Source organism: Micromonospora sp. NPDC048907 (assembly GCF_055586885.1).
Window position 1 is genome coordinate 103,674 of sequence record NZ_JBVJHI010000008.1, and the last position, 114,822, is coordinate 218,495.

A 114,822-nucleotide genomic window follows, 5' to 3' on the forward strand; every position below is an offset into this window, starting at 1 on the left:
ACCAAATTTTCTCCCCGGGCGCCCCCGGGCTTAAATTCCCGTCTGGTTACCCCCCCGTTAATATCCCGTCCGGGGGGCCCCCCCCCCCCCGGGGGGGGGGGGGGGGCGCCGCCCCCCGGGGGGCCCCGCCCCCCCCCCGCCCGGTCACCGCCGGGCCTGCTGCTTCGCCATCTCTGGCTGTTCACCCTTGCCGACCCGCCGCAGCGCGTCGCGCAACTGCTGCTCGGTCATCTTGGAGTTCCCCTCGATGCCCGCGCTGTGAGCCTGCTGCCGCAGCTCGTGCAATCGGTCACGGTCACCCATGTCGAGCTCCCTCCGTGGGCTGGCGCGGGCGGCTCCGCGCGCCACTCCGTCATCGGCTTCCCGGGCGGGTCGGGAACAAACGGCTTCAATCCCGGCCGCGCCGACGGTCGCGAGGAATGACGCTGAACTGGCCCTGGGACTCCATCCGGACCTCCTTGACGTCGGTGAGGTGCTCGATGCCCTGCTGCCGGAGTTGGGCGTACAACTCGTCCTCGGTGACCAGCTCGCGACGCATGTTCCGGCGCAGCATGCGGCCGTCGCGCACCAGCACGAGGGACCCCGGTTGGACGATCCGGGCGACGGCCGGCCAGCGGTACGCGAGCAGGTCGAGCAGGTACGCCCATCCGATGATCACCGCGACCAGCACCACGCCGTCCGTGATCGAGGTGTAGCCGTCCGCCATGGCGTTCTGCGCGGCGTCGGCGATCAGCACGATGACCAGCAGGTCGGTCATGCCGGTGCTGCCGCTCTCGCGCTTCAGCAGCACCCGCAGGAGGAAGAACAGCGCCAGGTAGATGACCGTGCCCCGCACCGCGATCTCCCACAGCGGCGTGTCAGGCACCAGCAGCCTCTGCCAGCCGCTCACCCGGTGCGCCTACCCGGCCGGTCCGGCGCTACACCGTCCGTCCCGCCGGCGCCCAGCGCCTCCGGGCCGTCGGTCAGCGGGGGCAGGTCGCCGGCGGCCAGATCGAGCCGGGGTCGCAGGTGCCGGACCCGGTGCCGCCAGCGCCCGTGCTCGTACGCCGTGTCGGCCTCGACCTCGACGACGAGGTCCTGGCGCACCGGCGTGTACGGCAGCGGCGGCGCCGGGTTGAGCTGGCCGGTCCACCCGCCCGGGAGCGGCTGCGGCCAGGGATGACCCGGCGCGGCGGTCGGCTGGAGCAGCCCGGCCAGCTCGCGGCGCTGCTGCCGGCGCAGCGGGTGGGTCCGCCCCAGGTAGCGCAGCCGGCCCCGCTCGTCGCACCGTCCGATCAGGAGGGTGTCCGGGTCGGTCACCGGGCCGGTGACCCCGCCGACGAGGGTCTCCACGGTGTGGTGGGCGCGAACCTTCTGCCAGCCCCGCCGGCCCGGCTCGTACCGGCCGTCGCACCGCTTGACGACGATTCCCTCGACGCCCGCGTCGGTCCACGTCCGGAGCCACTCCCGGGCCTCGGCCGGGTCGCCGGTCTGCGGGCAGAGGACGAGCCCCGCGGGTGCGTCGCCGAGCAGCGCCGCCAGCCGCCGGCGCCGCTCGGTCAGCGGCACGTCGAGCAGGGGCTCCCCGTCCGGGTCGCTGAGGAGGTCGAAGGCGACGAAGTGCGCGGGATGGCGGTCGACCAGGGCGGCCAGCCCTCGCCCGGCGCTCACGCGCCGCTGGAGCAGGGCGAAGTCGGTGCGGCCCTCCGCCCACACGATCAGCTCGCCGTCGAGCACCGTGCCGGCGGGCAGGGACCCCAGCGTCCGGGCGACGTCCGGGAAGTAGCCGGTGAGGTCCCGGCCGGCCCGGGACTGCAGCCGCACACCGGCCGTGTCGCGGAACGCCAGGGCACGCCAACCGTCCCACTTCGGCTCGTACGCCAGCTGCCGGCCGGTGGGCAGCTCCGCGACCGGCGCGGCGAGCATCGGGGTGAGCGGTGGACGCAGCATCGGGCCTCCGGCGCGCGTGAACCGCCCGGCGGTCGGTGCCGGGCGAGGGGCCGGCGCGGGCCCCCGGTCGGCTCCGGCGCGGTTACCCGGACGGCGGGCGGGCGAACGTCCGGCGCCGCCGCACGGGTGCCGCCGGACCGCGCGGTCCGGGACGGTCAGCCCGAAACCACCGGTCGCGGCCGGTCAGACGCCGGACGGCCAGGTCTCGGCCTCGGCGGGGGCCGGGCGGGTGGGCAGTGGCCGGACCGCCCGGGAGGTGTCGAACCAGCAGAAGGCGTCGTAGCGCTCCCCGAGCACGGTGGGCACGTAGTTGCCCGGACTCTCCCGCCCCGACCGGTAGACCACGCCGATGGCCCGGTGGTCTATCTCGTGGGTCAGCAGGTCGGGCCGGCCGTCGCGGGGGAAGACCAGCAGCGCCCGGTCCGGGGCGGCGGCGTGCAGGGCGTCCTCCAGCCTGTGGCGGCGTGCCGGGGGGACCGTCATCGTCTGCATGGGCGCGCCCCAGGCCGCGCCGGCCGTCACCGTGCCGGAGTGGGTGCCGAACCCGACCAGCACCACCTGCTCCGGCCCGTACCGCTCCCGGGCCAGCTGGCCGATGGTGACCTCGCCCGCATCGGCCATGTCGGTGGCCCGGGCGTCCCCGACATGGGTGTTGTGCGCCCACACCACCGCCCGGGCGCCCGGGCCGTAGTGGTTCAGGAGCCGGTCGAGGGTGTCGTCCATGTGCCGGTCGCGGACGTTCCACGACTCCCGCCCGCCCCGGACCATCGCCCGGTAGTAGCGCTCGGCGCCGGCCAGCACCTCGGCGTTCTGCCAGGCGCCGAAGTGCTCCGGCCCGCCCGCCGTCGCCCGCCGGCGGAGCCCGGCCAGCAGCGCGACGACCTCCTCCTCGCAGCGGTGCGGGACCAGGCGGGTGGCCAGGGCGTACCGCTGGGGATCCTCGTCGTACGGCTCGAAGCAGCGGTACGCGGCCAGCGCGGCCGGCACCTGGTCGGGGTCGTGCTCCCGCAGCCAGGTGAGGATCTCCCGGAGCGACTCCCAGAGCGAGTAGACGTCGAGGCCGTGGAAGCCCACCCGGTCGGCCTCGTCCGCCCGCGCGTTGTGGTCCCGCAGCCAGCGGGTGAAGTCGGCGACCTCCTCGTTCGCCCACATCCAGGTCGGCCAGCGCTCGAACGCGGCCAGCGCCGCCCGCGGGTCGGCCGGGGCCTCGGGGCGGCAGCGGACGCTGCGGTCCACCCGGTCGCAGTCGGGCCAGTCGCCCTCGACGGCGACGAACGAGAAGCCCCGCTCCTCGACGAGCCGGCGGGTGACGGCCGCCCGCCAGGTGTAGAACTCGTGCGTGCCGTGGGTGGCCTCGCCGAGCATCACCATCCGGGCGTCGCCGACCCGGTCCAGCAGCGCGTCCAGGCTGTCCGGGCCGGTCAGCGGGGTCGCCAGCGCGGCCACCTCGTCGTCGTAGCGTCCCATCCCGGCGCCCTACCCGCTGCTCCGCGCGCCATGCCCCGCGACGGACGCGCGGCGGCGTCCCTGCGGGTGGCGGGCGCCGATCCCGACGGTGGACGGGCCCGGTCCGGGCGACGATGAGCCGCATGGGTAATCAGGCGGAGGGCGGCCAGGACCTGCTGGAGCGGCGCGAGAACGTGCGGCAGGCCAACTTCCTGGAGCTCTTCGTCGACCTGGTGCTGGTGTTCGCCCTGTCGGGTGTGGTGCGGCGCGTGGTCCGCGACATCACGGCCGACGAACCGGTCGTCCGCTGGCGGTCGCTGACCTATCTGCTGGTGCTGGCCATGCCCCTCATCTGGCTGTGGATCACCACTGCGCACATCACCAGCTGGTTCGACCCCCGCCGCCGCAAGATCCAGTGGCTGGTGCTGGTCAGCGCGTTCGGCCTGCTGGTCATGGCGGCGTCCCTACCGGCCGCCTTCATCGGCCGGGGCTGGGCGTTCGTGCTGCCGTACGTGCTCCTGCTCTGCGGCCGGCCGCTGGTGCTCCTGCCGAGTGTGCGCGGCCACCCGCTCGGCCGGCTCTACCTGCGCTCGTTGCTCTGGTGCGCCGGCGGGGCGGTGATCTGGGTCGCCGGTGCGCTCGCCAGCGGCGGCGCCCGGGCCGCGCTGTGGGGGATCGCGGTGACCGTGGACATCGTCGCCGCGCAGCTCCGGTGGCCGGTGCCCGGGATGGCCCGCCCGCCGGTCAGCGCCTGGGCCATGGACAGCGGCCACCACCTGCCGGAGCGCTACCAGCAGCTGCTGTTGATCGCCCTCGGTGAGACCGTCCTCGCCGTCGGCATCACCTTCACCGACCAGCCGATCGGCCCGGACACCGCGGCCACGCTGGTGGTCGCGTACGTCTCGACGGTGCTCCTGTGGCGCATCTACTTCTACCGCTCCGGGCAGGTCCTCGCCGAGGCGGTGGCCGCCGCGGGGGACCGGCTGGCCAGCGGCCGCGCCACCGGGGTCGCGCACATCGTCATGGTGATCGGGATCGTGGCCACCGCCGTCGGCTTCGAGGTCGTCATGGAGCATCCCGTCGGGCGGCCCCAGGCGGCCTGGCTGGCCGTGATCCTCGGCGGCCCGGCCTTCTTCCTGTACGGGCGCATCCGCCTGGAGCGGGTGGTGTTCGACCGGCTCTCCATCCGGCGGGTCGTGGCCATCGCCGCCCTGGCCGCCGCGGCGGCGCCCCTGTACCTCGCCGCGCCGCTGGCCGCCGCGGTCGTGGCCGTGCTGGTCCTGCTGGCCGTCGCGGTCGCCGACGCCCGGAACGCTGCCGGCCGCCCGCCCGAGCGGCCGTCGCCGGCCCACTGACGCGCCGGCGGTTCCGCGAACAGCGGGGCTCGGATCCGCCGGGAAAGCTGGCTAGGCTGCCCGCATGGCAGACGACACCCTGCCGCGCGTGGCCGCCGAGCCGGCCGCACTGTCGACCGCCGAACCGCCGGCCCCGTCGACCGCCGACTCCGTGGTGGCGGCGGTCCGGCAGGTGCTCGCGACGATCCCGGCGGGCTGCACCTGGCTGCTGCCGGTACGGGCACCGGACGGCGCGGTCGGCGACTTCGTGGTGGCCGCCGCCAGCGCGCAGGGGCGCGACGTCCACGGGCGGGGCGCCGGGCGGGTCGGCCAGCCGCTGAGCACGCTGTATCCCGGGATGGTCGCCGGCCCGCTGTGGCGGGCGTACCAGGAGGTCCTGGCCACCGGCGAGCCCGCCCACCTGCCCGACTTCCGGTACGCCGGCCACGGCGCGGGGGTCGTCACCGACTCGGTCTTCGACGTGAGCGTGCACCGGGTGCTGGGCGGCCTGCTGGTCTGGTGGCAGCGGCTGGACGAGCACCGGCTCCGGCTGGCCCGCACCGAGCTGCTCGGCAGCCTGGGCTGGGCGGAGTACGACCTGGTCACCGGCGGCACCGAGTGGTCACCGGGGATGTACCGCATCTTCGAGCGCGATCCGGCGCTGGGTCCGATGTCCCGGGCCGACCAGCGCGCCGCGCTCCTTCCCGCCGACCACGGCCTGCGCGAGGCCGCCTGGCAGACGCTGGACAGCGGCGCGGCGTCGGACGTCACCGTGCGGTTCCGCGCGGGCGGGACCGTCAAGCACCTGCGGATCCTGTCGGACGTGGCCCGCGACGAGGGCGGCGCGCCGGTGAAGGTCTACGCGGTGGTCCAGGACGTGACCGCGCGGGAGGACTCGCGGAGCGCCATCGAGCAGCTCCGCGACCAGCTGCGGACCCGGGAGACGACCGCGCTGGCCGAGCACCGCCTCGCCGGGCAGCTCCAGAACCTCATCCAACCGGTGCCCCGCGAGCCGGTCGCCCTGGCCGGCCTGGAGGTGCTGGTCGGCTACCTGCCCGCGGAGAGCGCGCTGCGGGTCGGTGGCGACTGGTACCACGCCGAGACGATGCCGGACGGGTCGGTCGTGCTGGCGGTCGGCGACGTGGCCGGGCACGGCCTGGAGGCGGCCAGCGGCATGGCCCACCTGCGCTTCGCGCTGGTCGCCTGGCTGTCGATCGGCATCCGCGACCCAGCGGTGCTGCTCGGGCACATGAACCGGCTCTGCGGCCAGCTGGAGATCACCGCCACCGCGGTTCTCGCCGTCTTCGACCCGGCGACCCGGCGCCTGTCCTGGGCGCGGGCCGGGCACCCGCTGCCGATGCTGTCCCGGGCGGGCACGACCGGCGACCTGGGTCGGCCCGCCGGGATGCTGCTGGGTGCCGACCCCGCCGCCGGCTACCCGATGCTCACCACCGAGCTGCGCGGTGACGACGTGCTGCTGCTCTACACCGACGGCCTGACGGAACGCCGCGTCGGGAACCCGGAGGACCGGGCGGCGGCGGTGCGGGAGGCCCTGTCGGCGTTCTCGGGCCGCCCCGGGCCGCGGAACCTGGATCGGCTGCGCGACGCCCTGCACCGGCCCAGCCCCGACGACGACACCTGCACCCTGGCCGTCCGCGTGCTGCCCTGAGCGCCCTCGGCGCGCCGGGTGTCCTCGGCGCAGTACCGGGTGTCCTCGGCGCGCCGGCGGTCAGCCGGTCGCGTCCCCGGGGTGCCGGAGCAGGTCGCCCACGCCGGTCAGCTCCAGCAGGGCGGCCACCGGTCCGGTGGCGTTGACCAGGTAGAGCCGGCCGTCCGCCCCCCGCGCCCGGTGGTGCGCCGTCACCAGCGCGTGGATGCCGGTGGAGTCGAGGAACTCCACGGCGGCCAGGTCGACCACCACGACCGGGGCGTCGGCCACGGCGGCCAGCAGTGTCCCGGTCAGCCGGTCCCGGGCGGCCAGGTCGCACTCGCCGGCCAGCCGGACCACCGTTCGTCCCGGCTCGCGGGAGGTCCTCGCCTGGAAGGACGCCATGGGCAGCCACGCTTTCTCGCCGGCACGGCCTGGTCGGCGCCATCATGCCACCTTTCGGGGCGCCGGTCGCCGGCCCGTGGCGCGCGGATCGCGTCGACCGCGGTGCGGCGGCGTCGACCTCATCGACATCCGGTCGCCGCCTCCATAGACTCCGGTCTTTCTGGTACCACGAGTCCAGGGAGGACCCACGTGTCGAGCGAAACCCGACCGCACGCCGCATCACCACTGCTGGCCCGCCTCGCCGCGGTGGCGGTGGTCTCCGCCGCGCTGGTCGCCACCGGTGGCGTCGCCGCCTCCGCGGCGCCCGCCCCGCCGGCGCCCACGAAGGGCCCGTGCGCGTACACGCCGACGCCGGACGAGCCGGCCGCCCGGCCGGTGCCGCTGCCGCCGGATCCGCGCCGCACGCCGGACCGGGGCACCGTGCGGGTCACGCTGCGGACCAACCAGGGGCCGATCGGGCTGACCCTCGACCGCGAGCAGGCCCCGTGCACCGTGCAGAGCTTCCTGCACCTGGCCCGCCACCGGTTCTACGACCGGACGCCCTGCCACCGGCTCACCGCGTACCCGACGCTGAAGGTGCTCCAGTGCGGTGACCCGTCCGGCACCGGCGAGGGTGGGCCGGGCTACCGGTACGCCGACGAGCTGCCCACGGACCTGCCGCCGGCGCCGACCGACCCGACCGGGGTCCGCCGCCTCTACGCCCGGGGCACCCTGGCCATGGCCAACGCCGGCCCGGACACCAACGGCAGCCAGTTCTTCCTGGTGCAGTCCGACTCGGCGCTGCGCCCCAACTACACCGTCTTCGGCTCGATCGACGCGGCCGGCCTGGCCACCCTGGACCGCATCGCGGCCGGCGGGATCGCCGCCACGCCGGAGGACCCGGCGCCGGTCGACGGCGCGCCGGCCCTGCCGGTGGAGATCTGCAGGGCCACCCGGGGCCGCTGAACAGCGACCCGGTGGGGCGGTGCGGCCACCGCCCCACCGGGTCCCCGGCGGACACCTGAGTCGGGACCGCCCGGCCGGGTCGGCTCGCCGCCGCCCCGGCCGGGCGTCCTCGGTGCGGTCGGTCAGCGCTGGGCGCCCGCCGTGGCGGGAGCCGGCCAGCTGCCGGTGAAGATCTGCGGCGTCGTCGCGTTGCGGGCGGCGGCGAAGCCGAACAGCTGGTCGACCCGGGCGGCCTCGGTGGTGCTCGGGTACGGGTTGGTGCAGCTGGTGCCGGCGCTGCCGCCGGACATCAGGATGGCGCAGTTCCCGTTGTAGTTGTCGGGCAGGCCGAGGATGTGCCCGATCTCGTGGGTCACGATCCGCAGCGGCGAGTACTGCTGCGCCTGGTAGTAGTCGATGACCACGCGGCCGTTGCCGAGACTCGTGCGCTGGGCGTACGAGCCGCCGCCGTAGGTGTAGTAGATCATCAGATTCGAGCCGCACTGCGCCATGTTGATGTTGTTGGTGCGGTCGTTCCAGATCGAGGCGGCCTGGACGGCGTAGCTGGCGAACGGCCCGGCCTGGCTGGTGTTGTAGCAGACGTTGCGGACGGCGGCGGCGGCCGGCGCCGCGTCGACGGTGACGGTGCCCAGCGCCGCCAGCGCCGCGGTGGCGACGGTGGCGAGGATCCGGGTGACCTTGGGTAGACGCATCGCTCACTCTCCTTGTGGGACGGGGTCGAGCGGGGACCGGCACAGCCTATATATCGGCTAGCATCGATATCAAGCATCGACGGCAATCACTTCCGCGGACCGCTCGCGCCGCGGAGCCGGTAGCCTGCGTCGATGACGCACGAGCGCGAGATCACCGAGCCGGTCGACCTGTGCCGGCCGGACGGACGGTTGAACCCGGCGGCGGTGGGCTGGAGCCGCCGGCCGCTGCACCGGGCGAACCTGCGCGGCTGGGGCCGGGCCAAGCGCTGGGAGCACTGGGGCGTCGTCACACCGACGCACATCGTCGGCCTCGTCGCGTCGTCGCTGGACTACGCCGGCGTGCACAGCCTCTACCTGCTCGACCGCCGCAGCGGGATCGAGCGGACCACCGAGGCGGTCGTACCGTTCGCCCGCGGCGCGGTGCTCCCGCCGGTCAGCGGCGCGGGCGCCGTGCGGGCCCGCGGCGGTGGCCTGGTCGTCGAGGTCGACCAGCGCCCCGACGGCAGCACCGTCCGGGCCACGGCACCCGGCGTCGAGGTGGACCTCGTGGTGCCCCTGCCACCGGGGCACGAGTCGCTGGGCGTGGTGGTGCCGTGGAGCACCCGGCGGTTCCAGTACACGCACAAGGACGTGGGTCGGCCGGTGCGCGGCACGCTCCGGGTGGACGGCACGGCGTACCCGGTCGACAGCGAGTCGTTCGCGGTGCTCGACCACGGTCGCGGCAAGTGGCGGTACGCGGTGAGCTGGAACTGGGCCGCCGGCTGCGCGGCGGGCCGGGCCATCCAGCTCGGTGGCAGGTGGACCGACGGGACCGGCGCGACGGAGAACGCCCTGTTCCTCGACGGACGGCTGCACAAGATCGGCGCGGACCTGACCTGGAGCTACGACCGCGCCGACTGGCTGCGGCCGTGGCGCGCCACCGGCGACCGGGTGGACGTGACCTTCCACCCGTTCCACGAGCGCGTGGCGCGCACCAACCTCGGTGTGCTGGCCGGGGAGACCCACCAGTGCTTCGGGCACTTCTCCGGATGGGCCGCCACCGACGACGGCGAGCGGGTGGATCTCGACGGCCTGGTCGGCTGGGCGGAGGAGGCCCGCAACCGCTGGTGAGGGCGGATCCCCGCCGCGCCCGGGCCGGCGCGGCGGGGACCACGGTCGCGGTCAGGCCGGCAGCCGCCAGACCTGGTTGGCGCCGCCGAAGCAGTCCCAGATCTGCAGCCGGGTGCCGTTGGCGGAGCTGTTGTCGGTGGCGTCCAGGCACTTGTTCGACTGCGGGTTGCGCAGGGTGCCGTTGGACTGTGCCTGCCAGACCTGGGCGCCGCTGCCGTTGCAGTCCCAGAGCTGCACCTTTGCCCCGTTGGCCGTGGAGCCGCTGGTCACGTCGGCGCACTTGCCCAGCGCCCGCAGCGTGCCGTCGCCGGCCACCGTCCAGCTCTGCGCGGCCGTGCCGTTGCAGGTGTAGAGCTGGATCGCCGTGCCGTTGGCGGTGCCGGCCGCGGCGACGTCGACGCACTTGCCGCCGATGCCGGTGATCGGCCCGGTCCGCCCGCTCGGCGGCGGGGTGCCGCCGCCCATGACGGTGTCGTAGATGGCGCTGACCAGCGAGGTCGCGCCGGTGGTGTCCTGGGACAGCTCCCAGTTCATCATCCCGCCGGCGTTGGCCAGCGCCCACTGGGTCTTGCGCTTGACGGTCGGCACGCCGTTGTAGCACTGCTGGGCGCCGCTCACCGTGGTGCAGTCCCGGTTGGCGTTGGCCGGGTCCATGCCGACCAGCGCCGAGTAGGTGTAGTAGCCGGGCCGGCTGTAGAAGGGCACGCCGAGCACCGCCTTGGCGGCGGGCAGGCCGCGCGACTTCCACAGGTTGACGCTGTTGATCGACCAGTCGTAGTTGGCGTGCGGGCTGCCGCCGTCGTACGCCATGATGTTCAGCCAGTCGACGGCCCCGAAGACCGCCGGCGGCACGCCGTCGACGTAGTAGCCCTCGGAGACCACGGCGGCGGTGAGCAGCTTGCCGCGGCTGTGCAGGGCGCTGCCGAGCTGCTGCATGAGCGCCGAGTAGTTGCTGGCCGAGGCGCCCGGGTCGGGATATTCCCAGTCGATGTCGACGCCGTCGAGGTTGTACTGGTTGACGAAGTTGACCACGTTGGTGACGAAGGCGCCGCGGGCGCCGGAGTTCGCGGCGAGCGCCTCGAACGCGGAGTCGTTGCCGTCGTTCCAGCCGCCGATCGCGATCGACACCTTGACGTTGTTGGCGTGCCCGAGCGACACCAGCGAGGAGAGCTTGCTGGGGTTCTCCACCGGGCGCAGGCTGCCGTCGTTGTTGGGCAGCGCGAACGCGTAGTTGATGTGGGTGAGCTTGCCGTACTGGATGCTGTTGACGCTGCCGCTCCAGGACGGCATGTAGCCGACGCTCTTGAAGTTGTTCGGCAGGACGACGGCCTCGGCGGCGGCCGGTGTGAGGGCGAGCGTCGCGGCGGCGGTGGCCAGTGCGAGCAGGCCGGCGGCCACGGAGGAGCGGCGGCGGGTGCGTGGTGCGGACATCGAGGGCCTTCCCGGTGCAGGGGGCGCCGTGCCGCCCGACCGGCGCGGTCGGGGCCGGCGCCGGTCGGGCGTACGGGTCGGACAGGGGACGGTCTTCCTCGAGGTAGGCAAATATTAAAGAGTATTAACTAAGTCGTCAACGATGTCTTTCGATGGCTCAACCGGAGTGGACCTCCAGCTGGGCGAGCTGCCCGGCCGGCCAGCCGGTGTTGCCGGTGAAGCGGACCTGCACGTACCGGGCCGGGGTGGCGGCGAAGGCCAGCGTCACCTGGTTGCCGGTCGCCGGATCGAACACCCGGCCGGCGGCGGCGACCAGGGTGCTCCAGCCTCCGCCGTCGGTGCTGGCCAGCACCGAGAGGGTCTGGGTCCGCGCCTGCCAGGCCGGCGACGGCGGGAGCCGGAGCACGATCCGCCCGACCGGGGTGGCCGCGCCGAGGTCCACCTGGACCCACTGCGGGAAGGCGTTGTTGGCGCTCTCCCAGTAGGTGTCGGGGTTGCCGTCGACCACGTTTCCGCTGCCGTAGCTCTGGGTGTGGCTGCTCTCGGTCGTCGGCCGGCCCCGGGCCAGGTCGGTCGACGCCGCCGGGTCGGTGGTCACCGTGACCGCGTTCGAGGGCGCCGAGACGGCGCCGGTGGTGTCCCGGGCGACGACCGTGAAGGTGTACGCGGTGGCGGGGCTCAGCCCCGTGACGGTGGCCGAGGTGCCGGTGACCGAGGCGACCGTGCTGGCGCCCTGGCGTACCTGGTAGCCGGCCACCCCGTCGGCGTCGGTGGCCGCGGTCCAGGCCAGCGACACGCTGGTGGCGGTCCGCCCGGTCACCGCCAGGCTCCCCGGGGCGGTCGGCGGGGTGGACGTGCCGGTGGCCGCGTACACCTCGACCTGCGCGAGTTGGGCGGCGGGCCAGGCGGTGTTGCCGGCGACGGTGACCCGGACGTGGCGGGCCGTGGTGGCCGGCACGGTGACGGTGGCCGTGTTGCCGGACGCCGGGTCGAACCGGACGCCGGCCGGCGCGGCCAGGGTGGTGAAGGTGACGCCGTCGGTGCTGCCCTGCACCGACAGCGTCTGGGTCCGCGCCTCCCAGCCCGGCGGCACGGCGAGGACCAGGCGGGTCACCGGGTGGGCGGCGCCCAGGTCCACCTGCCACCACTGCGGGAAGGCGTTGCCGCCGGACTCCCAGTAGCTGCCCCGGTCGGCGTCGACGGCGTTGCCGGCGAGGAACGACCCGTTCTGGCTGCTCGCCGACGCAGGGCGGCCGGCGGCCAGGTTGCCGCCCGGCGGCTGGCCGCCCTCGGCGACCGGCGGGGTCGGCCGCACCGCGGTCAGCGCGAGTTGGCCCTTGAGCATCCGCCCGCCGTCGGCGGTGATCCGCAGGTAGTAGTCGGCCGAACAGGCGGTGCCGTCCTCGTCGAGCGCCCGGATGCCGGCGCCGGCCGGGGTCGTCGCCGCCGTCTCGCTGGTCTTGGCGATCTGGTTGCCCTCGTTGAACTCGTCGAACATCGACACGTAGAGGCCGTGCGCGCCCAGCCGCACCATGTTGTAGAGGTGCCGCCAGTAGAAGTCGCCGTGCCGGCGGTGACCGGCGGACAGGTCGCCGGGCATCACGCAGGGCTGGTAGTCGATGCCGTGCGCCACGCAGTCGGCCAGGTCGGGGACGTTGACGTTGGTGTGGAACCAGTCCAGCCCGTCGAGGGTGCCGGTGCGCCCGACCATCCACGGCGAGAGCATGTGGAAGGCGTGGTAGACGTCGGCGAAGCCGGGCCGGGAGTCGTTGACGCCCTGCCGCCAGTAGGTGGGCACGCCGCCGATGACGTAGCACCCCTGCGCCCTGAGCCACTGCACGACGTCCAGGCAGGCGGCCGGGGTGAACGGGCGTCCGTCGTCGTTGAACCCGAACCCCCAGACGCAGACCACCGGCTTCCCGTTCTGCCGGGCGTACGCCGGCGAGGCGGTGTGCGCCGACATCCGGCTCGCCCAGTCCTCCTTGAGCTGGGACTGCATCGCGGTCCAGCCGGTGACGTCGTACATGACGTAGAACTTCCGGCCGAACCGCTCGGCGGCGGAGCGGACCTTCGCCGCCATCGCGTCGCGGGTCGGTCCCTCGTCACCGAACGGGTTGAACCGTTGCAGCGCCGCGGTGTCGCAGCCGTACTCCTGCATCCAGCGGAAGTGGGTGTCCACGGTCTGCTGGTCGTAGGAGGAGAAGAGCGTGGCGGGCTGGCCGTTGCCCAGGTTCGGGTAGGCGGTGGGGTAGCCGCGGGCGTACTCCCGCATGTCGGGCCAGGACACGATCGTGGTGTTGGCCGGGGAGGGGGACTGGAACCGGTCCCGGCCCCAGTGCCACCAGCCGCCGATCGGCGCGCCGTCGCCGGGGCAGCTGAACCAGCCCTGGTAGCCGACGGAGACCTTGCCGACCACGTCGCCGGGAGGACTGGCCGCGGCGGCGGCCCGGGTGAGGGTGGGCACGAGGTCGGGGAGCGCGGCGAGGGCGGACCCCGCCGCCACGGACCGGATCAGGGTACGGCGGGTGAGCGCCATGAGGACCGCTCCTTCGGGGAAGGAAGAAATTGACGGTCATCATGGCAGCGCGCGACACTCGATCGCAATACTTAAACAAATCAATGAAAAGTCAGCGCAGCCGCACCGGCCCGGCGCCGATGCGCACACGGAACAGGGCATACGGCTTGCGCCGCAGGTCGGTGCCGCCCTGGTAGTTCGCCTGCCGGTGCAACTGGTTGGCGGTGACGTAGAGGTGGCCGTCGGCGGCCACCGACATCGTGTCGGGCCAGAGCAGCCGCGGGTCGTGCACCACGGTCTCGAACTCGCCGTCCGCCCGGCGGCGCAGCACGGCGTTGTGCTCGTACGAGGTCAGGTAGAACGCCCCCGAGTCGTCGGTCTCCAGGCCGTCCGAGCCGCCGCCCTTGTCGCCCTCGTCCACGACCGTGGCCGCCACCTGCTCCTCGCGCAGCGTCCGGTCGGCGAGCGCGTCGGTCGCCACGCTGTACCAGCGGCGCGAGGCGAGCGGGCAGTAGTACAGCCGGGACCCGTCGGCGGAGATGGCGATGCCGTCCGAACCCATGGCGACCGGCTTCGGCGGCCCGTCGGCGGGGCGCTCCAGGAACGGCCGGCCCTCGACGACCGGCCGGAACGAGTCCAGCGGCTCCGCCTTCGTGGACGGGTGGTCGTGCAGCCGCCGCCACGACGCGCCCGTGGCCAGGTCCACCACGACGATCCCGTTCGGCCCCGAGTCCGAGGAGTCGGTGAGGTAGGCGAGGCCGGCGTCGCCCCGGCGCAGGTCGAAGCGCACGTCGTTGAGGTACGTGGTGGGCAGCGCCACGTCGGCCGGGAAGGTGATCACCTGCCCGACGGTGTCGGTGTCCAGGTCGACCCGCACCAGCTTCGGCCCGCCCGGCTTCGTCGGCTGGAACATCGGGCTGCCGGTGTCGACCACCCAGAGCCGGTCCGCCGGGTCCACCACGATGCTCTGCACCGAGACGAAGGCCTGCGCGTCGTCGTCCCCGGACGGGCTGTTCCAGGACTCGTCCGGGAAGGGCGCCTCCCGGCCGTCGCGCAGCTCGACGACGGTCGCCGGCACCTCGTCCCCCCACTGCGGGAAGTTCACGAAGATCCGGCCGGTGTGCGACACGCTGACCCCGGTCGGCATCGGCCCGGTGAAGGTGTGCACGAGTTCGAGGTCGCCGACCGGCTCGCCGCCCATGGGTCCGTTCATCCGCCGCTCCTGACTGTGTGAGGCCCCCGGCCTTCCCGCCGAACCGGGGCGCAAACGCCCCGGACCCCAAACCGCCGAAGGGGCGACCCCGGTCAGGGGGCCGCCCCTTCGGCACCGGCTCAGGAGACCGAGGCGGGGAACCGCTCCCAGACCCGGTGCGCCGCCATCAGCTGCTGCACCGCGCCGAGGACCTCGGCGGCGGAGTCGCCGGTGACCACACCGGGCGTGCCCGCCACCCCGGCCTGGCGCAGCACCTCGGCGCCGGCGCCCCAGGCGCCGATCGCCTTGGCGTGCCGCCAGGCCTCCTCGACCAGCAGCAGCACCCGGGGGTCGACGGTGGCGGAGCCGGCCGCGCCCGCCTTCGCGTCCCGCGCGGGCAGCGCGTCCGGCGCGGGCGCCGGCGCCCCGGCCAGCAGGACCGCGTCGAACTCCACCGACCGGCCGGTGGCGAAGGTGCGCTGCACCGGCAGGCCGCCGACCGTGCCGCCGTGCGCGGCGACCAGCAGCGGCACCATGCCGGCGCTGAACACCGCCCGCCGGACCTCGTCCACCCCGTCGAGGTCGCCGTCCGCGTCCACCACGATGCCGACCATCCGGCCGTCCGCCGGCCACTCCCGGCCGACCTGCGACAGGGCCGGGCTGGGCTGCACCTCGGCCAGGGGCACGGTCGGCTTCGGCGCCGGCAGGCCCAGGCCCGTGGCGACCTGCTCGCACAGCACCGGGTCGATGTTCGCCAGGCACTGGAGCTGGCGCTCCTTGATCGCCTGGTGGTAGCACTTGCCCAGCTCGAAGGTGTACGCCCGGATGATGTGTTCCTTCTCCACCGGCGACATGCTCAGCCAGAACAGCCGTACCTGGCTGTAGTGGTCGTCGAACGAGGCCGGAGCCGCGCGTACCTTCGGGGCCTCCGCGACCGTGACCGGCGTGTCGACGAACGCGTTCTCGCGGTCACCGGCCGGGAACGGGTTGCCGCCGTCGAGCGAGTTCGGCCGGTAGGGCGCCACGCCCGCGTGCACCGCGTGCTGGTGGAAGCCGTCCCGGAGCATGTCGTTGACCTCGGCGTGCGGCCGGTTGATCGGGATCTGGGTGAAGTTCGGCCCGCCCAGCCGGGTGAGCTGGGTGTCGAGGTACGAGAAGAGCCGGCCCTGCAACAGCGGGTCGTTGGTGACGTCGATGCCCGGCGGCAGGTGCCCGAGGTGGAAGGCGACCTGCTCGGTCTCGGCGAAGAAGTTCCGCGGGGTCTGGTTGAGGGTGAGCCGGCCGACCGGCTGCACCGGCGCCAGTTCCTCCGGCACGATCTTCGTGGGGTCGAGCAGGTCGATCCCGGCGAAGGTCTCCTCCGGGGTGTCCGGGAAGACCTGGATGCCCAGCTCCCACTCCGGGTACGCGCCGGCCTCGATGGCGTCGTAGAGGTCGCGGCGGTGGAAGTCCGGGTCGATGCCGCTGATCAGCTGCGCCTCCTCCCAGGTCAGGGAGTGCACACCGAGCTTCGGCTTCCAGTGGAACTTGACCAGCACCGTCGCGCCGGCCTCGTTGACCAGCCGGAACGTGTGGACGCCGAAGCCCTCCATGGTCCGGTAGGAGCGGGGGATGCCGCGGTCGGACATGTTCCACATGGCGTGGTGCTGCGCCTCGGTGTGCAGGGAGACGAAGTCCCAGAAGGTGTCGTGGGCGCTCTGCGCCTGCGGGATCTCCCGGTCCGGGTGCGGCTTGCCGGCGTGGATGATGTCCGGGAACTTGATCGCGTCCTGGATGAAGAACACCGGCATGTTGTTGGCGACCAGGTCGAAGGTGCCCTCGTCGGTGTAGAACTTGGTCGCGAAGCCGCGGGTGTCACGGACCGTGTCCGCCGACCCGCGCGAGCCGAGCACCGTGGAGAAGCGGACGAAGACCGGGGTCTCCCGGCCCTTCTTCAGGAAGGCCGCCCGGGTGACCTCCTCGGCGGTGCCGTAGCCGACGAAGACGCCGTGCGCTCCGGCGCCGCGCGCGTGCACCACCCGCTCCGGGATGCGCTCGTGGTCGAAGTGGGTGATCTTCTCGCGCAGGTGGTGGTCCTGGAGCAGCACCGGGCCGCGCGGACCGGCCTTGAGCGAGTGGTCCGTGTCGCGCAGCCGGGCTCCGTTGGCGGTGGTGAGGTAGGCGCCCTGCTGCCCCTTGGCGATCTTCGGCACGCCGGTCTCCGCGCCGGTCGGGGTGCGCGTGTCCGGGGCGCCCTGTTCCTCCTTCGGCGGCAGCGGACCGTGTGGCGTCGTCGGCTCCTCGAGGGACGGTGGGGCGCTGCCCGGGGCGCCGGGCACGTCCGGGGTCAGGACGTCGGCGACCTTTCCGGCGGCGGCCTCCACGACATCCTTGACGACCTTGGCGGGCTTGCTGGAATCCATCAGGACCTGTCCTCCATGCGGGGTAAACGACCAGGCCCTCAAGGCCCTACCCTCGCCTCAGGTGGGCAAACGCGGACCACTCGGGCGGGCGGGCGCGTTCGCCCACGGCCCGGCGACCGCGACGCGGTCAGGGCTGCCGGGGCACGGCCACGGCCGTGACGACCAGCCCGCCGGCGACCAGCCAACGGCCGCGCAGCTCGGCCAGCGGCGGGCCGCCGTCGACGCGGGTGGCGTCGACCAGCACCCGGGCGGTGAAGCGCCCCCCGGCCGGGTCGACGGCAAGTTCGGCGTCCTCGAAGCCGAGCCAGCGCCCGGTCAGCGGGTACCACGCCTTGTAGACCGACTCCTTGGCGCTGAACAGCAGCCGGTCCCAGTGCACGTCCGGCCGGGCGGCGCGCAGCCGGGCCAGCGACGCCGGCTCGCCGGCCGTGGTGACCATCCCGGCCACGCCGTCGGGCAGCGGCTCGTGCGGCTCGGCGTCGATGCCGAGCCCGGCCAGGGCGGTGTCCCGGGCGACGGCCGCCGCCCGGTAACCGTCGCAGTGCGTGATGCTGCCCACCACGCCGGCCGGCCACCGCGGCTCCCGCTTCGGGCCGGGGCGGATCGGCGCCGGGGCGTACCCGAGGCGGGTCAGGGCCTCCCGCGCGCAGCGGCGGGCGGTGACGAACTCGCGGCGGCGGGCCTCCACGGCCCGGGCGAGCAGGTCCGCCTCGCCGGGATGGGGGACCTCGCCGGGGATGTCGGCGAACGCCTCGACGGCGACCGCCGCGGCCGGGAGCAGCGCCTCGATCACGCGGCGCCGCCCAGGACGCGCCGCATCGGCCGGGGCTCGCCGCCCCGGCGGCCCCACTCGCGCGGGTAGCCCAGCGAGACCTCCTCGAAGCGGACCCCGTCGTAGTGGGTGGTCCGGGGGATGTGCAGGTGCCCGTAGACCGCCACGGCGGCGCGGTACCGCAGGTGCCAGTCGGCGGTGCGGTCGGTGCCGCACCACTGGGCGAACTCCGGGTACCAGAGCACGTCGGTGGGCTGGCGGACCAGCGGCCAGTGGTTGACCAGCACGGTCGGCAGCGCCGGGTCGACGGCGGCCAGCCGCCGCTCGGTCGCGGCGACCCGCTCCCCGCACCAGGACTCCCGGTCCGGGTGCGGGTCGGGGTGCAGCAGCATCTCGTCCGTGCACACCACCCCCGCCGCGTACGCCGCGCGCAGCGACTCCTCCTTCGTGTGGGTGCCGGGGGCGCGGAACGAGTAGTCGTAGAGCAGGAACAGCGGCGCCACGGTGACCGGCCCGTCCGTGCCGTGCCACACCGGATAGTCGTCCTCGGGAGTGAGCACACCCAGGTCGCGGCACATCGCGACCAGCGCGTCGTAGCGGGCCCGGCCGCGCAGGGTCACCGGGTCGGCCGGGTGGGTCCACAGCTCGTGGTTGCCGGGCACCCAGACGACCCGGGCGAACCGGTCGCGGAGCTGCCGCAGCGTCCGCTCGATGTCCGCGAACACCTCGCCGACATCGCCGGCCACGATCAGCCAGTCGTCCGGGGACTCCGGCCGCAGGCCGTCCACGACCGTGCGGTTCTCGGCGTACGACACGTGAAGGTCACTGACCGCGAACAGCGCACCCGTCACCCGGCCGATCTTGCCAGCGCCGCCGCCCGTCCGGTAGGCGCGGACGCGGTGGTGTCGGAGGTCCGACGCGGAACGGTCAGGCGAGCAGGTCGGCGAAGTGGTCGGTGGCGCGGAGCAGTTCCCGGGCGATGCCCGGCTCGGCGGCCGAGTGGCCGGCGTCGGGCACGATCCGCAACTCGGCCTCCGGCCAGCGCCGGGCCAGGTCGTACGCGGACACCGGCGGGCAGCACAGGTCGTAGCGGCCGTTGATGATCACGGCGGGCAGGTGGCGGATCCGGTCCACGCCGTCGAGCAGTTGCGACTCGGTGAGGAAGCCGCCGTGCAGGGCGTAGTGGGAGAGGATCCGGGCGATCGGCAGCGCCTGCTCCTCGGCGGTGAAGTGGGCCAGCACCCCCGGGTCGGGGCGCAGCGAGGAGTTGACGGCCTCCCAGCGCCCCCAGGTGACCGCGCACGCCCGGGCCCGCGCCTCGTCCGGCCCGTGCAGCCGCCGGTGGTACGCCGCCAGCACGTCGTCGCGCTCGGCGGCGGGGATCGGGGCGACGAACCGCTCCCACTCGTCCGGCTGGAGGTGGCGCAGGCCGCCCTGGTAGAACCAGTCCCGCTCGCTGCGCCGCAGCAGCAGCACCCCGCGCAGGATCAGGCCGGTGACGCGGTCCGGGTGGGTCTGGGCGTACGCCAGGCCCAGGGTGACGCCCCACGACCCGCCGAACACCAGCCAGGAGTCGATCCCCAGCCGTTCCCGGATCGTCTCCAGGTCGGCCACGAGGTGCCAGGTGGTGTTGCCCCGGAGCTCACCGAACGGGGTGCTGCGCCCCGCGCCGCGCTGGTCGAACAGCACGGCGCGGTAGCGCCGCGGGTCGAAGAACCGCCGTGCCGCCGGCACCAGACCGCCGCCCGGCCCGCCGTGCAGGAAGACCAGGGGTACGCCGTCCGGCCGCCCCACCTCCTCCACGTACAGCTCGTGGCCGTCGCCGACGGCGATCCGGTGGGTGGCGTACGGCTCGACGGGCGGGTACAGGCGTGGCTCGGTCATCCGGACCATCCTGCCCCCTAGGGGCGGGCCGTGCGGGGAGGGTCAGCAGGCCACGCTGCTGCCGAGGTTGTCCAGCAGGGCGTCGGCGACCCAGCCGGAGACCCCGGTCGTGGCGTCCCGCAGGTAGGTCCAGGTGTAGGTGGTGTGGCCGTTGGCGCTGACCCGGTCGCCGTTGGTGTAGCAGTGGAAGTCGACGCTGTGGCTGAGCTGGCCGTAGCCGAGCGAGCCGCAGGTCGTGTGCGGGCCGGTGCGGATGTTGACGTTGGTGGCGTTGAAGAGCGAGCCCAACTTGGTGTCGATGTTGGAGTGCGCGTGGCTGCACGTCGCGCTCGCCGGGCCCGTCGCGCTCACCACCGCCACAGCGGTGCAGCCCAGCGTCAGCGCGACCGCCGCCGCCATCGAGGAAACCTTTCGCATGCCGATCAACCCCCGAACGTGAGAACCCCCACACGTACAGTGATCCGAATATTTGCATCTTTCACGGATGGGGGCAAGGGCGCCTCAGCGGGCCAGCAGCGCGCGCAGCTCCTTCACCACCTCGGCCGGGGCCTCCTCGGCCATGAAGTGGCCGTACGACACCGGCACGTGCCGCAGGTCCGGGGCCCACGCCCGCCAGCGCGCCGCCGCGTCGAAGCCGAGCGCCGCGCCCCAGTCCTGCTGCAGCACGGTCACCGGCATCCGCAGCACGGTGCCCGCCGCCCGGTCCGCCTCGTCGTGCGCGATGTCGACGCCGGCCGAGGCCCGGTAGTCCGCCACGATCGACGGCACCGCCGCCCGGCAGGCCCGCAGGTACGCGGCCCGCACGTCGGCGGGGATCGCGTCCGGGTCGCCGCCCCAGAGGTCGAGGAAGTGACCGAAGAACTCGTCCGGAGCGGCGCCGATCAGCCGCTCGGGCAGCCCCGGCGGCTGGGCCATCAGATAGAGGTGGAAGCCGACCGCGGCGGTGACGCCGTGCATCACCTCCCAGGTGTCGAGGGTGGGCAGCACGTCCAGCGCGGCCAGGTGGGTGACCGTCCCGGGGTGGTCCAGGCCGCCGCGGATCGCCACCAGGGCGCCCCGGTCGTGCCCGGCCAGGGCGAAGCGGTCGTGCCCCAGCGCCCGGGCCAGCGCCACCACGTCGGCGGCCATGGTCCGCTTGGCGTACGCGGTGCCGTCGGTGTCGGCGGGCTTGTCGCTGTCGCCGTACCCCCGCAGGTCGGGGCAGATGACCGTGTGGTCGGCGGCCAGGTCCGCGGCGACGTGCCGCCACATCAGGTGGGTCTGCGGGAAGCCGTGCAGCAGCACGACCGGGCGGCCGCTGCCGCCCACCGCGGCGTGCAGCGCGACGCCGTCGGCGACGGTGACGCGGCGCGACTCGAATCCGTTGATCATCAGTGGTCCTCTCCGGTGTGATCGGGTCGCGTCGAGCCTGCCCGGTCCCGGTCAGCGGCCGATCAGCATCGGATGAGTGCCCTGGCCGGGCCGCCGGTGCGCGCGCACCGGGCTGCCTAGAGTGGGCGGGGTGACCAGCCCGCCGCGCGTACCCGGAGTGACCTTCGGGGTGCTCGGGCCGCTGGTGGCGGCCGACGAGCGGGGCCCGGTGGCGCTGAAGGGTCCCCGGCAGCGGGCCGTGCTGGCCCGCCTGCTGGTCGCGCGGGGCCGCGTGGTGCCGGTCGACCGGCTCGTCGGCGACCTGTGGGCCGAACCGCCGGAGGGCGCCGTCGGTGCGGTGCGGACCTTCGTGGCCGACCTGCGCCGGGCCCTGGAGCCTGACCGGCCCCCGCGGCAGCCGGCCCGGCTGCTGGTCACCGCCCCGCCCGGGTACGCGCTGGCGGCCCTCCCCGGGGCGGTCGACGCGGGGCGGTTCGAGGCGGCGGTCGGTGCGGCGGGGGAGTCGCTCGCGGCCGGGCGGGCCGGCCCGGCGCTGGCCGCCCTGGACGGCGCGCTCGCCCTCTGGCGCGGCCCCGCCTACGCGGAGTTCGCCGACGAGCCGTGGGCGCGGGCGGAGGTCGACCGGTTGGACGAGCTGCGGATGCTCGCCGTCGAGCGGCGCGCCGAGGCGCTGCTGGCCCTGGGCCGCGCCGCCGAGGCCGCCGGCGACCTGCGCGCCCAGGCCGCCGCGCAGCCGCTGCGGGAGGAGACCTGGCGGCTGCGGGCGACCGCCCTCTACCGGGCCGGCCGGCAGGGCGACGCGCTCGCCGCGCTGCGGGAGGCCCGGGCCGTGCTGGTCCGGCAGCTGGGGGTGGATCCCGGTCCCCGGCTGCGCCGGCTGGAGGCCGACATCCTCGCCCAGGCCCCGCACCTCGACCCGACCGCCGCCCCGCCGCCGGCGCGGGGAGCGGGGGAGGAGCGGCGCCCGTTCGTGGGGCGCGAGGCCGAGCTGGCGAGCCTGGCAGGCCTGGCCGAGGAGGTGGCCCGCGCCGGCCGGCCCGCCCTCGCGCTGGTCTCCGGCGACGCCGGCGCGGGCAAGACCGCGTTCGTCGAGGCGCTGGCCGACCGGCTCGCCGCCGCCGGTTGGACCCGCGCCGTCGGCCGGGTCCCCGAGTACGAGGGCGCCCCGGCCGCCTGGCCGTGGACGCAGCTCGCCGCCGCCCTGCCCGACGCCGGGGCGCCGCCGGCCGGGCCGGCGCTCCCGGACGGCGGCGACCCGGCCGTGGCCCGCTACCGGCTGCACCGGATCGCGGGCGCCCGGGTCGGCGCGGCGGCGCGGCGCGGGCCCGTGCTGCTCGTCCTCGACGACCTGCACCGGGCCGACGAGGACACCCTCGACCTGCTGACCGCGCTGTTGAGCGGCCCGGAGCCGGTGACCGGGCCGGTGCTGGCGGTCGGCACCTACCGGGCCACCGGGATCACGCCGGCGCTCACCGGGGCCCTGGCCCGGCTCGCGCGCACCGAGCCGGTCCGCGTCTACCTGGGCGGGCTCACCGAGGCGGAGACGGGCGACCTGGTCCGGGCCGTGGCCGGCGCGGCGGACCCCGACACCGTGCGGGCGCTGCACCGCCGCAGCGGCGGCAACCCGTTCTTCGTCCGGGAACTGGCCCGGCTGCTCGCCGCCGAGGGCGCCGTCGCGCTGGAACGCGTCCCGGCCGGCGTGCGGGACGTCATCCGTCACCGCCTGGCGCAGCTGCCCGAGCCGACCCGGGCGGTGCTGGCGCGGGCCGCTGTGCTCGGCCGCGACCTCGACGCCGACGTGCTGGCCGCGCTGTCCGGCGAGGAGGCCACGCTGGATGCCGTGGACCGGGCCGCGCAGGCCGGGTTCCTCACCCCCGACGGCACCCGGTTCGCCCACATCCTGGTCCGCGACACCCTCTACACCGACCTGTCGGCGCCGCGCCGGGCCCGCTGGCACGCCGCCGCCGGGGCGGTGCTCGAACGGCTCCGGCCGGACGACGTCGCGGCCCTGGCCCACCACTTCGGACAGGCCCCCGGCCCGGACGCCGCGACCCGGGCCGCCCGGTACGCCACGGCCGCCGCCGAACGGGCCGAGCGGCGCTGCCACCCGCACGAGGCGGCCCGGCTCTGGCAGCAGGCCGTCGCCGCCCACGACCGGGCCGGCGGGAACGACGTACGCGGGCGGCTCGCGGCGCTCACCGGCTGGGGCCGCGCCCTCGCCGTCACCGGCCACCTCGACCGGACCCGCCGGCTGCGGGCCGAGGCGGTCGCCACCGTCGAACGCCTCGCCGACCCCGGGCTCACCGCGGACGTGCTGGCCGCCTTCGACGTCCCCGCCGTCTGGACCCGCAACGACGACGAGGACCTGTCCCGCCGGATCGTCGCCGCGGCCGAGGCCGCCCTCGCCGCGCTCCCCGCCGACCAGGCGGCCCGGTGCGGCCGGCTGCTCTGCACCCTGGCCCTGGAACTGCGCGGCGACACCGGCGACCGGGGCCGGCGAGCGGCGGCCGAGGCGGAGGAGATCGCCCGCCGCCTCGACGACCCGGCCCTGCTGGCCCTCGCGCTCAACGCCCGGTTCATGCACACCTTCGACCGCGCCGGCCGGGCCCCGGAACGCGCCCGCATCGGCGCCGACCTGGTCGACCTGGCCGCCCGGCACGGGCTGGTCACCTTCGAGGTGCTCGGGCACCTCGTCACGCTCCAGGCGCACTGCGCCCGCGCCGACCTGGCCGCCGCCGACACCCACGCGGCCGCCGCCGACCGCCTCGCCGCGCGCTACGAGCTGCCCCTGGTCGGCGTCTTCACCGACTGGTACGCCGCCCTCCGGCTGGCCGTGACGGGACGCGCCGCCGAGGCCGAGGCGGCGTACCGGGCGGCGGCCGTGCGGCTCGACGCCGGGCAGATGCCCGGCATGGCCGCCGGGCTGCTGCCGTTCGCCCTGCTCTGCCTGCGGCTGTCCACCGGCGACGACCCCGGCCCGGCGCTGGCCGACGCGGCTCACGGCCCGTACGCGCCGTGGGTCCGGCCGCTGGCCCTGCTCGCGGCCGGGCGCCGGGACGAGGCCGCCGCCGCGCTTCGCGCCCTGCCGCCCTCGCCGCACGACCTGCTGCGCGAGGCCCGGCTCTGCGTCGCCGCCCGGGCCGCCCTCGTCCTCGACGACCGCCCCACCATGGCCCGGCTGCACGCCGCCCTGCTGCCCGCAGCCGGCGAGCTGGCCGGCGCCGGCAGCGGCGTGCTCACCGCGGGGCCGGTGGCCCGGCACCTCGCCGACATCGCCGCCGCCCTCGGCTGAGCGCGGCGGCGGGGGACGGGTCAGGCGTTGGCGGGGACCCCGCCCTCCGGACCGGCCGCCGGTTCCCCGGTGACCTCCGCCTCGGGGGCCGGCCGCTGGGCCGGGGCGCGCACCGCGAACGCGTCGAAGCTCGGCCGGTCCAGGGAGGCGCGCTCCAGGAACGGCTCGGCGGTGGGCCGGTCGCCGTCGGCCGGCTCACCGGGCTCCGGGTCGGCCGAGGCGGCCGGAGCGGCCGGCACGACGGGAACGGCCACCAGCGCCGGCGCGGGCACCACCACCGGGGTGGCCTCGGCGGCCGTCGCGGCCGGACGCGGCGCGACCATCGGGTACTCGGCCGTCTCCACACCGCCCGCGGCGGCCGCCATCACCGCCGCGGCGGCCAGGTCGGCGACCCGCTTGGCCTCCCGCTGCACCCGGGCCCGCGTCTCCTTCGCGTGCTGCTCGGCGAGGTCCGCCGCCCGGCGCGCGTCCTCCAGCCGCTTGGACTCCGCGGTCAGGTCCCGGCGTACGGCGACCAGCTGCTCCTCCAGCGCGGCGCCCTCCTGCTCGACCGTGGCGATCTCCCGGCGGGTGTGCTCCAGCTGCTGGCCGACCGTCTCCAGCTCGGCCTGGAGCTGGGTGAGCGCCTCCTGCCGCTGCTGGATCTCCTGCTGCACCGTGGCGAGCTGCTCCTGGTGCGCCGCGTTCTCCTCGTCGGCCCGCTCGCGGACCTCGGTGGCGTACTGCTGGGCCTCGGCGACCAGGGCGGCGATGTCCCGCTCGGCGGCGCTGGCCCGGTCGGCCAGCTCCTGCTCGGCCGCGGCCCGCTGCTCGTCCAGCTCCCGGGCCATGGTGGCCTGCCACTGGGCCAGCTCCTGCTGGGCCTTGCTGCGGTTGGCCTGGACCTCCTGCTGGATCTGCGTGCGCGCCGCCTTCACCAGCGCCTCCGACGCGGAGCGGGCCTGCTCGACCTGCTGGGCGCTCTGCTCGGCGAGCCGCTTCGCCTCCTGCTGCGCGCGGTCGTGGGCGGCCTGACCCTCGGCGCGCAGCTTCTCGGTCAGCTCCCGGACCGCGGTCAGCTCCGCCTGCGCGGCGGCGTGCCGCTCCTCGTCCGCCCGCTCCTGCTCGGCCCGGCGGGTGGACAGTTCCTCGGCCAGCTCGTGCCGCTCCCGCTCCGCCTCGTCCCGGGTGGTGGCCAGCACCTTCTCCGCCTGCGCCTGGAGGTCGGCCGCGCGCCTCGTGGCCGCCTCGGTGATCTGCCCGGCCTGCTTCTCGGCCAGGTCGAGGATCTGGTCGACCATCGGGCCGAGGTCGCGGAAGGACGCCCGGTCCACCTGCGTGGGGCGCTGGCGCAGTTCGGCGGCCTCGGTCTGCGCCCGCTGCGCCTGCGCGGTCAGCTCCCGCATCTGGGCGTACGCGCGGTCCCGGTCGGCCGTCACGGCGGTCAGTTCGCCGTCCATCTGCTCGACGTACCGGTCCACCTGGCGTTTGTCGTAGCCGCGCAGCGCCTGGTCGAACCTCGGCCGCGCGGACACGTCGTCGTGGGGTGCGAACGGTTCCTCGCCGTTGGACATGCGCCATCCTCCGTTGGTTCGCCAGCGCCAGGCCGGCGGATGACCGCCCCGCAGGGCATGATGAGGCGCAACGCTACCGCCGTCAGCGCGCGGGTTCCGCCCCGCCCCGCCCACGACCGCGAATGCGGGCCGGGCTCAGAGAGTAGCGCCCATTCCCCCGGCGTTGAAGGCTTCCCCTGACCGGCGACCTCAGGTGGTCGATCGGTCACCACACTCTCTCGTTCAGTCGTGCGCGAGGACATTGATCACGTGGCCGTCGGGATCCCTGACGAAGAACCGGCGCACACCCCACGGTTCGTCGGTCAACTCGTGCACGATCTCGGCTCCCGCCGCCCGGGCGGCCCGGTAGCTCGCCTCCACGTCGTCGACCTGGATCGAGGCAACCGGGACGACGGGAGCCGTCGCGTCATGGGTCATGAGGCTCAACTGCACGTCGGGACGCCCGGGGTCGGCGAACGTCACGATCCAGCCATGGTCCATGACCACCTGCAGTCCCAGGACCTGCGTGTAGAAGGCCTTGGCCGCCTCCAGGGACATGCTCCTGAGGTCCGGAACGATCCTGCTGACTGCCATACGGCGATCCTCGTTCCCACCCCGGCGGTTGGCAACCCGCGGGCCGGTGCCAGGGCTTCCGGCATCGACCACCTCAGGCAGCCGATCGGTCACCCGACACGCTCAGACCGGGAAGTACGGGTTTCCGGCGGTCAGCCGGATGGTGAAGCCGTCGGTGTCCCGGTGCAGCGCCACGTGGTTGCACGACTGGTGGCTGATCCACAGGCCCAGGCCGCCCGCGGCGCCGTTGCCCGCGGGCAGCAGGCCGGCGTAGGGGTCGCTGGGGCCGGGACCCCGGTCGTGCACGGTCACCACCATCCGGTCCGGTGCGCTCCACAGCCGCACCCGCACCGGCGGCACACCGTGCCGCAGCGCGTTGCTCACCACCTCGCTGACCGACACGACCAGGTCGTCGAGGTGGTCGACCGGAAGTTGCCCCCGGTACGCGGTGCGGACGGCGTCGCGCGCCTCGGCCGGGGTGGGATCGACCAGCTCGACCGCCGGTGCCGTCCGCTGCACCGGGTCGGGGAGCATCGGGCGGTGCTCGGCCAGGTAGCGCGCCGGTTCGGTGTAGACGCCGGTCGGCACGTGGCTGCCGTCCGGCAACGCCACCCGGGGGTGGGTCCGCGCCACGTCCGCCAGCACCCGCGACGGTGTGTTCCGGGCGTCGTACGCGCACATGCTCCACAGCGGGAAGTCGTCGTAGGCGTGGTTGATGGCCGACTCGTAGCGGGCCCACCAGTCCCAGGTGGATCCGAGCACGGCCGTCGGCAGCTCGCCGACGATCCGGATCTGCCGGGCCCCGTCGGCCACGTACGAGCCCAGCAGCCTGCGGTAGGAGCGGATCGCCGAGGTGGGGCGGGCGTAGACGTCGCCGCCGGGCAGGAAGGTGACAGCGGCGCCGGCGGGGAGGGCGCGCCGGACCAGCTCCGCGTTGCGCCCGCCGAAGCCGACCACGGCCGGCTCGCCGGCCTCGACCCCGCCGAGCAGGAACGGCAGCACCACGGCGAGCAGGTGCTCGTCCGAGTCGTAGAGGATCGCCTCGTGGTAGTAGCCGGCGTGGCCGGCCGCGGCCCCCGTCCTCATCGGACCACCTCCACCCGCACCTCGGCCAGGTCGAGCAGCTCCACCAGCCGGGCCACGGCGGAGCGCGAGGTGCGCAGCACCGCGGTGGCGTCGTGCCGGCGGGCCAGGTCGCGCAGGTGCAGCAGGCAGCGGTGGTCGACGAAGCGCAGCCCGGTGGCGTCGAGCACCAGCCGGCCGTCCACCGGCCGCGGGTCGGCCCGGTCCAGCGCGGCGGCGAAGAGCCGGTGGTGGGACGGGTCCAGCTCGCCCCCCAGCTCGATGATCGCGTCGCCGCCGGCGGCGTGCAGCCGGAACAGCACGTCGGTGTTCGTCTCGGGGTGCATGCAGGCCAGCTCGGCGATCGCCGCGTCGCTCAGCTCGCGCCGGTCGTAGGCGCAGACCGCCGACATCGGGTGGCGACGCATCCAGCGGTCGATGAGGTGCTCGTACCGGGCGAAGGCCTCCCGCTGGGCGGGGGAGCGGACCAGCGTGGTGGCCTCGGCCACCACCCGCAGGCCGGTGTAGCCGGCGGCCAGCGCGTCGCCGGTGGCCGCCGCGTACGCCCGGACCTGCTTGTCGGGGTCGACGATCTCGTCGTGGCGGTAGGCGTCCTCGACCGGGACGAGCCGGAGCGCGCGCCGGCGCAGCGCGGCGTCGAGGCCGGGGAGGCGGTCCAGCCGGCGGGCCAGGGAGCCGCGGTCGCCGGGGGCGACCAGCCAGACCTGCTCGCCGGCCGCGAGGCCCGCGGCGACGTGGGCGACCGCCCGGGCGTCGAGGACCGCCGGGTCGTCGTAGGCCAGGCACGCGTGACCGTACGTCGTCGACGCGCTCGCGCCGGTCACTCGGCCTCCCCCACCCGGCCAGTCTAGGTTCACCGGGTGCCCGGCCACCTCCCGGCCGCCGCCCGACCCGGCCCGGAGGGCTGCCACCGGGCCGGGCGGGGAGGTCACCCGAGCTGGAGGTTCCGCCAGGCGGTCGACTCCAGCGGCGGGTCGCCCAGCTCGAACTCGGCCCAGTTGTTCCAGTAGGCGACCGCGTCCACGTCGTTCTGCTGCCGCAGCCAGGTCACGTGGTCCCGGATCGCCTGCGCCCGGCCCGCCCCGGTGGTGTCGGCCGTGGTCCGGCTCAGCCCGTACTCGGGCACCAGCAGCCGGATCCCCGGGTACGCGGCGCGCACCTTGCCGAACGCCACCCCGAACATCCGCGCCACCGGCCAGTACGTCGCCGTGTCCCGGGAGTAGCAGTCCACGCCGTAGTGGGTCATGCCGGGATAACCCCAGTCGGTCGGGTTGCCGCGTCCCTCGTCCAGCCAGTAGCGGGTGACGATCGGGCCGTGCCCGAGGACCCAGCGCCGGTTCCGGTGGGCGGCGACGATCTGCGCGACCCGGGTGGCGGTGGTCCGGTACGTCGCCGGCGCCACGTCGCCCATCGGCTCGTGGTACCAGGTCAGGTAGATCGGCCGGCTCAGCCCGTCCAGCCAGCCGGCCAACTGCTCGACGTCGTCCTTCCACGACACGTGCATGACGGCCGACGGTGCGTCGACGAACTTGCCGGCGTTCAGCGGCGGCAGCTCCGGCAGGGCGTCCGCGTCGCCGCCGTCCGTGCCGAAGTCGCGCATGTACCGGATGCCCGGGTACTCGGCAACCGCCCGCTGGGTCGGCGCCCCCTTCTCGGTGCTCATCCCCACCAGCAGCGGCACCGTCACGGTGGTGGCGGCCGTGCCGGTCCGGCCCGCGGCGTCCCGGGCCGTGGCGGTCAGCGTGACCGTGCCCCGGCCGCGCAGCACGGTGACCGTGAACCGGGTGGGGTCGGTGGGGTTCGGCGCGATGGTCACGCCGGGCGAGGTGCTGCCGAGCTGGACGGTCAGCGGCACGCTCAGATCCACCCGGACCGGGCTGTCCCAGGCGGCGCCGGTGGGGTCGCTGACCCGGCCGGAGAGGGTCAGCAGCCGCGAGTCGGGATGGTAGGCGTCCACCCGTACGGTGGTGGACTGACCGGGCAGCAGGACGGTCGGGTCGGCGGTGACGGAACGGATGACGGGTGCGGCCATGGGATGCCTCCAGGCGTGCTCGCGGGGCGCTCCGGCCGCACGTCCTCGGGTGGCCAGGACGGCTTTGACCTGCTCTTTTACCAGCTTGCGTCGTTCCGGCGGCATCGCCATCAGCGCGACAGATGGCGCAAAACCCGGTGCCGGCAGCATCCTGGACGACGTGAAGATCACCGTACGGGAGCTGGCCGGGTCGGACTGGCCGCGGCTGTGGCCGATGCTGCGCGAGATGGGGGTCGGGGACGAGCCCGCCGAGATCCACCGGGAGCGGTTCCTGCTGCTGCTCGCCGACCCGCGGTGGGCGCTGCTCGGCGCCGTCGACGACGACGGGCTGAGCGGGTACGCCGCCGCCCAGGACCACGGGCCACACCTGCGCTCCGGCGACGCGCACCGCACTGTGCGCCTGCACGACCTGCACGTACGCCCGGACCGGCGCCGGCGCGGCGTGGGCCGGGCGCTGCTGGCGGCGGTGTCGGAGTGGGCGGCCGGCCGGGCCCGTCACCTGGAGTGGCAGGCCCACCGGGAGCGGGCGGCGCCCTTCTACGAGCGGCTCGGCCACCGCGGCGACCCCTGTCCGCAGCCCGACTACCCGACCTTCCTGGTCGACTTCGGGCCGCGCTGACCGGCGGAGCTCAGCCGAGGGGGTGGGAGATGCCGCGGGCGTGGTCGGTGACGGCGGCGCCGACCACGGTGGCGGTCACCGGCAGCACCTCCAGGCAGCGGCGCACCGCCGCGGCCATCAGCGTGTTCGGCACCCGCATGGACAGCGTGCAGTGCGGCACCCAGCGGCCCGGCTGGTAGTGCTCCACCAGCCCGATGCCGGCCCGGGTCAGCCGCTCGTGCACCGCCCCGTGGTGGGCCAGCAGCTCCGGCGTGGGGGCCGGCCCGAGCCAGAGCACCCGCCCGACGAACTGCCCGGCGTGCTGGAACTCCAGGCGCAGCGGGGCGGCCACGACCATCCCGGTGAGCGCCTCGGCGACCCGGTGCGGGTCGAGACGCGGCGCGACGGCCAGCGAGACGTGCGGCCGGTGCCGCTGCTCCAGCAGCGACCTCATGCTCTGCACGCCCTCGGCCTCCAACGCGTCCCAGAGCACCCGGATCCGCCGGGTGGCGTCGGTGTCGAGATACAGCTCCAGCGCCGCGACCACGCGATCAACCCTAAGGGGGTGAGGTTTGCCGCCCGTCCTGGGCGGTACTGCCTCCGGTGGCACCGACGGCGGAGGAGCGTGGGACGCGTGGACGTGAACGACCTGCTGACCGAGGCGTACGGCCGGCTGCCCGACCTGGTGGCGGGGGCCCTGGACGGGCTGAGCCCGGAACAGCTGCGGCAGGCACCGGCCGCCGGGGCGAACCCGGTGGGCTGGCTGGTCTGGCACCTCACCCGGATCCAGGACCAGCAGGTCAGCGAGGTGCTGGGGGAGGAGCAGCTCTGGGTCGGCGGCGAGTGGGCGGGGCGCTGCGGGCTGACCGCCGACCCCGACGACACCGGCTACGGGCACAGCCCCGAGCAGGTCGCCCGCGTGCGGCCGGAGAACGGCGGGGTGCTGCTGGACTACCACCGGGCGGTGGTGGACCGGACCCGGGCGTACCTGCGCGGGTTGCGCCCGGCGGACCTGGACCGGGTGGTCGACGAGAACTGGGACCCGCCCGTCACGCTCGGCGTGCGGCTGGTGAGCGTGCTGGACGACGACGTCCAGCACGCCGGCCAGGCCGCGTACGTGCGGGGGCTCATCCAGCAGGGCTGAGCGCCGCCCGGGCGCGGCGCAGCGCGGCGTGCCCGAGCAGGTGGAACGCCTGCGCCTCCGGGGAGGTGCCCGGCGCGGTGAAGTCCGGCGCGCCGCTGACCCCGCTCACCCGCCCGTGCCGGTCGACCCGCCGGCCCGCGGCGGCCAGCAGATCCGCGCCGGTGGCCAGCCAGGCCGCCGGCAGCCAGCCGTCGGCGACTCCGGTCAGCGCCGCGTACGCGAGAAGCTGGGCGGTGTTCGCCTCCCGGAACGAGCCCGGGTCGTCGAGCACGTCGGGGAAGAGCCCGTCGTCGGTCCGGTACGCCAGGCAGGCGTCCAGCACCGTGCGGGCGTGCCCGGCCAGCTCGGCGCGGGACGCGGCCGGCCAGTCCGGCGCGAGGCGCAGCGCCCGGGCGATCCCGGCCACCACCCAGCCGTTGCCGGTGCCCCACGGGCGCGGCTGGACCAGCTGCCCCCGGTCCTCGTCCCAACGGGCCGCGTAGAGGCCGGTGCGCGGGTCGAACAACCGGCGGCGGTGCCCGTCGAGTTGCCCGGCGGCCAGGTCCGTCCGGCCGGCCAGCGCGAGCAGCGGCACCACCATGTAGACCGTGTCCGCCCACACCTGGCGGCTGTCGAGCAGGTGGAACAGGGTGCCGTCGGCGGCCCGGGGCGCCCGGGTGACCAGCCAGTCGAGCTGCGCGTCCAGCGCGGCGGCGTAGCGCGGGTCGCCGTCGGTCGTGGCCGCGTGGTGGACCGCCTCGCCGCAGGCCGCGCCGTTGACCGCGCCGGCCTCGCCGGACACGTCGCCGAGCCGCCCGTCCGGGTGCTGCCGGGTCACCGCGGCGTCGGCGACCAGCAGGGCCAGCTCGCCGAGCCCGAGGTCGAGCAGGGCGTGCCCGGTCACCCCCTGCTCCCAGGACTGGCGCTGCATGGCCAGCAGCGCGGTGAGCACCCGGTCGGTCGTGGCGTCCCCGGTCATCCCCATTCCTCCGCAGTACCCGGCCTCCGCCCCGGCGCACCAGCCGGGCTCATCCGGACGGGGTGAGTTGGGCTCACCCGGCCGGCGGGGACCCTGCGGGAGCGGGCGGAGCCGCCCGGCGACCGGCCGTGAACGACCGACACGGGGAGGGACCCATGAGCGCCTCGGCGGCGGAGTACCTGGCCCGGCACGTCGCCGGGCGGCACCCCGACCTGCCGGAGACCACCGGTGGCACGGTCCGGCTGGACCTGCAGGACGGCGCACGGACCGAACACTGGTATCTCACGATCGACCACCAGGAGGTCCGGGTGGCCCGCCTCGGGAACGACGCCGACCTGGTGGTCCGTGCCGACCGCGAGGTGTTCGACCGGATCGCCGCCGGCCGGCTGCACGTGGCCGCGGGGTTGCTGCGCAACGACCTCACCGCCCAGGGCGACCTGCGCCTGCTGCTGTCTCTGCGCCGGCTCTTCCCGGGCCCGCCCGACGCCCGGCATCCTCGCGAGCTGGGCTGTGCCGGGGTGGGGACCCGATGAAGGAGCTGGTGCGTGTCCTCGCCGGTAACGCGTTCGCGCTCAGCGACGCGCAGGGCGACATGGAGGTGGAGCCGTACGCCCCGATCGGCCTGTTCTCATTCGACACCCGCTTCCTGTCCCGCTGGGTGCTCACCGTCGACGGCGAGCGGCTGGACGCCCTGTCGCGGGACGAGCTGGCCTACTTCGAGACCCGGTTCGTGCTGGTTCCCGGTGCCGCCAGCCACTACGTCGACGCCGACGTCTCGGTGCTCCGGCACCGGTCCATCGACGACAGCTTCAACGAGCGGCTCACCGTGCTGAACCACGCCCCCGAGGCCGCCGAGTTCACCGTGCGGATGGAGATCGGCAGCGACTTCGCCGACACGTCGGAGATCCTCCGGCCGGCGCCGCGCCGGCCGGTGGTCGTCGCCGACACGGAGCACCGCCAGCTGCGGATCCGCCACCAGCGGGACCGGTTCACCCGGGAGACCGTCATCTCCAGCACGGCGCCCGTGGAGGTCGACCAGCGGGGCATGACCTTCCGGATCCGGGTCGCACCGAACGGAAGCTGGCACACCGACCTGCACGTCGGCATGATCATTCATGGCGCCGGCGGGCGGGACCTGCGCTCCAGCCTCGAGTCACACCGCCAGCACGTGCACCACGACATGCGGGAGGACCTGTCCCGCTGGTTCGACCACGCGCCGCAGCTCGTCGCCGAGCGGGAATCGCTGACCACGGCGTACCGGCAGGCGCTGACCGACCTGGCCTCGCTCCGGTACGTGCCGCTGTCGTACGTCGACCGGGTGCCGGTGGGTGGGCTGCCGTGGGCCATGGCGCTGTACGGCCGCGACGCCATCGTCACCTGCCTGGAGACGCTGCCGTTCACCCCGGAGCTGACCCCGGCGACGCTACGGCTGCTGGCCCTGCTCCAGGGCGGGCAGCTCGACGACCACCACGACGAGGAGCCCGGGAAGATCCTGTCCGAGCTGCGGTACGGCGAATCGGCGGCCTTCGGGGAGCAGCCCACCGCGCCCTACTACGGCGCGGCCGACACCACACCGCTGTTCGTGATCCTGCTCGACGAGTACGAGCGCTGGACCGGCGACGCCGACCTGGTCCGGCAACTGCGTCACCCGACCCGGATGGCGCTGGACTGGCTCGACGAGTACGGCGACCTCTGCGGCGACGGCTACCTGCGCTACCAGCCGCGCAACACGGTCAACGGGGTGGCCAACCAGACGTGGCGCAACTCGCCGGACGCCATCGTCGACCGGCACGCCGTCGCGCCGCCGTTCCCGCGGGCGACCTGCGAGCTGCAGGGGTACGCCTACGACGCGAAGATCCGGGGCGCCCGGCTGGCCCGGGAGTTCTGGGGCGACCCCGCCTACGCCGACCGGCTGGAGGCCGAGGCCGCGCGCCTGCGCGAGCGGTTCCACCGGGACTTCTGGCTGCCGCACCGGGGCTACTACGCGCTCGCCCTCACCCCCGACGGGGAACCGGTGGACGCGCTCACCTCCCACCTCGGGCACCTGCTCTGGAGCGGCATCGTCGAGCCCGAGCGGGCCGACGCCCTGGCCGCGCACCTGTGCGGTCCGGAACTCTTCTCCGGCTGGGGGGTGCGCACCTACGCCGCCGGGCAGCGGCCGTACAACCCGGTCGGGGCGCACCTGGGCGCGGTCTGGCCGTCGGACAACGCGCTCGTGGCGGCGGGCCTGCGCCGATACGGGTACGACGCCGAGGCGGCCCAGGTCGTCGCCGGCGTGTTCGCCGTGGTGGAGACCCTCGGCGGTTCGGTGCCCGAGGTGATCGCCGGCTACCCGCGCGGCGTCACCAAGTACCCGGTCCAGCTGCCGGTGGCCGGCCGCCCCCAGTCGTGGGCCTCCGGCGGCCTGCTCATGCTGCTCGCCACCATGCTGGGGCTGCGCCCGTGCGGGGAGAACCTGCTGGTGAACCCGTACGTGCCCGAGGGCTACGGCCGGATCGAGCTGCTGGACGTGCCGGGCCGCTGGGGGCGGGCGGACTCCTACGGCCGCGACCGCACGACGGGCCGTCGGATCCGGGTCGGCGGCGCGGCCGGTGAGCGGCGCGGCGTCGGGTGACCGGCGACCGGGCGCCGCCGCCGGTCAGCGGGGACCGGCCGCGCTCTCCTCGGGCGCGGCGGCGGGCGCCGGCGCCGGCTCGGTCGGCACGCCGGGGGCCCGACCGGCGAGGCCCCGGTCCACGCCGACGAAGAGGAGCCCGAGCAGCCAGAACGCGACGGCGAAGCCGAGCGCGCTGAACCCCACGCCCCCGTAGCCGAGCTGGCCGACGTCGAGGAACGGGTACGGGTAGCGGTGCACGACCAGCCCGCGCACCAGGACGAAACCGAGGTACGCGACCGGGAACGCCAGCCACCACGCGGCGTACCGCGGGCGCAGCCGGCCCCGCCTGTCGAACAGCGCCCAGTCGGCGATCGCGAGCAGCGGCACCACGGTGTGCAGGAGCTGGTTGCCCCACCACTCGCCCGGCCCGCGGTGCGGCTGGACCATCGCGAACGGGCTGGCCGGGTTGGCCAGCACCATGTGGTAGACCGTGCCGGTGATCGTGATGTAGAGGGTCACCGCGCCCTTGAGCGCGCTCGGCGGCTCCGGGCGGCCCTGCCAGGCTCGCCAGGCCGCGTACCCGGCGAAGACGGCGACCGCCACGTTGCTCTGGATGGTGAAGTACGGCAGCAGGCCGGTCACCGTGGCCGGGCCGAGCGCCGTGAGCACGAGGCCGGCCACCACGCCGAGCACGACGGCCAGGCGGAAGGGGATCGCCAGTCGGCGACGCCACGGAGTCACCGCCGCACGCTACCAACCCGTCCGGCGTCGACCATCGGCCCGCCCGATCGCCCGGCCGGTGCCGCCCGCCCCGCCCGGAACCACCACGGGCCGGTCAGCGTCGGGACGGGCGGACCGACGGGGTCCTCGGCGCCGGCGGCCTGGCCGGACGGGTGGTCGGCGCGAGCCGGGCCCCCGGGGTGCCGGGCGTGGCCTCCGGCGGGCCGGTGACCCGGGCGGTCGGTCCGACGCCGGGCCGTGTGGTGGGGACGGCACTCGGCTGCGGCGGTGTCGCCTCGGTGCCGGTCGGCTTGCCGTTCCCGAGCAGCGCGTCGCAGTAGCCGGGGACCTTGTCCCGGCCACCGGCCACCGCGACCAGCTCGGCGAACGGCGCGGCCTCCAGCGCCCGGCCCCGGTCCGCGTCGTTCTTCGCCCGGTACGCGGTGCAGAGCCCGGCCAGGGCGGCGGCGGGGCTGCCCGGCCGGCCGGTCGGAGGGGCGGCCGGGGTGGCCGGGGTGACCGGCCGGGCCGGGTCGACCGTCGGCGTGGCCGGCCCGTCGCTGCCGCCGTGGGGGGACGGCGTGACGGGGGCGCCACCACCTCCGCCCGGCGGGAGCTGCAGGTTGCCGGTGACGGCGGCCAGGGCCACACCGCCGGTGACGGTGGCGAGCAGGGCGGCCAGGGCGAGCTTGGCGCCGAGCAGCCCGGCGTGCAGCCGTCGCGGGGGACGGGGGACCGCCACGGGAACCGCTCCGCCGGCCCGTGCCAGCCGGAACGCCTGCAGGGCCGTCCCCTCGCCGGCGAGTTCGTGCGGGCGGGGAGCGGCGCGGACGGCGGCCAGGAACCCAACGAGCACCTGCGGACCGTCCTGAGCCTCGGTGAGGGTGCCGCCGAGCAGACGCTCGGCGGTCTCCTGGTCCATGCGGTGTCCGTTCATCTCGTGTCCCTCAGCGCCGCCACCAGCCGTGGCGTCACACCGGAACCCGCCGCCCGCCCCGTCCGGGCGGGTGATGTCGGTCACCGCGCGCCGGTCAGCCCATGGTCTTCGTCCCGTCGATCGACTCCCGGATGATGTCGGCGTGGCCGGCGTGCTGCCCGGTCTCGGCGATGAGGTGCAGCAGCACCCGGCGCACCGACCAGCTGGCGCCCGGCTCGAACCAGGGTGCGCTCGGCAGCGGGTGCGCGGCGTCGAGGTCGAGCGTGGCGACCAGGGCGTCCGTCTCGGCGGCCACCCGGTCGAACTCGGCGAGGAGCCCGGCGAGCGTCTCGCCCTCGGTCATCCGGAACTGGCCGGCCCAGTCGACGGGCTCGCTCTGCATGGCCTCGGCGCCGCCCACCGCGAACCGCATCCAGCGGTGCTCGGTGAGGGCCACGTGCTTGATCAGGCCGCCGAGGCAGAGCTCGCTGGCCGTGCTGCGCCGGGCCGCCTGCTCGTCGTCGAGCCCCGCCACGGTCTGCCGGAGGAAGCCGCGACGGAGCTGAAGGGCGGCGAGCAGGTCGGCCCGCTCGCCGGTGAGGACCTGGTCGGAGACGCTCATGCCGCCCGCCTTTCGCTTGGGGACCGGGGACACCGTACGACCCGCCACCGACACCTTCGCGGTTCCACACCGGACCGGCCCGAGTTGCCGTTTCGTCCGGATCGAGGTGCACTGAATTACATGGGTGTCATCAAGGTGGGCACGTCCTCCTGGGCCGACCAGATGCTGGTCCGCTCGGGGTGGTATCCCCGTGCGGTCAACACCCCGGCCGGCCGCCTCGGCTGGTACGCCGAGCGGTTCGGTCTGGTCGAGGTGGACACGTCCTACTACGCGATCCCCGCGCCGGAGACCACCGCGGGCTGGGCGGCGGCCACCCCGCCGGGCTTCACCTTCGACGTCAAGGCGTTCCGCCTCTTCACCGGCCACCACACCCCGGTCGACGCGCTGCCCCGGGACCTGCGCCCGGCCGGCGGCCCGACCCGGATCCGCTGGCGGGACCTGTCCGCCGGGGCGTACGACGCGCTGTGGGAACGGTTCCACGCGGCGCTGACGCCGCTCGCGGCGGCCGACCGGCTCGGCGCCGTGCTGCTGCAGTTCCCGCCCTGGCTGGCCCGCGGCGCGGCGGCCCGGCAGCGGATCCTGTCCGCGGCGCGGCGCTGCCGGCCCTGGCCGGTGACCGTCGAGCTGAGACACTCCTCCTGGTTCACCGAGGACGCCGTGGTCGAGACCGTGACCTTCCTGCGCGAGCACGGGCTCGGCTACGTCTGCGTGGACATGCCCCAGGGGCACGCCTCCTCGGTGCCGCCGATCCTCGTGGCCACCGCCGACCTGGCCGTGGTGCGGTTCCACGGGCACAGCACCGCCTGGGAGAGCGGCGACAAGCAGGAGAGGTTCCGCTACGCCTACGGCGAGGAGGAGCTGCGGCGCTGGTCCGTGCTGCTGCGTGAACTCGCCGACCAGTGCGCCGAGCTGCACGTGCTGCTGAACAACTGCTGCGGCGACCAGGCCCAGCGGGACGCGGCCCGGCTGTCCGGACTGCTCGGCGTCACGCCCGCCACCACCCCCGCCTGAGGTTTCCGCCGGTAGGTCCCGGGTACCGGCGGTGCCGAGGACCGACAGCGAGGGGGACGCGTGGACGAGCGACGGGACGAGCCCGGCGGCCTGACCCGGGACGGGCGGGATCCCCGGGCGACCCGGGAGGCCGAGGAGGCGCACGGCGGCAGCATGGCCCCGGGCCTGGTGGACGACACCGGGCACCCGGTGGCCGAACCGCCCGTGCCGGACAACGAGCCGTCGGCCCTGGGCCGGCCGGGGGAGGAGGACGGCACCGGTTCCTGACCGGCGCGTCGACGCCCGGGGCCGTGGCCCCGGGCGTCGGTCAACCGCGGATCACCTGCCGGCCATGGCCATGGGTCGCTTGCTCGCGCCCATCCCGGCCATCTTGCTGATCGCCATCGGGGCGCTCGCCAGCCCGCCGGCCCGGCCGAGCAGACCCCGCAGCACCTGTCCGGGCTTCTGCTGCTCGCCCATGTACGCGGACACCACCACGAGGGCGCCGGTCATCGCCGGGATGGCCCACTGGAGCAACTTCATCTGCCGCTGCGAGGAGGCGACGTTCGCCGGCGTCTGGTAGCTCGGCTCGGTGGCCCCCTCGACGGGCGGCCCGCCCGCCTTCTGCAGCCGCATGCCGAGCAGCCGGCTGTAACCGGTCACCGCCAGCGCGCCCACGGTCAGCGCGGTCTTCAGCGTGCTCATCTTGGCCACGCCGGCCTGGCCGGCCACCCGTGGGCTCTCGGTCACCAGCTCGCCGACCGCACCGGCCAGGTGCGCGCCGATCGCGGCCGCATTGACCGGAGTCCAGCGCGCCCAGCCGGCCGAGGCGACCGGCAGCCGTTGGGTCGAGTCGTCGATCTTCGCCGCCGCGCCGTTGACGCCGAGCGCCCCCATCAGTGAGCCGCCAAACCAGGCCGCCAGGCCCAGGTCGTGCATCGAGCGCAACGCGGTGTGCCGTTCGGACATCTGATCCCCCTCCGCCGTGTTCGGGCGGTGCGGCTTACCCACCTTTCGCGCGGCTACGCACCCGTCTTCGGCCACGGCCGGGTCCGCCCGGTCGCCGGGCGCGCCGGGGTCAGCGGGGCAGCGCGGCGGCGAACGCGGCGACCCGCGCGGCCAGCGGGGCGGCGGCGCGGACCCAGGTGAAGTGGTCCAGCGGAGCGCCGGCCTCGGCGACGGTGTACCGGTGCCGCGTCACCGGGGCGGCGGTGAGCTTGCCGCAGAGGTGGTCCATCGTCTCGTGCGGCGTGTACTGGTCGTCGTCGACGCTGACCGCGAGCACCGGGGTGCGGATCCGCCGGACGGCCGCCTCGGCGTCGACCCCGTCCAGCACCGGGAAGCGCCCGGTCCGCGCGGTGTGCGCCCAGTCCCGGATCACCCCGCGCGCCTGCCGGCCGCCGAACCCCCAGCCAGGCCACACACCGAGCAGCCGGGCGACCGCCGCGATGCCCTGGGTGTACGGGAGCACACCCCAGCCGCGCAGCCCCGGGTACCCGCGCCACCAGGGGATGCCGACCGCCACCAGGGCCAGCCCGTCCACCCGGTCGGCGTCGTGCAGCGCCTGGTGCAGCACCGCGACCTGCCCGCCGAGCGAGTGCCCGAGCAGCAGCCGGGTCCGGCCGTCCAGCCGGGGCTTGAGCGCGTCGAGCACCGCGCCGACGTCGGTGGCCAGCTCGGAATAGCCGTACCGGCAGCTGCGGGCGGGGGCCGGCGTGCTCTCTCCGGTGCCCCGCAGGTCGGCCACGACGACGGCCAGGCCGGCGTCGCGCAGCGCGGCGGCGAACGGCCGGTAGTAGCGGGCGCGGACGCCCATGGCCGGCCAGATCAGCACGACCGGCGCGCCGGGCGGCCCGTCCGGCTCCGGGTAGACCTGCACGCCGATCCGCGCCCCGTCGACGTCCACGAACTCCTGCGTGTACTCCCCGCTCACCGGCTCAGCCTACGGCCGGAGGCTACCCGCGGGTAGCAAGGGGTCGCCCGGCCGCCTGCGCCGGCACCCGGCGCCCGGCCACCGGCCGCGACCGGGCGGCCGCGGTCACCCGGCCGACCGCCGCCAGCACCGCCGGCACGTCCAGCTCGGCCAGCGCCGGGTGCACGGCCGGGCCGTCACCGGCCGGGCGGGGCCCGGCCCACAGGGCCTCGTGCCACGGCCGGTCCGGCGGCGGCCCCCACCCGGCGGGCGGCACCGGGCCGAAGAGCAGCACCGACGGGGTGGCGTAGGCGGTGGCCAGGTGACCGATGCCGGTGTCCCCGCAGAGCACGAGGCGGGCGTGGGCGACAAGCGCGGCCAGCTCGCCGACGTCGGTCGCGCCGGCCAGCACCGCGTCGGCCGGCAACCCCGCCCGGCGGGCCACGTCGACGGCCAGGTCCCGCTCGCCGGGACTGCCGGTGACCACCACCCGGTGACCCCGGGCGGCCAGCTCGCGGGCCACCGCCGCGAAGCGCTCCGGTGGCCAGCGCCGCTGCGCCGCCTTGGCACCCGGGTGCACGATCGTCACGCCGGTCGGCAGCCCGCCGGGGCCGGGGCGGCGCAGCGCCAGGTCGCCGCGGTCCGCGCGGATCCCGTACCAGCCGAGCATCCGGCACCACCGGTCCACCTCGTGCTCCTCGGCCCGCCACGGCGGACCGTCGTGCCACCCGGCCTCCGCGTTGGCGAAGGCCAGCAGCCGCCGCGGCCGGACCCCGGCCAGCATCCGGTGCGACTGCGGCCCCCGCCCGTGCAGGTTCACCGCCACGGCGGGCGGCGGGCCGGACCACCCGAGGGTGCCCAGCCCGTCCGCCACGACCTGCCGGTCCACGCCACCCACCAGCTCGACCAGCGGGGTCAGCCAGCGCGGCGCGACCAGCGCCAGCTCGGTGCCGGGGTACGCGGCACGCAACGCGCGCAGCGCCGGCACCCCGGTCGCGAGGTCGCCGACGCCGAGCGCCCGGAGCACGAGGATCACGGGTACGACGACTCCTGCTCGGCGCAGACCACCAGCTCGCGTACGGCGCAGCCGGGCGGCTGGGCCAGGGCGAACATGACCGCCTCGGCGGTGTCCGCCGGGTCGTTGAGGATCGCGCCCGGCCCGGGCTTGTACCGCTCGTCCCGGTCGTCGAAGAACGCCGTCCGCATGCCGCCCGGGATGAGCAGCGTCACCCCGACCGTGCCGGCCAGCTCGGCGGCGAGCGCACGGGTGAAGCCGACCACCCCGAACTTCGCCGCGCAGTACGCGGTGGCGTCGCTGACCGCCTTGACGCCCAACGTGGACGCCACGGTCACCACGGTGCCGTGCGCCCGCTCCAGGTGCGGCAGCGCGGCCCGGATCACCGCGGCGGTGCCGAGCAGGTTGATCGTCACGATCCGGTCCCAGGTCGCGCCGTCGACGTCGGCGAGGCGGCCCGGCACGTCCATGCCGGCGGCGGTCACCAGGCCGTCGAGGCCCCCGGCCCGCTCGGCGATCTGCCGGGTGGCCGCCTCGGCCGCCCGGGTATCGGCCAGGTCGCACCCGACCCACGGCACCCCGTCGGCCGGCGCCTGCCGGTCCAGCACGTACGGCCGGCCGCCGGCCTTGGCCACGGCGGCCACCACCGCCGCGCCGAGGCCGCTCGACCCGCCGGTCACGAGGACGGCCCGTCCGTTCAGGTCCCTGCTCATGCCGGCACCCCGTTCCGCTCCGGGCCGCCCTGAGGCGCCCGTTCCCTCCGTGGACGATCCGCGTGTCGACGCTCGCTCATACCGCTCCCTTCACGAGGTGGAGACCGCGCTGGCGCGCGGCCGTGATGGTGCCGGTGGTGGACCGCCCGGCCAGGAAGGGCACGGTGACCACCCGCCCGCCCCAGCGGCGCACCAGCTCCGCCTCGGGCAGCTCGGGCGCGCCGTCGCCCGCGTAGTCGCCGCCCTTGACCCAGACGTCCGGCCGCAGCCGGGCGAGCACCTGGTGCGGGGTGGGCTCGTCGAAGACCACCACCGCGTCGACGCAGTCCAGGGCGGCCAGCAGCCGGGCCCGGTCCTGTTCCGGGTTGACCGGGCGCTCCGGCCCCTTGAGGCCACGGACGCTGCGGTCGGAGTTGAGGCAGACCACGAGGCAGTCGCCGAGGCGGCGGGCCGCCTGGAGGGTGGCCAGGTGACCGGCGTGCAGGATGTCGAAGCAACCGCCGGTGGCGACCACCGTGCCGCCGTCGGCGCGTACCTTCGCGACGAGTTCCTCGCCGGTACGACCGGCGACGTGGTGCTCGGGCCGCTCCGGCGCCCGGTGCAGGCCGGCCGCCCCACCGGCCGCCACGTACGCGGACGCGGCACCGACCGCCGCCTGCACCGCCTCGGCGACCGACGCCCCGTCGGCCAGCGCCAGCGCCGCGGTGGCGGCGAACCGGTCCCCGGCGCCGCAGGTGTCCTCGACGTGCGCCACGGTGGACGGTGACGGCACGACCAGCGGCGCGGTGCCGGAGTGGCAGAGCACCGCCCCGTCCGGCCCGGTGGTCACCGCGACCGCGCCGACCCGCCACCGGCGGCGCAGCTCCTGCCCGGCCCGGGTGGCGGCGGAGAGCGCCGAACCGGCACCGGCGTCGCCGGTGAGCTGCCGCAGCTCGGCCAGGTTCGGGGTGGCCAGCCGGGCCCCGGGCACCGCGGCGGGGCCGCGCGGGTGGGGGTCCCAGACCACCGGGGCGGTGGCGTCGGCCAGTGCCGCGCGCAGCGTCGGGTGCCGGACCAGCCCGCGACCGTAGTCGCTCACCAGGATGGCCCGGGCCCGGGACAGCAGCTCCAGCACCGCCTCCGGCGGCTCGCCCGGTGGCTGGGGGTCACCGCCCCGGTCCAGCCGGAGCAGGGTCTGCCCGCCGGCCCGGAGCCGGATCTTCTCGGCGGTGGCGCCGGGCAGGCGGACCGGGAAGAGCTCGACGCCCGCCTCGGTCACCAGCTGCGCCAGCCGGGCGCCGCCGGCGTCGTCGGCCAGCCCGGTCACCAGCGCCACCTCGGTCTCCTGCGCGGCGGCGAGCAGCGCGGCCAGCCCGGCACCGCCCGGCCGCTCGGCGGCGGACCGTTCGTCGAGCACCGGCACCGGCGCGTCCGGAGCGACCCGGCCGACCACGCCGGTGACGTCCCGGTCCAGCAGCGCGTCGCCGACCACGACCAGCGGGCGGGTCACGACCGCACCGACCCCGCGCCGGGGGACCCGTGTCCGTTGGTCGAGTGTCCGTTGGCGCCGTCCCGGCCTCTGCCGGCGGCGACCGGGGGCGGCGCCCAGCGGGCGAAGGTGCCGGCCCGCGGCGCGGGGACGGGCGCGGTGGGGAGCTGCCGGATCAGCGGCAGGGCCTGGTCGACGTACTCGCAGAGCAGGTGCGTGGAGACCAGGTGCAGCTCCTGCACGACCTGGCTGTCCGGGGACGGCACGGCGAGCACGTCGTGGCACGCCTCGGCGAGTGGGTTGGGGGCGGGGCCGGTGAAGGCCCAGCAGCGTAGGCCGGTGTCGTGGGCGGCGTGGGCGGCGGTGAGGAGGTTGGTGCTGGTGCCGCTGGTGGACATGAGCAGGAGGATGTCGTCGGGTCGGCCGTGGGCGCGGACCTGGCGGGCGAAGACCTCGTCGTAGCCGTAGTCGTTGCCGATGGCGGTGAGGGCGGAGGTTTCGGCGTGCAGGGCGATGGCGGAGAGGGGTTCGCGGTCGTCGCGGAGTTTGCCGACGAGTTCGGCGGTGAGGTGTTGGGCTTCGGCGGCGCTGCCGCCGTTGCCGGCCGCCAGCAGCCGCCCGCCCCGGGCCAGCGTCCAGGCCAGCTCGGTGCCCCAGCCCGCCAGCCGCTCCGCCTCCCGCCGGTAGGGCAGGAGTGCCGCGGCCAGCCCGGAGAGGTGGGCGTCGAGGGCGTCGTGGCGGGTCATCACGCCACCGCCGACGCCGGCCGGGACGCCGTGGTCAGCGCGGCGTAGACCGCGCCGAGCTGTTCGGCGCAGCGCTTCCAGGAGTACCGGCTGCGGATCCGGTCCAGCGCCGCCGTGGCGTACGCGAAACGGCGGACCCGGTCGGCGAGGAGCCGGCGGAGCGCGGTGCCGAGCGCGCGGGGGTCGCGCGGCGGCACGAGGTCGCCGGTCAACCCGTCCACGACGCTGTCCGCGATGCCGCCCACGTCGGTGCCGATCACCGGCACACCGCAGGCCATCCCCTCCAGCGGCGTGAGCCCGAACGGCTCGTACCAGGGGGCGGCGACCAGCACGTCCGCCGAGCGGTACCAGGCGGGCATCTCCTCGCGTGGCACCGCGCCGACCAGCTTCACCCGGTCGGCCACCCCGCACGACTCGGCAAGCGCGGACAGCCGCCGGGCGAACGCGTCGGCGGGGAGCAGGTCGGCCGGCGGGCCGCCGACCACCACGCACTCGGCGTCCGGCACCGCGGGCAGCGCCCGGACCACGTCCAGGAAGCCCTTCCGCTCCACCATCCGGCCGACCGTGAGGATGCGGGGGCGGGCCGGGTCGCGGGGGGCGACCGGGCCGTCGGGGCGGAACACGGCCTGGTTGACGCCGGACGGGACCAGCGCCATCCGGGACCGTGGCACGCCCATCCGAACCAGCTCGGCGACCTCGTCCGCGCACTGCACGATCACCCGGTCCACGGTCCGGCCGAGCGCCCGCTCGTAGCCGATCCGCCCTGGTGGACTGGTGTCCCGCGCGCCCTGGTGCCGGCGCTTGACCGTGCCGAGCGCGTGGTACGTCAGCACCGTCGGCACCCCGGTCCGCCGCCCGGCGTGCACGGTGGCCAGGCCGCTCATCCAGAAGTGCGCGTGCGCCACGTCCGGGATCCAGCCGCCGCGCCGCCACGAGTCCGCCAGCCAGCTGCCGAACTCGCCCATGTACGGCAGCAGCTCGTCCTTCGGCACCCGCTGCGCCGGGCCGGCCGGCACGTGGCACACCTGGTAGCCGTCCGGACTGGACACCACGTCGGCCAGCGCGGCGGAGTCCCGGCGGGTGTAGACGCGGACGTCGTGCCCCTCGCCGACGAGCGCGGCCGCGAGTTCCGCCACGTGGGTGTTCTGACCGCCGGCGTCCTCCTCGCCGAGGGCGGCGAGAGGGCTGGCGTGCTCTGAAATCATCGCGATGCGCATGTCTCCTCCTCCATGAGTCGGTCCCAGTCGGCGAGGAACCGGTCGAGCCCGAACCGTTCCTTCGTCACCTCGCGCGCCCGCGCCCCCAGCCGGTACGCGGCGTCGCGGTCCTCGGCCAGCCAGCGGGCCGCCTCGACGAGCGTGTCCACCCGGGTGGAGAGCACCCCCGCGCCGGGTGGCACGGCGTCCACGGCCTCGGTGGTGGCCAGCGCGACGACCGGCATGCCGATGGCCATGGCCTCGACGAGGCTCAGCCCCAGCGAGGTCCAGCGGCACAGGTGCAGGTACGCCCGCCGCTTGGCCACCTCGGCGTGCATCCGGTGCTGCGGTGGGTCGTCGTGGACGGCGAGCCGGTTCGCCGGCAGCCCGAGCCGGTCGGGCAGCCCGGCCACGCCCATGCCGAAGACGTCCAGGGGGGCGACCGCGGCGAAGCGCGGCATCAGGTCGGTGCCGGTGACCCGCCAGCGGCGGACCGGCTCGTTGGTGACCACGGCGAGGCGGTCCAGCTCGCCGGTCCACTCGACGGCCGGCGCCACGATGCCGTGCTCGACGACGGCGGTGCGGGTGCCCCCGTTGTCCCAGAACAGCTCGTTGAAGTGGGTCACGTGGGTGAGCAGCAGGTCGTCGCGGTCGGCCATCGGGTGGCGGGTGTTCGGCACGTCGCCCTTCGGGGTGTTGTGCTCGACGTAGATCGCCGGCACGTCCCGGCCGGGCCGGCGGCCCAGCCACCGCTCGGCCAGGTCCAGCTCCTCGGGCCGTTGCAGGAGCACCAGGTCGACCTCGGCCCGCCCCAGCTCCTCCGGGGTCACCTCGACGGCGTTCTCCGGCCACGGGTAGGTCCGCGCCCGGCCCCGCCCGTACGGGCCGCGGTCGGGCGTGACCGGCACGAGGTACCGGTGTCTCCCGTGCACGAACGACGTCGTCCAGGAGCCGTGCACGTGCCACAGCAGAACGTTCATCTCTCTCCTCGTCGGCGACGGTGCGGGGGCGGGCGGTGGGGTTCAGCCGGGGACGAGCCGGCGGACGGCGGCGACCACCCGGGCCGGGTCCAGGCCGCCGAGGCAGGGGTGCCCGGCGACCGGGCAGACGGCGGCCCGGGTGTCCCGGCAGGCCGCCCCGGCGTCGCCGAGCCGGACGGTGGGCACCCGGTAGGGCCCCCACTGCCCGAACGGGACGGTCGGGGCGAAGAGGCTGACCACCGGGGTGCCGACGGCGGCGGCCAGGTGCGCCGGCCCGGTGTTGCCGACGACGAGGCAGCGGGCCCCGGCGAGGATGCGGGCGAGCCCGGCCAGGTCGGTGGCGCCGCCGAGGTCGGTGCCGCCGGCCGCGGCGACGTGGGCCGTCAGGTCCCGTTCGCCGGGCCCGCCGGTGACCAGCACCCGGTGCCCGTCGGCCGCGAGGGCGGCCACGATCTCGGCGCAGCGGTCGGGCGGGCAGGCCCGCGCCGGCGCCGACGAGCCGGGGTGCACCACCAGGTAGTCGCCGGCGGGCAGGTCGACGGCCGGCGCGGGCAGGTCGGCGCGGAGTCGCAGTCCCGGTTCGTCGCCGGCGGGCAGCGCGAAGCCGGCCGCCGCGGCCAGCGACAGGGCCCGCTCCGGTTCGGGCACCCCGACGGGCACGCGGTGCCGCACGTCGAGCAGGGACCCGGGGTAGTCGTCGCTGATGGCGCTGATCCGCGGCACCCCGGCCATCCGCAGCAGCAGGGCGAGGGGGAGCGCCGACTGGTGGAAGGAGGTGAAGACGACCGCCTCGTCGGCACCCACCGCGGCCAGCCGGCCGGTGAGCCGGCGCATGTCGTCGGGGTCGACCCGCCCGGGGGCGCCGTCGATCCAGGGCAGCCGCCACTCGATGATCTCGTCGACGCCGGGCAGCAGCTCCGCCGCCGCCCGGCCGCGTGGCCCGCAGAGCAGCACCACCCGGTCCGCCCCGGCCGCCACCGCGCGGATCCCGGGGCCGGTCACCAGCACGTCGCCGGCCGAGTCGCTGCGCACCACCAGCACCGTGCCGGCCCGCCCGGCGCGCGGCGCCTCCGGTCGTACCGCCCGGTCCCGGCGCAGGATCTCGGCCACCGCTCCGGGCAGGTCCCGGGCGACGGCCGGTGCGTCGGCCACCTCCTCGGGGCGGGTGACTGGCGTGGGCACGAGGATCCCGGTGGCGCCGGCGGCCAGCGCGGCGGCCATGTCGCGGCCGATGTCGCCGATCAGCACGCACCGCCGGGGCGTGGTGCCCAGCGCCCGGGCCGCCTCGTGCACGAGCCCGGGGGCCGGTTTGCGGCAGGCGCAGCCGTCGGTGTCGTCGTGCGGGCAGATCGCCCAGTGGTCGAACGGGCCGAGCAGCTCCTCGATCCGGGCGTGCACGGCGTGCATCTGCCGTTCGGTGAAGTGTCCCCGGGCCAGCCCGGACTGGTTGGTCACCACCGCCAGCCGGAGCCCGGCCGCGCGCAGCCGGTCCAGTGCCGCCCGGGCGCCGGGCAGCGGCCGCACCTTCTCCGGGTCGCCGTTGTAGGGCACGTCCTCGACCAGCGTGCCGTCGCGGTCGAGCAGCACCGCGTCGTAGAGGGCGGGGCCGGCCGGATTCATGGCCGGACAGTTGCCCTGGGACAAGGAACTAAACATCACCGTCCCGCCCCGGGATCGCGCGCGGTGACCAGCGCCCCGGCGGGGACGGCGCGGGCGCGCCACCAACCCCGGACAAAATGGACGACGGCGAGCGGTGGGATGAGCGCGCTGGTCACCAGCATCGTGGCGACCTCATCGGGGGTGCGCGGTCCGGGGGCGACGCGGGCCCGGGTGAACTCGGCGGTGCCGGCCGCCCAGACCAGCGCGGCGAGTCCGCCGGCCACGCCGGCCGCCCGCCGGGCGCCGACGGCACCCAGGGGAGCGGCCCGCAGCGCCGCGGCGGCCAGCGCCACGGCCCCGGCCGCGGTGACCGTCACGTGCCGGGGCCGCCGCCCCGGCGGCAGGTCGAGGTGGGCCCGCCACCCCGGGCCGTACAGCCGGCGCAGCAGCGCGTCGTCGGCGTTGCCGCGCTGGGTGCGCAGGCTGACCCAGCGGCTCTCCGGTCGGACCGGGTGGGTCACCCGGCGCCGCCCGCGGACCAGGTCCCAGCCGGCCCGGCGGACCCGGTGGGCCAGCTCGGCGTCCTCCCGGTAGGCGCGCGGGAAGCGTTCGTCGAACCCGCCGACGGCGGCCAGCGCCCTCCGGCGGTAGGCCATGTCCGCGGTGATCCAGCGCCCCTCGGCCAGGCCGGCGGTGCCGCGTTCCCAGTCGGTGGGGCGCCGGTGCGCGGGCAGCGGCACCTCCACCACGCCCTGCACGCCGCCGACCCCGCCGGCCACCGCGAGCTCGGCGCGCAGCCGCCGGGCCCAGTCCGGCGCCGGCACCACGTCGTCGTCGAGGAAGACCACCCACTCGCCGCGGGCGGCCCGCCAGCCCAGGTTGCGGGCGGCCGCCGGGCCCGCGCCACGCCCGGTCAGCACCTTCGTGTACGCGGCCAGCGCCCCCGGCACCGCCAGTTCCCCGGTGTCGTCGCGCCGGTCGTCGACGAGCAGCAGCTCGACCCCGGGCAGCTCGTCGAGCTGGCCGGCGAGGGCGTCCAGCAGGGTGGCCAGGCTCGGCCGCCCCAGCGTGGGCACGACCACACTGATCACCGGGCACCACCGCCCAGGGCGCGGCGGTGCACCGCGAACGGGCCGAGGGCGAGCAGGTCCACCGGGGCGGAACCGAACAGCTCCATGGCCTCGCGCGGGGTGTCCACCATGGGCCGCCCGGCGGTGTTGAGCGAGGTGTTCACGACCACCGGCAGCCCGGTGCGCCGCTCGAACTCGGCCAGCAGCTCGGCCACCAGCGGCTCGGTCTCCGGGTGCACGGTCTGCACCCGGGCGGTCCCGTCGACGTGGGTGACCGCCGGGATCCGGTCCCGCCACTCGGGCTTCACCCGGTGCACGAACAGCATGTACGGGCTGGGGTAGACCCCGTCGAACAGCTCCGCGAAGCGTTCCGCGCGGACCATCGGGGCGATCGGCCGGAACTGCTCCCGGCCCTTGACGTCGTTCATCCGCCGGGTGGTGTCCGGGTCGCCCGGGTGCGCCAGCAGCGACCGGTGGCCCAGCGCCCGCGGGCCGTACTCGCTGCGCCCCTGGTACCAGGCCACGATGCCGTTGTCGGCGAGCACCCGGGCGGCCTCGGCGGCGATCGACGCCGGCCGGGTGTACGGCAGCGCGGCCCGCCGCAGCTCCGCCTCCAGTTCCTCGTCCGACCAGCCCCGGCCCAGGTCGGCGCCCGCCATCGGGGTGGACCGGTCGCCCAGTTCGCCGGCCACGTGCAGCGCCGCGCCGAGCGCCGTGCCGGCGTCGCCGGCCGCCGGCTGCACCCAGACGTCCCGGTACGGCCCCTCGGCGGCGAGCCGGGCGTTGGCCACGCAGTTCAGCGCCACGCCGCCGGCCATGGCCAGGGTGCGGGCCCCGCCGGAGGCGTCGTACAGCCAGCGGGACAGGTCCAGGATGACCTCCTCCAGCCGCGCCTGGACGCTGGCGGCCAGGTCGGCGTGCTCCTCGGTCAGTTCGCCGCCGGCGGCGACCGTCTTGGCCAGGCCGGCCCAGTCGATCCGCTCGACGTGGAAGCCGCCGTCGTCGGTGGCCCGGACCAGGTCGCGGAGCAGGCCCAGGTGCTTCGGCCGGCCGTAGGAGGCCAGCGCCATGACCTTGTACTCGTCGCTGGAGTGCAGGAAGCCCAGGTGCCGGGTGAGGTCCTCGTAGAGCAGGCCGAGCGAGTGGGGGAGCTGCTGGGAGTGCAGCGGCGACAGCCGGCCGTCGCGGTAGACGCCGGCCAGGTGGCTGGCCACCTCGCCGCGGCCGTCGAGCACCAGCACCGCGGTGTCGTCGCCGGCCGGCGGGGCGGCCAGGCCGGCGGAGGCGGCGTGCGCGACGTGGTGCGGCACGAACCGCACCCGGTCCGGGTCGAGGCCGGGCAGGGCGGCGGCGAGGAACTGCGGGGCCCGCCGGGCGTAGTCGACCCGCAGCCAGTCCCAGGGGTCGCTGAGGCCCAGCTCGGCCGCGTCCCGGCAGAGGCCGGGGTCGAACGAGTACGCCACCGCGTCGAGGCTGTCCACGTCGATCCCGGCGGTGGCCAGGCACCATGCGGCGGACAGTTCGGGCAGCTCCCAGGCGGAGAAGGGGACCGGGCGCTTGCCGTGCTTGCGCCGGCTGAACCGCTCCTCCTCGGCGGCGGCCACCACCCGGCCGTCGACCACCAGGGCGGCCGCGGGGTCATGGAAGACGGCGTTGATTCCAAGGACGCGCATGCGTGGTCCCTACCCCGGCGACCACGGCCTAACCTGTAGATCATCGACTTCTCCCGAGAAGTCGTATCTCCGGTGTGGACGCCCCCGACGCGGGACCAAAGCCGCTGGTCGGTGTACGGGGCGGCGGCGATCCCGAGGGGCACGGGACCCTCGTGGCCAGCGTCATTGCCACCGGACGGGCTGGTCGGCCCGTGTCGGGGCGGGCGGGCTCTGGCTAGGGTCGAGGTGTGAAGCTCAACCGGTCGACCGACATGGCTCTGCGGATCGCCATGCTGACCGCCGCGTCCCCGGCCCGGACCACCGTGGACGAACTCGCCACCCAGCTGGCGCTGCCGCGCAGCCACGTGGCCAAGGTGGTGCAGCGCCTGCAGCGGCTCGGCGTGCTGGTGACCATCCGGGGCCGCTCCGGCGGGGTGGCCTTCGCCGAGCCCGCCGGGGAGCTGACCGTGGGCCACGTGGTGCGGGCCTTCGAGGGCGACGACGAGGTGGTCAACTGCGAGCAGCCGGCGTGCCCGCTGGTCGCCGGCTGCCGGCTGCGCGGCGAACTGCGCCGCGCCCAGGCCGCCTTCCTCGCCGTGCTCGACGGGGTACGCCTCGGCGACCTGGTCGACGGCGCGGCCGGCCCGCTGCTGCTCACCCTCGGCGTTCCGGCGGTGCGCACCTGATGGCGGTCTCGCATCCGATCTTCGCCCGGGTCTTCGCCCGCGCCAGCGTCGCCATGGACCGGGCCGGTGCCGCCGCGCACCGGCGCCGCCTGGTCGCCGGGCTGAGCGGCCGGGTCGTCGAGGTGGGTGCCGGCAACGGGCGGAACCTCCCGCACTATCCGCCGACGGTGACCGGAGTGCTCGCCGTGGAGCCCGAGCGGCGGCTGCGCGCGCTCGTCCGGGCCGCCGCGCCCGACGCCCGCGTGCCGGTGACCGTGGCCGCCGGCCTGGCCGAGGCGCTGCCGGTCGCCGACGCGGGCGCGGACGCCGTGGTGCTGTCGCTGGTGCTCTGCTCGGTGCCGGACCAGGCGGTGGCGCTGCGTGAGGCGCGCCGGGTGCTCCGCCCGGGCGGACAGCTCCGCTTCTACGAGCACGTCGTGGCGGAGACTCCCGGGCTGCGCCGCGCCCAGCGCGTCGCCGACGCCACACTCTGGCCGCTGTGCTGCGCCGGCTGCCACACCGCCCGGGACACCGTGGCGGCGATCCGGGCCGCCGGCTTCACCGTGGTCGAGCTGGACCGGTTCCGTTTTCCGCCGACCGGGATGCCGGGGCCGGCGTCGCCGCACGTGCTCGGCGCGGCCGTCCGCCCCTGACCCGCCGCGAGGCGCCCCCGGGCGGGGACGCCTCGCGGTCGTGGCGGGTCAGCCCACCGTGATCGTGCCGTCCGGGGCGCGGACGCAGGAGACCGCCCGGGAGCCCGTCGTGGCCGCGCCGGCCAGGCAGCGGCCGAGCACCCGGTGGCCGGCGGCGCTCGGGTGCCAGGACTCCTGGCAGGTCTGGAAGTAGGTGCCGCAGGCGTTCGCGATCCGCTGGATGTCGAGCTTGTCGTAGCCGGAGAGGCTGGTCACGAAGACGCCGGTCGGGCCGTCCATGAGCCGGATCGGGGTGGCCAGGGCGTTGCCGGGGCTGCCCGCCGACTCGCAGAGCCGGGCGCCGTCGAAGGCGCGCTGCACGTTGAGGTAGACCAGGTCGTCCTGGGGGAACTCGGCGGCCAGGGTGCTCCGGACCGAGCTGACCAGGGTGCCGAGACCCTGCGAGAAGCGCTGGCCCGGGGCGAGACTGCCGCGGTGGATCGGGCAGCCGGCCGCGTACCGCTCGGCACCGAGGGCCCGGAACTTGTCCCGGGTGTCGTCCCGGTCGTCCTCGCTCCAGTAGCCGGAGGCCAGCTCGGCGGGCAGCGGGTTGGTGTAGTCCTGGAACACGACCCGGTGCTGGCCGTCGGCGTCGATCTGGTCGAGCGTGGTGAGGAGCTGCCGGAGGGCCGCGGTGGTCTCCGCGGTCGCGGCGGCGAACTGGGCGGCGGTGCCCAGGTCGGCGTCCGTGCAGGGCTCCTGCTCGACCGGCCCGCCGAGGTACGCCCAGAACTCCCACCAGCCGGTCCAGGCGTCGGCGATGAACCGGTTGGCGCACTTCTCCGCCACGCTGCCGAAGGTGAACGAGCTGTTGTTCGAGCCGAGGCCCACCAGCACCAGGTCGATGTCGTGGGTGCGCGCCACCGCCCGGAGCTGGTCGAGCTGGGCGCCGACCTGCCGGCCCTTCGCCCGGCTCGCGGAGGCGGCGGCGATGTCGTAGGGCTGCCCGCCCGAGCAGGCCAGGTTGAACCGGGCGGCGATGCCCGGCAGGTCGGCCTGGAACAGGGAGGCGTTGGGCGAGCGGTGGCAGAAGTAGGCGCTGCTGTTCGGCGCCGACCAGCCGGGGAAGCCCTGGGCCACCCCGTTGACGTCGACCACCGGCGCGTACGCCCCGGCGCCCTCGCCGCTGATGAAGCTGTCGCCCAGCGCCACGGCGGCGGTGGGCAGGGCGGCCGCGGCGGGCCCGGCGGGCGCCACGGCGGCCGGCAGCGCCACCGCGGCCACGGCCAGCGCCGCCGCGAGCGCGGCACGACGGAACAGGGACATGGGCCGACCCCCTCACACATCGAAATGTGAAAGATCCTCTGAGGAGGCGATCAGATCACGCCCGTGTGACGTGCGTCAATGGATGGACATACCGGTGTTCGCTCCCGCGGCGCCCGGCGGGAAGACGCCGGCGGCGCACGTCGTTGTCCTGCACGGACGCCTCCTCGCCTCCGCGGCGCCGGCCGACCGCGCCGCACCGCACCGGGTGCCACGGGTCTGTCGGAGTGCCGGGCTAGGCTCGCTCCGGCGCGCCGCGCCTGGCGATCGACGTGGGGGATCGCACGGTGAGCGGCACCACACCGCCGAGACCTGGGAGTACGACCAGTTGACCGCACAGCCTGAGACCCTGTACGGGGCCGACGACCTGACGCACCTGGAGGGCCTCGACGCCGTCCGGAAGCGCCCCGGCATGTACATCGGCTCGACCGACAGCCGTGGCGTGGGTCACCTCGTCAACGAGATCCTCGACAACTCGACCGACGAGGGTGTCGCGGGTCACGCCACGAAGGTCGACGTCATCCTGCACGCCGACGGCTCGGTGCGGGTCGACGACGACGGCCGCGGCATCCCGACCGACGTGCACGCCAAGTCCGGGATCTCGGGCGTCGAGCTGGTGCTGACCCGGCTGCACGCGGGCGGCAAGTTCGGCGGGTCCGGCTACAAGACCTCCGGCGGTCTGCACGGTGTGGGCGCCTCGGCCGTGAACGCGCTCTCCCGGCGGTTCGACGTCACGGTCCGGCGCGGCGGCAAGGTCCACTCGATGTCGTTCCGGCACGGCGTACCCGGGATCTTCGACGGCGACGGCCCCGACGCGCCGTTCACGCCCGGCCCCGGTCTGCAGATCGTCGGCGCCATGAAGCGCGGCCAGCGCACCGGCACCTCCATCCGCTGGTGGCACGACCCGCGCTACTTCGAGACCGGCGCGGCGCTGGACACGGAGGCGGTCCGCCTCAAGCTGCGCAACACCGCCTTCCTCGTCCCCGGCGTGGCCTACCGGCTGCGCGACGAGACCGGCGAGAAGGCCGTCGAGGAGAGCTTCCACTTCCCCAACGGCCTCACCGACATGGTCGATTACCTCGCCCCGGCCGGCGACCGCCCGGTCTCCGGCACCCTGCTGGTCACCGGCGAGGGGACCTACCGGGAGAACGCCGCCGACGCCAACGGCGTCATGCAGTCCAACGTGCAGCGCCGGGCCGAGATCGAGGTGGCGTTCCGCTGGGGCACCGGTTACGAGCGCACCGTCGAGTGCTTCACCAACACGATCCGCAACGCCCACGGCGGCACCCACCGCAAGGGCTTCGAGCGGGCCCTGGCGCGCACCCTGGCCGAGGCCGCCCGCAACACCCGCGGCCTGCTCAAGCCCAAGGAGGACGCGCCCACCCTGGACGACGTCCTGGAGGGCATGACCGCGGTGGTGCACGTGCGGATCCCGGAGCCGCAGTTCACCTCGCAGACCAAGGACGAGCTGTCCACCGCGGGCATCACCAAGGTGCTCCAGGGGCTGGTCGAGGCGCACCTCAAGGCCTGGCTGGAGGACCGGCGGACCAAGGCCGAGGCCCGCACGGTGCTGCAGAAGATCGTCGACGCGGCCCGGGTCCGGCTCACCCAGAAGCAGCAGAAGGATGCGGCCCGGCGCAAGACCGCCCTGGAGGGCGCGTCGATGCCGGCCAAGCTCGTCGACTGCCGGGCCACCGGGGTGGACCGCAGCGAGCTGTTCATCGTGGAGGGCGACAGCGCCCTGGGCACCAGCCGGATGGCCCGCTCCTCGGAATACCAGGCGCTGCTGCCGATCCGCGGCAAGATCCTCAACGTGCAGAAGGCCAACCTCCAGCAGGTGCTCGACAACGCCGAGTGCGCGGCCATCGTGCAGGTGCTGGGCGCCGGCTCGGGGCGCACCTTCGACCTGTCGGCGCTGCGCTACGGCCGGGTGCTCATCATGGCCGACGCGGACGTGGACGGCGCGCACATCCGGACCCTGCTCATCACGCTGTTCGCCCGCTACATGCGCCCGCTGATCGAGGCGGGCCGGCTCTACGCGGCCATGCCGCCCCTGCACAAGATCACCACCAGGGGGCGCAACCCGCAGACCGTCTACACCTACACCCAGGCCGAGATGGAGGCGACGGTCCGCAAGCTGGAGAAGGCCGGCAAGCAGATCGTCACACCCATCCCGCGGTTCAAGGGTCTCGGTGAGATGGACGCCGACGAGCTGTGGGAGACCACCATGAACCCGGCCACCCGGGCGGTCCGCCGCATCACCCTCGACGACGTCGAGGCCGCCGAGCGGATCCTCGAACTGCTCATGGGGGAGAAGGTCGAGCCCCGCCGGAACTGGCTCATCGACTCGGCAGACCGGGTCGACCGCGACGCCATCGACGCCTGACCACCGGGTTCTTCGAAGGGAAAGCTGAACCATGGCACGCCGCAAGGACGACCGCGCCAAGGCGGATCTCTCCGCCTTCGACCAGGCCGGCGCCCGGGTCTTCGACAACCCGCTGGTCACCGAGGTCTCCGACTCCTACCTGGAGTACGCCTTCTCGGTCATCCACTCCCGGGCCCTGCCCGACGCCCGGGACGGGCTCAAGCCGGTGCACCGGCGCATCCTCTGGTCGATGTACGAGCAGGGCCACCGCCCCGACCGGGGGCACGTGAAGTCGGCCCGCATCGTCGGCGACGTCATGGGCAAGTACCACCCGCACGGCGACGCCGCGATCTACGACGCGATGGTCCGGCTCGCCCAGGACTTCTCGCTCAACGTGCCGCTGATCGACGGGCACGGCAACTTCGGCTCGCCCGACGACGGCCCGGCCGCCGCCCGCTACACCGAGGCGCGGATGTCCCGCGAGGCCATGCTGCTCGTCGGCGAGCTGGGCGAGGACACCGTCGACGTCGAGCCCAACTACGACGGCTCGCTGACCCAGCCCACCGTGCTGCCGGCGGCCTTCCCCAACCTGCTGGTCAACGGCGCGTCCGGGATCGCGGTCGGCATGGCCACCAACATGATCCCGCACAACCTGGCCGAGGTCGTCCACGCCGCCCGCTGGCTGATCAACCACCCGGACGCCACGCTCGACAAGCTCATGGAGTTCGTCCCCGGGCCCGACCTGCCCACCGGCGGGCTGCTGCTCGGCCTCGACGAGGTGCGCCGGGCCTACGAGACCGGGCGCGGCGTGGTGCGGATGCGGGCCCGGGTGCAGACCGGCCCGCTGGAGGGCAGCCGGGGCCGGCAGGCCATCACGGTCACCGAGCTGCCCTACGGGGTGGGCGCCGAGAAGGTCATCGCCGCCATCACCAACGAGGTCAACAAGACCAGGCGGCTGACCGGCATCGCCGACGTCAAGGACCTCACCGACCGGGAGAACGGCACCCGGCTGGTCATCGAGTGCAAGGTCGGGGTCAACCCGCAGGCACTGCTGGCCGACCTCTGGCGGCTCACCCCGCTGGAGCAGTCCTTCGGCGTGAACAACCTGGTCCTGGTCGACGGCCAGCCGCAGACCCTGGGCCTCAAGCAGCTGCTGGAGGTCTTCCTCGCCCACCGCTACGAGGTGGTCACCCGGCGCAGCGCGTACCGCAAGCGCAAGCGCGAGGAGCGGCTGCACCTGGTCGACGGCCTGCTGATCGCCCTGCTCGACATCGACAAGGTGGTCAAGCTGATCCGGGCCAGCGAGGATGCCCAGGCCGCCAAGGACGGCCTCATGCAGAAGTTCAAGCTCTCCGAGATCCAGGCCACCTACATCCTGGACACCCCGCTGCGCCGGCTCACGAAGTACGACCGGTTGGAGCTGGAGGCCGAGCAGGAGAAGCTGCGCGGCGAGATCGCCGAGCTGTCGAAGATCCTCGACGACCCGAAGGTGCTGCGGAAGCTGGTCTCCGACGAGTTGGCCGCCGTGGTCAAGCAGTTCGGCGCCGACCGTCGCACCACCCTGGTCGACGGCGACCTCAAGGAGGTCCTGGCGGCGTCCGTGCCGGCCGGCCCGCTGGAGGTCGCCGACGACCCCTGCCAGGTCATCCTCTCCGCCACCGGGCTGGTCGCCCGCACCGCGGCGGAGTCGGAGGAGGCCGCCGAGGCGCGCCGGCGCAGCGGCCGGGTCAAGCACGACGCGGTACGCGCCGTGGTGCACTCGACCGCCCGCGGCCGGGTCCTCCTGGTGACCAGTGCCGGGCGGGCCTTCAAGATCGATGTGCTGCCACTGCCGGTGCTGCCCGAGCAGTCCGGCACGGTGTCGCTGCGCGGCGGCATGTCCGCCGCCGAGCTGGTGCCGCTGGAGCAGGGCGAGACGGTCGTCGGGCTGGCCCCGCTCGGCCCGCCCGCCGAGGGCTCACCCGGCCTGGCGCTGGGCACCCGCCACGGCGTGGTGAAGGTCTGCGCGCCCGAGTGGCCGGTCCGCTCGGACGAGTTCGAGGTCATCTCGCTGCGCGACGGCGACGAGGTGGTCGGGGCGACCTGGCTCACCGACGGGGCGGAGACCCTGGCGTTCGTCTCCTCGGAGGCGTCACTGCTGCGCTTCGCGGCATCCGTGGTCCGGCCGCAGGGCATCAAGGGCGGCGGCATGGCCGGCATCAACCTGCCCGCCGGGGCGCGGGTGGTCTTCTTCGGCGCGATCCGCACCGACGACCCGGGCCACGGGGAGCCGATGGTGGTCACCTCGACCGGCGCCACGGTCAAGGTGACGCCGTTCAAGGCGTACCCGGCGAAGGGCCGGGCGACCGGCGGCGTGCGCGCCCAGCGGTTCCTCAAGGGTGAGCTGGACCTGGCCGTGGCCTGGATCGGCCCGCGCCCGGTCGGCGCCACGGCCACCGGCGACCCGGTCGAGCTGCCCCCGGCCGACCCCCGCCGCGACGGCTCCGGCTTCGCGGTGATGCTCGGCCCCACGGTGGTCGGCCACCAGATCGACCGCGACTGACGGTCGCCCGAAGGGGCCCCGCGGCGTGGCCGCGGGGCCCCTTCACGCACCACCCGCGCACCCCGCCCGCCCACCCCCCCGGGCCTCCCGGCGCTGATCATGAAGTTGTTGCCCTCGGGCGCGGCGTGTCGTGACAACAACTTCATGATCAACGGCACCGGGCGGGCGGGGCGGGACCGGCGGGCGGGGCGGGGGAGGCGGTCAGAGTTCGGGTTCGGGGGCTTGGCGGGTCGTGGGGGTCGTGCCGCGGAGGCGGGCGATCAGGCGCATGCCGTGATAGATCACCAGGGCGGCGGCGGTGCCCAGGGCGATGCCGTTGAACGAGAGGTCGCCGGCGGTCACCGTGTAGTTGGCGGCGCCGACGATCACGGCGACCGCGGCGGTCATGAGGTTGACCGGGTCGTGGAAGTCCACCCGGTTTTCGATCCAGATGCGGGCGCCCAGCACGGCGATCAGGCCGTACAGGGCCGTGGTGGCGCCGCCCAGCACCCCCGCCGGCACGGTGAGGATCAGCGCGCCGAACTTCGGGCAGAGCCCGAGCAGCACCGCCGCGAACCCGGCCACCCAGTACGCGGCCGTCGAGTAGACCCGCGTCGCCGCCATCACGCCGATGTTCTCCGCGTACGTGGTGGTGCCGGAGCCACCGCCGGAACCGGCCAGCACGGTGGCCACGCCGTCACCGAGGAACGCCCGCCCCATGTCCCGGTCCAGGTTCCGCCCCGTCATCGCGGCGACCGCCTTGACGTGCCCCGCGTTCTCCGCGATCAGCACCAGGATCACCGGGATGACCAGCACCACGGCGCGCAGGCCGAAGGTCGGGGCGTGGAACTGCGGCAGGCCCACCCAGGCGGCCTCCTTCAGCGTGGTGACCGCCGTCGGGTCGAGCTGGCCGAGCAGCGCCGCCAGCACCCAGCCGACCACGACGCCGAGCAGGATCGACAGCCGGGCCAGGAATCCGCGGAAGAGCACCGTGCTGACCAGGATGGCGACCAGGGTGATCACCGCGATCAGCGGCTGTGCCTTGACACCGGTCCCGCTGCCGCCGCCGTCCCAGGCCACGGGGGCCAGGTTGAGCCCGATGAGGGCCACGATGGCGCCGGTCACGACCGGCGGCATCAGGGCGTCGATCCAGCGCGCCCCGGCCAGTTGCACCACCACGCCGACAAGCGCCAGCGCGACGCCGGCCACCACGATGCCGCCGAGCGCCGCGCCGATGCCGCCGTCGGTCGTCGCGGCCAGCACCGGGGCGATGAAGGCGAACGACGACCCCAGGTACGAGGGCAGCCGGTTGCCGGTGATCAGCAGGAACAGCAGCGTGCCCAGCCCGGAGAAGAAGAGCGTGGTGGCCGGCGGGAAGCCGGTGATCAGCGGCACCGTGAAGGTGGCGCCGAACATGGCGACCACGTGCTGCACGCCGACTCCGACGGTGCGCGGCCAGGACAGCCGCTCGCCGGGGTGGACCACGTCGCCGGGGGTCACGGCGCGGCCGTCGCCGTGCAGGGTCCAGGGGGACCAGCGGGAGGTGGGGGACTGGGTCATGGCAGCCCTTCGCGTCGTCAGGTGACGGGGGCGTGATCGACCCTGAGAGTTGTTTCTAGCACGGCACCGGCCCGGGTCCGGGGCCGGCTCGGCGTCAGGCCACGCCGGCGGGACGGAACTGCACGCTGACCCGGGGGCCGACCGGCCGGGCGGTCTTCGGGACGGCGTGCTCCCAGGTGCGCTGGCAGGAGCCGCCCATCACCACGAGGTCGCCGTGGCCGAGCGGGAAGCGCAGGCTGGTCCCCCCGCCGCCGCGGGGGCGCAGCAGCAGCGGCCGGGGCGAGCCGAACGAGACGATGGCCACCAGGGTGTCGGTGTGCGCGGAGCGGCCCAGGGTGTCGCCGTGCCAGGCCACGCTGTCCCGGCCGTCCCGGTAGAGGCACATCCCGGCCGTCACGAAGGGCTCGCCCAGCTCGGCCGCGTAGTGCCGGGTGAGCGTGTCGCGCGCCGTGGTGAGCACCGGATGCGGCAGCTGGCGGCCGGCGGCGTACCAGCAGAGCAGGCGGGGGACGTCGACCTCGGCGTCGTACATCGTGCGGCGCTCGGCCCGCCACGGCACCTCGTGCAGGAGCGTGTCGAGCACCGCGTCGGAGCCCGCCACCCAGCCGGGCAGGTGGTCGACCCAGGCGCCCCGGCTCAGCTCGTGCCGGCGTACCCGGCCGGCGAGCGGGCCCAGGGTGGGGCCCTGCGCGGCGAAGTCGAGCATCGAGGGCTGGTACGCGACGTCGGACACGCGGCCGATCCTACCCTGTTCTCGAACAGGCGTACGAGGAATGGTGGGGCTGGGCGGGAACGGCGGTCCCCGTCGCGCCGGGGGCGCGGATCCGGACACCGGGTAGGGTGCCCGGCGGTGGCCCGGCCCGCGGGCGCCGTCGCGGGAGGCCCTCCGGCCGCCCCGCCGACACCCCCGAGGAGGAGCTGTGCCGGTGACCCTGCGGATGGCCGGGTACCCGGCGTGACCAGCGCTCCGGCCGCCCCCCGCGCCACCCGCCTGCCGTCGCTGACCGGGCTGCGCTGGATCGCCGCCCTGCTGGTCTTCGCCTTCCACGTCGGCACCATGGGGATCGTCGCCCAGCCCGACCTGAAGGCCTTCGTGGGCACGGCGTTCGGCCTCGGCCTCTCGGGGGTGGAGTTCTTCTTCATCCTCAGTGGATTCGTGCTGGTCTGGTCGTACCGCGACGGCGAGCCCCGCCGCACCTTCCTGCGCCGGAGGCTCGCCAAGATCTATCCGAACCACCTGGTGACCTTCGTGGTGGCGCTGGCCGTCGCGTTCTGGTTCGCCGACCCGGTCGCCCCGTGGGCCGCGGTCGGCAACCTCTTCCTGCTGCAGGCCTGGATCCCGCTGGACGGCTACTTCTACAGCGTCAACAACGTGAGCTGGTCGCTCTCCTGCGAGCTGGCCTTCTACCTCTGCCTGCCACTGGTGCTGCCGTGGCTGCGCCGGGCCCGGACCGGCGCGCTGTGGGCGGTCGTGGTGGCCGTGCCGCTGCTCATCCTGGCCCTCTGGCCCGCGCAGCTCCTGGTGCCGGAGGAGAGCCGCTGGTGGTTCACCCAGATCTTCCCGGTCACCCGCTCCTTCGAGTTCTGGCTGGGCGTCGCGGCCGCCGAGCTGCTGCGCCGGGGCCGTTGGCGCGGCCCGAACCTGACCGTGGCCAGCCTGCTCTTCGTGGCCACCTGGGTGGTGGCCGCGCTGTGGATCCGCGCCGAGTTCTGGGCGGCCCTGCTCGCGGCGGCCTACCTGCTGGTCATCACGGCGGCGGCGGACGCCGACGTGCGGGGCCGGCCCACGCCGTGGCGGTCCCGCGCGATGGTCTGGCTCGGCGAGGTCTCCTTCGCCTTCTACCTGGTCCACGTGCTGGTCATGAGGACCGTGCTGCGGCTCACCGGCGACTGGGGCACCGGCCTGGGCGGCTGGTGGGGGCCGCTGGTGGTGCTCGCCTTCCTGCTGCTCAACCTCCTGCTCGCCGCGGCCCTGCACCGCTGGGTGGAGATGCCGTTGATGCGCCGCCTCGGACCGTCGCGCCGGGCCCGCCGGGCGCCGGGCGCCACCGCGCCGGCGCCGCGCGTGCCCGCCCCCCGCGCGGCCCCCGAGGCCCCGGCCAGAAGCGTCGAGTACGCCGGGCGGCGCGACCCGGGCTGAGCCGCCGCGACACGCCCGCGCGACGGTGCGATGTGGCGTCATCGGCGGTAGTTTGTACCCGTGCTGCCCATCGCGCTCACCTGTCCCTTGTGGTGGGTGGCGCGCTGGACCGCCCGGATGCTGGCCACGCTGGCCGTGCTCGTCGCCTGCTCCTTCGGCGCGACCACGCTGCCGCTCGGCGCACCTGCGACCGCGCCGGTGGCGACCGCACCGGCCGCGACCGCACCGGCCGCGACCGCACCGGCCGTGACCGCACCGGCCGCGACCGCACCGGCCGCGACCGCACCGGTGGCGGCGACCGTGGCGGCCTCCGCCGAGGGTCTGCCCCTGCGCGCCGACGCCGCCGGGCAGCTCCGGGTCGCGGCTGGCCCCGCCACCGCCGGCACCGGCCAGGACATCCGGGGCGAAGCCGTCGACGCGCCGGCCCTGCCGGCGGGTCAGCCCTGGCCGGCGGCGCCCGCGGCGGTGACCCGCGCCGCGGACCGGCCGCTCGCCCTCACCGGGCTGGTCCCGGCCACCGTCGGCTCCCGGGCCCCGCCCGCCCGCTGACCCGCCCGCCGGCCGACGGCCCGCGCCCGCCGCACGCACCGAACCTCACCCCCGCACCCCGCCCGCCGGGCGGCCCGGCGGCACCCGTTGCCGCCGCCCCCGCCGCCGCGGGTCGTGCGGACACCTCTCCACCACGTTTTCTCCCGTGAGGTGCCGACCATGCCGCAGACCGTTCTCTACCATTTCCTGACCGAGGTGCCCGAGGCCGCCGCCATCTGGTCGGCCCTGCTCCTGCTCGCCCTCGGCCTGCTCGCCGTGCTGGTCGCCCGCCCGGAGCGGGACGGCGCCTCCGACGCGGCCCCCGACCCGGCCGTGGAGGCGGCCGCGCGCCGGGCCGACCTGCGCCGCTACGCCGACGAGGTGGCGGTGGCCGCCGCCGGTGCCGCGCAGACCGCCCGGCGGCGCCGGGAGCAGTGGCTCACCGCCCAGGACGAGGCCGACCGGGCCTGGCGGGCGTACGACGAGGCCGAGGCCGGCGCCCGCCGCCTGGCTCCGGCCGCCGCCCTGCCCGCGCCGCACACCCCGCGCACCCCGGCCGAGTACGCGGCCCGGGAGCGCTGGCTGCACCACGCGGCGATGACCGCGCACTGGCGGGGCGACCTGAGCGCGCGGCAGCTCGCGGACGTGCTGGCCCGCCGCAACGGGTGGGACCCGCGCCGGCACCCGGCCGAGCAGGAGATCGTCCTGGCCCGGGCGGTACGCGAGAGCCGCCGGGCGGCCTGGGCGGCGGCCGCGGAGCGGGAGCGGCGGGCCTGGCGGGACGCCGAGCTCGCGGCCGAGGCGGCGCGAACGCTCTCCGCCGAGTCCTACGCGGCGGCCACCGCGCTCCGCCCCGGCCGTGCCGAGGACCCGGTCGCGGCGGTGGAGGGCCGCGACGACGCGGCGACGACCCGGCTCCCGGTCCCGGCGCCGGCCGCGGTGCCCGGCGCCCGCTGGCGCCCCGCCCGGGCCGGCTGACCCGGACCCGCTCGCGACGACACCGCCCGGGACGGCGGCACGCCGGTGCCGCCGGGACGGAGCGGCGTCGACCGAATTGTTATCCGAAATGTGGTGAGCCCGGTCACGGCCATCCCGGAAACGGTCACCAGGGGACAGGTTGGCCGATCGATGACCGCAATCCCGGGCCGGCCGCCACCGGATGTCCGCTTTCCGCCGCGCGGCGCCACCGTAACTGCTCGTCCCATTGAGTGAAGTGAGTGACCGACTGTTCCGAAATCCGTAGCGGTGCACGAGGTTTACGCAGGTGGGAGCGCTTGGCAGGAGAGGTACCCACCGGTAGTGTCGGCGCGTCCGGAGCGGTTTCCGATCGCAAGTGGCGACGCCGCGCCGACCCGCCTAATCGTGCCTTCACGAACCGGGGACCCACAGCAACACCGGGGTGAATCCGCGGGCCACGGGCCCGCGGTAGGGCGTACTTCCCGCCCGAATCCGTCAGCTAACCCGGTCGGCGGCCACGGAAGGAGTGCTATTCCTCGTGCTCACCACCCCCCGCTCGTCCCCCCGCCTCCACGGCATCGTGGTGCCGGCGCTCGCCTGACGGCGACCTGACCCGGCCACTCCCCGACCGCCCGGCCCCCGGGCGCTCCCCTTCCGCGGCGACCCGCCGCCCCGCCAGCGCGCGTGAGCTCCTCCGTGCGTGGGGCCGGCGTGTGCCGCGCACGCTCCGTGGAGGAACCCGTGAAGCATCACCTGAAGCGTCAGCTGCGGCGTCTCGTGACCGAGCGCCCGTACCAGATTCTCGCCGGCTCGGCCGCCGCGCTCGTGCTGGCCGGCGGCGCCGGCGCCGCCCTCACCGCCACCGACGAGGCCCCGGTCCACCGGGAGAACACCGCCGCGGTCGCCGAGCTGGGCTCGCGGCTCGGTGAGGTCGCCAGCCGGGGCGAGGCCCGGGTCGCCATCCCGTCGCCGTCCGCCTCGCCGAGCGCGTCGCCGTCGGTCGCGAAGGCCGCGGCCAAGGCCACCACCGACCCGGACACCACCCCGAAGGCGAAGCCGAAGCCGCCGTCGACCAAGGTCCTCGACTACGAGTACCAGGCGCAGACCCAGTACTGGAACTGCGGCCCGGCCGCGGTGCGGAACGCGCTCAGCGCGAGCGGCGTCGAGACCACCCAGGAAGCGATGGCCGGCCCGCTCGGCACCACCGAGAGCGGCACCAACTCGGCCGAGGACACCACCCGCGGCCTGAACCAGATGGTCAAGGGCAACCCGTACCGGACCCACATGTTCGGCGGCTCGGCGAGCCCCGCCGAGATCGACCAGCTCCAGGCGGACGTGGTCAGGGCGATCACCGACGGCCGGGGCGTGGTGGTCAACGTGGCCGGCGACGCCACCGACACCGACGGCGGCTGGCACTCCTTCCCGGGCGGCCACTACATCGCCGTGGTCGGCTACAAGAGCGACGGCCGGACCGTCCGGATCGCCGACTCGGCGAACCCGGCGCTGCCCGCGTACTGGGTCAGCACCATCGACCTGGCGAACTGGGCGGCCACCCGCGGCTACTCCGCCTGATCGCACCCATCCCCGTCGGGCACCGGCTCCACCGAGCCGGTGCCCGACGTCGTCGTGCCGGCTGCTCTCGCGCGTCGTGTCCGTCCGGTGGCACACTGCGCCCTATGGCCGACGAGACGGGTACCCGCCAGCTGCTGCTGCTGCACGGCATGGGCGCCACCGGTGAGGTGTGGCTGCCGTGGGCGCCGCTGCTGGAGCGTCACTGGGCGGGGCGCTGGCTCGCCCCCGACCTGGCCGGGCACGGCTGGTCGCCCCCGCTGCCGGAATACTCCTTCGAGGCCCTGGCCCGGCGGGTGGTCGAGGGGTTCGGCCCGGTGGCCGAGCGGCTCGGCCCCCGGGACCGGCTCGTGCTGCTCGGCCACTCCCTCGGCGGGGTGGTGGCGCTGGCGCTGGCCGCGCGGTCGCGGCGCCTGCCGGTCGACGCGGTGGTCGGGCTCGGCATCAAGGCCGTCTGGTCCCCGGCCGACCTGGAGAAGACCCGCGAGCTGGCCGCCCGGCCGGTGACCTGGTTCGCCACCCGGGACGAGGCGGCCCGCCGTTACCTGCGGGTCTCCGGGCTGGCCGGGCTGTTCGCCCCCGACCACCCCGTGGTGGAGGCGGGGCTGCGCCGCGAGGACGGCCGGTGGCGGCTCGCCATGGACCCGGCGGCCTTCGCGGTGGGGGAGCCCCGGCTGCCGGCGCTGCTCGCCGCCATCGACGTCCCCGTGCTGCTGGCCCGTGGGGAGCACGACCCGATGGTGACCGACGCGCAGCTCAAGGAACTGGGCGTCCCGGTCGCCACCCTGCCGGGCCTGGGCCACAACGCGCACGTCGAGGATCCGGCGGCGGTGCTCGCCCTGCTCGACGCGTACCTCTGACCGTCCGTCAGGCGGCGGGGGAGGGGACCGGCGAGCCGTCGCGCGGGGCGGGCGCGGTCGGTGCCGGCGCGAGCTGCCGGCGGGCGGCGTCGAGGAACACCTCGGCGTACGACTCGGCCGGGAAGTCGCCCAGGTAGCGGGCCCGGGTGGCCCAGCGCGCCGCCGCCTTCGGGTCGGTGTCCAGCAGGCCGGTCAGCACCTCGTCCACGTTGGACATGTCCCGGCGCAGCACGTAGCCGGAGCCGGCCAGCGGGAACCGCGCGACGAAGTCCTCCCCGTCGACGCCCATGTCGGTGACCGCGTACGGCTTGCCCGAGTAGAGCCAGTCGGAGATCACCCCGGACACGTCCGAGACCAGGGCGTCGGCCCGGTTGACGCACTCGGTCAGGGTCAGCTCGCGGCCGGCCGCCGCCCCCCACAGGTGCGCCCGCCCGGTCCGGGCCCGGTCGGCGGCGAGCAACTCGGTGAGGCGGGCCAGCTGCCGCGCCGAGGCCGGGTTCTGGGTGGTGTACGGGTGGGCCCGCAGGATCACCGTGGCCCCCCGGTCGAGCAGCCGGCGGATCAGCGTCTCGGCCACCGGCAGCGAGCAGTAGTCGGCGTCGGCGTGGTGCCCGGTCCAGGTGGGGGTGTAGAGCACGGTCGGGTGGGCGAGCCCGGTGACCGGCTCCCGGCGTACCTCGATCGCCTCCACCTGGGGCCGGCCGACCACGACGAACTTTTCGGCGGGGATCTCCACGCCGGCCCGGGCGTACCGCTCGACGGCCGCCGGCCCGGCCACGAAGATCTTGTCGAAGATCGCCGACACCGGGTTGGCGCTGGGCGCCTTGTCGCTGTCGCCGTGGTGCAGCTGCACGTGGGTGAGCTGGGTGAAGCGGATGCAGTGGCTGTTCTTCGCGCCGTGGTTGACGTAGAAGGCCGCGCGCAGGCTCGGCACAAGCGCCTCGTCCATGGTCTTCAGCGTGGGGCAGAAGACCACGGGCGCGCTGGTGGCCGCGGCCACGGTCGGGAGGAACTCGGGCTCGCGCAGCAGCACCAGGAACGGCCGGCCGATCCGCTCCAGGTAGGGCAGCCACATGGTGACCTGGTACTCGGAGCCGGGCGGGGCGGAGAAGTAGAGCAGGAACTCGGGCTGGTGCCGGCGCAGCGCCCGGCCCACCGGGCCGCCGCCGGCCGGCGGCCGGAACCGGCGCCGGGCCAGGTCGAGGCCCACCGCGCCGCAGCCCGCCCCCACCAGCAGCGCGGCCACCAGGGCCACCCAGGCGGGCAGGGCCAGGCCGGCGGCGAGCGCCACCAGGGCGAGCAGCACCAGCAGCGCGTCGCCGAGCCGGGCGGCGACCAGCGGCGTCCAGGACCGGACCGGCAGGTTGGCCGCCCGGATCTCCAACGCCCCGGCGTCGCGCAGCGGCCCGACCAGCAGCACCAGGCCGAGCAGGACCAGCGCGGTGGCCGCCAGCGCCGGGTCGAAGCCGGCGTCCAGCCGGCGGGCGTAGCCCACCAGGATGCCGGCGGCGACCAGCACCGACTCGGCCAGGCCGTCGGCGGTCGGCCGGACCCGGCGCTCCCAGGCGGCGGCGGCGAGCGCGGCGACCGCGACCGTCAGGCCCCATCCGGTCGCCCCGGTGAGCGCCACGACGAGGAAGGCCAGCACCGCCAGCCCGGTGGTCAGCACCCGGGCGAGCAGCTTCCGGACCAGGTCACCGCGCATCTTGGCTCGTCCCGTCCCGCGGCTCAGGCGTCGATGCCGGTGGGCAGCGTCGACAGCTCCAGCTCGGGGCCGCGGGGCGCCGGGGAGCCGTCGTCGGAGGAACGCGGTCCGGGCTGGGTGGGCACCGCGGCCACCGGCTCGCCGGGCGCCCGGCGGACGTCGATCACCTGGCCGGTCAGCTCGGAGATCAGCACGTCCAGCGAGGCCTGGGCGACGGCCTCGGCGGAGAGCAGCGTGTGCTCCGGCTCCTCGCCGAATGCCTTCGTGCGCATCGGGGTGGCGGTGCGCTCCGGGTTGACGCAGTTGACCCGTACGCCGAACTCGGCCCACTCGTCGGCGAGCGCCTGGGTCAGGTTGACCAGCGCGGCCTTGGTGGCCGAGTAGAGCGCGTAGCGCGCCCGGCCGCGGGTGTAGGAGCTGGAGGTGTAGAGGAGCAGCTGGCCCTTGGTCTGCTGCAGGTAGGGCAGCGACTGCCGGGCGATGGTGACCGGGCCGACGAAGTTGACGTGCAGGAGGCGGTCCATCGTCTCCTCGTCCATCTCCGCCAGGGCACCCTTCTCCAGGATCCCGGCGGTGACCACCACGTGGTCGATCCGGCCGGTCGCCTCGAAGGCGGTCTTCAGCGCGGCCGAGACGTCCTCGGCCCGCTCGACGTGGGTGCCGGTGGTGGAGCGGCTGAACGGGAAGACCTGGGCGCCGTAGCGGCGGGCCAGTTCGGTGAGGTCGTGGCCGATGCCGTAGCTGCCGCCGAAGACCACGATGGTCCGGCCGGTCAGCTCCTCGGTGTAGCCGCGGTGGTCGCTGACCCTGGGCACCTGGGCGGCGGCGAGCTGGAAGAGCTTGTCCGCCAGGTGCACGTCGACCGGGTGGGTGACCTTGATGTTCTCGTCCGAGCCGTCGATCACCTTGATCGGCGTGCCGGGCAGGTAGCGCAGGACCACGCCGCAGTCGTCGGTGGCGGCGAAGTCCGGGTCGCCCTCGGCCCGCCGGTACGCCTCGCGGATGGTGCCGGAGCGGAACGCCTGCGGGGTCTGGCCGCGGCGCAGGGTGGCGCGGACCGGGATGTCGGTGATGCACTCGTCCTGGTCGACCTGGATGATCGTGTCGGCGGACGGGATGGCCACGTCCACGGCCGAGTAGCTCCAGAGCGCGTTCACGCACTCCCGCACGATCCGGGTGCTGACCAGCGGGCGCACCGCGTCGTGGAAGAGGATGTTGACGTCGCCCTCGCCGACGGCGTCCAGCGCGATCCGGGTGGTGTCGTTGCGGGTGTCACCGCCCTCGATCACCTTGCTGACCTTGCGGAAGCCCGCGTTGGCGACGATCCGCTCCGCGTCGGGCACGTGGCCGGCCGCCATCAGCACGATGATCTCGTCGATCTCCGGCGCCGACTCGAACACGGCCAGGGTGTGCTCGATGATCGGCTTGCCGGCGATCTTCAGCAGCTGCTTCGGGATGCCCAGCCCCAGACGCGTCCCGGTCCCCCCGGCGAGGATCACGGCCACCGTCCGCGAGGGGCGCCAGGGTGCCGGGCTCGCCGGCGCGGCGTCCGGTGCGGGGGTGCGGTCCTGCGTCATTGCCGTTCCTCACTTCTGCGGGGGGTTTGGGGTTCGGTGACCGGGTGGTGAATTTTGGTCGGCGCCGAGGGAAACCTTAACGCGGACGACGGAGCGCACCGACCCGGGCGAGCCCGGGACCGGTGCGCTCCGGACGGCTACTTCTGGTTCTCGTAGGCGTCGCAGACCTCCTGGGTGGGGCCGTCCATCTTCAGGACGCCGCTCTCCAGCCAGATGGTGCGCTCGCAGGTGTCCCGGATCGAGCCGATGGAGTGGCTGACCAGGAAGACGGTGCCGGCGCTGTCGCGCAGTTCCCGCACCCGCTGCTCGCTGCGGGCCCGGAACTTGCGGTCACCGGTGGCCAGCGCCTCGTCGATGAGCAGCACGTCGTGCTTCTTCGCCGAGGAGATGGCGAAGCGCAGCCGCGCGCCCATGCCGGAGGAGTAGGTGCGCATCGGCAGCGAGGCGAAGTCGCCGCGCTCGTTGATCCCGGAGAACTCGATGATCTCCGGCGCCAGCCGCTTGACCTCCTCGGGCGACATGCCCATGGCCAGGCACCCGAGCACCACGTTGCGCTCGCCGGAGAGGTCGTTGAGCAGGGCCGCGTTCACGCCGAGCAGCGACGGCTGGCCCTGCGTGTAGACCGCGCCCCGGGCCGGCGGGAGCAGGCCGGCGATGGCCCGCAGCAGGGTGGACTTGCCGGAGCCGTTGCTGCCGATCAGGCCGATGGCCTCACCCTCGTACGCGGTGAAGCTCACCCCCTTGACCGCGTGCACCTCACGGATGTTCGGCGCGTTGGTCCGGGACACGATGCGCTTGAGGGCGGAGACCGGGCTGGTGCCGCCGGTGGCGCCCTTGTGGATCCGGTAGATCACGTGCACGTCGTCCACCACGACGGTGGGGATGCGTCCCGAGTCCACCACGGCGGCGTTGCCCGCCGGAGACGTGAGGTCAGCCACGGCCGTACTCCTCTTCTCCGCGCCAGAAGTAGACGAACCCGCCGATGCCCATGACGATCGCCCAGGCCACGCCGAGCAGCCAGAGGCGGGCGGGCGAGCTGACCAGGTTCTGCTGGTTGGACTCCAGCAGCGCGTGCCGGGCCAGCTCGATGAAGATCAGCGGGGGGTTGCACTCCAGCAGGCTGGCCGCCCAGGAGGGCAGGTGCTCCCGGAACAGCGTGACCGGGTAGAGCACGCCCGAGGCGTAGAGCCAGGTCCGCATCACGAACGGCATGACCTGCTTGAGGTCGGTGACCTTCGAGCCGAGCCGGGCCATCACCATGGTCAGCCCGACGTTGAAGATCGACTGGAGCAGCAGCGTGGGCACGATCAGGAACCAGCGGAAGGTCAGCGGCTCACCGGTCAGCAGCACGATGCCCGCCAGCACCACCATCGACATGAGCAATTGCTGGAACTGCACCAGGGTGACCGTGACCGGGAGCGCGGCGCGGGGGAACTGGAGGGCCCGGATGAGGCCCAGGTTGCCCGTGATCGCGCTGGTGCCGTTCTGCACCGCGGTCTGGGTGAACATGAAGATGAAGACGCCGGTGCAGAGGTACGCGATGAAGTTCGACATGTTCCGGTGCTGCGAAAGGATCACGCCGAAGATCAGGTAGTAGACCGCCGCGTTGGTGAGCGGGGTGAGCACCTGCCAGAGCTGGCCGAGCTGGGTGTTGCTGAACGAGGAGGCGACCTTCGCCCGCGAGTACGCGGTCATGAAGTGTCGGTACGCCCACAGCCGGCGGGCGTACTCGGCCAGAGGCGGGCGTTCCCCGGCGACCCGGAGCCCGTACCGCTGGGCGAGTTGGGCCCGGGTCAGCCCGGATTCGGGGTCGGCCACCGCGGTGTTGGCCATGGTGAGGCGCTCCGATCTTTCGTGCCGATGGGGAGCAGGGAAGTGTGTGGCGCGGCGTGAGAATCTAGCGTGGCCGGGCGGGGAGGTGCCTCGCTGATGGGTGGAAGGTAGTCGAAAACACGTCGGGACGCAACCGTACCGTCGTTGCGCTACATTGTCCCACGTGACGACCGAGAAGAGGCGTGCCCCGGCCGGCGCGGCGGTGCTGCGCGGGGAGATCACCAGTGCCATCCGCGCCGCCGTGATGCAGGAGTTGGCCGAGGTCGGCTACGGCCGCCTCTCCATCGAGGCGGTGGCCCGGCGGGCCGGGGTCAGCAAGACCGCGATCTACCGCCGCTGGCGCTCGAAACTCGACCTCGTGCTGGACATGGTCTCCGCGGCGGCGGGACGCAACCTGCCGCTGCTGGACACCGGGAGCCTCCTGGGCGACCTGGAGATCCTGCTGCACGTGATGGCCCGTGCGCTGCGTCACCGCCTGGCCTCGCAGATCATCCCGGACCTGCTGGCCGAGGCGGCCCGCAACCCGCAGATCGCGGAGAAGCTCCAGGCGGCGCTGGACGACTACCAGCAGGCCGTCGGCCGGATCCTCATCGGCCGGGCGGTCGAGCGGGGGGAGCTCTCCCCGGACACCGACCGGCGCGCCGCCGTGGACCTGATCGTCGGCCCGGTCTACTGGCGGATGGCCATCTCCCGGGCGCCGTTGGATCTCGACGAGGTGCCCCGCCTGGCCTCCGCGATCGTCGCGGCCCTCCGGGTAGCATGCTTGGGGCCTGTCCGCGGCGAGGTGGAAGTGTGACCCCCGGGTCCCCGTCCGCGGCCCGCCAGTCGATCATGAACACCAGGACACAACTGGTCGGACAATGGGTGCGACCGGGTTGTTTTGAGCATCAACCGCTACCATCCCCCGAAACCGTCCCCCACGTGAGAACCCTGTCGACAGGAGGAAGCCCCATGGTCGGGCCGCATCCAGAGTTCATTCCCCCAGCACGACCGATCATCGGTGAGGCCGAGATCGAGGCGGCTGTCCGGGTGCTGCGGAGCGGCCGGGTCGTGCAGGGCCCCGAGGTCGCGGCGTTCGAGGAGGAGTTCGGCGAGCTGGTCGCCGGGCGGCACTGCGTGGCCGTCAACTCCGGGACCTCCGCGCTCCAGCTCACCCTGATGGCGCTCGGCTTCGGCCCGGGTGACGAGGTCATCGTGCCCTCGTTCTCCTTCGCCGCCAGCGCGAACGCGGTCCGCCTGGTCGGCGCCGAGCCGGTCTTCGTGGACATCGAGCCGGGCAGCTTCTGCGTCGACCCGGAGGCCGTCGCCGCCGCCGTCACGCCGCGCACCGTCGCCATCATGCCGGTGCACCTCTACGGTCACCCGGCGGCCATGGACCAGATCATGGCCATCGCCGAGCGCCACGGCCTCGCCGTGGTGGAGGACGCCGCCCAGGCGCACGGGGCCGCCCTCCACGGCACCCCGGTCGGCGCCTTCGGCACGGCGGGCTGCTTCAGCTTCTACCCCACGAAGAACATGCACGCCCTGGAGGGCGGCATGGTCACCACCGCCGACGCCGAGCTGGCCCGCACGCTGCGGCTGCTGCGCAACCAGGGCATGGAGCAGCGGTACGCCAACGAGATCGTCGGCGCCAACATGCGGATGACGGACGTGGCCGCCGCGATCGGCCGGGTGCAGCTCACCCAGCTCGCCGAGTGGACCGAGCAGCGCCGGGCCAACGCCAAGTTCCTCGACTCGAAGATCACCGGGATGGTCACCCCGCCCGTGGCGGACGCCGCCAAGCACGTCTACCACCAGTACACCGTGCGGGTGCAGGGCAACCGGGACGCGGCCATGGCCCGCCTCACCGAGCTGGGCATCGGCAACGCGGTCTACTACCCGACCCCGATCCACCGCCTCAAGCCCTACCTCGACTCCGAGGGCAAGCCGGGCCCGTGGGACCTGCCGGAGACCGAGCGCGCCGCCGCCGAGGTGGTCTCGCTGCCGGTGCACCCGTCGCTGAGCCCGGCCGACCTGGAGCGGATCGCCGAGGGCGCGAACCTCGCCGGGGGTGCCCGATGAGCGGGGCCCGCAAGCTGCGCGCCGGGCTGATCGGCCTGGGCGCGATGGGGCGCAACCACGCCCGGGTGCTGTCCAACCTCGACGGCGTCGAGCTGGTCGGCGTGGTCGACCCGGCCGGCGACACCACCGGCACGCTCCGCGCGCCGGTGGTCCCCACGCTGGGTGACCTGCTGGCCCTGGGTGTCGACTACGCGGTCGTCGCCTGCCCGACCGCCCTGCACGAGCAGATCGGCCTGGAGCTGGCCGCCAACGGTGTCTGCGCGCTGATCGAGAAGCCGCTGGCCCAGTCCGTCGAGGCCGCCACCAAACTGGTGGAGGCGTTCGAGTCCGCCGGCCTGGTCGCCGGCGTCGGCCACATCGAGCGCTACAACCCGGCGCTGCAGAGCCTGCGCACCCGGCTGGAGGCCGGCGAGCTGGGCGAGGTCTTCCAGGTCGTCACCCGGCGCCAGGGCCCGTTCCCGCACCGGATCGCCGACGTCGGCGTGGTGATGGACCTGGCCACCCACGACATCGACCTGACCGCCTGGGTGACCGGCAGCGAATACCGCTCCGTGTCGGCCCGGACCGTCTCGCGCAGCGGCCGGCTGCACGAGGACATGGTCGCCGTGGTGGGCCAGCTCGCGGACGGCACGATGGTCAACCACCTGGTCAACTGGCTGAGCCCGCTCAAGGAGCGGTCCACCGTGGTCACCGGCGACAAGGGCTGCTTCGTCGCCGACACGCTCACCGCCGACCTGACCTTCTACGCCAACGCCGCCATCGACACGGAGTGGGAGGCGCTGCGCGCGTTCCGCGGCGTGGCCGAGGGCGACATGGTCCGGTACGCGATCCCGAAGCGGGAGCCGCTGCTGGTCGAGCACGAGCGCTTCCGCGACGCCGTCGAGGGCAAGCAGAGCGACATCGTCACCCTGCGGCAGGGCCTGCGTACCGTGCAGGTCGCCGCCGGCCTGCTGGAGTCCGCCTCGGACGGCAAGGTCGTGTCCGTCGCCTCCAGCGGCAGTGGCGTGGAGCCGGCACTGCGATGAGCCCGGCGCCGGTGCGGCGGACGGTCTCCGCGGTGAAGCGGCGGCTCCCCCGGCGGTGGCGCATCGCGCTCCGCCGGGCCGCCGCCGGCGACCGGCCCTGGGAGACCCCTTCGGTACGTGAGCTCTGCGAGCTGCCCGCCACCGTGCCCCTGCTCGTGCACGCGGGCGGGGTCACGGCGGACCGGGCGCTCGGCGGCATCCTCGCCGCCCTGGTCCGCCTGCCGCAGTTCCACCTGGCCCTCGTCCGGGCCGAGACGGAGCGGGCGGCCGTGCGGGAGCTGATCCGCCGCGCCGGCAAGGCGGGCCGGCGGGTGCACGAGGTGCCCCGCCCCGGTCGGCTGACGCCGGCCTTCCTCGCCTCGGCCGACCTGGCCGTGCACGGGTTCACCGAGGAGGCCGGCGACGCGTCGCCGGCGCCCGCCGTGCTCGACGCCTACCGGGCCGCCGGGCTGCGGATCGTGGCCGGCAACGCCCGGCCGGTCCGCGAGTACCTGGCCCGGCACCACACCGGCGACCTGTTCGCCCCCGGCTCGGTGCCGTCCTTCGTGAAGGTCGTCGAGCGGATGTGGGAACGCACGCCCGAGGCGGCGGAGACGCCGGAGGCGACCGTCGCGCCGGTCGAGGCCGGCACGCCCGGTCCCTGGCGGGCCCTGGGCGCCGGTCCGGTACGGCTCGGCCTGGGCACCGCCAACTACGCCGGGCAGCTCTCCGCGCTGGCGGCCGCGATCAGCGCCGCCCGCCGGGACGTGAGCGTGGAACTGGTCATGGCCAAGCCACCGGGCACCTACCGGTACCCGGCGGACCGCTATCTCCACTTCCCGGCCGAGCACCAGCTCGACGTGCAGCTGGAACAGGCCCGGCGGGTGCTCGGCGCGTACACCCACCTGATCGTCGACGCCTTCCGTCCGGTGCTCGGCCGGCTCAACGGCGACGACATCGGAGGCGACCTGCCCGCCCTGCGCCGGGCCCGGATCAAGGTCGCGCTGCTCGCGCACGGCAGCGAGATCCGCCATCCGGGCGCGCACCTGGAACGGCACGCCGAGTCCGCCTTCCGGGACGCCCCGGAGGACCTGCGGGAGCGGCTCACCACGGTGGCCGAGCGGAACCGGCGCACCGCCGAGGAGAGCGGCCTCCCGCTCTACGTGACCACCCCCGACCTGCTGGACGACGTGCCCTTCGCCACCTGGGCGCCGCTCGTGGTCGACGTCGACGGGTGGCTCTGCGACCGGCCGGTGCTGGAACGCGCCCGCCCGGTGGTGCTGCACGCGCCGTCCAACCGCTGGACGAAGGGCACCGACCGGCTGCTGCCCGGGTTGCAGGAGCTGCACGACCGACGGATCATCGAGTTGCGCCTGGTGGAAGGGTTGCCGTACAGCGAGATGCGCCGCCTGGTGCAGGATGCCGACATCGTCGTCGACCAGCTCGTGATGGGCACCTACGGCACGTTCTCCTGTGAGGGGATGGCCGCCGGGAGGGCGGTGGTGGCATACCTCAGCGAGGGTGTGCACCGCGCGGTCGGCATCCAACCACCGATCGTGAACGCCACGCCCACCACCCTGGTGAAGGCGATCGAGTCGCTGCTCGACGACCGTGCCGCCGCCACGGCGCTCGCCGCCGAGGGGCCCGGCTACGTCCGCCAGCACCACGACGGACGGCGAACCGCCGAGGTGTTCGACGCCTTTCTCCGGTGACACCGCGCCGGTCGTCCCCGGACGACCGGCGGAGGACGCCGGACCGACCGTGCCAGACCCGTCAACGAGGAGAAGCACCGGATGCGAGCTGTGCCGTCCACCGACGCCCCACCGACCCGGGGGCGGGTGGTGATGCTTGTCGACAACGGGGTCCACGGTGACTCCCGGGTGCAGAAGGCCGCCCGGTCGGCGGCGGAGGCCGGCTGGGAGGTGATCCTGGTCGGCATCCTGAAGGGCGCCGGCGCCGAGGAGAACTGGCGGATCGGGGACGCCGAGGTGCGCCTGATCAGGGTGCCCCGGCGGCTGCCGCACCCGGTCACCTACCGCCGGGCGCTGCTGCGCCGCCCGCTGGCGTACCGGCCGGGGCCGGAGTCGAAGCGGAAGCTGAACAAGCTCAAGGCCCGGCGGGACGACCTCAACTTCCGGCTCTCCGAGATCAAGGTCCAGCGGCAGGCCGGCGGGCCGCGCTGGGCCGAGCTGGCGGGCAAGGCCCGGCTGGCCGCGCCGTACTTCGTCAACAAGGCGACGATGCAGTGGGTCAAGTTCCGCTCCGGAGAGCTGAAGCGCCTCCAGGAGCACCAGCAGGACCCGAACTCCCGGCTGGACCGGGCGGCACTGCGGTTCTGGCAGGCCCTCCAGGGTGACCGGGCCTGGCGCCGCCTGGACCCGGAGCTGTGGGACTTCGAGCTGGCCTTCGCGCCCGTCGTGGACGAGCTGGAGCCGGACCTCATCCACGCGCACGACTTCCGGATGCTCGGCGTCGGCGCGCGGGCCGCCATGCGGGCCCGGGCCGGTGGCCGGGACGTCAAGCTGGTCTGGGACGCCCACGAGTTCGTCCCCGGCATCATCGGCCGGCCCACCAACCTGCGCTGGCTGCCGGCCCAGATCGCGTACGTGCGGGAGCACGCGCCCTACGCCGACGCCGTCATCACCGTCTCCTCGACGCTGGCCGACCTGCTGCGGGAGACCCACGACCTGCCCGAGCAGCCGGCCGTCGTGTTGAACGCCCCGCCCGCCGCGCTGACTCCGGAGCAGCGGGCCGTGCCGGTGCCGGACATCCGGGCGATGTGCGGCATCGACGCCACCACCCCGTTGCTGGTCTACTGCGGCGGCATCAACCCGTCGCGCGGGGTGGACATCATGATCCGGGGCCTGACCCGGATGCCCGACGCGCACGTCGCGCTGGTGTCGGTGCACCCGAACGGCCGGGTGCCGATCATGTACGAGCTGGAGGAGCTGGCCGCCGAGCTGGGCGTCGCCGACCGGGTGCACCTGCTGCCGTACGTGCCGCACTGGCAGGTGTCCGCCTTCGTGGCGCCCGCCGACCTCGGCGTCATCCCGATCCACCACAAGCCGAACCACGAGATCGCGCTGATCACCAAGTTCTTCGAGTACGCCCACGGCCGGCTGCCCATGGTGGTGAGCGACGTCAAGACCATGGCCGAGGCGACCCGCGCCACCGGCCAGGGCGAGGTGTTCCGGGCCGAGGACCTGGACGACTACCTGCGCGCGGTGCGGGCGGTGCTGGACGACCCGCGGCGGTACCGCGCCGCGTACGACCGGCCCGGCGTGCTGGAGCAGTGGACCTGGGAGGCGCAGGCCCGGGTGATGGACGACGTCTACGCCCGCCTGCTGCCGAACCACCCGAAGGCGGTCACCCCGGCGGACGCCGCTCCGACCGTGCCGGCCCAGCGGTCGGCCGTGCCGGTCCGCTGACCCGCGGAGACGGACGAGAGGGGCCCGGCCGGTCGGCCGGGCCCCTCCTCGTTCGCTCGGTGCCGCCGCGCCCGGCGGGCGGAACGGCTCAGTCGTCCAGCAGCAGCCGGTCGTAACCGGACTGGGTGACGGTCCAGTCCCACGTCTTGAGGACGTGCTCGGACGCGGCCCGACCGGTCTCCGCCCACCGCTCCTCGGTGGCCGTGGCGGCCAGGATCCGCTCGGCGGCCTCCTCGGGTGTGGCCACCACCCAGTCGGCGGGGAACAGGGTGCGGGCGCTGTGCGGCTTCCCGGCGAAGAACGGCCAGTCCCGGACCACCGGCACCGCCCCGCTTGCCGCGCCCTCCACCAGGCCGCAGTGGAAGCTCTCCCGCACCGAGGCGCTGAGGATGACGCCCACCTCCTGGAGCGCGGTGGGGACGTCGTCGGTCTGCCCGTACCGCCGGACCGCGCCGAGCGGCTCCAGCTCGGCCAGGTCCCGGCTGAACAGCTTGCCGTAGTCCTTGGCCGGCTTGCTGGTCCGGTTGTTGAAGTCGCTGCCGATGAGGGTGAGCCGGTAGCGCTCGTCCCGCTCGCGCAGCCTCCGCAGCACCTCGATCGCCCAGCGCGGGTCCTTGGCCACCGAACTGAACCCGACCATGCCCAGGGTGAACCGGGCGTCCGCCGGCTTCGAGCGGGGGTACCGCTGCAGGTCCATGGCGTTGTCGACGACCCAGAGCCGGGGGCCGTCCGCCTCGGTGAGCTGGGGCAGCACCGCGGTCGACAGGTCCTTCAGGTGCTCGGAGACGAAGACGACGTCGTCGACCCGGGAGAAGTCCACGAGGTGCGGCCAGAAGTTGAACGCCTCGAAGCTGTGCAGCCGCACGATGATCCGGGCGGTGCCCGGGTCGTGCAGCGTGAACAGCGCGGCGGTGGCCTGGCACCAGTCGACGAAGACGGTGTCCGCCCAGTCCAGGTGAGGCCGCAGCCACTCCTCGATCTTGGCGCCGTACGACGACTCGCCGGCCAGCAGGTGCTCCATGACGGCGCTGCCGCTCAGGGCCAGCGGGCGGGTCACCGGGTCGTCGTAGAGGTCCAGGAACCGGACCTCCACGTTCGGCATCGCCCGGTAGCGCTCCAGGATCTCCTGCAGGAAGTTGTCGTTGATCAGCGTGGTGACCAGCAGGCGCAGCGGCCGGTCGGTGGGCGCCGGAGCGGCCGGGGCGAGCCGGCCGCGCTTCGCCGACAGCTTCCGGGCCGCGGTGCTCTCCCGGAACGGCGCCAGGAACGCACCCGGGTCGTCGCTCATGGGCGAGGAGAGCCGGTCGAAGTGCAGCACCCGGTTGGAGGCCAGGCTCCACGCCCGGGACACCGCCGCGGCGGCCTTCGTGCTGTCCTTGGGCAGCCGGCTGTCGGCCAGCGCCAGCTGGGCCCGGATCGCGTCGTGCAGGCCGGTCGGCACCCGACCGGCCGACAGCTCCGCCTGCGCCGCCTTGGTCAGCACGTCCGCGCGGGTGCCGGCGCTGGTGATCCGGTTCACGGCGGCGGACGCCGCGCGGGCGGCGACGGCCGGCCGGCCCGCCTTCACGGCGCTGTCGTGCAGCCGGACGGCGAGCTTGCTGCGCAACCGGTCCGGCACGCGGGGAGCCGCCACGGCGCGGGTCCAGAACCAGGCGCCCGCGGGGTTGCTCATGACCGTCTGGCCGGTGGCCTTGCGCAGGGTGGTGCGGACGGTCTGCACGGCCGCCCGCCGGGCGCCGCGGGCGCCGATGCCCGCCGCTGCGGAGACCTGACGCTCCAGCCGCCGGCCCACCGACTCGGTCCGTCGCGCGTCGAGCGCCTTCTGCGCCGGCACGAGCCCGTAGCAGGCGCTGGCGCCGGTGTTGCGCTGCGCCATCTCCCACACCGTGTGCACGGCGCGGGCGTCGAGGGCCACCAGCACGTCCGCCTTCCGGTAGCGCTGCCGCAGCCAGGGGTTGCGCCGGGCGTGCAGCCACACCTTCCGGTTGGCCGGCGCGCGGCCGAGCGCCTTGCGGAGCCGGGCGTCCCGCTTCTCCCCGGGTACGGCGAAGGTCCGTACCTCCGCCAGCGCCGGGTCGACCGGCAGGTCGGCGCTGTTGAAGAAGCAGGCCACGGTGACGCTGGCGCCCTTGGCGCGGAAGCGTTCGAGCGCCTCGATCAGGACGGCCGGCTGCTTCGGCGCGGTGGCGGCCACGATGAGCACGGTGGTCACAGCTGGACATCCTCCGTCGAAGCGGCCGGGGCGGAAGCGCCGGCCGTGGTGGGCCGGACGAGCTCGGTGAGGTGCCGGACGGCGGGGCCGAGGACGGCCGGCCGGGCGAACCGGCGGGCGAGTTCCCGGGCGGTCGTCCGGTCGGCGTCGGTGGCCTTCAGGGCCATCCGGGCCGCCTCGCTGAACGAGTGGGCCAGCCGGTGCGGGTCCAGCCCGACGGCTCCGGTCCACAGCGGATGCCCGGCCAGGATGTTCGTCGCGTCGTGGTCGACGTCGTGGGCGGAGAGCACCGGCAGGCCGGTGGCCATGAACTCGTAGACCTTGCCGGAGGTGACGAAGCGGCCGCCGACCAGCATGAGGACCAGCGCGTCCCACGAGCCGTACGTCGCCGCCAGGTCGGCCTTCGGGACCGGGCCGCCGAAGGTGACCCCGTCGACCGCGGCCTCCTTCAGCAGGTCCATGTGGCGGTTGGCCTCGCGGGCGGGACCGGCGCCGATGTGTCCGCGCACCTCGAACCGGGACCGCGCCACCACCGGGTCGTCCCGCCGGGCGATCCGCCAGCCGTCGAGCACCGACTCGAGGAAGGCCGGCGTGAAGTTGACCGAGCCGAGGTAGCCGAAGGTCAGCCCGGCGGCCGGGTCGGGCGACCGGCCGCTGACGTCGGGCAGGCTGTCCTCGTCGTAGCCGTTGCGCACGACGTGCACCCGGTCGGCGAGGTGCGGGTAGCGCTCGCGGTAGAAGCCGGCGATCGGGTCGTTCACACACCAGACGGCGACGGCGTGTTCGAGCACCGTGGACTCCCAGCGGCCGGAGACCGAGTCCCGGGTGAACGCCTCGCCGCCGCCGATCACGTCCAGCGACCAGCCGTCCCGGAAGTCGACGGCGTAGGGAACCTTGTGCTCCTCCCACAGCTTCCAGGTGGCGGCCAGGTTCACGTAGGGGGCGCAGGAGGCGAGCAGCAGGTCGGCGGGGTGTTCCCGGTGCAGCCGCAGCACCGCCTGCTCCAGGTCGTACCGCCACCCCCCGAAGACCGGCTCGGGGAAGGCCTTCTGCTCACGCTGGCGCAGCCGCTTGATCCACCCCGCGGGGTCCAGCGAGCGCTCCTCCGAGAAGGCCCGGATGTCGGTCTCCAGGTCCTCCCGGATCAGCGGCAGCTCGACCACCTTGACCCGCGGGTCGACCTTCTCGGAGAGGGTGTGGTCCAGGCCGTACTCCCGCTCCCAGGCCTCCTGGCAGATGGTGATGACCGTGATGTCCCAGCCCAGCGCGACGAACTGGTTCGCCGTCTCGCGCAGCCGGTAGGCGCTGCTCTTCGCCGCGGGCGGGAAGCCGATCGCCAGGTAGATGGCGTGCGGCCGCCGCCCGCCGCCGGACCGGGGGAGGGGGAGAAGTCGATTGCTCATCGCAGGTAGCCGATCGTGAAGAGGGGACGCGCCGTCATGCCAGGTGCCGGCGCAGCGTCTCGGCGACGCGGTGCGCCGCCCGACCGTCGCCGTACGGAGTGCCGCGGGACGCCTCCGGGGCGGGCCGGGTGGCCGTCGTCGCCCACCGGGCGCCCAGCTCGCGCGGGTCCGGGACCAGGACGTTCCAGCCGTCCGCGAGGGTCTCCACCCACTCGGTCTCGGTCCGCAGCGTGGTGCACGGGCGGTCCAGCAGGTAGGCCTCCTTCTGGAGGCCGCCGGAGTCGGTGACCACGCCGACCGAGCCCCGCACGGCCGCCACCATGGCGGCGTACGGCAGCGGGCGGGCCGCGTGCAGCGAGCCCCGGGACAGCTTCAGGCCGTGCTCCTCGGCGCGGGCGACCAACCGCGGGTGGGCCAGCAGCGCGACCGGCACGGGCAGGTCGGCCAGCGCGTCGAGCAGCGCGGCCAGCCGCTGCGGGTCGTCGGTGTTCTCGGCGCGGTGCAGGGTGGCCAGCAGGTACGGGGCGTCCGGGTCGACACCCTCGGGCAGGGCCGGCCGGGGCAGGCCGCCGCGCGCCACCTCGTCCCGGACCCGCAGGCAGACGTCCACCATGACGTCGCCGACCAGCTCGGAGCGGGCCGCCAGGCCCTCCGCCGCCAGGTGCCGCATCGCCTCCTCGGTGGGGGCGAGCAGCAGGTCGGCGGCGTGGTCGGTGAGCACCCGGTTGTGCTCCTCCGGCATGCGCCGGTTGAACGAGCGCAGGCCGGCCTCCAGGTGCGCCACCCGCAGGTGCTGCTTCACCGCCGACAGCGTGCCGGCCAGGGTCGAGTTGGTATCGCCGTAGACCAGGACCCAGTCCGGCCGCTCGGCGGCGAGCACCGGGTCCAGCGCCGCGAGGGTGTTGCCCGTCTGCACGCCGTGGCTGCCCGAGCCGATGCCCAGGTGCACGTCCGGGTCCGGGATGCCGAGGCCGGAGAAGAACACGTCGGACAGGTCGGCGTCGTAGTGCTGACCGGTGTGCACGATCACGTGCTCGCACCCGTCCTCGGCGAACGCCGCGGCGATGGGCGCCAGCTTCACCAACTGCGGTCGGGCGCCGACAATGCTGACGACCTTCACTACGTGACTCCTCGTGATCTGCGACGGGGACTACGGGTGGATCGGGCGCGCCGGTCGCGGAGGCCCGGGTCGTGGGCGGGCGGCCCTAGGAATAGTAGTGCCCCGGCCGGTGACGGACGACGGACGCGGTGGCGGCCGGTGCCGAATCGTGCCGAGCGCCACCGGCCGGATCCGGTCATCAGCTCCCCGAGCGGGACGGATGCGACGAGTGGCGCGGGCCGGCACACAGCGCACCACCCTAACCGACCGTGGCCGGTCGTCCGCGCCTCACCGGCACCGTGGCGGCCGGGAAGACCGGCCGGAGTCGCCGAACCGCTCGGGTGGGGACGGCTGGGCGTCGCGTCCCGTTCGCCGCACCGACGGGGGATCTTCCCGGACGCTTCACGAGCCGACGTTCCGGTCCCCGGGCCGGGGAACGTACCGGCGGGGCGGGGGCGAGCCTGGCCGGGCGCCGGTGGGTGGCTTGCGTACACTACGGCGCCATGACCGCCCCGGGCCCCGACATCCGCACCCGCACCTCCGCCGCCGGCGAGCCGGTGACCGACGCGACCGCTCACGGCAGCACCGAGGCCGAGCGGGCGGAGCCGCCGGTCGGCGCGGAGGAGCGCGAGCCCGCGCCCGCGGCCGGCCCCGCGCGCTGGCGCCGGCTGCGCCCGGACCTGCTGGTCGCCGCGGTCTATCTGGCCGGCGCCCTGTGGGTGACCGCCCGCGGCTGGCTCGATCACAGCGGCCGGCTGCTCGGCAGCCGGCCCAACGACCAGGGCTTCAACGAGTGGATGCTGGCCTACGCGGCGCACGCGGTCAGCCACCTGGAGAACCCGTTCTTCACCACGCTGCAGAACGCCCCGACGGGCATCAACCTGATGACCAACGTCGGGATGCAGCTTCCCGGCCTGGTCCTGTCGCCGGTCACCCTGCTGTTCGGCGCCTCCTTCTCCTACCTGCTGTTCATCACGCTCAACCTGGCCGGCACCGCGTACGCCTGGTATTACGTGCTCTCCCGGCACCTGGTGTCGTCCCGGGCCGCGGCCTTCGTCGGCGGCCTGTTCTGCGCCTTCGCGCCGGCCCTCGTCTCGCACAGCAACGGGCACCCGCACATCACCGCCCAGTGGCTGGTGCCGTTCATCCTGTGGCGGGTCGTCCGGCTGGCCCGCGGCGGTCGTGTCGTCCGCGACGGTCTGGTGCTGGGCGGGCTCGTGGTGGCGCAGTTCTTCGTGAGCCTGGAGATTCTCTTCCTGGCCGCGCTCGGCTGCCTGATGATGGTGGTCGGCTACCTGATCTTCCGGCCCCGCGAGGCGCTGCGGCGGGCCCGGCCGCTGCTGGGCGGACTCGCGATCACCGGCGTGCTGGTCGGCGCCGCCGCCGCGTACCCGCTGTGGATGCAGTTCGCCGGGCCGCAGCACCGGGTTGGACACCCCGGCAACCCCGACGTCTACGCGCTGACCGTCGGCTCGTTCGTGCGCTACGCCACCGAGTCGGTGGCCGGCAGCCCCACCAGCGCGCTGCGCTGGGGCCCGAACACCACCGAGCAGTCGAGCTTCTACGGCTGGTCCGTCGTGGTGCTGGCGCTGGCCGCCTGCTGGTGGCTGCGCCGGGAGATTGTCGTCCGGGTGCTCACCGTGGTGATCGCGATCTCCGCGGTCTTCTCGATCGGCACCACCTGGACGTGGGGCACCCGGCGTACCGACGTGCCGGCGCCGTTCGCGCTGGTGACCAACCTGCCGGTCTTCGACTCGGTGGTGGTCTCCCGGTTCGCGCTGATCACCACGGCGGCGCTCGGCGTGCTGTTCGCGGTCGCGGGGGACCGCCTCGCCCGGATCCGGGCGACCGACGCGGGCCAGGCCCGCCTGGTTCCCCGGCTGGCCGCCGTGGCGGCGCTGGCCGCGCTGCTGCCGATCCTGCCCACCCCGCTGGAGGCCCGCGGCCGGGTGCCCGTTCCCGACTTCGTCACCAGCGGCGCGTGGCGCGACCACGTGGCGCCCGGCCGCACCCTGGTGCCGGTGCCGGTCAGCGGTATGACCTCGCTCTACTGGAGTTCCGCCGCGGTGGCCGGTTTCGCCGTGCCGGAGGGCTACTTCCTCGGCCCGGTCTCGGCCACCGACGCCACCGGCCGCTGGGGCGTGGAGCCGCAGCCGACCGCGAAGCTGCTCACCGCCGTGTCGCGGGGCGAACGGGACACCGCGGTCGGCCCGGCGGACGTCGCCCAGGCCCGGTCCGACGTCCGGTACTGGAAGGCCGACGCCGTGGCGCTGCCCGACCGGGGCGCCCGGGGGCACGACAACCTCAAGGTCGTGCTGGACGCGCTGTACGGCCCGGGGCAGCGGGTGGATGACGTCTGGCTGTGGGACGTCCGGCCGTTCACGCGGTGACGGGCGGGCCGCCGTCTCCGCGTGCGGTCACGGAGACCTCGTCCAGATCAGCAGCAGGTAGCCGCCGAAGTACGTGGAGAAGGCGGTCAACGCCACCAGCACGGTGACCGCCCGGGCCCAACCGGCCCGGGCCAGACCCGCGGCCGCCGGGAGCAGCAGCGCGAACGCCGGCAGCAGGAACCGCGCCTTGGCGTGGTAGTAGCCGGCGGCGCCGAGCGTGGTGACCAGGAGCAGCCCGCTGTAGAGCAGCAGCTGCCAGGGCTGCCGGTCGAGCACGCTCAGCACGAACAACATCACCGCCAGCAGCGCCACCACGCTCACCACCAGCATCTGCGGGGTGGCCGTCTCGGCGAGCACCTCCCGGCCCCGGAGGACGGTGTTCACGCCCAGGTCGAAGGTGCTGCCCCAGCCCGCGGACTGGATGTGGAACCAGCCGTCCGGCCGCCCGGTCTGCGTGCCCACCCAGGCCAGGTAGCCGAGCCAACCGGCGGGGGCGAGCAGCATGGCGACCCACGGCCGCCAGCCGTCCCGCCGCCGGACGACCGCCACGAGCGCGGCGAGCCCCACCACCGGGATCAACGACGAGGCGGTCGGCCGGGTCAGCCCCGCGAACAGGCACAGCACCCCGGCGGTGAGCCACTGGTTGCGCAGCAGCGCGTACAGCGTCCAGACCGCCAGGGCGGTGAACAGGCTCTCGCTGTACGTCATCGACTCGACGATGGCGTGCGGCAGCGCGGCCCAGAGCGCGGCCAGCACCACACCGGTGCGCCTGTCGTGCAGGTGTGCGCCGATCGCGAAGAGCCCCCAGGCGGCGGCGAGGCCGGCCAGCCACGCCACGATCAGCGCCGCCTCGCGGGGGCTGAACGGGCTGATCCGGTCCAAAAGGCCGGTGAGGCCGGGGTAGAGCGGGAAGAACGCCATGTCGCTCTGCGTCTTCACGTACCCGTCGTAGCCGTGCTGGGCGATCGACAGGTAGTAGGTGCCGTCCGACTTGCTCAGCCGCTGCTCGGGGGAGAGGCCCAGGTTGCGGGCCCAGACGTACACGGTCAGCACCCCGACCAGACGGATCACGGCGTAGGCCGCGAGCGCGGGCAGCGCGGCCCGGCCGGCCGCGGTGAGCCGGCGGCCGAGGCGGGGACGAGCCGGGAGGGGGCTCGCCTGTGTGGCCGAGGGGGCCGGCGTCGGCCGGCTCGGCTCCTCGGTTGTCACCATGTCCATACTGCGATCCTGTCCGCGCTGAGCTGGGGTGATCCGACGGCGGGCGCGGCCCGTCGGAGAGGCTCGACGCCGGCCCGGCCGGGGAACTGGCGAGGTCGCCGGTCGTTGAACAGCATGGAGGGTAGCAACCGGTGCCGGAGGCCGCGGACCGCCGACGGCGGCGGGCGTTTACCGCGGACCCGTTGTCGTAGACTCGCTCGGGTCCGCGGGTGCGGTGCTGGTGACAACGGAGACGGGCAGGAATGGGATCTGACGGCACGACCGCCCCGGCGGCCACCCGGGGACGGGTCGTCATGCTGGTGGACAACGGGGTCATCGGTGACTCCCGGGTGCAGAAGGCCGCCCGGTCGGCGGCCGCGGCCGGCTGGGACGTCGTCCTCCTCGGGCGCGCACCCGTCGGGCAGCCGCAGCGCTGGCGGCTCGGCGACGCCGAGGTCCGCCTGATTCCGATGCCCGAGCCGCTCGCCAAGCGCCGGCACGAGTTCCGGCGGGTGTGGCTGCGCCGGCCGTTCGCCTACCCGCCGTCCGGCATCGCCGCCCACCGCACCCAGGCGGTCAAGGCGTGGCGGGCCGACCTGGCGGTCCGGCGGGCGGCGCTCACGACCGCGGCCCGCGAGTCCGGCGCCGGCCGGCCCGGCGGGCTGCCCTGGGCCGCGCTGCGGGCCGAGGAGAAGCTCGCCGGCCTGACCCGCAAGTGGGTGGGCTTCCGCAACCGGCAGCTCAACCAGGCCCGGAAGAGCCGCAAGCTCGACGGCCCCTGGGACCGGGCGTACACGCTGTTCTGGCAGCGGCTGCGCGGCGACGGCGCGTGGCGCCGCCTCGAACCGGGGCTGTGGGACTACGAGCTGGCCTACGGCCCGGTCGTCGACGAGCTGGCCCCGGACCTGATCCACGCCAACGACTTCCGGATGATCGGCGTCGGCGCCCGCGCGAAGATCCGGGCCGCCGCCAAGGGCCGCCGGATCGCGCTGGTCTGGGACGCCCACGAGTACCTGCCGGGTGTGCAGCCGTGGCGGGACAACGCCCGCTGGCTGCCCGGCAACGTGGCGCACGAGCGGGAGTACGTGCCGTACGCGGACGCCACCATGACCGTCTCCGGCGGCCTGGCCGACCTTCTGCGCCGCGAGCACCGGCTGGCGGAGCGCCCGGCGGTGGTGCTCAACGCCCCGGCGGTGGACGAGCTGCCGGCCGACGCGGGCGAGCCGGTGCCGGACATCCGCGCGCTCTGCGGCATCGGCCCGGACACCCCGCTGCTGGTCTACAGCGGGGTGGCCGCCGCCAAGCGCGGTCTCGGGGTGATGGTCGAGGCGCTGCCCCGGCTGCCCGGCGCGCACGTCGCGTTCGTGGTCAACAAGCCCACCTCGGCGTACGTCAGGGGCCTGGTCACCCGGGCCGGCGAGCTGGGGGTGGCGGACCGCGTGCACCTGCTGCCCTACGTCCCGCACCACCAGGTGGTCCGGTTCCTGTCCGGCGCGCAGGTCGGCGTCATCCCGATCCAGCACTGGCCCAACCACGAGATCGCGCTGATCACCAAGTTCTTCGAGTATTCACACGCCCGCCTCCCGCTTGTCGTCTCCGACGTGCGGACGATGGCGGAGACTGTCCGGGAGACCGGGCAGGGCGAGGTGTTCACGGCCGAGGACGTGGCCGACTTCGTCCGTGCGGTCACCGCGGTGCTCGCCGACCCGGCGCGCTACCGCGCCGCGTACGACCGGCCCGGTCTGCTGGCCGGCTGGACCTGGGAGGCGCAGGCGCAGGTGCTCGACGGCGTCTACTCCCGGCTGCTGCCCGACGCCCCGTCCCGCCCGGCCGGCGACCCGGTCCCGACCTCGGTGGGGGTCGGCGCGTGAGCCGGCAGCCGGACGTGACGGTGGTCGTCGCCGTCTACAACACCATGCCGTACCTGACCACCTGCCTGGAGTCGCTGGTCGGGCAGACCATCGGGCGGGACCGGCTGGAGGTCGTGGCGGTCGACGACGGCTCCACCGACGGCAGCGGCGCCGAGCTCGACCGGTACGCCGCCCGCTACCCGGAGACGGTCCGGGTGCTGCACCAGGCCAACTCGGGCGGCCCGGCCGCACCGAGCAACCTCGGCCTGGACCACGCCCGCGGCCGGTACGTCTTCTTCATCGGCTCCGACGACCACCTCGGCCCGGAGGCGCTGGAGCGCCTGGTGGCCGCCGCCGACCGGTGGGACTCCGACGTGGTGCTCGGCCGGATGGTCGGCACCAACAAGCGCTACGTGCACCAGGCGGTCTACGCGAGCAGCCAGGAACGGCTCGACCTCTTCGACAGCCCGCTGCCCTGGTCGCTGTCGAACACCAAGCTGTTCCGGCGGGCCCTGGTCGAGCGTCACGGCCTGCGGTTCCGCACCGACATGCCGATGGGCAGCGACCAGCCGTTCACGCTGGAGGCCTGCTTCCGGGCGAACAAGATCTCCGTCCTCGCCGACTACGAGTACTACTACGCGGTCAAGCGGGAGAACGCGCAGAACATCACCTACGCCAGCCGCTTCGAGGAGCGGCTGCGCTGCGCCGAGGAACTTGTCGGTTTCGTCGCCGGGCTCATCGAGCCGGGCCCGCGCCGGGACGCGGTGCTGCTGCGCCACTTCAGCTGGGAGGTGGCGAAGCTGCTCCGGGCGGAGTTCCTGGGCCTCTCCCCGGACGTCCAGCAGCACGTCCACGACCGGATCCGCAAGCTCGCCGAGGCGTACCTGACCGAGGGCGTCCTGGAGCGGATGGAGCCCGACCTGCGGCTGCGGCTCGCCGTGGCGCGCGACGGCGACCTGGCGCGACTGCGGGAGCTGATCGGGCAGCAGGCCGACAAGTCGCTGCCCGAGGTCACCATCGCCGACGGCCGCTGGTACGCCCACCACGTCGGCTTCCGCGACCCGGCGTTCGGCTACCCGGACGACTGGTACGACGTCACCGACCGGGCCGCCAAGGTGCTGGCCAAGCTGACCGCGACCGAGCTGGTCTGGGGCCGGGACGCCGCCGGCGCCCGCGCCCTGGTGGTCACCGCGCGCAGCCCCTGGGCCGTGCTGTCCGAGCTGCCCCCTGGGGCGGTCCGGGTCAGCGTGGGCGAGGTGGCGGGTGTGACGTCGGTCGCGCCCGACGGCACCGGTACCGTCGTACGGACGGACTTCGCGGTGGACCGGGTGCTCGCGGCCGTCGCGGCGAACGGGGAGCGTCGGGTGGTGCGTGCCGAGGTGACCGCGCTGGGCGGGGTCGGCTCGGCGCCGCTGCGGACGGACCGCCGCGTCGCGGCGCCCCGGCGGCTGGCCCGGCGCGGCGTCCGGCTCCACCTCGTCACGCCCACCACCAATCACAAGGGCCAGGTGATCGTCGCGATCACGCCGGTGACCCCCGGTCGGTTCCTTGCCCGCCTGCGCCGAATGTGGCCCTCTGGAGGAAAGTAGTTTCATGAACATCTGCGTCGTCGCGCTCGGCAAGATCGGTCTGCCGCTCGCCGTGCAGTTCGCCTCGAAGGGGCACCGCGTGATCGGTGCCGACGTCTCGGAGCGGGTCGTCCAGCTGGTCAACGACGGCGCCGTGCCGTTCCCCGGCGAGACCGACCTGGACGTCAAGCTGAAGGAGGCGGTCGCCGCCGGGCTCCTGTCGGCCACCACCGACACGGCCACCGCGGTCGCCGAGTCCGAGGCCGTCGTCGTCGTCGTGCCGCTCTTCGTCGACGCCGAGGGCGTGCCGGACTTCGGCTGGATGGACGACGCCACCCGGGCCATCGCCCGCGGGCTCAAGCCCGGCACGCTTGTCAGCTACGAGACCACCCTGCCGGTCGGCACCACCCGCAACCGCTGGGCCCCCATGCTGGAGGAGGGCTCCGGCCTCACCGCCGGCCAGGACTTCCACCTGGTGTTCAGCCCGGAGCGGGTGCTCACCGGCCGGGTCTTCGCCGACCTGCGCCGCTACCCCAAGCTGGTCGGCGGCATCGACGAGGCGTCGGCCGAGCACGGCGTGCGCTTCTACGAGGCGGTGCTCGACTTCGACGAGCGGCCCGACCTCGACCGCCCGAACGGCGTCTGGGACCTCGGCTCGGCCGAGGCCTCCGAGCTGGCCAAGCTCGCCGAGACCACCTACCGCGACGTCAACATCGGCCTGGCGAACCAGTTCGCCCGCTTCGCCGACACGGTCGGCGTGGACGTCACCAAGGTCATCGAGGCCTGCAACACGCAGCCGTACAGCCACATCCACTCGCCGGGCATCGCCGTCGGCGGTCACTGCATCCCGATCTACCCGCGGATGTACCTGTGGAACGACCCGGCGGCCACCGTGGTCCGCTCGGCCCGCGAGGCCAACGCCGCCATGCCGGAGTACGCCGTCGACCTGCTCGCCGCCGCGTACGGGGACCTCACCGGGGTGGGCGTGCTGGTGCTCGGCGCGGCCTACCGGGGCGGTGTCAAGGAGACCGCGTTCTCCGGCGTCTTCCCGACCGTCGAGGCGCTGCGCGCGCGGGGCGCCGTCCCGTACGTCGCCGACCCGATGTACACCAACGAGGAGCTGGCCGCGCACGGCCTGCCCGGCTACGAGGGCGAGCCGGTCGGCGCCGCGGTCATCCAGGCCGACCACGCCGAGTACCGCAACCTCACCCCGGCGGACCTGCCGGGCGTGACGGTGCTGGTCGACGGCCGCCGGGTCACCGACCCGGCGCGCTGGACCGGCGTCCGCCGCGTCGTCATCGGCGGCTGACGCCTCCACGCTGTCGGGCCCCGGCCGTGTGACGGCCGGGGCCCGCTCGCGTCGCGGCGCCGCCGCGCGCGTTCAGCCCTGGTGCGGCGGGTTGTCGACGTCCCGGGAGACGACCTCGCCCTTCTCGTCCACCCACCCCTTCGGCCGGGCCGGGTTGCCGGCCACCAGCTGGTACGGCTTGACGTCCCGGGTGACCACCGAGCCGGCGGCGATCATCGCGTACTCGCCCACCTCGATGCCGCAGACCAGGGTGGCGTTGGCGCCGATCGAGGCGCCCCGGCGGACCATGGTCGGGGTGATGGTCCAGTCCGGGTTCTGGGCGCGCGGGCGGAAGTCGTTGGTGAACACGGCGCAGGGGCCGACGAAGACCTCGTCCTCGATGGTCACGCCCTGGTAGACCGAGACGTTGTTCTGGATCTTCACCCGGTCGCCGACCGTGACCTGCGCGTCGACGTACACGTTGCGGCCGATGACGCAGCCGGCGCCGACCTGCGCGCTCGACCGGATGTGGGCCAGGTGCCAGACCTTGGTGCCGTCGCCGACCTTGGCGCCGTCCTCCACGTCGGCCGTCGGGTGGACGAACACGGAGGCGGACCGGTCGTTGGTGTCAGTCATGTCAACTCGCATCGTGGCAGGGCGCGTCGTCGCGCCGTCGGTGCCGGACGGCCGCGCCGGCTGACCGCCGCGCGCCCGGCCGGGCCAGGGCCACCCGGCCGCGCCGGGCTCCCGGAGCCGGCGGGCGGGCACGTCGCAGCATAGCGAGCCGTCACGCCACCAGTTCGGCCACCGCGTCGGCGGCGGGCCGGTCGGCGGGCAGGGGATGCGCGGCCACCACCGCGTCCACCGGCAGCGCCGCGTAGAGGTGCGGGAACAGCGCACCGCCCCGGGACACCTCCCAGCGCAGCGCGTCGCCGAGCCGCGTCTCGTCCACGGCGAGGACGGTGAGGCCGGTCGCCCCGGCGAAGACCCGGCGGGCGGTCTCCACCACCTGGTCCGCCGCGGACAGGTGGATGTAGCCGTCCTGCCGGTCCATCGCGGTGCCGGCGAACCGCCCGTCCGCCCGCGCCTGCGCCCACTCGCTGTCGGCCAGAATCTTGTAGATCACCACCGCAGCCTAGAAGCCCACCGGGCCTCCCGTCCCGCCGCGTCGTCTGCCACCATTCGCAGGGCAGCACGTCGAGCGGATGGAGGCACGGGTGCGGATCCTCCTGGTCGAGGACGATCGTCGGGTGGCCGCCGCCCTGTCGTCGGCGCTCACCCGGCGCGGGTACGAGGTGGAGCACGCCGCCACCGTCGAGGCCGCGCTCTCCGCCGCCCCCTGCGACCTGGTGCTGCTCGACCTGACCCTGCCCGACGGGGACGGCACCGACCTGTGCCGGGAGCTGCGCCGGCGCAGCAGCCAGCTCGGCATCATCGCGGTGACCGCCCGGGGCGAGGAACGCGACCGGGTGCTCGGGCTGCGGCTGGGCGCCGACGACTACGTGGTGAAGCCGTTCTCCATGGTGGAGCTGCAGGCGCGGATCGAGGCGGTGCTGCGCCGGGCCGCGCACACCGCGCCGGAGCGCAGTCTCATCGAGGCCGGCGCCGTCCGCATCGACGTGGGCGGCCGGACGGTCACCGTCGCCGGCCGGTCCGTGGCGCTCACCCGCAAGGAGTTCGACATCCTGCTCTCCCTCGCCCGCCAGCCCGGGGTCGCCGTACCGCGGGACCGGATCCTGCTCGACGTCTGGGGCACCACGTGGGCCGACCGGCACACCGTGGAGGTGCACGTCGGCTCGCTGCGCGGCAAGCTCGGCGACCCGACGCTCGTGGAGACCGTCCGCGGGGTCGGCTACCGGCTCCGCGGCGAGTGAGGAGGCCGCCGTGCGCCGCCGGCTGGTGATCAGCTACCTGCTGCTGATGGTGCTGGTGCTGCTCGCCCTGGAGACCCCGCTGGCGGCCACCCTGGCCACCCGGGAGACCGACCGGGTCCGCGCCGACCGGCTCGCCGACGCCACCCGGTTCGCCTCGCTGGCCGGCCCGGCGCTGCGCGGCGGCACCCCCGGCCCGCTGGACGCGGAACTCGCCGCCTACGACGACCTCTACGGCATCGGGGCGGCCGTGGTCGACCGGGACCGCCGGACCGTGGTCGCCTCGACGCGCTGGGAGTTCGGGGCGGGCACCGACCTGGCCCTGGACACCGCGCTGGCCGGGCAGCAGTTCAGCCGGCCGGACGCGGTCCGCCCCTGGGTGGGCGGGCCGCTGGTGGTGGCGGTCCCGATCAACGACGGCGGCGAGGTGCTCGGCGCCGTGGTCACCGCCACCCCGGCGGCGAAGGTGCGCCGCACCGTGACGGCCTGGTGGCTGCTGCTCGCCGGGATCGGCCTGCTCGCGGTGCTGGCCTGCGTCTCCACCGCGTTCGGGCTGGCCGGCTGGGTGCTGCGCCCGGTCACCGAGCTGGACGCGGTCACCCACGAGATCGCCGAGGGACACCGGCGCGCCCGGGTCCGCCCCCGCCTCGGCCCGCCCGAGCTGCGCCGGCTGGCCACCAGCTTCAACGACATGGCCGACGCGGTCTCCGACGTGATGGACCGGCAGCGGGCGTTCGTCGCGCACGCCAGCCACCAGCTGCGCAATCCGCTGACCGCGCTGCGGCTGCGGGTGGAGGAGCTGGGGCCCAGCCTCACCGACCCCGACGGCCGCGCCGAGCACCAGCTGGCGCTGGAGGAGACCGATCGCCTGGCCACCGTGCTCGACGCGCTGCTCACCCTGGCCCGCGCCGAGCGGGAGGAGAACCAGCGGGTCACCGTGGACGCCGCCGGGATCGCCGCCTCCCGGGTGGCGGCCTGGCTGCCGCTCGCCCGGCACCGGTCGGTCACCCTCGCGCTCCACGGCGCCGGCACGCCGGCGTACGCCCGGACCGTGCCGACCGCCGTCGACCAGGCGCTCGACGCGCTGATCGACAACGCGGTCAAGTTCAGCGGCGCCGGGGGAGCGGTGACCGTGACCGTACGCCCGGCCGACGGCGGGATCGCGCTGGAGGTGCGGGACACCGGCCCCGGCATGACGGCCGGCCAGCTCGACCAGGCCACCGAGCGGTTCTGGCGGGCGCCGGACGTGCAGAACGTCGACGGCGCCGGGCTCGGGCTGACCATCGTCGCGGTGCTGGTCGACGCCTCCGACGGCCGGCTCACCATGCGCCAGGGCGAGCCACGGGGGCTGGTCGCGGAGGTGTGGTTCCCGGCCCCGGACGACGAGCCCGTCGAGCCGGACGAACCCGCTCCGCTGCTCGGCGACGACCCGGTCGACGCGGTCGGCTCCGACGCCGGGCGCCGCTGAGCCCGCCTCAGGGCTTGGTGGCGCGGTACCAGTCGGCCGCGCCCGGGTGCAGCGGCAGCGGGGTGGTGACGATCGCCGCCCGGGGGCTCATCCGGCCGGCCGCCGGGTGCGCGGCGGCCAGCTCCTCCCGGCGTTCCATCAGCAGCCGGGTCACCTCGCGCACCAGCGCCGCCGGCAGGTCGGCGCGGGCGATCAGGTAGTTCGGGTTGGCCACCGTGCTGACCGGGTCCGCCCCGTAGACCGAGCGGGGGATGTCCCGGGTCACGTAGACCTGCCCGTACCCGCGGCGCAGCGGTTCGGTCCAGTCGCCCAGGTCGACCATGCGTAACGAGGTGCTGGCGGCGAGCTCGGCGACGCCGCGCACCGGCAGGCCGCCGGAGAAGAAGAAGGCGTCGATCTGGCCGCCGCGCAGCGCCGCCACCGAGGCGTCCAGGCCGAGATGCTCCTGGTGGACCTGGTCGCCGCCGAGCTGGGCGACGGCCAGCAGCCGGCGGGCGGTGACCTCGGTGCCGGAGCCGTCGGCGCCCACCGACACCCGCCGGCCCCGCAGGTCGGCCAGGGTGCGTACCGGACCTCCGGCCGTGGTGACCAGGTGCAGCAGGTCGTCGTAGACCCGGGCCACGGCGAGCACCGCGGGGTGCTCCGGCGCGTGCGGCGGCAGCACGTCGGCCTGGGTGAAGCCCAGCTCCGCCTCCCCGGAGCCGACCAGCCGGACGTTCTGGGCGGACGCCGCGGTGACCTCCACGCTGGCCTGCACACCGGGCAGCTCCCGGTTGAGCAGCGCGGCCAGCGACTGGCCGAAGGCGTGGTAGACGGCCGTGGGGCTACCCGTGGCGATCCGGATCCGCACCGGCTCGGTCGGCTCGTCCCGACAGCCGGCGAGCCCGGCGAGTGCTGACACCAGCAGCAGCACGAGCGCCATCGGGGCGGCGGCCCGGCGTCGGCCGGGCACGGGCCAGTGTCCGTTCACGGGCTGCACTGTGCGCCGTGCACGGCCCGCCGCGCAAGCCCGCCGGTCCGGCGGGGCGGCGGCGCGGTGGGGCGGAGCTGACGGCTCCACCCCACCGAACCTGGTGTCCGCGCGTCACTCCCAGAAGTACTGCGTGGTGAAGGCCAGCTGTCCGGGGACCACCTCCCCGTTGGTGGAGAACTCGGTGTATGCCCAGTACTCGACGTTCTCCTCCAGCGGGGCGTCCGGTCGGAGCTTGTACGACGGGGTCGTGCCCCGTTCCACCCTGGCCGGCAGCTGCATCGTGGCGGGGGAGTAGTGGCCGTCGCGGCGGAGGATCACGTGGCCGAGCCGGTAGTCGACGACCGGGCCGCCGGAGGCCTGCGCGAAGACGTACGCCGTGTAGGTGCCGGCTTCCGGCATGAAGGCCCAGGCCCGCTCACTGCTGTGCCAGTCGGCGGCACTCCGGTACACGAGCTTGTCACCCTTGTACAGCCACAGGTCGAGGTTGGTGTTCGGGTCGTCGGTGGCGGTCTCCACCACGATCCCGGCGCTGCCCGCCGGCACGGTGAAGGTGTGCGCCCGCACCCCGAGGGCCTCCGGGTCGAAGACGCCGCCGTTGACTCCCGCCGGCATCGAGTACGAGTCCCACCGCATGGGGGCGTAGCCGGTCGACCGGCCGGAGATCTTGCCGGTGAAGCCGGGCTCCATCCACCCGTAGGCGCCGTTGACGATCCGGCCGAACTCCTCCAGGTTGTCGTCGTACAACCGGGGGGAGATGCCCCACGGACGCGCGGCGACCGGGATCCGTACCTGGTGGGCATCGCTGCGCCAGGTGATCGCGCCGGTGACGTAGCGGTCCCACGGCGCGCTACCACGCCGCAGCGTGATGGTGACCGTGGCGGTCTTGCCCGGTGCCACCGTCACGACCTTGGGGGTCACGGTGACCTGCATGCCGGGCAGCCCGGTGACCGAGGGCCGGTACGTCTCCTGCCTGCCGCCGACGTTGGTCAGCTTGCGGGTCAGCGTCACCTGCCTGGTCCCGTCGTACTCGCGCAGCGAGATCGACGGCAGGTTCAGCTCCCGGCCGTCCGGCTGCGCCGCCGTGGCGAACGCGACCAGGTCCGCGGCGGCCGGCTCGATGACCAGCCCCGGGTCGTCGGCCCGGCCCAGGGCCAGCATGCCGCTGCCCTGGGTCAGCGGGTTGTCGGTGCCCACGGTGTCGGTGGCGGTGGTCCGCAGCGCCGAGGCCACCGCCCCGGGCGACCAGTCGGGGTGCTCCGCCCGCAGGATCGCGGCCGCCCCGGCCACGTGCGGGGCCGCCATCGAGGTGCCCGAGTACGCGTCGTACTGCCGGCCGAAGTTGCCGGGCGGGGACACCGCCGCGATGATGTCGCTGCCGGGCGCGACCAGGTCGGGCTTCATGAGCCCGTTGTGCGTCTTGTCCGGCCCGGTGGACGAGTAGTCCGCGACGCTCGGCACGCCGGGGACGCTGGACCCGTCACCGCCGGAGGTGAGCAGCGCGGTGCCGTCGGTCGGGTGGCGCATCAGGTAGTTGAAGATCTTGCCGGCCTGCTCCTTGGTGTTCAGGTAGAGCACCGGGAAGTCGTAGATCGAGTTGACCCGGAAGTTGCCCACGGGGTCGAAGAGGACCACCGCCGCGGCACCGTTGGCCCGCGCCTCCGCCACCTGGTCGTACGGGTTGTCCAGTGCGCAGGCGACCACCTTGTCCTTCACCTTCGCCGGGTCCAGGCCGTAGCAGTACGCCGAGCCGTCCTCCAAGGTGCCGGCCTGCTCGCCGAAGACCAGCGGGCGGGGCTTGCCACCGGGGAGGACGTCCAGCGAGGCGCCCACGATCGTGGTGCCGTTGCCGAGCTGGACCGTTCCCTCGTTCACGTTCGTCACCGCCGCGCCGACCGTGGTCACCCACGGCTGGGCGTTGCTGATCGCGCCGCTGAAGCCGTCGTTGCCGGCGGATGCCGAGACGAAGACCCCGGCCAGCGTGGCGTTGAGGAAAGCGGTGCCGATGGGGGTGTTCGGTTCCCAGTCCCCCAACTGCTTCCCGATCGAGTAGTTGAGCACCTGGACGCCGTCGGCGACCGCGGCGTCGATGCCGGCGATGATGTCCGCGTCGTACCCGGAACCGCCCCACAGGACCTTGTAGACGGCGATCTGCGCGTCCGGCGCCACGCCGGAGATCGGACCGAAGTGCCGCCCCGAGATGGTGACGTCCTCGACCGGCAGTCCGGCCGCGGTCGACGCGGTGTGCGTACCGTGCCCGACCATGTCCCGGGGGGACAGGACCTCGCCCTCCGGCAGCTCGCCCGCGGCCGCGAGGTACGTGTCGGCGAAGTACCGGGCACCGACGATCTTGCCGTTGCAGTGTTCGACCACGAAGGCGTACCCGGTCTGGCAGGTGCCGTGCCAGCCCGCCGGGGCCGGCATGGTCCTGGCGAACGACGGGCTGTCCGGCCAGATGCCGGAGTCCAGGACGCCGATCACGATCCCGGCACCGGTGCCGCTGCCCGGCTTCGCAGGCGCCTGCGCACCGGCCGTCGCGGCGCCTGTGGCCGCGTCGCCGGTCGGTGCGGCGGTCGTCGGTGCGGCGGGCGGCGGGGTGGGCGTGGCCTCGCCCGGCGTCGCCTGGTTGATGCTGAACGACTGGGAAGCGGTGACCGAACGGACCCGCTTGTCCCGCTTCAACGCGTCGACCTGGGCGGGAGTCAGCGTGGCGGAGAAGCCGTCGAAGGCGGTGGTGTAGACCTGGTCGACCTTGACCTTGGCCGCCTCGGCCACGGCATTGCGCTGGATGCCCAGGTGCTGCCGGTACGCCTTCGCCGCCGCCGAGTGCGGCTCCAGCCGCTTGCCGGCGGACGGGCGGGTCCGGGCGAGGCCCGAGGTCCCGCCGGTGTACGTCGTCACCGGATCCTCAGCCAGTTCGACAACGTACCGGGCGGGACCGGTGGGCGTGCTCTTCTGCTCCGTGTCGGGCTTCCCGGTCCGGCCCCCGCCGCCGGTCAGGTCCACCCGGTCACCGTTCCTGGCCGGTCCGAAGTCGAGGCCGCTGTCCGCCACCCTGCTCGGTCCGGTCGCTGCCGCCGACGCCGGGCCGGCGGTGGCGACCGTGCCGGCGCCAGCCAGGGCGAGGACCAGCAGCGGAACCGCCAGCCCCCGTCGGCGCCGGGTAGTACTCGTGCTCGTAGCCACGAGGCTCCTTCCAGAACTACTGCTTGGAAGCGCTCCCAAGCGTGGATGCACCCCTCGATCCGGAGGAGATGCCGACGCCACCCGACCGGTTCGGTTCACCACCACTGGTGGGCTGCGATTCGTCGTCAGCAACCTGGATGACGTTCAAGGAGACGCTAAGGTCGACGACCGTGGTCGACCAGGCAAGATCACCGGCAATTTGCCGTATCGGGGCCCGGTCGGGGGTCGAGCAGCTGCCGGGCCCGGGCCGCTCGCGCCTGGTCGCCGTCGGCCTCGAAATCCCGCACCGCGTCCAGCAGCACCCGCTTCCCGCGGGAGTCCCCGGCCCGTAGCAGCACCTCGGCGAGGCCCAGCGCGGCCTCACCAGAACCGTACGGGTCGCCCCCGGCCGCGAAGTCGGCGGCCGCCGCCTCCATCGAGGCGATCGCCTCGGGCCACTGCTCCAGGTCCGCGTGGGCACGTCCGAGCCGGTGGTGGATCCAACCTGTCAGGGGACGACTGGCGAGGTGGTGGGCCGGCTGGTCCACCATGGCGGCCCGCCAGTCGTCGAGCGCGCGCCGCAGGTGGGTGAGCGCGGCACCGGGTTCGCCGCGCTGCCGCCGGATGTCGGCCAGCGTGTACGACGTGATGATCCGCCCGGTCAGGTCCCCCGCGCCGGTCAACTCGCGCAGCGCCCGAGCACAGGCCTCGGCGGCGCCCGCCAGGTCGCCGGCGCGGTAGCGCTCGCCGGTGAGGTAGAAGCACGCCCAGCCGAGGTTGCGCCGGTCGCCTGCCGCGGCGGCCAGGCGGAAGGCCTCGCGGTGCTGCTCGACCGCGTTCGCCGGCCGGTCGAGCACCATGGTCTGGGCCCAGCCCAGGGCGTTGCGCTGCGCGGCCTCCGCCACCGTGTCGCCGCAGGCCTGCGCCGCGGTGACGGCGAGGCCGAAGAGCTCCGGCCAGTCGATCACGTGGTGGTAGCGGTCCGAGTACCAGTAGAGCCCGTCGGCGGCCGCGATCACGTCCCGGTGCCGCCCGGCCGCCGCGGCCTGCCGCACGGCCCACCACCAGCCGTGCCGCTCGGCGGTGAGCCACGCCACGGCGGCATGGACGCCGCCGAACCCGCTGTCGGCGGCCGGTTCCCGCCTGGGGTCGGGGTCGAGCCATCGGCCGGCGGCCTCGACCATCCCGAGCAACCACGTCCGTACCCGGGCGACGGCCTCGTCGCGATCCGCCGGCGGTTCCTCGGCGGCGAGGCGCTCGGCGGCGAAGACGCGGAGCAGATCGTGCAGCAGGTAACGGTCGGGCGCCGCCGCCGGTGACAGCAGACTCGCGTCCGCCAGCGTCTCCAGCGCCGCCTCGGCCGCGCCGACGTCGACCCCCAGCAGCTGCGCCACCGCGCCGGCGGAGTAGTCCGGCCAGGGCAGCGCCGCGAGCCGGCGCAGGGCCCGCCGCGCGAGTTCCGGCAGCTGGTCGTACGACAGGCTGAACCCGGCCCGGACCCGGGTGTCGCCGGGATGCAGCAGGTCGAGGCGGCCGGTCTCGTCGCGGATCCGCTCGACCAGCCAGCCGATGCTCCAGGACGGTCGGGAGGCGAGCCGGTTACCGGCCACCCGCAGGGCGAGGGGCAGTCCGGTGCACAGCCGGACGAGTTCCGAGGTGGCTTCCGGTTCGGCCGACACCCGGTCGGCGCCGACGATCTCCTCGATCAGCCTCGTCGCGGTGGCCTCGTCGAGGTCCGTCAGGCGCAGCCGGCCGGTGCTCTCCAGCCCGCTGAGGCTGAACCGGCTGGAGACCAGCGCCAGCCAGCCGGGACCCGTCGGGAGCAGCGGCCGTACCTGCTCCTCGGTGGCCGCGTTGTCGAGCACCAGCAGCCCGGGACGGGTGGCGGTCAGCATCCGGTACAGGGCGAGCCGTTCGCCCGGCCCGGGCGGCAGCGGCCCGCGCCGGCCGCCCCTGAGGGTGGTGAGCAGCTGTTCCAGCGCCTGGTCGGCCGAGAGCGGCGCCAGGTCCATGCCGCGCAGGTCGACGTGGCACGCGACACCGGGTATCTCCGCCGCGAGGGCGTGCGCGGCCCGCACGACCAGGCTGGTCTTCCCGACGCCCGGCTGCCCGCTGATCACGACGGTGGCGTTGCCCGGCTGCCCGGCGAGGCGCCGCGCCTGCGCGACCAGCTGGTCCAGTTCGGCCTGCCGACCGACGAAGTCGGGCACCACCGGGGGAAGGCTGCTGTGCTGCCAACCCGGCGCCGGCGCGATCCCGTGCACCGTCCGGAGCAGCCGGTCGCGCGGTTGGCCGGTCAGGCCGAGCGCGTTCGCGAGCTCCTCCACGGTCCGGCGACGCGGCCGGGCGATCCGGGAGCTTTCCAGGTTGCGTACGGTCCGCACGGCGACCCCGGCCGTCTCCGCGAGCGCTTCCTGGCTGAGCCGCGCCGCCATCCGGTGCTCGCGCAGCAGCTCCGCCAGCTGGCGCACGTCACCGGTGTGCCACCCCGATGCGGGCGGTACGGCATGGTCAGCGCTGGGGCGAAGCAAGCTGGATCCACACTCCCGACGTGTCGGCCCGCAGGTCGCGGCGCAACGACTGGACGCTAGCCGGACGCTGTTGCGCCCATGTTGCCGCGGTACGGCAGCCGTCGTGCCGGTCGCCGGCGGGCGCCGACCGGGGGATGCCCGGGTTGGCGGACGACCGGCGGGCGGCTCAGCAGGCCGCCGGGGCCAGCGCGGCGCTCTCGACGATGCGCGCCCGGTGCGCGCCGTTGGGCACGCTCACCAGGAAGCAGCCCGCGCCGGGGCGGAGCACCGCGGGGACGTCCAGCAGCGCCGCGCCCCGCACCAGCACCGCGGCCAGGTCCCGGTCGGCCAGCCGGATGCCGAGGCTGTGCCGGCGCACGTGCCGCCCGCCGGCCAGCAGCGCCGCTCGCCACGCCGCGGCGGCCAGCCGGGGCCGCCACACCCGGCGGGCCGTGGAGGCGCCCGGGACGGGACCGCCGAGCAGCTCCCGCCGGCCCTGCCGCCAGCCGGCCTCCAGCAGGGCCGCGTACGCCGGCCGGTGCTCCCGGGGCACCGACAGCCGGTGCAGCTCGTACCGGCGGCGCAGGCCGCCCGTGGTCAGCTCGTGCTCCACCGGCACGTCCAGCCGCTGCAGCAGCTGCCGCATCCGCTGCGCCGCGTCCTGGCGGTTGAACTCGGCGATCCCGCCGCGGTGCGTGCCGGCGTCGACCCGGCGGGCGTCGGTGGCCGGCGGCGGAGTGCAGCGCACCAGGCAGGCGACCTCGAAGGCGTCGGCCAGGGTGAGCCAGTCCAGTGGCGGGGGCGGCGACGACTGGCGGGGCCGGTCGAGCAGGGTGGTGGACTCGGGGGCCATCGGAACAGCTCCTTGGTCGGAATCGGGGTGCCCTAACCGTGACCCCCGGCGTCCGCGCCGCGAAACCGCTGCGGCCGAGCCTTGAGCAAAATTTGCGGCAACCCGCCCTCAGAGCTCGGTGACCACCACGTCGAGCTGGCGGGGCCGGCCCGCCGCCCGCGGCTGCTCCTCGACCGCGTACTTCAGCTCGCGCAGCGCCCCGACCAGCGCGTCGGCGGTACGCGGGCGCGTGCCGGCGGTGAGCAGGTCGCGGACCAGCCGGCCCTTGGTGGCCTTGTTGAAGTGGCTCACCACCGACCGGGTCGGCACCCCGTCCACCTCGCGCTCGTGCAGCACCCGCACCGTCACGGTGCGCTCGGCCACCGCCCCGCGCGGCGCCCAGGTGGCCGCGTACGCGCCGGAGCGCAGGTCCAGCACCGGGCCGGTCCCGGCGGCCGCCGCCACGGCCTCCGCCAGCGCCCGGCGCCAGTACGCCGACAGCGCCCCGATCCCCGGCAGCCGCGCCCCGATCGGGCAGCGGTAGGGCGGGATCCGGTCGGTGAGGCGGACCGCCCCCCAGAGGCCCGAGCTGACCAGCACCGAGCGGCGGGCCAGCCGCTCGGCCGCCGGCGGCAGCGTGGCCAGGTCGAGGGCCTCGTAGAGGACGCCCGTGTAGATCCGTCCGGCGGGCGCGGTGGCCGCCGCCCGCAGCCGCGCGTTGCGCCGCAGCTCGCCGCGCTGCCCCTCGCTCAGGCCCAGCGCGTCACGGGCCGCCGCCTCGTCGGGGCCGGCGCAGAGGTCGACCAGGGCGGCCAGCACCTCCTCCCGGGCCGGGTTCAGCTCCGGCAGGGAGAGCTTCGACAGGTCCAGCCGCCGGCCGGTGCCGGCCTCGGCCTTCCCCTCCGACGGAGGCAGCAGGATGAGCATCGGCACAGCGTACGGCGCGGGTTCAGCGCCACGGCCGCACGGCGGCATCCGGGTGGTACACCCGATAGCCGCCCACCTCGGCCACCACCGCCGCGTCGGCCCGGTCGCCGAGCAGCCGGCGCAGCGCGCGCTCCGCCGACGAGCCGACGGCCACCACGTAGCCGGGCCGGGCCGCCCGCCCCACCCGCTTCCAGTACGCCGGATAGCGGTTCTGCCCGGGGCTCAGGTCGCCGTCGAGCACCCCGCAGACCACCGCCTCACCCGTGTTGAAGATCAGCCGGTTGCAGGTCCAGTAGTCCCCGTACACCTCGCGCAGGCCGGCGCGGCGCACCGTCTCGGCCAGCTCCCGGGCCTGCCGCTCCTCGGCCCGCAGCGACGGGGCGTCCCGCACGAACGCCACGGTGCCCGCGACCGTGGCGGCCACCAGCGCGACCAGGACCAGGCCGGCCAGCGCCCTGGCGGACCGCGCGGCCGCGCCGGCGGTGGCCCGGACCGCGTGCGCGGCGGCCCGCCACAGCGGCCACAGCACCGCCGGCAGCGAGATCTGGAGCACCGACAGGTAGCGGGAGTTGCCCAGCGGATCGGTCGCGGCGAGCGGGCTGCGCACGTACGCCAGCAGGGTCAACGCCGCACCGACCACCAGGGCGAGGATCGCCACCGCCCGGAGCCGCGCGGCGGGGTCCGCGGCCCGGCGGAACGCGACCAGCCCGAGCACGGCGGCGGCCAGCAGCAACACCGGGTAGAGCAGCCCGAACCACTGGGCCCAGCGGGCGCAGCCGTCCATCGGGCAGAGCCCGGAGGCCAGCGGCACCCCCTCCAGCAGCCCGCCGTGCAGCCGCTCGGACACCGACGGCGTCACGCCGTCCTTGGTGCTGATCTCCCGGAACACCGACAGCGAGTCCTGCCCGTCCGGGGCGACCAGGTTGTCCTTCACCACCGGCGCCACACCGAGCACGAAGCCCGCCACCAGCAGCACCCCCGGCCAGCCCACCAGGTCCCGGGGCGCGGCCCAGACCAGCACCAGACCCGCCACCGCCAGGTAGGGCACGATCAGCCAGTCCGACCACAGCGCCAGCCCGGCCAGCAGCCCGAACAGGCCGGTGGCCAGCCAGCGGTGCCGGACCCGGCGCTCGCCGAGAGCGACCGCGATCAGCAGCATCGCCAGCACCGCAGGCTTCACCTCCGGCCGGCCGCCGACCACGGTGAGCTGGTCCCGGACCACCCGCTCGGAGCCGAGCGCCAACAGGCCCACCACGAAGGCGGCGAGCCACGGCGAGAACAGCCGGCGGGTCAACCGGTACGCCAGCCACAGGAACACCGCGAACAGCGCCAGCAACGGCAGCCGCAGCAACGGCCAGCTCGCCCCCGCCCAGCCGACCAGCGGCGCCGCCAGGTAGGACTCCAGCACACCCATGTAGCGCTGGCCGTAGAGGAAGACCGGCCGTTCGTCGCCGGTGGCGATGTGCAGGGCCGCCAGACCGAACGTCGCCTCGTCGCTGTTCGAGGTGGGCAGCGTGAGCAGCGTCAGCACCAGCCGGTAGCCGACCCCGGCCACGCCGAGCACCAGCGCCACCAGCGCCGGCCGGTCCAGCGCCGGACGCCACCGTCCCGGGTCCCGCTCTGGTGTCGACACGACCAACGCCCCCGTCGTCGCCTCGACCGCAGTCTGTCACGGGGGCGCCGGGCGGCGGGGTGGATCGGCGCAGACCACTCGCGTGGCCGGCCCGCACGGGTTGTGGCAGGGTGACAGCGTGCCACCCACACCACCGGACCAACTGGCCGTGCCGCAGCTGCACCGGGCCGCACGCATCGAGGACGCCCTGCACGGCCTCGTCGAACGCCGGCTCCGGCGCACCGGGTGGCAGGCCAACATCATCGCGTACGCCGGGTACGGCGCACCCGGTTGGGCGCGGGTGCTCTGCCGGGTGCTGCTCGGCCGCCCCGACACCCGGCAGCGCGGCCGGCTGGAGAAGGTCCGCGGCTGGCGCAGCTTCACCACCCTGCCCGCCAAGTACGCGAAGGTCACCATCGAGGCCGGCGGGGAACGCCAGGAGGCGACCGCGGACCGCAGCGGCTTCGTGGACACCGTCGTCAAGGCCGACTTCACCCCGGGCTGGGGCTGCGTACGCCTCAGCGTGGCCGACGCCGAGCCGGTCGAGGCGCTGGTCCGCATCCTCGACCCGGAGGTCCGGTTCGGCATCCTCTCCGACATCGACGACACGGTCATGGTGACCGCGCTGCCCCGGCCCCTGCTCGCCGCCTGGAACACGTTCGTCCTCGACGAGCACGCCCGGGCCGCCGTCCCCGGCATGGCCGTGCTGTACGAGCGCCTGGTCACCGCCCACCCCGGCGCCCCGGTCTTCTACCTCTCCACCGGCGCCTGGAACGTCGCGCCGACGCTGACCCGGTTCCTCTCCCGGCACCTCTACCCGGCCGGGCCGCTGCTGCTCACCGACTGGGGGCCGACCGCCGACCGCTGGTTCCGCAGCGGCCGGGAACACAAGCGGGCCACCCTGGCCCGGCTGGCCCGCGAGTTCCCCGACGTCCGCTGGCTGCTCATCGGCGACGACGGCCAGCACGACCAGGAGATCTACCGCGAGTTCGCCGCCGCCCACCCGGACAACGTGGCCGGCGTGGCCATCCGCCGGCTCTCGCCCACCCAGTCGGTGCTCGCCGGCAGCCTGCCCACCCCGGCGGGCCGCCCCGCCGCCGGCCCGGTGGGCCAGAAGTGGCTGGCCGCCCCGGACGGCGCCGGCCTCTGGAAACTCCTCCGCGAAGCCGGCCTGGTCTAACCCCACCCCACCCCGCCCGACTGACTCGGCCTGCTCCGCCGGCCTGCTCCGCCGGCCTGCTCCGCCGGCCCTCCCGGTCGATCATGAGGTTGACGGCGAAGTCGATCTCTTTTGGTGCCGTCAACCTCATGATCGACGGGGTGGGTTGGTTCCGGTTGGCGGCCGGGATGGGGTGCGGTCGCGGGAGGTGGGGCTGTGGCAGGAACGGCGACCCGGCCGTGGAGTCGATCTGGCCGGGTCGCCGCTTCTGCCGGTGGCTTGTGGGTCACGCCGGTTCCCCGGGTCCGTGGCCCTGCGGGGTGCCGGCGGTCAGGTGGCGTTCGGGTCGGCCCCGTTCCTGTCGGCGTCGCCTGTGCCGGCGGCGGCCCCGGTGTCCTTCATGCCGGCGCCGGTGTCGGCCGAGTCGGCGGGATCCGTGCCCTTGCCGTCCGCCTCGCCCTCCTGCTGGTCGGCGCCGGTCGCGTCGTCCTGCATCCCGGCGCCGGCGTTGCCCGCTTCCTGGCCCGCGTTGCCCGCGCCGCCCGCGCCCTGGCCTGCGTCGCCCGGGGCGCAGCCCGGCACGCTCGGGTCGGCCACCATGTAGACCTCGCCCTGACCGGCCTGGTCCATGCCCTGGCCCGCCTGGTCGCTCATGTCCTGACCGGCCTGGCCGTTCTTACCCTGGCCGACGCCCTGGCCCTGATTCGCACCCTGGCCCTGATTCGGACCCTGGCGCTGGTCCGCACCCTGGCCTTGGTTCGCGCCCTGGCCGCCCTGGTCGCGTGCGGCCTGGCGTGCGGCACGGATCTGCTTGACGATGGCCCGGAGCTGCTGGATGCGTGCCCGGATCTGCTGAAGTCGATCCGCGACCCGCTTCCCGGCCTGCTGACCGGCGGCACCCTGTTGCTCGTCCGCGCCCTGTTCCTCGTCTGCGGCCGGACCGCCGTCCCCTTGCCCGTCGGCCGCCTGTTCGTCCTGCTGCTCGGCCGCGCCCTGCTGGCCCGCTGCCGTTCCGCCGTCGCCGTTCTGTTGACCCACACCCTCCTGGCCACCGGCACCCTGCTCGTTGCCGGCCTGCTGGTCGTCCTGGGCGTCGCCTGCCTGCTGGCCGCCGTCCGCCTGCTGCTGGGCGGCCTGGATGATCGCGGCGATCTGCTGCAGCACACCGCCGATCGCGTTGATGATGTCGGCGGCCCGCTCCGCGCCACCGGCCGCGCCACCGGCCGCGCCACCGGCCCCGGACGCATCGGCCCCACCGGCACCCGACGCCCCGGCCTCTCCGGCACCGGCTCCGGACGCCTCGGCCTCGCCGGCACCGGCTCCGGAAGCCCCGGTCTCGTCGGCCCCCGCCGCGGAGGAATCGGCTCCGTCGGCAGCGGCGCCGGAAGGCCCGGTCTTGTCAGGCCCCGTACCGGGCGCCTCCGCTCCGCCGGTCTGTGCCTTCCGGGCGCCCTGCACGATGTCGCGGACCCCGCCGAAGAGGCCGGCGAGCCGCTTCACCCGCGCCTCGGTCAGTCGCGGGTCGACGAGCTGGCCGGAGCGCTCGCCCCGCATCTGTCCGGTGATCGCCCAGGCCCGATCGAGCTGCGTGCCCATCGCCTGTTCCCACGGGACCTCCGGGCAGGCCGCCCCGGCCACCTCGACGGTGCCGGTGCAGCCGGCCGTGGCCCGGCGCTGCTGGATGAGGTCGACCACGGCCTGCCGGTTGGCGATCCGGGCGGCCGAGTTCGCGTCCGGGTTGCGGCGCTGGTCGGCGATGAAGGTCAGGTTGTTGCGCAGGGCGGTGTCCAGGCCCTGGCAGTTCTCGGCGGCCTGGCCGGTGCCGGTCGCGACCGCGAACGCCGCCCCGGCCGTCATCGCCAGGGCCACCCCGCCCGCGATCTTCCGGTTCCGGGACGAGCCCGCCGTCGTCCGTCGCCTGGTTGTGCCTCTGCTCCACGCCATCGAAGCTCCTCCGCCTCGTCCGTCACGGGTTCCGGCATCCGTTCAGCGGTACGGAGGGTGCTGCTCGTCCGTTCAGGTCGACCGCGGCTGCGCCCGACATCTCCACGCAGCGTAGGGATTGCGGGCGTTGGCGTTACTCTCCGCACAGGCCGCGGGTAACACTCGGGGATCTTGGTGAGTTACCGTCCGCCACGAACGGCAACGCTCCAAGATCAGGAGTCAAGCAGCGAGCGACTAGCGGCAAGCAGAGACCAGCGAACGGCGAACAGCAACCGACGAACGACAAGCAGCGACCAACGAGCAGCAACCAGCGACCAGCGACCAGCGTGAAGGCGGCAGCGACGTCCGGGCGTCAGGCCGGGCGGAGCCAGAGCACCCCGAGCGGCGGCACGCGCAGCGCCGCCGAGGCCGGCATTCCGTGCCACGGCACGCTCTCCGCCTGCACCGTCCCGAGGTTGCCCACCCCCGACCCGCCGTAGTGGTGGGCGTCGGTGTTGAGCACCTCGCTCCAGGTGCCGCCGGCCGGCAGGCCGACCCGGTAGCCCTCCAGCGGCGTCGCGGAGAAGTTGGCCACGCAGACCAGGGTCTGGCCGTCGGGGGCGATCCGGATGAACGAGACGGTGTTGTTGGCGACGTCGTCCCCGGCGATCCAGCGGAAGCCGGCCGGATCGGTGTCCTGCGCCCAGAGCGCCGGGGTCTCCCGGTAGAGCCGGTTCAGGTCGCCGACGAGGCGCTGCACGCCGGCCCGCGCCGGGTCGTGCAGCAGGTACCAGTCGAGGCCGCGCTCCTCGCTCCACTCGCGGTCGTCGGCGAGTTCGCAGCCCATGAAGAGCAACTGCTTGCCGGGGTGCGCCCACATGTACGCGAGCAGCGCCCGCACGTTGGCCAGCCGCTGCCACGTGTCGCCGGGCATCTTGCCGGTCAGGGAGCCCTTGCCGTGCACCACCTCGTCGTGGCTGATCGGCAGCACGTAGTTCTCGCTCCAGGCGTACGCCAGGGAGAAGGTGAGCTGATGGTGGTGGTGCTGCCGGTAGATCGGGTCCTTGGAGGTGTAGAGCAAGGTGTCGTGCATCCAGCCCATGTTCCACTTGAAGCCGAAGCCCAGCCCGCCCTCGGCGGTGGGGCGGGTGACGCCCGGCCACGCGGTGGACTCCTCGGCGACCATCACCACCCCGGCGTGGTGCTTGTAGACGGTGGCGTTGACCTCCTGGAGGAACGCGATGGCCTCCAGGTTCTCGCGGCCGCCGTGCACGTTGGGCGCCCACTGGCCCTCCTGGCGGCTGTAGTCCAGGTAGAGCATCGAGGCGACCGCGTCGACCCGGAGCCCGTCGACGTGGAACTCGTCGAGCCAGTAGAGGGCGTTCGCGACCAGGAAGTTGCGCACCTCGCGGCGGCCGAAGTCGAAGACGTACGTGCCCCAGTCGGGGTGTTCGCCGCGCCGCGGGTCGGGGTGCTCGTAGAGCGGGGTGCCGTCGAAGCGGGCCAGGGCCCACTCGTCCTTGGGGAAGTGCGCCGGCACCCAGTCGAGGATGACCCCGATGCCGGCCTGGTGCAGCCGGTCGACGAGGTGGCGGAACTCGTCGGGGTCGCCGAAGCGGGCCGTGGGGGCGTAGTAGCCGGTGACCTGGTAGCCCCAGGAGCCGCCGAACGGGTGCTCCATCACGGGCAGGAACTCGACGTGGGTGAAGCCGAGTTCGGTGACGTACGCGGTGAGCTGCTCGGCCAGCTCCCGGTAGCCGAGGCCGGGGCGCCAGGAGCCGAGGTGCACCTCGTACACGCTCATGGGTTCCTGGTGCGGCGCCCGCCGGGCCCGGCGGGTGAGCCAGTCGGCGTCGCCCCAGGCGTACCGGGAGTGGTGCACCACGGAGGCGGTGGCCGGCGGCACCTCGGTGCGGGCCGCGAGGGGGTCGGCCTTGTCCCGCCAGTGCCCGTCGGCGCCCAGGATGCGGTACTTGTACCGGCTGCCGACGGTGGCGCCGGGCACGAAGATCTCCCACACCCCGCTGGACCCGAGCGAGCGCATCGGCCAGCCGTCGTCCGGCCCCCAGCCGGTGAAGTCGCCGACCACGCGGACACCGCGGGCGTTGGGCGCCCAGACGGTGAACGCCACGCCCTCGTCGAAGACCCGGGCGCCGAGCGCCTCCCAGAGCCGCTCGTGCCGGCCCTCGCCGATGAGGTGCAGGTCCAGGTCGCCGAGCGTGGGCGGGTAGCGGTACGGGTCGTCGTGCGTCGCGCCGTCCACCTCGACCCGGTAGTCGAGCACCTCGCCGGGCAGCACGGCCTCGAAGACGCCCGCGTCGTGCACCCGCTTCATGGGGTGCCGCTCGCCGCCGGCGAGCACGGCCACGTCGGCCGCGCCCCGGCGCAGGGTCCGGATGGTGGTGCGGCCGTCGGCGGGGTGCGCGCCGAGGGTGGCGTGCGGGTCGTGCGCCTGGCCGGCGATCAGCTGCTCCATCGTGCGTCGTCCTTCGCGGCCGGTGCGGTCGGGGCGGTGCCGCCGGAGAGGTCGGCGGGTACGTCTTCGACGGTCAGGTCAGCCGCCGCGGGTGCCGGCGGCGCGGCGTCGGGCTCGGCCGGCGCGGCGGGCCGCCGCACCGTGAACACGTGTGCGGGCTGCAGGTACGGGTCGAGCCGCACCGCGTTGCGCTGCCCCCAGTCGTAGTCGGCGCCGGTCAGCTCGTCGTGCACGGTGAACCGCTCGTGCCAGTCGAAGCCGAGCGCCGGCATGTCCAGGGTGGTGTTGCCCCACTGCACGGCGCGGGAGTCGAACGAGCAGACCACGATCACCGTGTTGCCGGTGTCCGGGTCGTGCTTGGACCAGCAGAGCAGCGCCGGGTTGTCGATGTCGTGGAAGCGCAGGTTGCGCAGCCGGTGCAGGGCGGGGTTGTCCCGGCGGACCCGGTTGAGGGTGGCGATGAACGGGGCGAGCGAGCGGCCCTGCTCCTGCGCGCCGGCCCAGTCGCGGGGGCGCAGTTCGTACTTCTCGTTGTCCAGGTACTCCTCGGCGCCGGGGCGGGCGACGTGCTCGAACAGCTCGTAGCCGGCGTACATGCCCCAGGAGGGGGAGAGCAGCGCGGCCAGCACCGCCCGGATCTTGAACATCGGCGGGCCGCCGTGCTGCAGCGATTCGTGCAGGATGTCCGGGGTGTTGGGCCAGAAGTTCGGTCGCATGTAGTCGGCCGCCGCGACCAGCTCGGCGCAGTACTCGCGCATCTCGGCCGCGGACGTGCGCCAGGTGAAGTAGGTGTACGACTGGGTGAAGCCGATCTTTCCGAGCCCGTGCATGATCGCCGGGCGGGTGAACGCCTCGGCCAGGAACAGCACGTCCGGGTCGACCTTCTTCACCTCCCAGATCAGCCAGTGCCAGAAGTCGAACGGCTTGGTGTGCGGGTTGTCGACCCGGAAGATCCGGATGCCCTCGCCGACCCAGTGCAGCACCACCCGCAGGATCTCCGCCCGGATGCCCTCCGGGTCGTTGTCGAAGTTCAGCGGGTAGATGTCCTGGTACTTCTTCGGCGGGTTCTCCGCGTACGCGATGCTGCCGTCGGCCCGGGTGGTGAACCACTCCGGGTGCTCGGTCACCCACGGGTGGTCCGGGGCGCACTGCAACGCCAGGTCCATGGCCACCTCGAGGCCCTGCTCGGCGGCCGCCGCGACGAAGTCGCGGAAGTCCTCCGGCGTACCCAGGTCGGGGTGGATGGCGTCGTGGCCGCCCTCGGCGGCACCGATCGCCCACGGCGAGCCGACGTCGTCGGGCCCGGCGGTGAGCGCGTTGTTGGGGCCCTTGCGGTTGACCCGGCCGATGGGGTGGATCGGCGGCAGGTAGAGCACGTCGAAACCCATGGCCGCGACGCCCGGCAGGCGGTCGAGGGCGGTGACGAACGTGCCGGACCGGGCGGGCGCGTCGACGGTGGCCGGGATCGCGCCCTCGGAGCGGGGGAAGAACTCGTACCAGGCGGAGAAGAGCGCCCGCGGCCGGTCCACCCAGAGGGTGTGCTCGTCGCCGGTGGTGACCAGCTCGCGGACCGGGTGGTCCCAGAGCAGCGGGGCCAGGTCGAGCGCCGGGCCGACCCGGCGGGGCAGCTCGGCGTCCTCGTCGCGCAGCGCGGTCACCGCCGCCCGGACCCGCTCCCGGTCGCCGGCCGGCACGAGCCCGAGGGCGGCCTCCAGCACCCGGGCGCCCTCGGCCAGGTCGTTGGCCAGCTCGGCCGGGCCCTGACCGGCTGCGACCTTCTTGGTGACGGCGTTCTGCCAGGTCAGGTACGGGTCCTGGAACGCCTCGACGGTGAACCGCCAGAGGCCGACGGCGTCGGGGCGGATGCTGGCGTGCCAGCGGTCCTGGCCGGGCTCTCCGGGGCGCATCCGGGTGAACGGGCGGGCGGCGCCGTCCGGGCCGAGCCAGACCACGTCGCACCCGAGCGCGTCGTGGCCCTCGCGGTAGGCGCGGGCCGACACGGGCACGATCTCGCCGACCACCGCCTTGGCCGGGTAGCGACCGCAGGCGACGACAGGGGAGACGTCTTCGATCGGGAACCGTCCAGTCACCGGTTCAACCTACTGCCCGAGATCCCTTCGCGCTCAAGTCAGCCGGCGGCGCCCACCGACCGGTACACCTCCAGCGTCCGCTGGGCGATGGTGTCCCAGGAGAAGTGGTCGACGGCCCGGCGGCGGCCGGCCAGACCGAACTCCGCGGCGCGCTTCTCGTCGGCCAGCAGGCCGTTGACGGTCGCCGCCAGGTCGGCCACGAACCGCTCCGGGTCCAGCGGCCGGCCGCTGCCGTCACCGGCCTGCTCGATGGGGACGAGCAGCCCGGTCTCGCCGTCGGCGACCACCTCGGGAATGCCGCCGGTGGCGGTGGCCACCACGGCCGTCTCGCAGGCCATGGCCTCCAGGTTGACGATGCCCATCGGCTCGTAGACGGACGGGCAGACGAAGATCGTGGCGTGGGTGAGCACCTGGATCACCTCGTGCTTGGGCAGCATCTCGGCGATCCAGACCACGCCCGAGCGGCCGGCCCGCAGCTCGGCGACGAGCCCCTCCACCTCGGCGGCGATCTCCGGTGTGTCGGGTGCGCCGGCCAGCAGCACGAGCTGGGTGTCGGCGGGCAGCTCCCGGGCCGCCCGCAGCAGGTACGGCAGGCCCTTCTGCCGGGTGATCCGGCCCACGTAGACCACGCTGGGCCGGGCCGGGTCGATGCCCAGCCGCTCCACCACGTCGGTGCCCGGGTCCGGGGTGTACTGCGCCGTGTCGATGCCGTTGTGGACGACGCGCACCTTGTCGGGGTTGACCTCCGGGTACGCGGTCAGCACGTCCCGCCGCATGCCGTCGCTCACCGCGACGATCGCGTCGGCCGCCTCGAACGCGACCCGCTCGCACCACGACGAGAGCGCGTAACCGCCGCCGAGCTGCTCGGCCTTCCACGGGCGCAGCGGCTCCAGGCTGTGCGCGGTCACCACGTGCGGCACCCCGTGCAGCAACTTCGCGGTGTGCCCGGCCAGGTTGGCGTACCAGGTGTGGCTGTGCACCACGTCGGCGCCCGCGGTGCCGGCGGCCATCTCCAGGTCGACGCCCATGGTGCGCAGCGCGGCGTTCGCGCCGGCCAGCGCCGCGGGCTCGGCGTACGCGGTGACGCCCGGCTCGTCGCGGGGCGCGCCGAAGCAGTGCACCCGCACGTCGGCGAGGCGGCGCAGCTCGCGCGCGAGGTACTCGACGTGCACCCCGGCGCCGCCGTAGACCTCCGGCGGGTACTCCCGCGTGAGCAGGTCGACGCGCAGCCGTGCGGTATCGCTCATGACCGGCACCCTAGCGCGCTTTCCCGCCCGGCACCGGGTGCGGAAACGTGCCCGTACGAGTGGTGAAGTCGGTGCGGTATGGATAGCGTCTGAGCATGGCTGCCAAGGTGCTCGCGATCGTCCTTGCCGGCGGGGAGGGCAAGCGCCTCATGCCCCTCACCACCGACCGGGCGAAGCCCGCCGTCCCCTTCGGCGGGATGTACCGCATGGTCGACTTCGTCCTCTCCAACCTGGCGAACGCCGGCTATCTCAAGATCGTCGTGCTGACCCAGTACAAGTCCCACTCGCTGGACCGCCACATCACCCAGACCTGGCGGATGTCGACGATGCTCGGCAACTACGTCACCCCGGTGCCGGCGCAGCAGCGCCGCGGCCCGTGGTGGTTCGCCGGTTCGGCCGACGCGATCTACCAGAGCTTCAACCTCATCAACGACGAGCAGCCCGACCACGTGATCGTCTTCGGTGCCGACCACATCTACCGGATGGACCCGCGGCAGATGGTCGAGGACCACATCGCCTCCGGCGCGGCGGTCACCGTGGCCGGCATCCGGCAGCCCCTGTCGACAGCCGACCAGTTCGGCGTCATCGAGGTCGCCGAGGACGGCCGGCGGATCCGCGCGTTCCGCGAGAAGCCCACCGACGCGGTGGGGCTGCCCGACGCGCCGGACCAGATCTACGCCTCCATGGGCAACTACGTCTTCAGCACCAAGGCGCTCTGCGAGGCGGTCGAGCGCGACGCCGAGGACAAGACCAGCAAGCACGACATGGGCGGCAGCATCATCCCCATGCTGGTCGAGCGCGGCGAGGCCAACGTCTACGACTTCAAGGACAACGAGGTGCCGGGCAGCACCGACCGGGACCGCGGCTACTGGCGGGACGTCGGGACGCTCGACTCCTTCTACGACGCCCACATGGACCTCATCAACGTCCACCCGGTGTTCAACCTCTACAACTTCGACTGGCCGATCTACAGCATGCAGCCGCCGTACCCGCCGGCGAAGTTCGTCCACCAGTGGGGCGAGCGGGTCGGCCGGGCGGTCGGCTCGATGGTGTCGCCGGGCGCGGTCGTCTCGGGCTCGCTGGTGGAGAACTCGGTCGTCTCGCCGAAGGTGAAGGTGCACTCCTGGGCGCACGTCGACGGCGCGGTGCTCATGGAGGGTGTCGAGATCGGCCGGCACGCGGTGGTCCGGCGCGCGATCCTGGACAAGAACGTCTACGTTCCGGAGGGCGCCGAGATCGGCGTCGACCTGGAGAAGGACCGCCAGCGGTACACCGTCTCCGACAACGGCATCGTCGTCATCGGCAAGGGCCAGCGCGTCGAAGCCTGATCCACCCGCACCACATCAGGAGGTTCCCACCGTGGCCCACCCCCGTGCCGGCCAGCCCGCCGAGCCCGCCGACCTCGTCGACGTGCCCCGCCTGGTCACCGCCTACTACGCCGGGCACCCCGATCCGAGCGACCCGGCGCAGCAGGTCTCCTTCGGCACGTCCGGGCACCGCGGGTCGAGCCTGCGCAACGCCTTCAACGAGGACCACATCCTCGCCGTCACCCAGGCGCTCTGCGACTACCGGCGGGAGCAGGGCCTCGACGGCCCGCTGTTCCTGGCCCGGGACACCCACGCGCTCTCCGCCCCGGCCGAGGCCAGCGCGCTGGAGGTGCTCGCCGCCAACGACGTCACCGTGCTCGTCGACAGCCGGGACGGCTACACCCCCACCCCGGCGCTGTCGCACGCCGTCCTCACCCACAACCGGGGCCGCACCGCCGGGCTCGCCGACGGCATCGTGATCACGCCCTCGCACAACCCGCCGGACGACGGCGGCTTCAAGTACAACCCCACCCACGGCGGGCCCGCCGACAGCGACGTCACGACGTGGATCCAGGACCGCGCGAACAGCATCCTCGCCGCCGGGCTCAAGGAGGTGAGGCGCATCCCGTACGCGCGGGCGCGCGCCGCCGACACCACCGGGGAGTACGACTTCCTCGCCCGCTACGTCGACGACCTGCCCGCCGCGCTGGACATCGCCGCGATCCGGGACGCCGGGGTGCGCATCGGCGCCGATCCGATGGGCGGGGCGAGCGTGGCGTACTGGGGGGAGATCGCCGAACGGCACCGCCTCGACCTCACGGTGATCAACCCGACGGTCGACCCGACCTGGCGGTTCATGACCCTCGACGGCGACGGCAAGATCCGGATGGACTGCTCCTCGCCGAACGCCATGGCCTCGCTGATCGCGGCCCGCGACCGGTTCCAGATCTCCACCGGCAACGACGCCGACGCCGACCGGCACGGCATCGTCACGCCCGACGGCGGCCTCATGAACCCCAACCACTACCTGGCCGTGGCCATCGGCCA

General features: G+C 74.7%; 93 protein-coding genes and 1 riboswitch (1 of these 94 cut by a window edge). Of the genes, 34 read left to right on the forward strand and 59 right to left on the reverse strand.

What is annotated here, in order from left to right; translation table 11 throughout:
- Positions 1–144 precede the first annotated feature (144 nt).
- From ACZ6PY_RS25770 to ACZ6PY_RS25785, 4 genes are all read right to left on the reverse strand, one after another.
- A complete protein-coding gene (locus ACZ6PY_RS25770; protein WP_466076174.1) occupies positions 145–303 on the reverse strand; it encodes a hypothetical protein in 159 nt (52 codons plus the stop codon).
- Between the two features lie 85 nt (positions 304–388).
- Complete coding sequence (locus ACZ6PY_RS25775; protein ID WP_466076177.1) at positions 389–889, reverse strand: DUF421 domain-containing protein; 501 nt, start codon at positions 887–889, stop codon at positions 389–391.
- Positions 886–1,929: an ATP-dependent DNA ligase gene (locus ACZ6PY_RS25780; RefSeq protein ID WP_466076180.1), complete on the reverse strand. Its 1,044-nt coding sequence runs from the start codon at positions 1,927–1,929 to the stop codon at positions 886–888. The genes ACZ6PY_RS25775 and ACZ6PY_RS25780 overlap by 4 nt, the downstream gene beginning before the upstream one ends.
- A gap of 183 nt (positions 1,930–2,112) precedes the next feature.
- Positions 2,113–3,396: an erythromycin esterase family protein gene (locus ACZ6PY_RS25785; RefSeq protein ID WP_466076183.1), complete on the reverse strand. Its 1,284-nt coding sequence runs from the start codon at positions 3,394–3,396 to the stop codon at positions 2,113–2,115.
- A 122-nt stretch (positions 3,397–3,518) separates the two neighbouring features.
- On the opposite strand from ACZ6PY_RS25785, the gene ACZ6PY_RS25790 reads away from it, so the two are divergent.
- Entirely contained in the window at positions 3,519–4,730 is a 1,212-nt protein-coding gene (locus ACZ6PY_RS25790; protein WP_466076186.1) for a low temperature requirement protein A, read from the forward strand.
- 64 nt (positions 4,731–4,794) lie between these two features.
- Complete coding sequence (locus ACZ6PY_RS25795; protein ID WP_466076190.1) at positions 4,795–6,378, forward strand: PP2C family protein-serine/threonine phosphatase; 1,584 nt, start codon at positions 4,795–4,797, stop codon at positions 6,376–6,378.
- A gap of 60 nt (positions 6,379–6,438) precedes the next feature.
- Here the strand turns inward: ACZ6PY_RS25795 and ACZ6PY_RS25800 are convergent, their stop codons facing one another.
- Positions 6,439–6,762, reverse strand: a complete 324-nt coding sequence (locus ACZ6PY_RS25800; protein ID WP_466076193.1) for an STAS domain-containing protein — start codon at positions 6,760–6,762, stop codon at positions 6,439–6,441.
- Between the two features lie 189 nt (positions 6,763–6,951).
- On the opposite strand from ACZ6PY_RS25800, the gene ACZ6PY_RS25805 reads away from it, so the two are divergent.
- Positions 6,952–7,707 (forward strand): peptidylprolyl isomerase, encoded by a 756-nt coding sequence (locus ACZ6PY_RS25805; protein WP_466076196.1) that lies wholly within the window; start codon positions 6,952–6,954, stop codon positions 7,705–7,707.
- A gap of 122 nt (positions 7,708–7,829) precedes the next feature.
- On the opposite strand, the gene ACZ6PY_RS25810 is transcribed toward ACZ6PY_RS25805, so the two are convergent.
- On the reverse strand, positions 7,830–8,399 hold the full coding sequence (locus tag ACZ6PY_RS25810; protein WP_466076199.1) for a snapalysin family zinc-dependent metalloprotease: 570 nt from the start codon (positions 8,397–8,399) through the stop codon (positions 7,830–7,832).
- A gap of 132 nt (positions 8,400–8,531) precedes the next feature.
- Between ACZ6PY_RS25810 and ACZ6PY_RS25815 the strand changes: the two genes are divergently transcribed.
- A complete protein-coding gene (locus ACZ6PY_RS25815) occupies positions 8,532–9,509 on the forward strand; it encodes a DUF2804 domain-containing protein (RefSeq protein ID WP_466076202.1) in 978 nt (325 codons plus the stop codon).
- Between the two features lie 51 nt (positions 9,510–9,560).
- On the opposite strand, the gene ACZ6PY_RS25820 is transcribed toward ACZ6PY_RS25815, so the two are convergent.
- The 9 genes from ACZ6PY_RS25820 to ACZ6PY_RS25860 form a co-directional block, all read right to left on the reverse strand.
- On the reverse strand, positions 9,561–10,940 hold the full coding sequence (locus tag ACZ6PY_RS25820) for a glycosyl hydrolase family 18 protein (protein ID WP_466076205.1): 1,380 nt from the start codon (positions 10,938–10,940) through the stop codon (positions 9,561–9,563).
- Positions 10,941–11,097: 157 nt separating this feature from the next.
- Positions 11,098–13,476 (reverse strand): glycoside hydrolase family 99 protein, encoded by a 2,379-nt coding sequence (locus ACZ6PY_RS25825; protein ID WP_466076208.1) that lies wholly within the window; start codon positions 13,474–13,476, stop codon positions 11,098–11,100.
- A 91-nt stretch (positions 13,477–13,567) separates the two neighbouring features.
- Positions 13,568–14,668 (reverse strand): L-dopachrome tautomerase-related protein, encoded by a 1,101-nt coding sequence (locus ACZ6PY_RS25830; protein WP_466076211.1) that lies wholly within the window; start codon positions 14,666–14,668, stop codon positions 13,568–13,570.
- A 119-nt stretch (positions 14,669–14,787) separates the two neighbouring features.
- A complete protein-coding gene (locus tag ACZ6PY_RS25835) occupies positions 14,788–17,049 on the reverse strand; it encodes a catalase (protein ID WP_466076214.1) in 2,262 nt (753 codons plus the stop codon).
- Positions 17,050–17,176: 127 nt separating this feature from the next.
- Entirely contained in the window at positions 17,177–17,842 is a 666-nt protein-coding gene (locus tag ACZ6PY_RS25840) for a 4'-phosphopantetheinyl transferase family protein (protein ID WP_466076217.1), read from the reverse strand.
- Positions 17,839–18,672 (reverse strand): metallophosphoesterase family protein, encoded by an 834-nt coding sequence (locus ACZ6PY_RS25845; RefSeq protein WP_466076220.1) that lies wholly within the window; start codon positions 18,670–18,672, stop codon positions 17,839–17,841. Before ACZ6PY_RS25845 ends, ACZ6PY_RS25840 begins: the two co-directional genes overlap by 4 nt.
- Before the next feature lie 76 nt (positions 18,673–18,748).
- Positions 18,749–19,705: a prolyl aminopeptidase gene (gene pip / locus ACZ6PY_RS25850; RefSeq protein WP_466076223.1), complete on the reverse strand. Its 957-nt coding sequence runs from the start codon at positions 19,703–19,705 to the stop codon at positions 18,749–18,751.
- Between the two features lie 42 nt (positions 19,706–19,747).
- Positions 19,748–20,122, reverse strand: a complete 375-nt coding sequence (locus ACZ6PY_RS25855) for a hypothetical protein (RefSeq protein ID WP_466076226.1) — start codon at positions 20,120–20,122, stop codon at positions 19,748–19,750.
- A gap of 84 nt (positions 20,123–20,206) precedes the next feature.
- Entirely contained in the window at positions 20,207–21,076 is an 870-nt protein-coding gene (locus ACZ6PY_RS25860; RefSeq protein ID WP_466076231.1) for an alpha/beta fold hydrolase, read from the reverse strand.
- 130 nt (positions 21,077–21,206) lie between these two features.
- On the opposite strand from ACZ6PY_RS25860, the gene ACZ6PY_RS25865 reads away from it, so the two are divergent.
- Positions 21,207–24,368, forward strand: a complete 3,162-nt coding sequence (locus ACZ6PY_RS25865; protein ID WP_466076238.1) for a BTAD domain-containing putative transcriptional regulator — start codon at positions 21,207–21,209, stop codon at positions 24,366–24,368.
- A gap of 20 nt (positions 24,369–24,388) precedes the next feature.
- On the opposite strand, the gene ACZ6PY_RS25870 is transcribed toward ACZ6PY_RS25865, so the two are convergent.
- The 5 genes from ACZ6PY_RS25870 to ACZ6PY_RS25890 form a co-directional block, all read right to left on the reverse strand.
- Positions 24,389–25,921: a hypothetical protein gene (locus ACZ6PY_RS25870; RefSeq protein WP_466076243.1), complete on the reverse strand. Its 1,533-nt coding sequence runs from the start codon at positions 25,919–25,921 to the stop codon at positions 24,389–24,391.
- A 222-nt stretch (positions 25,922–26,143) separates the two neighbouring features.
- On the reverse strand, positions 26,144–26,587 hold the full coding sequence (locus ACZ6PY_RS25875) for a VOC family protein (protein WP_466076246.1): 444 nt from the start codon (positions 26,585–26,587) through the stop codon (positions 26,144–26,146).
- Positions 26,588–26,596: 9 nt separating this feature from the next.
- Complete coding sequence (locus ACZ6PY_RS25880; protein WP_466076250.1) at positions 26,597–27,559, reverse strand: anti-sigma factor RsbA family regulatory protein; 963 nt, start codon at positions 27,557–27,559, stop codon at positions 26,597–26,599.
- Positions 27,556–28,380: an MEDS domain-containing protein gene (locus ACZ6PY_RS25885; RefSeq protein ID WP_466076256.1), complete on the reverse strand. Its 825-nt coding sequence runs from the start codon at positions 28,378–28,380 to the stop codon at positions 27,556–27,558. The genes ACZ6PY_RS25880 and ACZ6PY_RS25885 overlap by 4 nt, the downstream gene beginning before the upstream one ends.
- Before the next feature lie 104 nt (positions 28,381–28,484).
- Positions 28,485–29,588, reverse strand: coding sequence for a hypothetical protein (locus tag ACZ6PY_RS25890; protein ID WP_466076259.1), 1,104 nt, complete (start codon positions 29,586–29,588; stop codon positions 28,485–28,487).
- A 160-nt stretch (positions 29,589–29,748) separates the two neighbouring features.
- Here ACZ6PY_RS25890 and ACZ6PY_RS25895 point away from each other — a divergent pair, with 160 nt between their 5' ends.
- A complete protein-coding gene (locus ACZ6PY_RS25895) occupies positions 29,749–30,207 on the forward strand; it encodes a GNAT family N-acetyltransferase (RefSeq protein WP_466076262.1) in 459 nt (152 codons plus the stop codon).
- 10 nt (positions 30,208–30,217) lie between these two features.
- Here the strand turns inward: ACZ6PY_RS25895 and ACZ6PY_RS25900 are convergent, their stop codons facing one another.
- Positions 30,218–30,733 carry a 2'-5' RNA ligase family protein gene (locus tag ACZ6PY_RS25900; RefSeq protein ID WP_466076265.1) on the reverse strand — a complete coding sequence of 172 codons (516 nt, stop codon included), beginning with the start codon at positions 30,731–30,733 and terminating at the stop codon, positions 30,218–30,220.
- An 87-nt stretch (positions 30,734–30,820) separates the two neighbouring features.
- On the opposite strand from ACZ6PY_RS25900, the gene ACZ6PY_RS25905 reads away from it, so the two are divergent.
- Positions 30,821–31,330: a mycothiol transferase gene (locus tag ACZ6PY_RS25905; protein ID WP_466076269.1), complete on the forward strand. Its 510-nt coding sequence runs from the start codon at positions 30,821–30,823 to the stop codon at positions 31,328–31,330.
- Here the strand turns inward: ACZ6PY_RS25905 and ACZ6PY_RS25910 are convergent.
- A complete protein-coding gene (locus ACZ6PY_RS25910) occupies positions 31,314–32,288 on the reverse strand; it encodes a glycoside hydrolase family 88 protein (RefSeq protein WP_466076272.1) in 975 nt (324 codons plus the stop codon). The two genes, ACZ6PY_RS25905 and ACZ6PY_RS25910, sit on opposite strands and share 17 nt — an antisense overlap.
- Before the next feature lie 155 nt (positions 32,289–32,443).
- Here ACZ6PY_RS25910 and ACZ6PY_RS25915 point away from each other — a divergent pair, with 155 nt between their 5' ends.
- A complete protein-coding gene (locus ACZ6PY_RS25915; RefSeq protein WP_466076275.1) occupies positions 32,444–32,821 on the forward strand; it encodes an SCP2 sterol-binding domain-containing protein in 378 nt (125 codons plus the stop codon).
- Positions 32,818–34,902, forward strand: a complete 2,085-nt coding sequence (locus tag ACZ6PY_RS25920; protein WP_466076278.1) for an amylo-alpha-1,6-glucosidase — start codon at positions 32,818–32,820, stop codon at positions 34,900–34,902. Before ACZ6PY_RS25915 ends, ACZ6PY_RS25920 begins: the two co-directional genes overlap by 4 nt.
- A 24-nt stretch (positions 34,903–34,926) precedes the next feature.
- Here ACZ6PY_RS25920 and ACZ6PY_RS25925 read toward each other — a convergent pair whose 3' ends face one another.
- The 3 genes from ACZ6PY_RS25925 to ACZ6PY_RS25935 all read right to left on the reverse strand — a co-directional run bounded on the left by ACZ6PY_RS25925 (position 34,927) and on the right by ACZ6PY_RS25935 (position 37,142).
- Positions 34,927–35,625, reverse strand: coding sequence for a Pr6Pr family membrane protein (locus ACZ6PY_RS25925; RefSeq protein WP_466076281.1), 699 nt, complete (start codon positions 35,623–35,625; stop codon positions 34,927–34,929).
- A 94-nt stretch (positions 35,626–35,719) separates the two neighbouring features.
- A complete protein-coding gene (locus ACZ6PY_RS25930) occupies positions 35,720–36,541 on the reverse strand; it encodes a hypothetical protein (RefSeq protein WP_466076284.1) in 822 nt (273 codons plus the stop codon).
- 94 nt (positions 36,542–36,635) lie between these two features.
- Positions 36,636–37,142: a DinB family protein gene (locus tag ACZ6PY_RS25935; protein ID WP_466076287.1), complete on the reverse strand. Its 507-nt coding sequence runs from the start codon at positions 37,140–37,142 to the stop codon at positions 36,636–36,638.
- Between the two features lie 120 nt (positions 37,143–37,262).
- On the opposite strand from ACZ6PY_RS25935, the gene ACZ6PY_RS25940 reads away from it, so the two are divergent.
- Both ACZ6PY_RS25940 and ACZ6PY_RS25945 read left to right on the forward strand, forming a co-directional pair.
- Entirely contained in the window at positions 37,263–38,153 is an 891-nt protein-coding gene (locus tag ACZ6PY_RS25940; protein ID WP_466076292.1) for a DUF72 domain-containing protein, read from the forward strand.
- Between the two features lie 60 nt (positions 38,154–38,213).
- Positions 38,214–38,420 carry a GTPase activator gene (locus ACZ6PY_RS25945; protein ID WP_466076295.1) on the forward strand — a complete coding sequence of 69 codons (207 nt, stop codon included), beginning with the start codon at positions 38,214–38,216 and terminating at the stop codon, positions 38,418–38,420.
- A 51-nt stretch (positions 38,421–38,471) separates the two neighbouring features.
- On the opposite strand, the gene ACZ6PY_RS25950 is transcribed toward ACZ6PY_RS25945, so the two are convergent.
- The 11 genes from ACZ6PY_RS25950 to ACZ6PY_RS26000 form a co-directional block, all read right to left on the reverse strand.
- Positions 38,472–39,101 (reverse strand): hypothetical protein, encoded by a 630-nt coding sequence (locus tag ACZ6PY_RS25950; RefSeq protein WP_466076298.1) that lies wholly within the window; start codon positions 39,099–39,101, stop codon positions 38,472–38,474.
- 109 nt (positions 39,102–39,210) lie between these two features.
- Positions 39,211–40,065, reverse strand: a complete 855-nt coding sequence (locus ACZ6PY_RS25955) for an alpha/beta hydrolase family protein (protein ID WP_466076301.1) — start codon at positions 40,063–40,065, stop codon at positions 39,211–39,213.
- Positions 40,066–40,087: 22 nt separating this feature from the next.
- Positions 40,088–41,080 (reverse strand): glycosyltransferase family 9 protein, encoded by a 993-nt coding sequence (locus tag ACZ6PY_RS25960; RefSeq protein WP_466076303.1) that lies wholly within the window; start codon positions 41,078–41,080, stop codon positions 40,088–40,090.
- Positions 41,077–41,772 carry an SDR family oxidoreductase gene (locus ACZ6PY_RS25965; RefSeq protein WP_466076306.1) on the reverse strand — a complete coding sequence of 232 codons (696 nt, stop codon included), beginning with the start codon at positions 41,770–41,772 and terminating at the stop codon, positions 41,077–41,079. Before ACZ6PY_RS25965 ends, ACZ6PY_RS25960 begins: the two co-directional genes overlap by 4 nt.
- Before the next feature lie 76 nt (positions 41,773–41,848).
- Positions 41,849–43,261, reverse strand: coding sequence for a D-glycero-beta-D-manno-heptose 1-phosphate adenylyltransferase (gene rfaE2 / locus ACZ6PY_RS25970; RefSeq protein ID WP_466076309.1), 1,413 nt, complete (start codon positions 43,259–43,261; stop codon positions 41,849–41,851).
- Positions 43,258–43,986 carry a D-sedoheptulose-7-phosphate isomerase gene (locus ACZ6PY_RS25975; RefSeq protein ID WP_466076313.1) on the reverse strand — a complete coding sequence of 243 codons (729 nt, stop codon included), beginning with the start codon at positions 43,984–43,986 and terminating at the stop codon, positions 43,258–43,260. Before ACZ6PY_RS25975 ends, rfaE2 begins: the two co-directional genes overlap by 4 nt.
- Positions 43,986–45,203 (reverse strand): glycosyltransferase, encoded by a 1,218-nt coding sequence (locus ACZ6PY_RS25980; RefSeq protein WP_466076316.1) that lies wholly within the window; start codon positions 45,201–45,203, stop codon positions 43,986–43,988. The genes ACZ6PY_RS25975 and ACZ6PY_RS25980 overlap by 1 nt, the downstream gene beginning before the upstream one ends.
- Positions 45,188–46,162 (reverse strand): glycosyltransferase, encoded by a 975-nt coding sequence (locus ACZ6PY_RS25985; RefSeq protein WP_466076319.1) that lies wholly within the window; start codon positions 46,160–46,162, stop codon positions 45,188–45,190. Before ACZ6PY_RS25985 ends, ACZ6PY_RS25980 begins: the two co-directional genes overlap by 16 nt.
- A gap of 42 nt (positions 46,163–46,204) precedes the next feature.
- The gene (locus ACZ6PY_RS25990; RefSeq protein WP_466076322.1) at positions 46,205–47,782 is read right to left on the reverse strand and encodes an HAD-IIIA family hydrolase; all 1,578 of its coding nucleotides are present in this window, start codon (positions 47,780–47,782) and stop codon (positions 46,205–46,207) included.
- A gap of 35 nt (positions 47,783–47,817) precedes the next feature.
- Positions 47,818–48,852 carry a glycosyltransferase family 2 protein gene (locus tag ACZ6PY_RS25995; protein ID WP_466076327.1) on the reverse strand — a complete coding sequence of 345 codons (1,035 nt, stop codon included), beginning with the start codon at positions 48,850–48,852 and terminating at the stop codon, positions 47,818–47,820.
- The gene (locus tag ACZ6PY_RS26000) at positions 48,849–50,504 is read right to left on the reverse strand and encodes a carbamoyltransferase family protein (RefSeq protein ID WP_466076330.1); all 1,656 of its coding nucleotides are present in this window, start codon (positions 50,502–50,504) and stop codon (positions 48,849–48,851) included. The genes ACZ6PY_RS25995 and ACZ6PY_RS26000 overlap by 4 nt, the downstream gene beginning before the upstream one ends.
- A 227-nt stretch (positions 50,505–50,731) precedes the next feature.
- Between ACZ6PY_RS26000 and ACZ6PY_RS26005 the strand changes: the two genes are divergently transcribed.
- Both ACZ6PY_RS26005 and ACZ6PY_RS26010 read left to right on the forward strand, forming a co-directional pair.
- Entirely contained in the window at positions 50,732–51,169 is a 438-nt protein-coding gene (locus ACZ6PY_RS26005) for an RrF2 family transcriptional regulator (RefSeq protein WP_262283623.1), read from the forward strand.
- Positions 51,169–51,801, forward strand: a complete 633-nt coding sequence (locus ACZ6PY_RS26010) for a class I SAM-dependent methyltransferase (RefSeq protein ID WP_466076335.1) — start codon at positions 51,169–51,171, stop codon at positions 51,799–51,801. The genes ACZ6PY_RS26005 and ACZ6PY_RS26010 overlap by 1 nt, the downstream gene beginning before the upstream one ends.
- 48 nt (positions 51,802–51,849) lie before the next feature.
- Here ACZ6PY_RS26010 and ACZ6PY_RS26015 read toward each other — a convergent pair whose 3' ends face one another.
- Positions 51,850–53,106, reverse strand: coding sequence for an SGNH/GDSL hydrolase family protein (locus ACZ6PY_RS26015; protein ID WP_466076338.1), 1,257 nt, complete (start codon positions 53,104–53,106; stop codon positions 51,850–51,852).
- A 325-nt stretch (positions 53,107–53,431) separates the two neighbouring features.
- On the opposite strand from ACZ6PY_RS26015, the gene ACZ6PY_RS26020 reads away from it, so the two are divergent.
- Positions 53,432–55,489, forward strand: coding sequence for a DNA gyrase/topoisomerase IV subunit B (locus ACZ6PY_RS26020; protein WP_466076340.1), 2,058 nt, complete (start codon positions 53,432–53,434; stop codon positions 55,487–55,489).
- Positions 55,490–55,520: 31 nt separating this feature from the next.
- A complete protein-coding gene (locus ACZ6PY_RS26025) occupies positions 55,521–58,010 on the forward strand; it encodes a DNA gyrase/topoisomerase IV subunit A (RefSeq protein WP_466076342.1) in 2,490 nt (829 codons plus the stop codon).
- Between the two features lie 201 nt (positions 58,011–58,211).
- Here ACZ6PY_RS26025 and ACZ6PY_RS26030 read toward each other — a convergent pair whose 3' ends face one another.
- Complete coding sequence (locus ACZ6PY_RS26030) at positions 58,212–59,549, reverse strand: uracil-xanthine permease family protein (protein WP_466076344.1); 1,338 nt, start codon at positions 59,547–59,549, stop codon at positions 58,212–58,214.
- Positions 59,550–59,643: 94 nt separating this feature from the next.
- Positions 59,644–60,282 carry an alpha-ketoglutarate-dependent dioxygenase AlkB gene (locus ACZ6PY_RS26035; protein WP_262283629.1) on the reverse strand — a complete coding sequence of 213 codons (639 nt, stop codon included), beginning with the start codon at positions 60,280–60,282 and terminating at the stop codon, positions 59,644–59,646.
- 222 nt (positions 60,283–60,504) lie between these two features.
- On the opposite strand from ACZ6PY_RS26035, the gene ACZ6PY_RS26040 reads away from it, so the two are divergent.
- The 5 genes from ACZ6PY_RS26040 to ACZ6PY_RS26060 all read left to right on the forward strand — a co-directional run bounded on the left by ACZ6PY_RS26040 (position 60,505) and on the right by ACZ6PY_RS26060 (position 65,603).
- Positions 60,505–61,689, forward strand: a complete 1,185-nt coding sequence (locus ACZ6PY_RS26040) for an acyltransferase family protein (protein ID WP_466076347.1) — start codon at positions 60,505–60,507, stop codon at positions 61,687–61,689.
- A 60-nt stretch (positions 61,690–61,749) separates the two neighbouring features.
- Positions 61,750–62,238: a hypothetical protein gene (locus tag ACZ6PY_RS26045; protein WP_466076349.1), complete on the forward strand. Its 489-nt coding sequence runs from the start codon at positions 61,750–61,752 to the stop codon at positions 62,236–62,238.
- Between the two features lie 159 nt (positions 62,239–62,397).
- On the forward strand, positions 62,398–63,195 hold the full coding sequence (locus tag ACZ6PY_RS26050) for a hypothetical protein (RefSeq protein WP_466076351.1): 798 nt from the start codon (positions 62,398–62,400) through the stop codon (positions 63,193–63,195).
- Positions 63,196–63,560: 365 nt separating this feature from the next.
- Positions 63,561–63,703, forward strand: a riboswitch (cyclic di-AMP (ydaO/yuaA leader).
- A 200-nt stretch (positions 63,704–63,903) separates the two neighbouring features.
- Positions 63,904–64,746, forward strand: a complete 843-nt coding sequence (locus ACZ6PY_RS26055; protein WP_466076353.1) for a C39 family peptidase — start codon at positions 63,904–63,906, stop codon at positions 64,744–64,746.
- A 104-nt stretch (positions 64,747–64,850) separates the two neighbouring features.
- Positions 64,851–65,603 (forward strand): alpha/beta fold hydrolase, encoded by a 753-nt coding sequence (locus tag ACZ6PY_RS26060; protein WP_466076355.1) that lies wholly within the window; start codon positions 64,851–64,853, stop codon positions 65,601–65,603.
- A 7-nt stretch (positions 65,604–65,610) separates the two neighbouring features.
- Here ACZ6PY_RS26060 and ACZ6PY_RS26065 read toward each other — a convergent pair whose 3' ends face one another.
- The 4 genes from ACZ6PY_RS26065 to ACZ6PY_RS26080 form a co-directional block, all read right to left on the reverse strand.
- On the reverse strand, positions 65,611–67,308 hold the full coding sequence (locus tag ACZ6PY_RS26065; protein ID WP_466076357.1) for a CDP-glycerol glycerophosphotransferase family protein: 1,698 nt from the start codon (positions 67,306–67,308) through the stop codon (positions 65,611–65,613).
- Between the two features lie 23 nt (positions 67,309–67,331).
- Positions 67,332–68,885: a D-ribitol-5-phosphate cytidylyltransferase gene (locus ACZ6PY_RS26070; protein ID WP_466076360.1), complete on the reverse strand. Its 1,554-nt coding sequence runs from the start codon at positions 68,883–68,885 to the stop codon at positions 67,332–67,334.
- Positions 68,886–69,022: 137 nt separating this feature from the next.
- Entirely contained in the window at positions 69,023–69,823 is an 801-nt protein-coding gene (locus ACZ6PY_RS26075) for an ABC transporter ATP-binding protein (protein ID WP_262283637.1), read from the reverse strand.
- The gene (locus ACZ6PY_RS26080) at positions 69,816–70,718 is read right to left on the reverse strand and encodes an ABC transporter permease (protein ID WP_466076364.1); all 903 of its coding nucleotides are present in this window, start codon (positions 70,716–70,718) and stop codon (positions 69,816–69,818) included. The genes ACZ6PY_RS26075 and ACZ6PY_RS26080 overlap by 8 nt, the downstream gene beginning before the upstream one ends.
- Before the next feature lie 163 nt (positions 70,719–70,881).
- Here ACZ6PY_RS26080 and ACZ6PY_RS26085 point away from each other — a divergent pair, with 163 nt between their 5' ends.
- The 5 genes from ACZ6PY_RS26085 to ACZ6PY_RS26105 all read left to right on the forward strand — a co-directional run bounded on the left by ACZ6PY_RS26085 (position 70,882) and on the right by ACZ6PY_RS26105 (position 77,211).
- A complete protein-coding gene (locus ACZ6PY_RS26085) occupies positions 70,882–71,514 on the forward strand; it encodes a TetR/AcrR family transcriptional regulator (RefSeq protein ID WP_313722053.1) in 633 nt (210 codons plus the stop codon).
- Positions 71,515–71,669: 155 nt separating this feature from the next.
- Positions 71,670–72,779: a DegT/DnrJ/EryC1/StrS family aminotransferase gene (locus ACZ6PY_RS26090; protein ID WP_262283640.1), complete on the forward strand. Its 1,110-nt coding sequence runs from the start codon at positions 71,670–71,672 to the stop codon at positions 72,777–72,779.
- Positions 72,776–73,804 (forward strand): Gfo/Idh/MocA family protein, encoded by a 1,029-nt coding sequence (locus tag ACZ6PY_RS26095; protein WP_466076374.1) that lies wholly within the window; start codon positions 72,776–72,778, stop codon positions 73,802–73,804. Before ACZ6PY_RS26090 ends, ACZ6PY_RS26095 begins: the two co-directional genes overlap by 4 nt.
- Entirely contained in the window at positions 73,801–75,495 is a 1,695-nt protein-coding gene (locus tag ACZ6PY_RS26100; protein ID WP_466076378.1) for a glycosyltransferase, read from the forward strand. The genes ACZ6PY_RS26095 and ACZ6PY_RS26100 overlap by 4 nt, the downstream gene beginning before the upstream one ends.
- 81 nt (positions 75,496–75,576) lie before the next feature.
- The gene (locus ACZ6PY_RS26105; RefSeq protein WP_466076382.1) at positions 75,577–77,211 is read left to right on the forward strand and encodes a glycosyltransferase family 4 protein; all 1,635 of its coding nucleotides are present in this window, start codon (positions 75,577–75,579) and stop codon (positions 77,209–77,211) included.
- 88 nt (positions 77,212–77,299) lie between these two features.
- Here the strand turns inward: ACZ6PY_RS26105 and ACZ6PY_RS26110 are convergent, their stop codons facing one another.
- Genes ACZ6PY_RS26110 through wecB form a run of 3 tightly spaced genes read right to left on the reverse strand, consistent with a single transcriptional unit; the run spans position 77,300 to position 81,946 of the window.
- Positions 77,300–79,423, reverse strand: a complete 2,124-nt coding sequence (locus ACZ6PY_RS26110; protein WP_466076385.1) for a glycosyltransferase family protein — start codon at positions 79,421–79,423, stop codon at positions 77,300–77,302.
- Positions 79,420–80,826, reverse strand: coding sequence for a glycosyltransferase family protein (locus ACZ6PY_RS26115; RefSeq protein WP_466076389.1), 1,407 nt, complete (start codon positions 80,824–80,826; stop codon positions 79,420–79,422). Before ACZ6PY_RS26115 ends, ACZ6PY_RS26110 begins: the two co-directional genes overlap by 4 nt.
- A 34-nt stretch (positions 80,827–80,860) precedes the next feature.
- Positions 80,861–81,946 (reverse strand): non-hydrolyzing UDP-N-acetylglucosamine 2-epimerase, encoded by a 1,086-nt coding sequence (gene wecB / locus ACZ6PY_RS26120; RefSeq protein ID WP_466076392.1) that lies wholly within the window; start codon positions 81,944–81,946, stop codon positions 80,861–80,863.
- A gap of 482 nt (positions 81,947–82,428) precedes the next feature.
- Between wecB and ACZ6PY_RS26125 the strand changes: the two genes are divergently transcribed.
- Positions 82,429–84,315: a DUF6311 domain-containing protein gene (locus ACZ6PY_RS26125; RefSeq protein WP_466076395.1), complete on the forward strand. Its 1,887-nt coding sequence runs from the start codon at positions 82,429–82,431 to the stop codon at positions 84,313–84,315.
- A 27-nt stretch (positions 84,316–84,342) separates the two neighbouring features.
- On the opposite strand, the gene ACZ6PY_RS26130 is transcribed toward ACZ6PY_RS26125, so the two are convergent.
- Positions 84,343–85,533 (reverse strand): hypothetical protein, encoded by a 1,191-nt coding sequence (locus ACZ6PY_RS26130; protein WP_466076398.1) that lies wholly within the window; start codon positions 85,531–85,533, stop codon positions 84,343–84,345.
- 242 nt (positions 85,534–85,775) lie between these two features.
- Here ACZ6PY_RS26130 and ACZ6PY_RS26135 point away from each other — a divergent pair, with 242 nt between their 5' ends.
- From ACZ6PY_RS26135 to ACZ6PY_RS26145, 3 genes are read left to right on the forward strand one after another with little or no spacing between them, the layout of a single operon-like run.
- Positions 85,776–87,383, forward strand: coding sequence for a glycosyltransferase family 4 protein (locus ACZ6PY_RS26135; protein ID WP_466076401.1), 1,608 nt, complete (start codon positions 85,776–85,778; stop codon positions 87,381–87,383).
- On the forward strand, positions 87,380–88,951 hold the full coding sequence (locus ACZ6PY_RS26140) for a glycosyltransferase (RefSeq protein WP_466076403.1): 1,572 nt from the start codon (positions 87,380–87,382) through the stop codon (positions 88,949–88,951). Before ACZ6PY_RS26135 ends, ACZ6PY_RS26140 begins: the two co-directional genes overlap by 4 nt.
- Before the next feature lie 4 nt (positions 88,952–88,955).
- A complete protein-coding gene (locus tag ACZ6PY_RS26145; RefSeq protein WP_466076408.1) occupies positions 88,956–90,239 on the forward strand; it encodes a nucleotide sugar dehydrogenase in 1,284 nt (427 codons plus the stop codon).
- A 72-nt stretch (positions 90,240–90,311) separates the two neighbouring features.
- On the opposite strand, the gene ACZ6PY_RS26150 is transcribed toward ACZ6PY_RS26145, so the two are convergent.
- Together ACZ6PY_RS26150 and ACZ6PY_RS26155 are read right to left on the reverse strand one after the other, a co-directional pair.
- Positions 90,312–90,854 (reverse strand): acyltransferase, encoded by a 543-nt coding sequence (locus ACZ6PY_RS26150; RefSeq protein WP_313722039.1) that lies wholly within the window; start codon positions 90,852–90,854, stop codon positions 90,312–90,314.
- 151 nt (positions 90,855–91,005) lie between these two features.
- Positions 91,006–91,344, reverse strand: coding sequence for a DUF952 domain-containing protein (locus tag ACZ6PY_RS26155; protein ID WP_466076411.1), 339 nt, complete (start codon positions 91,342–91,344; stop codon positions 91,006–91,008).
- Between the two features lie 79 nt (positions 91,345–91,423).
- On the opposite strand from ACZ6PY_RS26155, the gene ACZ6PY_RS26160 reads away from it, so the two are divergent.
- Both ACZ6PY_RS26160 and ACZ6PY_RS26165 read left to right on the forward strand, forming a co-directional pair.
- Positions 91,424–92,092 (forward strand): response regulator transcription factor, encoded by a 669-nt coding sequence (locus ACZ6PY_RS26160; RefSeq protein WP_466076413.1) that lies wholly within the window; start codon positions 91,424–91,426, stop codon positions 92,090–92,092.
- A gap of 10 nt (positions 92,093–92,102) precedes the next feature.
- On the forward strand, positions 92,103–93,557 hold the full coding sequence (locus ACZ6PY_RS26165; protein ID WP_466076417.1) for a sensor histidine kinase: 1,455 nt from the start codon (positions 92,103–92,105) through the stop codon (positions 93,555–93,557).
- Between the two features lie 7 nt (positions 93,558–93,564).
- On the opposite strand, the gene ACZ6PY_RS26170 is transcribed toward ACZ6PY_RS26165, so the two are convergent.
- From ACZ6PY_RS26170 to ACZ6PY_RS26195, 6 genes are all read right to left on the reverse strand, one after another.
- A complete protein-coding gene (locus tag ACZ6PY_RS26170) occupies positions 93,565–94,479 on the reverse strand; it encodes a TAXI family TRAP transporter solute-binding subunit (protein WP_466076525.1) in 915 nt (304 codons plus the stop codon).
- 162 nt (positions 94,480–94,641) lie between these two features.
- Positions 94,642–97,713, reverse strand: coding sequence for a S8 family serine peptidase (locus ACZ6PY_RS26175; RefSeq protein WP_466076420.1), 3,072 nt, complete (start codon positions 97,711–97,713; stop codon positions 94,642–94,644).
- Positions 97,714–97,901: 188 nt separating this feature from the next.
- Positions 97,902–100,163: a helix-turn-helix domain-containing protein gene (locus tag ACZ6PY_RS26180; protein ID WP_466076424.1), complete on the reverse strand. Its 2,262-nt coding sequence runs from the start codon at positions 100,161–100,163 to the stop codon at positions 97,902–97,904.
- Positions 100,164–100,389: 226 nt separating this feature from the next.
- On the reverse strand, positions 100,390–101,055 hold the full coding sequence (locus tag ACZ6PY_RS26185; RefSeq protein ID WP_466076427.1) for a hypothetical protein: 666 nt from the start codon (positions 101,053–101,055) through the stop codon (positions 100,390–100,392).
- Between the two features lie 108 nt (positions 101,056–101,163).
- The gene (gene yaaA / locus ACZ6PY_RS26190; protein ID WP_466076430.1) at positions 101,164–101,961 is read right to left on the reverse strand and encodes a peroxide stress protein YaaA; all 798 of its coding nucleotides are present in this window, start codon (positions 101,959–101,961) and stop codon (positions 101,164–101,166) included.
- Positions 101,962–101,983: 22 nt separating this feature from the next.
- Positions 101,984–103,594 carry a hypothetical protein gene (locus tag ACZ6PY_RS26195; RefSeq protein ID WP_466076434.1) on the reverse strand — a complete coding sequence of 537 codons (1,611 nt, stop codon included), beginning with the start codon at positions 103,592–103,594 and terminating at the stop codon, positions 101,984–101,986.
- An 82-nt stretch (positions 103,595–103,676) separates the two neighbouring features.
- Here ACZ6PY_RS26195 and ACZ6PY_RS26200 point away from each other — a divergent pair, with 82 nt between their 5' ends.
- Positions 103,677–104,753, forward strand: coding sequence for an App1 family protein (locus ACZ6PY_RS26200; RefSeq protein ID WP_466076437.1), 1,077 nt, complete (start codon positions 103,677–103,679; stop codon positions 104,751–104,753).
- Between the two features lie 309 nt (positions 104,754–105,062).
- On the opposite strand, the gene ACZ6PY_RS26205 is transcribed toward ACZ6PY_RS26200, so the two are convergent.
- The 4 genes from ACZ6PY_RS26205 to glgA all read right to left on the reverse strand — a co-directional run bounded on the left by ACZ6PY_RS26205 (position 105,063) and on the right by glgA (position 112,468).
- Entirely contained in the window at positions 105,063–106,676 is a 1,614-nt protein-coding gene (locus tag ACZ6PY_RS26205; protein ID WP_466076440.1) for a hypothetical protein, read from the reverse strand.
- Between the two features lie 352 nt (positions 106,677–107,028).
- Positions 107,029–109,131 carry a 1,4-alpha-glucan branching protein GlgB gene (gene glgB, locus ACZ6PY_RS26210; RefSeq protein WP_466076443.1) on the reverse strand — a complete coding sequence of 701 codons (2,103 nt, stop codon included), beginning with the start codon at positions 109,129–109,131 and terminating at the stop codon, positions 107,029–107,031.
- A complete protein-coding gene (locus ACZ6PY_RS26215) occupies positions 109,119–111,221 on the reverse strand; it encodes an alpha-1,4-glucan--maltose-1-phosphate maltosyltransferase (protein WP_466076446.1) in 2,103 nt (700 codons plus the stop codon). The genes glgB and ACZ6PY_RS26215 overlap by 13 nt, the downstream gene beginning before the upstream one ends.
- A gap of 38 nt (positions 111,222–111,259) precedes the next feature.
- Positions 111,260–112,468 carry a glycogen synthase gene (gene glgA / locus ACZ6PY_RS26220; RefSeq protein WP_466076449.1) on the reverse strand — a complete coding sequence of 403 codons (1,209 nt, stop codon included), beginning with the start codon at positions 112,466–112,468 and terminating at the stop codon, positions 111,260–111,262.
- A gap of 95 nt (positions 112,469–112,563) precedes the next feature.
- Here glgA and glgC point away from each other — a divergent pair, with 95 nt between their 5' ends.
- Positions 112,564–113,796 (forward strand): glucose-1-phosphate adenylyltransferase, encoded by a 1,233-nt coding sequence (gene glgC, locus ACZ6PY_RS26225; RefSeq protein WP_466076452.1) that lies wholly within the window; start codon positions 112,564–112,566, stop codon positions 113,794–113,796.
- A gap of 31 nt (positions 113,797–113,827) precedes the next feature.
- Positions 113,828–114,822, forward strand: the 5' portion of a protein-coding gene (gene pgm / locus ACZ6PY_RS26230; protein WP_466076455.1) for a phosphoglucomutase (alpha-D-glucose-1,6-bisphosphate-dependent). The gene runs 649 nt beyond the window's last position; the window shows 995 of its 1,644 coding nt (coding positions 1–995); it begins with the start codon at positions 113,828–113,830; its stop codon lies off the right edge, out of view.

What these genes read in the sequence shown, in the direction of transcription:
- ACZ6PY_RS25770 (WP_466076174.1), bottom strand. Translation starts at nt 303, where the DNA reads ATGGGTGACCGTGACCGATTGCACGAGCTGCGGCAGCAGGCTCACAGC.
- ACZ6PY_RS25780 (WP_466076180.1), bottom strand. Translation starts at nt 1,929, where the DNA reads ATGCTGCGTCCACCGCTCACCCCGATGCTCGCCGCGCCGGTCGCGGAG.
- ACZ6PY_RS25785 (WP_466076183.1), bottom strand. Translation starts at nt 3,396, where the DNA reads ATGGGACGCTACGACGACGAGGTGGCCGCGCTGGCGACCCCGCTGACC.
- ACZ6PY_RS25790 (WP_466076186.1), top strand. Translation starts at nt 3,519, where the DNA reads ATGGGTAATCAGGCGGAGGGCGGCCAGGACCTGCTGGAGCGGCGCGAG.
- ACZ6PY_RS25795 (WP_466076190.1), top strand. Translation starts at nt 4,795, where the DNA reads ATGGCAGACGACACCCTGCCGCGCGTGGCCGCCGAGCCGGCCGCACTG.
- ACZ6PY_RS25800 (WP_466076193.1), bottom strand. Translation starts at nt 6,762, where the DNA reads ATGGCGTCCTTCCAGGCGAGGACCTCCCGCGAGCCGGGACGAACGGTG.
- ACZ6PY_RS25810 (WP_466076199.1), bottom strand. Translation starts at nt 8,399, where the DNA reads ATGCGTCTACCCAAGGTCACCCGGATCCTCGCCACCGTCGCCACCGCG.
- ACZ6PY_RS25815 (WP_466076202.1), top strand. Translation starts at nt 8,532, where the DNA reads ATGACGCACGAGCGCGAGATCACCGAGCCGGTCGACCTGTGCCGGCCG.
- ACZ6PY_RS25820 (WP_466076205.1), bottom strand. Translation starts at nt 10,940, where the DNA reads ATGTCCGCACCACGCACCCGCCGCCGCTCCTCCGTGGCCGCCGGCCTG.
- ACZ6PY_RS25825 (WP_466076208.1), bottom strand. Translation starts at nt 13,476, where the DNA reads ATGGCGCTCACCCGCCGTACCCTGATCCGGTCCGTGGCGGCGGGGTCC.
- ACZ6PY_RS25830 (WP_466076211.1), bottom strand. Translation starts at nt 14,668, where the DNA reads ATGAACGGACCCATGGGCGGCGAGCCGGTCGGCGACCTCGAACTCGTG.
- ACZ6PY_RS25835 (WP_466076214.1), bottom strand. Translation starts at nt 17,049, where the DNA reads ATGGATTCCAGCAAGCCCGCCAAGGTCGTCAAGGATGTCGTGGAGGCC.
- pip (WP_466076223.1), bottom strand. Translation starts at nt 19,705, where the DNA reads ATGACCGAGCCACGCCTGTACCCGCCCGTCGAGCCGTACGCCACCCAC.
- ACZ6PY_RS25855 (WP_466076226.1), bottom strand. Translation starts at nt 20,122, where the DNA reads ATGCGAAAGGTTTCCTCGATGGCGGCGGCGGTCGCGCTGACGCTGGGC.
- ACZ6PY_RS25860 (WP_466076231.1), bottom strand. Translation starts at nt 21,076, where the DNA reads ATGATCAACGGATTCGAGTCGCGCCGCGTCACCGTCGCCGACGGCGTC.
- ACZ6PY_RS25870 (WP_466076243.1), bottom strand. Translation starts at nt 25,921, where the DNA reads ATGTCCAACGGCGAGGAACCGTTCGCACCCCACGACGACGTGTCCGCG.
- ACZ6PY_RS25880 (WP_466076250.1), bottom strand. Translation starts at nt 27,559, where the DNA reads ATGAGGACGGGGGCCGCGGCCGGCCACGCCGGCTACTACCACGAGGCG.
- ACZ6PY_RS25890 (WP_466076259.1), bottom strand. Translation starts at nt 29,588, where the DNA reads ATGGCCGCACCCGTCATCCGTTCCGTCACCGCCGACCCGACCGTCCTG.
- ACZ6PY_RS25910 (WP_466076272.1), bottom strand. Translation starts at nt 32,288, where the DNA reads ATGACCGGGGACGCCACGACCGACCGGGTGCTCACCGCGCTGCTGGCC.
- ACZ6PY_RS25915 (WP_466076275.1), top strand. Translation starts at nt 32,444, where the DNA reads ATGAGCGCCTCGGCGGCGGAGTACCTGGCCCGGCACGTCGCCGGGCGG.
- ACZ6PY_RS25920 (WP_466076278.1), top strand. Translation starts at nt 32,818, where the DNA reads ATGAAGGAGCTGGTGCGTGTCCTCGCCGGTAACGCGTTCGCGCTCAGC.
- ACZ6PY_RS25930 (WP_466076284.1), bottom strand. Translation starts at nt 36,541, where the DNA reads ATGAACGGACACCGCATGGACCAGGAGACCGCCGAGCGTCTGCTCGGC.
- ACZ6PY_RS25935 (WP_466076287.1), bottom strand. Translation starts at nt 37,142, where the DNA reads ATGAGCGTCTCCGACCAGGTCCTCACCGGCGAGCGGGCCGACCTGCTC.
- ACZ6PY_RS25940 (WP_466076292.1), top strand. Translation starts at nt 37,263, where the DNA reads ATGGGTGTCATCAAGGTGGGCACGTCCTCCTGGGCCGACCAGATGCTG.
- ACZ6PY_RS25950 (WP_466076298.1), bottom strand. Translation starts at nt 39,101, where the DNA reads ATGTCCGAACGGCACACCGCGTTGCGCTCGATGCACGACCTGGGCCTG.
- ACZ6PY_RS25965 (WP_466076306.1), bottom strand. Translation starts at nt 41,772, where the DNA reads ATGAGCAGGGACCTGAACGGACGGGCCGTCCTCGTGACCGGCGGGTCG.
- ACZ6PY_RS25975 (WP_466076313.1), bottom strand. Translation starts at nt 43,986, where the DNA reads ATGACCCGCCACGACGCCCTCGACGCCCACCTCTCCGGGCTGGCCGCG.
- ACZ6PY_RS25980 (WP_466076316.1), bottom strand. Translation starts at nt 45,203, where the DNA reads ATGCGCATCGCGATGATTTCAGAGCACGCCAGCCCTCTCGCCGCCCTC.
- ACZ6PY_RS25985 (WP_466076319.1), bottom strand. Translation starts at nt 46,162, where the DNA reads ATGAACGTTCTGCTGTGGCACGTGCACGGCTCCTGGACGACGTCGTTC.
- ACZ6PY_RS25990 (WP_466076322.1), bottom strand. Translation starts at nt 47,782, where the DNA reads ATGAATCCGGCCGGCCCCGCCCTCTACGACGCGGTGCTGCTCGACCGC.
- ACZ6PY_RS26000 (WP_466076330.1), bottom strand. Translation starts at nt 50,504, where the DNA reads ATGCGCGTCCTTGGAATCAACGCCGTCTTCCATGACCCCGCGGCCGCC.
- ACZ6PY_RS26010 (WP_466076335.1), top strand. Translation starts at nt 51,169, where the DNA reads ATGGCGGTCTCGCATCCGATCTTCGCCCGGGTCTTCGCCCGCGCCAGC.
- ACZ6PY_RS26015 (WP_466076338.1), bottom strand. Translation starts at nt 53,106, where the DNA reads ATGTCCCTGTTCCGTCGTGCCGCGCTCGCGGCGGCGCTGGCCGTGGCC.
- ACZ6PY_RS26025 (WP_466076342.1), top strand. Translation starts at nt 55,521, where the DNA reads ATGGCACGCCGCAAGGACGACCGCGCCAAGGCGGATCTCTCCGCCTTC.
- ACZ6PY_RS26030 (WP_466076344.1), bottom strand. Translation starts at nt 59,549, where the DNA reads ATGACCCAGTCCCCCACCTCCCGCTGGTCCCCCTGGACCCTGCACGGC.
- ACZ6PY_RS26050 (WP_466076351.1), top strand. Translation starts at nt 62,398, where the DNA reads ATGCCGCAGACCGTTCTCTACCATTTCCTGACCGAGGTGCCCGAGGCC.
- ACZ6PY_RS26060 (WP_466076355.1), top strand. Translation starts at nt 64,851, where the DNA reads ATGGCCGACGAGACGGGTACCCGCCAGCTGCTGCTGCTGCACGGCATG.
- ACZ6PY_RS26065 (WP_466076357.1), bottom strand. Translation starts at nt 67,308, where the DNA reads ATGCGCGGTGACCTGGTCCGGAAGCTGCTCGCCCGGGTGCTGACCACC.
- ACZ6PY_RS26070 (WP_466076360.1), bottom strand. Translation starts at nt 68,885, where the DNA reads ATGACGCAGGACCGCACCCCCGCACCGGACGCCGCGCCGGCGAGCCCG.
- ACZ6PY_RS26080 (WP_466076364.1), bottom strand. Translation starts at nt 70,718, where the DNA reads ATGGCCAACACCGCGGTGGCCGACCCCGAATCCGGGCTGACCCGGGCC.
- ACZ6PY_RS26090 (WP_262283640.1), top strand. Translation starts at nt 71,670, where the DNA reads ATGGTCGGGCCGCATCCAGAGTTCATTCCCCCAGCACGACCGATCATC.
- ACZ6PY_RS26095 (WP_466076374.1), top strand. Translation starts at nt 72,776, where the DNA reads ATGAGCGGGGCCCGCAAGCTGCGCGCCGGGCTGATCGGCCTGGGCGCG.
- ACZ6PY_RS26100 (WP_466076378.1), top strand. Translation starts at nt 73,801, where the DNA reads ATGAGCCCGGCGCCGGTGCGGCGGACGGTCTCCGCGGTGAAGCGGCGG.
- ACZ6PY_RS26105 (WP_466076382.1), top strand. Translation starts at nt 75,577, where the DNA reads ATGCGAGCTGTGCCGTCCACCGACGCCCCACCGACCCGGGGGCGGGTG.
- ACZ6PY_RS26115 (WP_466076389.1), bottom strand. Translation starts at nt 80,826, where the DNA reads ATGAGCAATCGACTTCTCCCCCTCCCCCGGTCCGGCGGCGGGCGGCGG.
- ACZ6PY_RS26125 (WP_466076395.1), top strand. Translation starts at nt 82,429, where the DNA reads ATGACCGCCCCGGGCCCCGACATCCGCACCCGCACCTCCGCCGCCGGC.
- ACZ6PY_RS26130 (WP_466076398.1), bottom strand. Translation starts at nt 85,533, where the DNA reads ATGGACATGGTGACAACCGAGGAGCCGAGCCGGCCGACGCCGGCCCCC.
- ACZ6PY_RS26135 (WP_466076401.1), top strand. Translation starts at nt 85,776, where the DNA reads ATGGGATCTGACGGCACGACCGCCCCGGCGGCCACCCGGGGACGGGTC.
- ACZ6PY_RS26145 (WP_466076408.1), top strand. Translation starts at nt 88,956, where the DNA reads ATGAACATCTGCGTCGTCGCGCTCGGCAAGATCGGTCTGCCGCTCGCC.
- ACZ6PY_RS26150 (WP_313722039.1), bottom strand. Translation starts at nt 90,854, where the DNA reads ATGACTGACACCAACGACCGGTCCGCCTCCGTGTTCGTCCACCCGACG.
- ACZ6PY_RS26160 (WP_466076413.1), top strand. Translation starts at nt 91,424, where the DNA reads ATGGAGGCACGGGTGCGGATCCTCCTGGTCGAGGACGATCGTCGGGTG.
- ACZ6PY_RS26170 (WP_466076525.1), bottom strand. Translation starts at nt 94,479, where the DNA reads ATGGCGCTCGTGCTGCTGCTGGTGTCAGCACTCGCCGGGCTCGCCGGC.
- ACZ6PY_RS26185 (WP_466076427.1), bottom strand. Translation starts at nt 101,055, where the DNA reads ATGGCCCCCGAGTCCACCACCCTGCTCGACCGGCCCCGCCAGTCGTCG.
- yaaA (WP_466076430.1), bottom strand. Translation starts at nt 101,961, where the DNA reads ATGCTCATCCTGCTGCCTCCGTCGGAGGGGAAGGCCGAGGCCGGCACC.
- ACZ6PY_RS26205 (WP_466076440.1), bottom strand. Translation starts at nt 106,676, where the DNA reads ATGGCGTGGAGCAGAGGCACAACCAGGCGACGGACGACGGCGGGCTCG.
- glgB (WP_466076443.1), bottom strand. Translation starts at nt 109,131, where the DNA reads ATGGAGCAGCTGATCGCCGGCCAGGCGCACGACCCGCACGCCACCCTC.
- glgA (WP_466076449.1), bottom strand. Translation starts at nt 112,468, where the DNA reads ATGAGCGATACCGCACGGCTGCGCGTCGACCTGCTCACGCGGGAGTAC.
- glgC (WP_466076452.1), top strand. Translation starts at nt 112,564, where the DNA reads ATGGCTGCCAAGGTGCTCGCGATCGTCCTTGCCGGCGGGGAGGGCAAG.